Genomic DNA, 115,343 nt, shown 5'->3' on the forward strand with positions numbered 1-115,343 from the left:
CCGTCGTGCCTGGGTACGCAGCATCTCCATCCAATAAATCGGCTTCTGCCCGGAGGAAAACATCATGCCATGCATGACACAACCGTACCGTTACCTTGCGCTCGCCCTGCTCTGCACGGTTGCCAGCCTGTCGCAGCCCACATGGGCGGCAGACTGCAACAGCGTTGACTTCGACTGGAGCACCACCACGCCCCCGGTCAATATCCAGCATGTATTCTGCGGCGAGATCAAGGGCAGCAAGAAGGTCGTGGGCTTCCATTCCGTCCAGATGAAGGACAGCGCCCCCATCAGCAGCATCAGCGGCATCACCAATCTGCGCAAGGGCATCTACGATGCTACGGTCACCTTCGACAACGGCAAGAAAAAGATGTCGACGTTCTTTCCCGACAGCTGCAGCTACGACCAGATACTGGCCTCTATCGTCTATGCCGCCAACAACCAGCAGGGTGCCGCTCAGCCATGGGGGGTGTGGGGCTGGTCCGGCACGGATGGCGACAGCGGCAAGTGCATGGATAGCGATGGCAAGCGCTTCAAGATACGGATGGGTCTGTTGTATAGCGCGGTGAATACCGCCTTCCCCTACTAAGAGCCGCTAACAAAACCCATCTGGCGTTGTTGTGCGAGCTTGCCGTACCCAAGTACTGTCATCGCTCGCACGCCTAGCCAGAACCGCTACGCTGGGTTTTGTTCGCCGCTCCAAGCCCACCACCGACTCCCTGGCGCCACCACCATGTGGGAGCGCTTTGCCCATGCGCCGCAAGGTGCATGGGTTTTTCTCCTGGCGCGCTGGGGCATACACCGTTGTGTAGACTAGGCCCATCGGTGTCGGCAGAGCTGCAATACCGCGAGCGCTGGCCTTGCCGGCGGGGTGCCACCCGCGCCTGCAATCTCGACAAGGAGCAACAAGATGACACGACCAAGCTACCAATTCGAACTGGACGAAACAGGCCAACCGCACGCCAGTCTCGCAGGCGAGATCGACCAAGTGGCGGACTTCCTGAACACCGATGTCCGCCGCAGCAGCGAGCGATGCGAGGAGATATTGTCCGCCATTGCCGATATACAGCAGGGCACCACGCCGGCTTGGTCCTGCACCGGCAATCTCTATGAACTCTGCCTGTCTACACAGGGCGCCGCTATCGCCAATGTGTACGACGAAACCTTAGCGCCCGCCGAACTGACACTGGCAGAGCTTGCAACACTCGTGCGAGACTGGCACAGCCTGCTTGCGAGCTAACCCCCCCTCTATCGGAGCATCATGAAGCTGCAGACCCTTGCCCTAGCGGGCGCCTTGTTACTGGCCTATCCAGTACACGCCCAGGTTCCCGTCACGGCGGCAACCGATCATGACAGCCTGCTTACCAGTGCCGACCCCAAGCTGGCTAGCAACAAGCGGCTGGTATACGACTTCTGGCGCGAGGTGCTGGAAGCCGGCAGGCTGGATCAAGCCGACAAATACCTGGCCGAAGGCTATATCCAGCACAACCCCAACGTACCGACCGGCCGTGCCGCCTTTGTCGAGTTCTTCAGCAAATTCAGCAAGACCAAGCCGGTAGACGCCAAGATCAAAGCTCCGCTGGTGGCAATCAGCGCCGAGGGGGACAAGGTGATATTGAGCTTTGTCCGTACCGTGGCCGACCCCAAGGAAGCTGGCAAACGGTACACCACCACCTGGTTCGACATGTTCCGCATAGAACAGGGCAAGATCGCAGAGCACTGGGACTCCGCCGTCAAGGAATAACCTGCATCTCATCGCGTAGCACCAAAGACAAAGGCCCCATCAGGGGCCTTTGTTTACGTATGAGCAAGCAGTCTGTCTGGATCAGAAGGAACGGGTATTGGTGCCCGATGCCCCCACGGCCAGATAGCTGCCATCGCCAGCGATCACATCGTTGAGTTTGCTGATCGCGCCAGCACTGCCAACCGACCACGCATAGCTCCAGACCGTCTTACCATCTGTGCCCTTGCTGGAAGTGTAGGCACCCAACACGGTAGTGCCATTGGCGCCCACGGCCAGGATGCGGCTACCAATGGCGATCGCATGCAGGTTCTGCGTGGTCGGCAGGGCTACCTTGGTCCAGGTTTCAGTATCGGTACTCATCAACAAGGTACCGCCGCTACCTACCACGAAATAGCTGCCGAGCACACTGTTGTAGGTAACGCCGTACAGATTGGCATCGGTGCCCGAGGTTTTCTGCGTCCAGACCGTGGAGTAGCTCACTGTGCTGCCTGTAGTGGTCGTCGTTACCTCGCCCACCAAGATAGTGCCGCTGTCGCCGACCACCACATAGCGCGGTATGGACACCGAGTTTTCCAGCTTCCATTGCGCGTTATATATCAAGGCATTGAGGTTGGCTGTGGTATTCGAAACCTGTTTGACCCAAGGCTTAGGCGCAGTCAAGGCATCTGCAGCACCGGTATAGATCGCCCCCCCTTGGCCAACCGCCAGGTAAATGTTGCCGCCCGTAGCCAATGCATTGAAGCGCTCAGCCTTTGCAGCGGCGCCTGTATCAACCACAGTCCAAGTGCTGGCATCGGTGCTGTATATCAGCGTGCCAGCACTACCCATGACCATGTGGTTGGTGCCATTGAAGAGGTAGGCGTACAGATCTGCCGTGGTCTTGGCATTCTGCTTTACCCACAGCCCCACGCTACCAGTGCCGACGGTATAGATACTACCCGCATTGCCAACGGCAACATACTGGCTGGAGCCCGCACCTATCTTGTTCAGGTCTGCCGAACCCAGCGGTGCGCCTGGCGTCCAGGTCGTGCCGGCAGGCCTTGGCACTATCGCCTGCGAGGGAGCAGCCGGGCCGGCTGGGCTACCGTTCCGAGTAGCATTGATGGTAAACGAGTAGGTCTTGCCGTTAGTCAGGCCGGTCAGGGTAAACGGCGATGAAACGCCTCGCTGAAGTACGGATTCAGGAAATTTGTTGTAATTGTCGGGCGTCACGCTATCTGCCTGCGCGGCAAACACCCAGTAGGTCATATTGGGATCCTGGTTCCAGGTAAGCGTAACCCGCCCATCACCTGCAACCGCCGTAAACGCTTGCGGCGCATCGGCAGGGGCCGATTCACCGCCGCAGGCCGCCAGGGCCAGCAAGGGCAGGATTAGCGCAAGGCGCGCAAGGGTCTTATAGAAGGGTTGAAGCACTGAAGAATCCTTTCCTGACAAACTACCGGGACACCTTGGCAGCCCGCTAGGGTTGCCAGAAAACATCCAACTCGATACTGCCGTACACCTGGTACACCCAGGCTCGGCGCAAGTGGCAGCCCTCATCCGAGGGGAGCGGCAATTTTACTATCAGCCAGGTAGCGAAATACGACTCCGCAAACCCCAGCCTGCCTAAATGGGGCTGTAGTCTGGCTGCGCGGCACGGTACGCGCAAGTGGTTTAGGTGTGGCGAATCAGATAAGTTGCACAAAACAGCGCCATCCACCGCCCTGCCACAAGTGCAACACTGCTCTCCCCGGCCAGGGCCAGACCAGGCCGCCGCCTGTTTCCAACGAGGAATCAAGGGCTTGAATTTCAACCCCAGCGGCGCCGCATTGCGTGCATGCGCCCAATCGGGATTTCCCCCTCGGCCTCTCGGCCCGGCAGGCCTATAATCGTGAGCTACCCGCATAACAAAACGACGATGTTGGAGCCCCACGATGGATGAAGAACTGCGCAAGAGCGCACTCGAATACCACCAGTTCCCCAAACCCGGCAAGATTCAGGTCGCCCCGACCAAACCGCTGTCCAGCCAGCGTGATCTGGCCCTGGCCTATTCTCCGGGTGTCGCCGCCGCCTGCGACGCCATCGTCGAAGACCCGCTGAACGCCTACAAATATACTGCCCGCGGCAACCTGGTCGCCGTGATCTCCAATGGCACCGCCGTGCTGGGCCTGGGCAATATCGGCCCGCTGGCCGGCAAGCCAGTGATGGAGGGCAAGGGTGTCCTGTTCAAGAAGTTCGCCGGTATCGACGTGTTCGATATCGAAGTCGACCAGAACGACCCCGACAAGCTGGTTGATATCATCTGTGCGCTGGAACCCACCTTCGGCGGCATCAACCTGGAAGACATCAAGGCACCAGAATGCTTCTACGTGGAGCAAAAGTGCCGCGAGCGCATGAAGATTCCGGTGTTCCATGACGACCAGCACGGCACCGCCATCATTACCGCCTCTGCCGTACTGAATGGCCTGCGCATCGTCGACAAGGACATCGGCCGGGTGCGCCTGGTGGTATCCGGCGCCGGTGCTGCCGCCATTGCCTGCCTCAACCTGCTGGTGCAGCTGGGCCTCAATCCAGCCAACATCATTGCCTGCGACTCCAAGGGCGTGGTGCACAAGGCGCGTGAAGACTGGGACAAGCTGGACGAATCGAAAAAGCGTTACGCCCAGGACACCCCCCATCGCACCCTCAAGGATGCCATGGTAGGTGCGGACATCTTCCTGGGCTTGTCCGGCCCCAAACTGGTAAGCCAGGACATGGTCCGCAGCATGGCGGCCCACCCGCTCATCCTGGCCCTGGCCAACCCCGAGCCGGAAATCCTGCCGCCGCTGGCCAAGGAAGCCCGCCCCGATGCCATCATCTGCACCGGCCGGTCGGATTACCCCAACCAGGTCAACAACGTACTCTGCTTCCCCTTCATCTTCCGCGGTGCGCTCGACGTCGGCGCCACCACCATCAACGACGAGATGAAGCTGGCCTGCGTACGCGCCATTGCCGACCTCGCCATGGCCGAGCAAAACGATGTAGTGGCCGACGCCTATAGCGGCCAGTCGCTGACCTTCGGCCCGGACTACATCATCCCCAAGCCGTTCGACCCGCGCCTGATCGTCAAGATTGCGCCGGCCGTGGCTCGCGCCGCCATGGAATCCGGCGTGGCAACCCGCCCGATTGCTGACATCGCCGCCTACCACGAATCGCTGATGCAGTTCGTGTACAAGTCCAACCTGTTCATGAAACCCGTCTTCACGGCTGCCAAAAAGGCCGCCAAGCGGGTGGTCTACGCCGAAGGCGAGGACGAACGGGTACTGCATGCCGTACAGGAGATCGTCGATCAAGGCCTGGCCCGCCCCATCCTGATCGGCCGCCCCAACGTCATCGATATGCGCATCGAGAAGCTGGGCCTGCGCATTCGCCCCGGTGTGGATTTCGAGCTGGTCAACAACGAGAACGACCCACGCTACCGCGAGTACTGGAACGAGTACTACCAGTTGCGCAAGCGCAATGGCGTCAGCCAGGAGTTCGCCAAGCGCGAAGTCCGCCGCAAGACCACCCTCATCGGTGCGCTGATGATGCGCCGCGGCGAAGCCGATGCCATGATCTGCGGCACCTACGGCCATTATCAGGATCACCTGGACTTCGTCTGCCAAGTCATCGGCCGCAAGGCCGACAGCCACACCTATGGCGCCATGAATGCACTGATGCTGCCCAAGGGCAACGTCTTCATCACCGACACCTATGTGAATCAGGACCCGACCGCCGAGCAATTGGCCGAGATCACCCTGATGGCTGCCCAGACCGTACGCAACTTCGGCATCGCCCCCAAGGTTGCGCTGCTGTCGCACTCCAGCTTCGGCTCGGTAGAATCACCGACCTCGCTGAAGATGCGTAAGGTGCTGGAGCTGCTGCGCCAGCGCGCCCCCGAGCTGGAAGTGGACGGCGAGATGCACGGTGATGCCGCGCTATCGGGCCAGATACGCGATATGGTGATGCCGGACTCCACCCTCAAGGGCGATGCCAACCTGCTGGTCATGCCTACCCTGGATGCCGCCAACATCGCCTTCAACCTGCTCAAGGCCAGTGCAGCCGACGGCGTCACCATCGGCCCCATGCTGCTGGGCGTGAATCAGCCAGTGCATATCCTCACCCCCACCGCCTCGGTACGCCGCATCGTCAACATGACGGCCCTGGCCGTGGTTGAGGCTGGCCAGCAAGCCTGACCTGTCGTTCCGTAGCAAGCAGACGGCGCCTCCGCAACGGGGCGCCGTTTTTGTATCGCCTTACAAAAGCAGAACGGCACCCTATATAGGGGTGCCGGTCTGCAATACACACAGGTCAATAGGCTTACCGCTCGCGCAAGCTCTCCTGCACATGCTCGCTCAGCGGACTCAGGAAGTACTCGATCACCCGCCGCTTGCCTATCTTGATCTCGGCCGTCACCGCCATGCCGGGGCTCAGATTGACCCGCTTGTTCTCCACCTGCACCGACGAGCGCATCAGCTCCACCCGGGCCGGATAGATCAGGCCACGCTTCTCGTCCTGCACTGCGTCGTTCGACACGGTCAGCACCTTGCCCGGCAGGGTGCCGTACTTAGTAAAGCTGAAAGTCTCCACCTTGACCTCGGCCTGCTGGCCTGCCACCACGAAACCGATATCCTTGTTCTCGATCTGCGCCTCCACCACCAGCCTGTCGTTCTGCGGCACAACCTGCAGCAGCGGATCAGCCTCCTTCACCACACCGCCCACGGTATGCACCGACAATTGCTGTACCACCCCGTCCACCGGCGCCACCAGGGTCAACAGCCGGTTACGTTGCTCTGCCTTGACAAGTTCCTGGCGCAGCGAGTTGGCCCTGTCCTGTGCCTGGTTCAATTGGTCCAGCGCTGCCCGGCGGGTCTGAGCCAGCAAGCTGGCACGTTCACGCTGGTTCTGCGCGATGGCATGCTCCAGCTGCCTGGTACGGCTCTGCTCTGCCGCAAGGTCGCGTTGCGTCTCGACCAGTGCCTGCTCCTTCTCCAGCAGGGCGTGCTTGGCGATAAAGTTCTTCTCGGCCAGGCCACGATAATCCTCGGTACGCTGCCGCACAATGGGCAGGGTCTCGGACAACTTGGCAGCAATCTGCCGACTGGTCTCCAGCTCCGCCCGACGGCGTTCAGTCTCTTCATCGAGCGCAGCCAGGCGCGCCTGTATTTCGGCATACTCGCCTATCAGTAGCCGCTTCTCGCTGGCCAGCGCACCGGCCGCCACATTGCCTGGCGAAGTCAGCTGCGGCAGATGACCACGCTCCAGTGCATCGGCCAGGGCCTTGCTGCGCGCTGCCTCCAGCTCTGCCGCGCCCAGCTCGCTGCCGGCGCGTGATTTATCGGCACCAGCGCTGGTGGCATCCAGTTCTATCAGCACCTGCCCGGCTTTCACATGCTGGCCATCACGCACCAAGATGCGCCGCACCACGGCCAGCTCAGGCGTCTGTATGACCTTGGTACGGTCATCGGGAATAATCTTGCCCTGGGCCACCGCCACCACATCGATCTTGCCGAAGATGCTCCAGGCCAGCGCAATCAGGAACAAGGCCATCAGTATCTTCATGGTCAAGCGTGGAACAGGCGAAGGCGGCGTCTCCTGCAGTTCCAGCGCAGCCGGCAGAAACTGCGCCTCGTAACTCAACTTGGTCTTGGGCGCCAGTTGATCGCGGACTTCCCAAGCGGCTTTCCACACCGTTGCATAGCGCTGGAACAGGGCTTTTGTGGCTTCGAATATCATCTGGCTTACCCCTGCTGCAGACTATAGAGATGGGCGTAGTACCCACCTGGGCGGTTGACCAGCTCATCATGCTGGCCCTCCTCGACAATCTGCCCCTTGTCCACGGCGATAATCCGATCCGACATGCGTACAGTAGAAAGACGGTGGGCAATCACGATCACCGTCCGCCCCTGGCAGATGGCGCGCATATTGTCCCGTATCACCCGCTCCGACTCGTAATCCAGCGCACTGGTCGCCTCGTCCAGGATCAGGATACGGGGATTGGTGGCCAGGGCGCGGGCGATAGCCACGCGCTGGCGCTGGCCGCCGGACAAACCGGTGCCGTGTTCACCCACCACCGTGTCGTAGCCCTCCGGCAGCTCCACGATAAACTCATGCGCACCGGCCAGCTTGGCGGCGTGTATCACCGCTTCCATCGGCATACCGGGGTCGGCCAAGGCAATATTGTCGCGGATGGAGCGGTTGAACAGCAGGTTCTCCTGCAAGACCACACCCACCTGGCGCCGCAGCCACACCGGGTCGGCCAGCGCCAGGTCCACACCATCCACCAGCACGCGGCCACGCTCAGGTACAAACAACCGCTGCACCAGCTTGGTCAAGGTACTCTTGCCCGAGCCGGATCGACCGACTATACCGATCACCTCCCCGGGTTTGATCTGGAGCGAGATGCCACGCAGTATCTCCGGCCCATCAGGACGGTAGCGAAAGCCCACCTGATCGAACTCGATAGCCCCCACAATCGCCGGCAAGGCAGCACGGCTGGCCTGGGCCACTTCGGTACGGGTATTGAGAATATCGCCCAGGCGCTGCATGGAAATACCGGTCTGCTGGAAATCCTGCCACAGCTGCGCCAAGCGCATGATAGGCCCAGCCACTCGGCCGGCCAGCATATTGAAGGCAATCAACTGGCCCACTGTCAGCTCGCCCTCGATCACCAGTTTGGCGCCCAGCCACAGGGTGGCCACCGTCACCAGCTTGCCGATCAGCGAAACCACCTGGCTGGCGATATTGCCCAGCTGGCCTACCTTGAAGCTGGCCGCCACATAGGCTGCCAACTGGTTGTCCCACCGCTCAATCACACGCGGCTCCACCGCCATGGACTTGATGGTCTCCACGCCGTTGACCGCCTCCACCAGAAAAGCCTGGTTCTCGGCGCCACGGGCGAACTTCTGGTCCAGCCTTGCGCGCAACACCGGGGTAATCAGGAACGACAGCAAGGCATAGCACGGCAGGCTCAGCAGCACGATCAACGTCAGCCAGCCGCTGTAGTAGAACATCACGGCGATAAACACCACCGAGAACAACAGGTCCATCACCAGGGTAATGGCATTGCCAGTAAGGAACTGGCGGATGTTCTCCAGCTCCCGCACACGGGCCACCGAATCCCCCACCCGGCGCGCCTGGAAATACGCCAGCGGCAGGTTCAGCAAATGGCGGAACAGCCTTGCCCCCAGCTCCACATCGATACGGTTGGTCGTGTGCGAGAACAGCCAGGTACGCAAACCTGTCAGCACGACCTCGAAGATGGACACCACCAGGAGGCCGACTGCAATCACGTCCAGCGTCGAGAACCCACGATGTACCAGCACCTTGTCCATGACCACCTGGAAGAACAATGGGGTCAGCAAGGCGATCAATTGCAGGATAAAGGAGACGAACAGCACCTCGCCCAGCAGCTTGCGGTACTTGACCACCGCCGGAATAAACCAGGTGAAATCAAACTTGGACAGCTCGCCTGCCAAGGAGGCACGCGAAGCAAACAGCAGCAGCCTGCCGCTCCAGCGGCTGACCAGTTGGTCGCGGCTCAGCGTCTCGGGGCGGCCCACACGTGGGTCCTGTATCAGTACCTGATCGTCCGAGACACGGGCAATGATGAAATAGCCCCCGCCCACATCCTCGGCCAAGGCCGGGAGCGGCAAGGTGTCTAATCTATCTACCCTGGCATTGACCGCACGGGCCTTCAGGCCCAGTTGCTTGGCTGCCAGCAAAATACGGGTTTCATCGAAAGCCACGCCACCGCCAAACTGGTGGGCAAGTTGCGCGGGCTCGGCTGCCACGGCATGAAACCTGGCCAGCATGACCAGGCCGACCAGACCGCTATCCACAACGCTGGTCTGCTCGGTGTCGGGTTGTATCAATTCCGCTTCTGGAGCGGTGGGCAATTTATCTGTCATTCCTGTCGCACAGTTATTTTCTGACTCGTTCAATATCGAAATATCTGCAACACAAGCCGAGCCATCACGGCAACGCTTTCTATTGCATACAAACACTTAGGCAAAACCCGTGCTCATGCCCGGATGTAAGAGCCTGTTTACGATATTTTCGCCCCGGCGTTCCGGGCAGTGCCAGATGGCGGACAAGGCACAAGCCGCGCCGCGGGTACCGCAAGCGGCTTGTCACGCCGGCCACTACCGCGGCGGTCGCTACCGGCAATGCCCGGAACCCGAAGGGCCGGTACGGCGCCGGGGTGAAAAAATCGTGGGCAGGCTCTAAGCCATCCATACAAGCACTATAGCCATTGCCCCATGTCATGGCCGGCAGTGAGCCGACGCCAAGGCAGGCAATATCTACCCTGACTGGGCAGGGGCGCGGAATATACCCGTTCCCCAGCCTTATGACAAGACAATAAGCTATTGATTCTAAATAAAAACAGAGAAAACCAGACCGCGCTTGCGGCCTGGTCTCGACACGCCAACCAAGGCTGCGCGGCCTAGTGGTGGGATGGCGCCAGCACTGGCCTGTACATATCGGCCTCCTGCACCGCCGCGCCCAGGTTGCCCATGGCACTCGGTGCGAAGCTCGCCATGGCATCGACCAGCAGGTTCAGCTGCTGATCGGCCGTGTGGCCAGTGCGGTTATTCAGGCTGGCACTAGGCGGCGGTACACCGTCCAGATCCAGACCTGCACGCACCACTTGCTCGTGCGGACGCAGCGTCATATCCACCGACAACCCCACCACTGGACGATTCGGGTAAGGTGACGGCGTGTACCCTACCCGCTTGTTCAGGTTGGTACTGGGCGGCGGCACGCCGTCCAGATCCAGACCATTGCGCCTGACCTGTTCCTCCGGGTTACGCTCCGTCGCCAGCGACAGACCTGCCGCCAATGGGCCCAATTCCTGGTTGGCCCGTTGGCCCAAGCGCTGGTTCAGGTTGGCACTCGGTGGTGGAACACCATCCAGATCCAAGCCGCTGTGCACCACCTGCTCCTGTGGACGCAGCAAGGCATTCACCGACAAACCGGCCACTGGCGCCAGCTTGGCCTGCACCTGGGCATCGGTCCAGGTCACGTTATCGCTGAAGCTGAACAGCTCAACCCGGAAACGGGTTGGATCAACCGAGTAATACTGCCCCTCGATGGTGACCTGATCGCCATTGCCGTACTGGAACACCAGGTTCTGGCCTACCTTTTGCACCGATGTGATAGCGGTAGACGCCACATCAAGGAACTGCAGCGTATCGCTGTTACCCGCAACCGCATCATTCTCGCGTATCGCGTCCTTGCCGCCACCCAACGCAACCTGATAGACATCGCTGCCACCGGCACCGACCAGGATATCGTCGCCCACACCACCCGCCAGCACATCGGCACCTGCACCGCCGCTGAGGCTGTCATTGCCCGCGCCACCCATCAGGATATCGGCACCCAGGCCGCCGGTAAGCGTATCGGCCCCTTCCAGTCCGTTCAACCGCAGGCCATCCTGCGTGCCGGTTCCCGCCACACTCATGGTGTCATTGCCAGCCGAACCCATCAGGCCCTGCTGGCTCATCAGGGCTTGCAGGGTAATGCTGCTGCCATCGGCAAACTTCAGGGTTTGCTGCTTCAGGCCGTCATACCACGGTGCATTGGTCAGCATGCTGAGCAGGGTCACGCTCTCATTGGCACCGTACTGTATGACCAGGTCGTTATTGGGGCTACCGCCCGACACACCCTGGCGCAGGCTAAGGCCAGACAGCGTAATACCCTGACCAAACTGCAAGGTATCCGCCGCGCTGGCGTAATGCTCGTTCACCACATCATGGCCATCGCCCAGGTTGAAGACATAGGCATTGCCGCCCTGCCCGCCCACCAGGTTGTCGTTGCCCGCGCCGCCTACCAGCGTGTCTGCACCCAGGCTGCCGGTCAGGGTATCGTTGCCGGCCAGGCCATTCAGGGTCATACCGTCGCTTGTCGCAGCACTCACGATGCTGATGCTGTCGGCCCCTGCCGAACCAGCCAGGCCAGCCAGCGCCAGGGCCTGTTTCAGGGTCAGGCTGGTGCCATCGGCAAAGCGGAAGACCTGCCCCTTCAGGCCGTCAAACCAGGTCACATTGCTGAACACCCCCGGCAAGGTCACGGCGTCCGTAGCGCTGTACTTGATGACCAGATCGTTCTCGTTAGCCCCGGTACCGCGCTGCAGCACAACATCAGTCGGCACAATACCGCTGCCGAATATCACCGTATCGGCAGCACTGTTGTACTGCTCGCTGATGACATCGGCGCCATCCCCCAGATTGAACACATAGCTGTTGCTGCCCGCGCCGCCCTTGAGCATATCGCTGCCCGTACCGCCCACCAGGGTATCGGCACCCAGGCTGCCGGTCAGGGTATCGTTGCCACCCAGGCCGTGCAGGGTCATGCCATCGTTGGTGGCCGCACTCAATATGCTCAGGTCGTTGGCATCGGCTGTACCCAGCAGGCCCGCCTGCGCCAGCATCTGCTTCAGGCTGGTGCTGCTGCCATCGGCAAACTGCAGGGTCTCGCCCTTCAGGCCATCAAACCAGGCAGTATTGGTAAAGAAGCTGGGCAGGGTGAAGGCATCAGCCGCACTGTAGTGGACGACCAGGTCATTCGCCGCCGCACCGCTGCCGCGCTGCAGCACGATATCGGCCTGCGCAATGCCATTGCCGAAAATCAGGCTGTCGGCAGCGCTGTTGTACTGCTCCGCCACCACGTCCAGGCCATCGCCCAGCATGAACAGATAGCTGTTGCTGCCGGCATCGCCCTTCAGCATGTCATTGCCTGCACCACCGCTGAGGGTATCGTTGCCCAGGCCGCCTACCAGGCTATCGTTACCCAGGCCGCCCTCCAGGCTATCTGTGCCCTGGCTGCCGGTCAGGGTATCGTTACCTGCCAGGCCATTCAGTACAAAGCCTTCCGTGGTCACCACCGATGCCACCGACAGGTCGTCAGCAACGGCACTGCCCATCAGGCCATGTTTTTGCAGCAGGTCTTGCAGGGTAATGCTGCTGCCATCGGCAAAGCGCAGCGTCTCCAGTTTCAAGGGGTCGTACCAGGTGGCATTGGTAAAGAAGCTCTGCAGGGTAATGGCATCCTGGGCACTGTACTTGATGACCAGATCGTTAACCGCCGCACCGCTGCCACGCTGCAGCACGATATCGGCCTGGGCGATGCCACTGCCAAATACAAAGCTGTCGCCACTGGCGTTGTAATGCTCGTTCACCACGTCCAGCCCATCACCCAGGCCGAACAGATAGGTATCCTTGCCAGCACCGCCCAACAGGCTGTCATTGCCAACGCCACCCACCAGCGCATCTGCACCAGCAGCGCCATTGAGCGTGTCATTGCCCGCCATGCCAAACAGGCTGTCGTCCTGAGCCGAGCCAGCCAGGTTGTCGGCAGCGACAGCACCCAATTGCATATGGGGATTGGCCGCTATCGTCATCTCCAGCGGAATCTGCGCCTTGGCGCCATGGCTATCGCTGGCCACCACCAGCAGCTGCAAGCTACCGGGCTGGCCCATGGGCGTACCGGCCAGCGTGCGGCTGGCAGCATCGTAGACCAGCCAGGCTGGCAGGTCGCCACCATCGGCCAGCTTGAAGGTCACGTTCAGGCTGTCCTGCGCATCGGCATCGGTAAACAGGTCTTGCGGCAGTTGCAGGCTATAGGGCTTGCCCACCATCAGCACTTGCGCATCCACCTTGCCCGCCACCACCGGCGCATGGTTGACCGCCAGCACCTGCAGCTTGAACGGCACCGTGGCGCGCAGGCCAGCGGTATCGGTGGCCACCACCAGCAAGTCCAACCCACCCGCCTGAGCATTGCCAGGCGTGCCGCTCAACACCCCGGTCACCGCATCAAAGCTCAGCCAGGCCGGCAAGGGGCTGCCGTCGGCCAGCGTCACCGTATGGCTCAGCACATCGCCATCCGGGTCGCTGAACAAGCCAGCCAGCAAGGGCAAGGTAAACGGCGTATCAGCCGTGGCCGTCTGCTCGTTCACGGCACCCGCCACCGTGGGTGCGCGGTTGATAGGCATCACATTCAAGGCAAACTCGGCCTTGGCCTCCAGCCCGCCGGCATCCGTCGCCGTCAGCCGCAAGGCCAGGCTGCCCTGATGGGCTGCCGCAGGCGTGCCCGACAAGGTACCCGTCTCCGAATCAAAGCTCAGCCAGGCCGGCAAGGGGCTGCCATCGGCCAGCGATACCGCAATCTTCAGCTTGTCCCCATCCGGGTCGCTGAACAGGCCGGCAGGCAAGGTCCAGCTGAACAGGCTGTCTACCGAAGCCGTGGGGGCATTGATCTCGCCAACGGGTACCGGAGCCTTATTTTCCTGATTATCATCCAGAAGATTATGCAACTGCATCAGTTGCCCTATGGTTGCACGGGAACCATCGCTAAACTGCAGCAGCTCAATACCAAAGCCGGCGGGCGTATCCGGATTAGGCAATACCACCTCGGTGATCTTGCCGTCGGCCTGCTGGATACGCAGAGTCTTATAGGATTTGTCATGCAGCATGATGCTACCCATGCTGGCGGTCAGGTCGCTCAGGCGGACGTTGCCTTCAAAGCGCAGAATATCCTTAGCATACTCACCGTCCTGACCTAATACTTGCCGTGAGAGCTGATTGAATATTTCAGCCCCCGCCATTGCTTGTTGTAACTTACCAATGCTCGCAAGTTGACTAATGGGTGCAAAGGTTGCAGAACCAAATGATTGGCCGAACTCTGTATCACTCGAATTCAATACCCCTCTCTTGGGATAATCCACTTCAATCTTAACGTCAATACCGCTTGGCGTAACCAAAGCAGTAGTATATGAATCAGTAAAAATTTGTTTATCCAACAACGGGTAATGTCCAGGGTAGTTGGTATCGCCGGTTTGGTGTGCCATCAGTCTTAGTGTAGCGCCCAGATATACATCAACATACTGCTGTGCCGACATAGAAGCACTAACATACAAATTGCTGTATTCTCCATCCATCCCCTCAGCCGACGCCTTACCAAATGCAGACCCACCCTGCAAGATGAAATCCGCATAGTAATCTACGGTATTAGAAACACCCGCATCCAGCACCAAACTATAATTGCTGCCCGCCTGAATAGAATAGGTATCCCCGCCACCGCCGCCCGCCAGAGTATCGTTGCCGTTGCTGGCTACCAGCATGTCTTCCCTCTCAGCCCCGACCAGGACATCATTACCAGCCTCACCATCCAGGAATAAGCCCATTTCCTCGGCGTGATGCTCAGAAAAATCGTTCCAAACCGAGCCACTACCCAAGGTGTCATTCCCGGCACCGCCACTAATCGCGCCCAGTGAGCCGAAAATAGACTGGTCACCCACTGAGCCGTAGACATCCATAATGCCGACCTTGGTTTCAGTAGAAACAACGCGGGTTTTCTCCTCTGTCACAGTCTCAACCGTGGTGGATATGACGGCTGGTACGCTTATACGCACTATCTGCTCATACCCCACCACCGTCTCTTGAATATAGACAGGTTGCATACCTTCAAAACCATCCCCATCCTGGCCTTGACCTGGCCCGCCAAGACTACTGTGACGATAACCTGGATGCACCAATATCTGCTCGGTACGCGTCGCGGGGCGATATCGATTGGGATCGACCGGTCCTGGCATATCCGATTTCTTTATAAAGCCCAGCACCTTGATTTCTTCACGACCCTGCTCAAGGATATGGTCCGTACGCTTAGGAATCTCTACCTTTGTGGTTTCTGTCTGTTCGGTACGTTCGTGGGTAGAAGACACCTCTGCAGTATCATTGGTCACGTCAACGCGCTGGATACGTACATCCACGTCGTGTTGCACACCCAATTCACCCTCGGTCGCCAGTTCTTCTTGCTCACCCAGCAGGCGTGCAAGAAAGTCTTGCCGCAGCCGTTGGCTGTTGCCTGAAATCTTGTCATCCTTATCTTGCTGCGCCAGCGCTGCCAGCACCCAGGCCTTCATTTCCACCGGGTCCTGCTCGCCAAACTGTATCTGCCAGCCCGCCCCCTTCTGCTTGACAAAGTCGCGCAGCACCACCGAGTCAGTGCTCTGCCGCAATTGCACCACCAGATCATCACCACGTAGGGCGACCTGCACATCGGTGCCGGTGAGGCTGGCATCCAGCTTGAGGATATTGGCACCACTGTCGATCACCTGGTCCCGGCCCATGCCGCTGTAGACCAGATAGGTGTCGTTACCTTGCTCGCCGGCCAGCAGATCGTTGCCCGATCCACCATCCAGCGTATCGTTGCCGCCACGGCCATACAGCTCATCACGGCCTGCATCTGCCGCCATCACCTCGCCAGCCGCCGTACCCGTCCAGTAATCCACACCATTGCCAAACGGGTTGACCTGATGGTTGACCTGGGTACCCAGGGCGGCCTCGATATCAGCCATGCTCCAGGCACTGCCATCGGCAAAGCGGACTGTCAGTTGGCTTGCCAACAGGCCATTGCGAACCACCACCACATCGTCAATGCCATATTTGAGCAGCAGATCGAAACTGCCCTTGTTGCTTACCCGCTCCAGGCGCACCGTCGCCTTGTCCACGGATGCGTCCAGCTCAATCAGCAAATTGCCATCAGCATCGGCCACGGTGTCAAAACCATCGCCCACGCCAAAGCGGTAGGTATCCAGCCCCTCGCCACCATCCATGGTATCCCGGCCCTGCCCACCTGCCAGGGTATCGTCACCCTCCAGGCTGAACAGGCCGTCATCGCCCGCCAACCCCTCAATCAGGTTCTTGTCTGCCGTGCCCACCAACCAATCGGCCTGCTCCGTACCGCGGCGGGTGCGTAGCTGCGTCAGGAAGCTGCCAGCCAGTTCGTCGAAGGTCTTGAGCGTGCCATCGGCAAAGGCGAACTCCAGCATGCCTTTGACCTCGGCGCCCAGCGCCAGGCTGCCACCGGTGTAATCCATCACAATGCTGTAACGGCGCTCATCAAAACGGAAGCTGACCGAATCGGCATTGATGCCTTCGCCGAATATCACCCGGTTGCGGCCATCCACGTCGATAAGCTGATCATTCCCCTCTCCCTGCCCGATGCGGTAGATGTCGTTGCCATCGCCACCCGACAAGATGTCATTGCCTAGTCCACCAATGAGTTGGTCGTCGCCATCCCCGCCATTGAGCACATCGTCGCCACCGTACCCATGCAAAGTGTCGTTACCGGCCAGTGCTTCAAGAAGATTGTTCCCACTGGTGCCAAACAATGTATTGGCACTCGCATCGCCCACCGGCATCACGATCTTGCCGATTTCGGTAAACAACAGGTCGCGCAGGGCCTCACCCTGCAGGATGACGCGATCACCCAGCATGATGCCGGCCAGCAGGGGAGCATCCGACTCCAGGTAGATACGGGTACCGGCCACTTCCAGGTAGATATCGGGCTCACCCTCTACCATTTCCTCCGCACGCTTGACCAGCACGGGCACAGTCTGGCCGTCTACCAACGGGGCTGCCCCAGTGATCACCACCACGCTGCCGCCATCGCCATCCAGCAGCTTTACCGTACTGCCTTGCTCGATCTCATAGGTGTCCACGCCTTGGCCGCCGGCCAGCCGGTCACCATCGCCGCCTTGCAACAGGTCGTCGCCCGTGCCGCCCAGCAGGGTGTCGGCACCCGCGTCACCGCGCAGGGTATCGGCACCATGGCCGCCCATCAGTTCGTCGTTGCCATCGCCACCCAATAGCGAGTCAGCGCCGTTGCCGGCCTCCAGCATGTCGTTGCCGGCATCGCCGCGCAGCAGGTCATAGCCTTCCTCGCCCTGCAGCAGGTCATCGCCACTGCCGCCAATAAGCACATCATCGCCGCCACCTGCCTGCAAGGTGTCGTTGCCGCCCAGGCCCAGCAAGCGGTTATAACGATGGTCGCCTACCAGCACGTTGTCGCCTTCGTCGCCGCGCAGCAGCAATACGTCGTCTATCTCGCGCTTGTAGAAGGCCGCCAGTTCCTCGCCCGAAATCAGCACCTTGTCGTCCAGCATGATGCTGCTGAAGCGAGTGCCGTTGGAATGGAAGTAAACCTGGGTATCACCCACCTGCAGGTAGACATCCGGCTCGCCCGGCTGGGGTAGGTCTACCCAACCCACACCGATGGCCGCACCTGCATCGGCGTTCCTTGCCTGGCGCACGGCACGGGCCGTACTGGCTGCGGGCAGGCTGGCGCTTTGTATTATCAGTATGCTGTCGCTGTCCGCGTCGGACACGCCGGTCGATTGGCCCTTGGTCACGTAATAGATATCAGTACCGGTGCCACCATAAAGCTGATCACCCTCGCCACCATACAGCTCATCGTTCCCGCCATCGCCGTAGAGCTTGTCGGCGCCAGCACCGCCTTGCAGTTTGTCGTCGCCCTCACCGCCACGCAGGATATCGGCACCGTCGTCGCCCATCAGCACATCGTTGTGGTTGCCACCAGCCAGGCTGTCTATGCCATCGCCACCAACCAGTATGTCCGCGCCGTCGCCGCCCAGCAGGGTGTCGTTCTCATCGCCGCCGCGCAGGGTATCGTCGTCGGCTTCACCATCCATCGCGTCCTGCCCCTCCCCGCCATCCATCGAGTCGTTGCCGACACCGCCATAAAGGGTGTCGTTGTCCTCGCCACCCAGCAGGGTATCGTTGCCGCCTGCGCCTTGCAGGGTGTCCCTACCCTTGCCACCCACCAGCGAGTCATTGCCCTCGAATTCGCTGGGTGCCATGGTGCCAAAGTCGCCAAACAGCAGATCGGCATCGTCGCCCCCGTTCAGGGTGTCATCGCCGCCGCCACCCACCAGGGTATCGTCGCCTTCGTCGCCATCCAGCACGTCATTGCCATAGAAGCGGGCTTCCTGGGTCTGGTATTCGCCATCGCCATAGAGCCGGTCATTGTCTTTGCCGCCGCGCAGGCTATCTTCGCCCCATTCGCCCCACAGGCTATCGCTACCCACGCCACCCAGCAGCACATCGCGGCCATTGCCGCCGATCAGGCTGTCTTCCCCCTTGCCACCAGACAGGAAGTCATTGCCGTTACTACCACCAGCAATCAGGTCATTGCCGTCGTCACCAAACAGGGCATCATTCCCAAACTGGCCCTGCACTATGTCGTCCCCGCCACCACCGTGCAGTATCTGCGAGTCCATGGCTTCCGACATCTGCTTGTGCGCTTCGTCGAGACGCTTGTTCCAAAGTTCAGAGAACGCCGATGTGTGGTAGGCAAGCTCTATCAACCCATCCTCGATCGGGCTGATTCGGGCAAAGTAGGTCATGTAGCCATTGGGGTGGGCAAATACGCCATCCTTGTGCAGCTCCCACTTCCAGCCTACCGATTTGCCCTTCTCCTTGTCATACCCATCGCTGTACTGGACTGTGTCGTGCTTACCGCTGTTGTCGTGATCAACATACAGGTTGAAAACATCATTGCCTTCCCCGGCATTGACCAGATCCAGCCCCAGGCCCAACGTAAAGTGATCGGCATCCTCACCCGTCACAATCTCATCGTCACCAAACGGCGAGAGAATCACATTGGACTTGTTGCCAAACTCCGCCTGTACACCCATGGAGTTGACCAGCGGCCACTCGTTGACGACGGCACCGCCATCCAGCTTATTGAGGTAAAGCGAGGTGGAGCCTTGTAGCTTGATACCGAACTTGCCGTTCTGGAAGTTGGGTATCACCACATGGTTGCCCTTGCGGAAGATCATCAGGGCGCCAACGCCCTTATTGTCCGGCTCCCACACATAGCGGGTTTCACGGTCGGCACTCAACCAGACATTCGGCATTTCCTCTATCTGCGCACCGCCATCCAAGGCCTTGTTGTCGACCAGCAGTACACCATCGCCGTCTTCATCCAGCACGATATCGGCGCCATCGCCCTTGACCAGCAGATAGGTGTCGCGGTCCTTGCCCCCAATGAGCAAATCGTTGCCCTTGCCGCCGGTCAGCATATCCTCGCCGTCGCCGCCTTCCAGCGCATCGACACCGTCGCCACCATTCAATATGTCGCCGTCGCCATCGCCCCGCAGATGGTCATTGCCATCACCGCCATCTAGCGCGTCATTCCCCTCGCCGCCCTCCAGCCAGTCGTTCTGCTCACCGCCCTGGATATCATCGTTGCCTGCGTCGCCGTAGAGTGCGTCGTTTTGGCCACCGCCCAGCAATCGGTCTTCACCCGCACCGCCACGCAAAGTGTCGGCACCAGAGTCGCCCATCATGAAATCAGCGCCCACGCCGCCGAGCATCGAGTCGTTGTCGGCACCACCGTCTAGCGTGTCATTGCCACTCCCACCCTCAATATGATCAGCGCCTCCTTCTCCATTCAAAACATCATTCCCGCCCATTCCGTAGAGATGGTCACCATTATTACTCGCCAAGCGAACGTCCGCCTTCTCGCTGCCGAAGTAATACTGTTTCGTATCCGCAGGCGTATCCAAATCTTGCGATATCAAGTAGCCTGATTGCTGATCGAAATACTGCACCGAGTCAGTTATATACCGATGAGACTGATCAGGCCGATACTGAGCATCGGCAACATACTCGATATTCTTTTGATCAGGTAAATAGTTTTTTTCATTAAACCAATTCTTTCTCGTCAAAAATTCCGCACGATCCCTGACAAATTCGCCAGAGAAATTCAACGACGACGCCAGGCCAGTACGAATGGTGGCTTGATCAGCCTGCCAAAGCGAATAAATATTATCCCACACACCACTAACAGGGTTTTCCTGACCAAACATCAATGCAATTGGACTAAGCGTCAATAGGGCTATAAAAGCACCGAAATCCGTTCGCGCATTTTCTGCCGTCACAAGGCCTAACTTAACCTTACCCTTCATGGCCACGTATTGATCAGAATCAACAATGTCCTTCAGCAGTCGATGTAAATCCTCACGATCCGTATACTCCCCCTTGGCCGTTCCTTGAGGTCTAATATCAGCCCACGTATTGCCATTAGGATTGCCTTTGAGCAAGTCTTCTGGCAAAGAAAGGCCAAAACAATACTGCGCCAGTCCATTCACCAAATTTTCCAGCACATCACCCTCAGCAAGTCCTTGGCCGTCGCCATTATTAATTGCCGTATCGGACTTCATATACGACGCATACAACATTGCTTTATCCAAAGCCGATCGAACACCGTCTTTTTCACCATCAGCCAAAAGACTAAGTATTGTCGTTTGAACTTTAAGAGAATCAATTATCAAAACCAGGCTATGATTATCACCAAAGTCATTCAGATTATAATTATTAACAAGCAGCTTCACCTCCCCATGCTTCCAAGAAGCTTGCAAAGATTCCCACGGAGCATCGCCACGAACCAGTGGCTGATCCTCAATAAACACGCCTACTGCCGAACCATAGCGGTACTGCGAGTTCGACACCATAAATTCAGCAGGACCAGAAGTTTCAACGCCTTGTACATCAAATTGATTATTCAATGGTTGATCAGCGCCATAGACTCGCTCACCCAGCATTGCATTAATGCCATGAGGGATGCTCGCCGACTCAATTTTATATTTTTCTGCCACCGTCAAATAAGCAAGCTGATAACTAAGACTAACAGCCTCTATATTACGCAGTGGTATATCAGCGGGCGTACTTGGCGCACCCCCGCTAGCCGATCCCGCCGATAAATTACGCACCCTGATTGCCTCTTCAGCGATACTCTTCACTCTAGCATATGCCTCCTTAAGCATAAGAAAATCCGAATCCGGGTCAGGTATTAAATTAATTGCCTTAAGCCAAATATCGGCAACAGAAAAATCTGCCGAATCCGACTGCACTATTTTTTTAATCTCAGCATCCAGTGTTGCAAAGCTCTCCGCCGCAAGCGCGGAATTCCAAGCCGAGGCACTAAAAAAATGCTGCTGTTGCTTTCTCAACGAATTGAATTCATCCACCATTTCTCTTAAGTGAGCACCACTCACCGCAGTTTCACCATACATAGTCCCGACGCCGGCGCCATTGAAAGTGACGACTTTCTCTATTACGGCATATCCATTATTCTTATCATTCTTGTGCATCAAGTTGAATGCCGTAGCAAGATGGCCACCCAGGCTATAACCGGTTACCGTAAGTGGCTTATCAATATTTTTCTTTATCGACTGATACCAATCCTCCATATCCGCAATCTGGCCCAGCGCCCAACCATATTCTTTGATTTCCAATGTATTGCTTGCCAAATTATCACGCGCGGCATCGTCCATGAACTCCGTACTACGGAAGCTCATAACCATTTCGCCATCTTTATTCTTAAATAGGGTTCCTGAAAAACCAGAAGCGGTATTTGCCTTGTGCTCTACCACAGTCCATTCTTTACTGAATTCCTCAGCCTGCGTCGCTGTAAATCGGCTAGCATGTCGATTGCCGGCCTTTAAATAATCGACGCTTAGGTCACCAGAATACACAGCACCCGGCACTACATTGGCGTTCTTATTGGCATCAGAGTTAAAAACAGCCTCTGCAGCCATCTGCAGGTTGGCATACTTAAAAATGTCAAATGCGGACAGAACAATCTTATCGGTCATGCTTGCTTATTCCTGTTGGATTTAAATTCAATGTTCGGTTATTCGTTCAGCCATTCCAGCATCGGTCGCCCAAGTCTAAAACCAGGGTTGGTTGACTTACTTGGTGCCTAGCATGCTGTGGTTAGCCAATAAGTAGTGGTCGCGTTACCCGTCAGGCGATAGATACTTCGCCCATCTGTGTCATGCCAGCAACCCCAACCAAGCCGCATTCCCCGCCCCTATCCCATAACCCGCCACCACCTCGGCACGGGCTTGCTTGCGCAGGGCCGTTTGGGCCTGGGGGTCGTCCAATACGGTCTGCAGCTGGGCCACCAGCGCATCGCGGTCGAAGAAGTCCACCAGCCAGCCGTTCTCGCCATGCCGCAGCACTTCGGCTACCGGTGCGGTTTGGGAACCCACCACGCAGCAGCCCACGGCCATGGCTTCCAGCAGGGACCAGCTCAGTACAAACGGGTAGGTGAGGTAGACATGGGCGCTGCTGATCTGCAGCACCTTGAGATAGTCCTGGTACGGCAGCTTGCCCAGATGGTGGGTGCGGCTGGGGTCGAGTGCTACTTCGGCGGTCAGCTTGGCGCGCCAGTTGGCGGCGTCCTTGGGTTTGCTGCCGTAGCTGACGTCGTCGCCGCCGACGATCAGTGCATGCACATCGCTGCGCTGCCGCTGCAATTGGGCCAGGGCGTGGATGAACTGGGGGTAGCCTCGATAGGGTTCGAGGTTGCGGGCAACGTAGGTAACGATCTTGTCGTGCCGGCTGAGTACCCGGCCATCGGGCAGGGTGAAGCGGGCAACGGGGTCGGGTTTGGCGACATCGGTATCCACGCCTTCGTGGATAACCTGGATCTTGTCGTGGTAGGCCTGCGGATGCAGTGATTTCTGCCAGGCGGTGGGGGCGACGGCGAGGTCGCATTGCTCGAGATTGAGCAGGTGCAAAGCATTGCGGCTGCGTATGCGGGCGCGGTCGTCCAGGCTGAGGGGGAAAGCCGGGTCAAAGCCGGCATCGGCGCCCTCGGCGTGGTAGTAGTACTCGCAGAAGTGAATGACGCGGGCCTGGGGATAGATGTCCTTGACGTAGAGCGCTTCGCCCCAGCCTGGGTGGGCGATGATGACATCGGGGCTGAAGCCCTGCTGCTTGAGCCGGGCCAGCACTTCGGCAACGGCCTGGCCAGCCAGGACGGCGTTTTCCATACCGTGCAGATAGCGATGGGTGCTGGGGTGGGCTTGCCGCTTGGGCTGGTAGCGCAGCATGCGCACGCCGGGCATGCCGGGGGCTTTCTGCTGGCCCAGGGCGATGACCTGGTTGGCTGGGTCGGCGGCCACGGCGCGCGCCAGATGCCGGAACTGTCCTGGGAAGTTCTGGTGCAGGAAAAGTACCCGCATCCCCTTTGCCGGGTGCTTCATACCGTGCGCTTTAATACCAGAATCAAACAAATCACTGCTTGTCAATGAATCACCTTCCAACAATCACTACCCGAACAGGGTTCATTCGGGCGAAAGGCGCGGAATATACAAAAATCTCCCCTTAATGGCAATCTGTAAATCACTGATTTTTCTTTAATTACTGCCAAACCCGCGCCAGCCATGGCAAAAAGAAACGGGCCGCTTCCGCGGCCCGCTCTTGTCGTATCAATACAACTTACTGCTGGGGCTTGGTCAGGAGTGGGGTATAGATATCCTGGGTCGACATACCCGCTGCCAGATTACCCATGCTGCTCGGCGCAAAGCTCGCCATGGCATCGACCAGCGAGCTGACTTGCTGGGCAATACCTGCATCGCTACGGCCAACTAACTCCATATCGTGCAGTGGCGCCGGGCGCTGGAACTCGCGTCCATCCACGCCAGCTGCTGGCAGTGCGATAGGCCCGAACGATTCGACCGGCTGCGCCTGTGTCCTCGCCGATTGCTTGGTGGCAGGCAGCAAGGCTTCCAGCTGGCTGGCTGTCAGCACTTGGCCGTCGTCGAACAGGAACTGCTCCACGCGGTTGCCCTCGGCAGCAAACCAGCCGCGCACTGTTATGCCATCGCCAGACCCAGCCAGGCGGACTTCCAGATCATTACCAGAACGGCCCACCTTCAGCTGGTTGACGGCAATGCCTTCACCAAAGTGGATCGTATCGCTGCCTTCGCCTGCCAGCTCGGTGATGACATCGAAGCCATCTCCGCGCAGGAAGCGATAGGTATCGTCGCCCTGCCCACCTTCCAGCCAATCTGCCCCTGCACCGCTGGCCAGGGTGTCATTGCCAACACCACCGAACAGCTCGTCACGGCCTGCGCCGCCTTGCAGCAGATCGTGGCCTTCGTCGCCAGTCAGCGTGTCATTACCCAGGCCACCATCGAGCTTGTCGTTGCCAGACCAACCATACAGCTGGTCGTTACCAGCCCCGCCCAACAGGGTTTCATGACCACTGCCGCCGTAGAGCTTGTCATTGCCATCGCCGCCATCCAGCAGGTTGTCACCTTCGCCGCCATCCAGCAGGTCGTTACCGGCATCACCACGCAAGGTATCGTTGCCATCGTTGCCGTACAGCTTGTCGTTACCCGCCATGCCGCTCAGGCTGTCTGCCCCGGCAGTGCCCTGCAGATTATCGGCGCCCGTACCACCAGTCAGCACCGCACCCGCGGGCGCAGCAACAGTCAGGCCCAAGCCCAGCTTTGCGGTGGCGCCCGCTGTATCTTGCGCCACGACCACAAGCTGCAGATCGCCCACACTGGCCGCACCAGGGGTGCCAGACAACTTGCGGGTAGCCGCATCAAAGCTTAGCCAGGCCGGCAAGGGGCTGCCGTCTGCCAGGGTAAAGCTTAGCGTCAGGCTATCACCGGCCTCGCTATCCACATCGCGGAAGATACCCTCTGGCAAGTAGAACTCAAACGGCTGGCCGACACGCATGGTTTGCTTTTCCAGCGTCCCGACCGCCTCAGGTGCGTGATTGATGGCCTGCACTTGCAAAGCAAAATCAAGATGCGTACTCAAGCTGCCAGGGTCCGTCGCCGTCACACGCAGTGCCAGCACGCCAGCCTGGCTATTGACGGGTGTGCCGCTCAGCAAACCCGTAGTGGCATCAAATTTCAGCCACACCGGTAGCGCGCTGCCATCGGCTTGCGAGACGGTGTACGCCAGCTTGTCGCCATCCGCATCCGCAAACAGCCCAGCGGGAAGCTGCCAGCTAAAGGGGCTCTCGGCTGTCGCCAACTGATCAACAACTTCCCCCGCCACCACAGGCGCTTGGTTGAGCTGGCTGAGGAAATGGCTGAAGGCAATCGTTTCACCTGTGCCATCAAACTGCACGGCACCAATCAGGCCCTTGCCAATTTTGTCTTCCACGCCATGGTAGTAATCCTGCAGCGTCACCGAATTGGCCACCTTGGACTGATCGTAGTGAACCACCAGACTGTTGCCGACTCTCTCCAACCGCAGGTGGGCGGGATGAGTGCCAGGGCCGAACTTGAGGATATTCTGCTCACCCGCCACGCCGGATTCAATCACCGTATCGTGGCCAGAACCGGAATACAGCTCATAGGTGTCATCACCCAGACCACCGATCAAGATGTCGTTACCAGCCTTACCTACCAGCGTATCGTTGCCGGCATGGCCCTCCAGCGTGTCGTTCGAATTAAAACCCGACAACATATCATTGCCATCAGTGCCGGCAATTGCCGTGCTAAGGGCTTCCAGACCGAAATGGCTAAGGGTATAGCGCCCGGTATCAAACACCAGCTCACTGATATAGCCCTTGCCCACGCTATCTTGCGCGCTGGTGTAGTAGTCCTGCAGCATCACCGAGTTGGCAGCCTTGGACTGATCGTAATGGACAACCAGATGGTTGCCCACGCGCTCAAGCCGGATTTGATCAGGATTAACGCCCTGAGCAAACTGGAGAATATTCTGTTCGCCTTCGGCGCCAGATTCGATCACCGTATCATGGCCAGACCATCCAGCCAGCTCATACGTGTCATTGCCCAAGCCACCCATCAAGGTGTCGCGATCGGCACCGCCATTGAGCATGTCATTACCAAGATCACCAATCAGAATATCGTTGCCATAATTGCCATATAGTGAGTCATTACCAGCATAACCCTCTATCTTGTCAGCAATATTCTCACCCGACAGTTGATCATCACCGGCCGTGCCCTTGATTACCGGGTCTAATGCGTTCAGTCCAAAGTCAGCCAGTGTGTAGCGCTCACCATTCTCAAACACCAATTGGCTGATGGCGCCATTACCGACCAAGTCATGCATATCCGCATAAAAGCCTTGTACAGTGATTGCGTCGGCAGATTTGGACTGCTCAAAATGAACAATCAGATCCAGGCCCTTGCGCTCAAGCCTGATATGCGCCGGGCTGATGCCTTCACCAAACTGCAGCACATTCTGCTGCCCCGCTGCGCCGGAATCGATCAAGGTATCGCGGGAGAAGCCCTTGTTGAACAAATAGGTATCGTTACCCTCACCACCGTCAAGGTGATCGTCAGAATCACCACCAATCAGGGTATCGTCACCCGCCCCCCCTATCAGGGTATCGCGCTCCGACAAGCCAGACAGCTTGTCGTTACCCGCATGACCCTGCAAGGTATCGCCGTGACGCGTTCCCGATAGATCGTCGTTACCATCAGTCCCGACAATCGGCGTGCGCACTCCTGTCACTTCCACTTGCATAAGCTGCTGCACACTGGCGCCCTGCTTATCCGTTGCAGTCACCAGGATATCCAGCATGCCGACAAAATCCCCTGTAGGCACACCCGAGAGTTGGAATCCCGTCGTGCCTTTTGGATCAGATTGACCAAAATTGAGCCAGGAAGGCAGCGGGCTGCCATCCGCCAGGGTGGCTGTGTAGGTGATCATATCGCCTATATCGATATCGAATGCGCAACCTGGCCCATAGCTAGAAAATTCACCGGCAAAGAAAGCCGGGACTGAGGGAAGTATAAATAGAGTTGGGGTATCGTTGATCTCACGACCCTGCAATTGAAAGCTGGTTTGGGTGCTCAATCCGCTGCTATCTGTCGCAGTGAGCACTATTGTTAAGTCACCCACCTGGGCTTGGTAAGGATTGCCTCGCAAATACTGCTGACCTGGATCGTAAGTCAGCCAAGACGGCAGGGGGCTACCATCAGCCAGCGCAAAGCTATAGTTAAGATAGCTACCGGGCTTGGTGCTGAACAAGCCTTGTGGAACAGCCCAGATAAAGCTGTCACCTTGGTCAATATTGTTGGTATCTACCACCACATCGGCAATGGTGCCGGTCAGCACGGGTGCCTGGGGCAGGAAATCAGCCAGCGTATAGCGCTCACCCGATGCAAACACCAGTTGGCTAATATAACCCGTTCCTACGCTATCTTGGGCATTGGTGTAATAGTCCTGCAGCGTCACCGAGTTGGCAGCCTTGGACTGATCGTAATGGACAACCAGGTGGTTACCTACGCGCTCAAGCCTGATTTGATCGGGAGTGATGCCCTGAGCAAACTGGAGAATATTCTGTTCGCCCCCAGTGCCTGACTCAACAACCGTATCGTGAAAAGAATATCGGTGGATTACATATGTGTCATCACCTAGGCCACCAATCAAAGTATTACTGTTGTCAAACCCCATAAGCGTGTCATTGCCGGCATAGCCCTCCAACACATAGCCACTACCACGCCCAACCATCCAATCATCACCTGCCGTTCCCTTAAGCACTTGATCCAGTGCCTCCAAACCAAAGTCTGTTAAGGTATAACGCTCGCCATTGTCAAACACCAAGGCGCTGATCGTGCCATTGCCTACCCGGTCATGAATGTCCGCATAAAAGCCCCGCACCGTTACAGCATTGGCCGATTTAGACTGTTCGTAATGCACAATCAAATCTAGGCCCTTGCGCTCAAGGCGGATATTTTCCGGGGTGATGCCCTGTCCAAACTTCAAAACATTCTGATCACCTGCTATACCGGAGTCATGAATATCATCGTGGGATGAGCCCCAATTGAGCACGTAGGTATCGCTACCCTCACCACCATACAGAAAGTCGTAGCCCTCGCCACCCACCAGGGTGTCGTTGCCCGCGTTCCCCTGCAAAGTATCGCCATGGCGAGTACCCACCAATTCGTCGTTACCCTCCGTCCCTGAAATTGGCGTGCGAACACCCACCACTTCTAGCTGCACAAGCTTCTGTAGGCTAGCTCCGTGCTGGTCGGTCGCAGTCAGCAGAATATCCAGCATGCCCACAGATTCCACCGCAGGCGTACCACTAAAATAGAATGATGATGCATCAGTTTGAGTAAAGCTAAGCCAAACCGGTAGCGGGCTACCATCGGCAAGGGTAGCGGAATAGGTCAATACATCACCTTCATCGCGATCTTGGAAATAGCCGCCATAACCCATGCCGAGCGGTTCATTGGCAAAACCTGTCAAAGTGATCGGGTTATTGCTCGCTGTAGGCGCATCGTTGATGTCACGCCCCTGCAATTGAAAGCTGGTCTGTGTGCTTAGCCCAAGGCTATTTGTCGCGGTAACCACTATCGCCAGATCGCCCACCTGTGCATCGTAGGGATTTCCCAGCAAATGGCCCTGGTGTGGGTCGTAAGTCAACCAAGCAGGCAGGGGGCTGCCATCAGCCAGCGCAAAGCTATAGCTGAGTGTGCTACCGAAAGTCGTGGTAAACAGGCCCACTGGCACCACCCAGCTAAAGCTTTGACCCTCGTTCACATTATTGGTGTCCACCACCACATCAGCGATGGTGCCGGTCAGCACGGGTGCCTGGGGCAGGAAATCAGCCAGCGTATAGCGCTCGCCAGATGCAAACACCAATGCGCTGATATAAGCCTTGCCTGTACTGTCATCAGCGCCGGTATAGTAATCCTGCAGCGTTACCGAGTTGGCCACCTTGGACTGATCGTAGTGAACCACCAAGCTGTTGCCGACACGTTCCAACCGCAGGTGGGCGGGATGAGTGCCAGGGCCGAACTTGAGGATATTCTGCTCACCCGCCACGCCGGATTCAATCACCGTATCGTGGCCAGAACCGGAATACAGCTCATAGGTGTCATCACCCAGACCACCGATCAAGATGTCGTTACCAGCCTTACCTACCAGCGTATCGTTGCCGGCATGGCCCTCCAGCGTGTCGTTCGAATTAAAACCCGACAACATATCATTGCCATCAGTGCCGGCAATTGCCGTGCTAAGGGCTTCCAGACCGAAATGGCCAAGGGTATAGCGCCCGGTATCGAACACCAGCTCGCTGATGTAACCCTTGCCCACGCTATCTTGCGCGCTGGTGTAATAGTCCTGCAACGTCACCGAGTTGGCAGCCTTGGACTGATCGTAATGGACAACCAAATGGTTGCCCACGCGCTCAAGCCGGATTTGATCGGGATTAACACCTTGAGCAAACTGGAGAATATTCTGCTCACCTTCGGCGCCAGATTCGATCAAAGTATCTTGGCCAGCTCCCAATAGCTCATACGTGTCGTTACCCAAGCCACCTAGCATCGTATCGTTACCCAAAAAACCCCGGAGCGTGTCATTACCAAGGTCACCGATCAGAATATCGTTGCCGGGATTGCCACTAAGCGAATCATTGCCTGCGTAACCCTCAATGGTATCGTCACCACCGCCACCAGTCAGATAGTCCTCTCCGCTCGTTCCCCTGATCACCGGATCCAACGTATCTAAACCAAAGTCCGCCAAAGTGTGACGTTCACCGGTCTCGAACACCAGTGCACTGATGGCGCCATTCCCAACCCGATCCTTCATATCCAGATAAAAGTTATGTACGGAGATGGCATTCGCCGATTGGGGCCTTGCGTAATGCACGATCAGATCCAGGCCATTGCGCTCCAGACGGATATGCGACGGGCTGATACCTTCACCAAACTGCAGCACATTCAGTTGCCCCCCAGCGCCGGAGTCCACCAGGGCATCGTAGGATGACCCCCAGTTAAACACATAGGTGTCGTCACCCTCGCCACCCGCCAGATAATCGTGGCCTTCACCAGATATCAAGGTGTCGCTGCCCTCACTCCTTGCATGCACATCACCGCCCGCCACCCCCAACAGGGGGTCACCCTGGTTGGTCGCCATTGCAACAACGGGTTCATCTTGCACACCCAAGGTGCGCTTCGCAGGGGAGGAATGGTCTACTTGTTGCTGTGTCATGGTCTTGATCGATATGAAATTGGTTGTTTGAAGCCATTACCCGGCCCTGCGGCAGCGGGGCTCGCGCAATGGCTCAGGAACAATGCAGTACAAAGCCGACAGCCTTGCCGGCTACCAGCGTGATGGAGATAGAGGCAGTAACTTACTGGACAGGTGCGGCAGGGCCATATTGCCCATGCCTGCCGCAATCCTGTGGAGAGTGGCTCAGAGCCACGATGACGTTCGGCGTGGACGCCGAAGAACAAACTTATTCTCCCTACACCCTTACCTGTCCGCCCTGCCTTATCGTTGCTGCAGGGTCTCTCGAACAGGGCCGTGAATATACAAAGTATCCGGGGCGCAGGCAACATACAAACCACTGATTTTGCATAGCGCTTACCCCTTGGCGGGCTGGGAATGGCTCTGAACTTCAGCCTGCCGTGTTGTATGCTTCTGGGCACATCAAGGTGTCTGTAGCCATTGTCACAGGCTTGGGCAATAACAGGCCAATACACCACTATGCCAAACCAACCGGAGCCCCCATGAGCGAAGCCCATACCCCACCCGACCCGTTTGCCATGTTTAAGCAGTTCTTCAAGCCCATGGAAGGCATGCAGGCCTTCATGCCACCCATGACAGAGGAAGAATGCGCGCGCAAGATAGCCGAGCTACGCACGGTAGAGCAGTGGCTGGCCATGCAGGTGGGCATGCTGCAGATGAGCATCAAGGCACTGGAGTTGCAGCAAGCCAGTCTGGCAGCGCTCAAGCCGCGCGACAAGCCCAAGGCGGGCGACGAACCGTCAGCCTAGGGCATGCTGCGCATCAACCCGCCATCATCTCGGGCGAGGACTTGACCCCCGCCCTTTGCGCCAGCCTCCAGGCCACCAGGCCCAGCAACGAGGCTGCCACGGCGCCCATGGCCAGGCCAGAAGGCCGCAGCGACAGCCAGGGCGAGATCGCACCGGCCACAATGGCGCTGAATGTCAGCTGGATAAAGGCCTGCAGCGATGAAGCCGTACCTCTTTCCTGCGGGTAGATATCCAGCACCAGAAGCGTCAGTGTAGGAAAAGCCAACGAGATGCCAGCACCGTTGATCATGATGGGTATCACCGCCCAGGGCCAGGCAACGGCTGGCGCCAGCAGGCAATAGGCCACATTCCCCACTCCGGCCAGCAACATCACCGCATACGCCAGCTTGACGTTCGATTCCGGGGTGTGACGGCCAGCACGGCGGCCTGACAGGTAGGCACCAGTCATCATGCCCATGATGGCTGGCACAAAGAAGTAACCGAAATCGGTGGCCCCCAGCTTGAGATGGGTGAGCACAAATGCGGGCGCCGAGGCGATATAGATGAACAGCGCCGAAAAATTGAATGAGCCGGACAGGCACAGCCACACAAAGCGCGGATTACGCAGCATGTCGAGATAGCGGCTGAACAGGGGAATGGGCTCCAGCGGCAGGCGCGCTTCCTTCGGATGGGTCTCTGGCAGCCAGCGCCAGCAGGTGGCCAGCAACACCAGGGCAAACACAGCCAGAAACCAGAAGATAGCCTCCCAGCCGAAACGGGTGCCGATGATGCCGCCGATGATGGGGGCAATGGCTGGCGCCACGCCAAACACCATGGTGATGCGCGACATGACGCGCTGCGCTTCCGGCCCGTGAAAACGATCTCGTATGATGGCCCGGCCAACAATCAGACCTGAGCCCGCTGATACCCCCTGCAAGGCACGGAAAAACAGCAGTTGCCAGATCGAGGTGGACAAGGCGCAGCCTATGGAGGCCAGTACGAACACGGCCACCCCAGCCATGACCACCGAGCGCCGCCCCAGCGCATCGGACAGCGGGCCATGCAGCAAGGACATCAGGGCATAGGCCAGCAGGTAGACGCTGATGGTCTGCTGCATCTGCACCGGGCCGATATGCAGCGCGCTTTGCATCTGCGGGAACATGGGGAACACGGTGTCGATGCTGAAGGGGCCGAACATGGCCAGCCCAGCCAATAGCAGCACAAAGCCCGCACGCGACGGTTCGGTATGGGTGGACGACATGGTGAGACAGCCTGGTTGGCAAAGTCAGACAGTGTACCGGCACCCCGGCACAACAGCCCGGCACAGTTGGTGATATGCAGGGGAACAGTCACCTTAGCGAGTCAGTAAGCATCTCAGGCAACCTAGCGCAATCTCAGATGCCTGCTCACGCCAATACTCGGTGCGACACGGATTGCCCTGCACACCAGCTGCAGCAAGCTCAGGGCAACAATATGGTCGAGCCAACCGTCTTGCGTGCCTCCAGGTCCCGGTGGGCTTGTGCGGCATCTGCCAAGGCATAGCGCTGTGCAATCTGGATGCGAACCTGTCCACCTGCCACCACCGCAAACAAGGCCTCGGCGGCCGCCACCAGCTCAGCACGGGTTGCCGTGTAGTGGCCCAGGGTAGGTCGTGTCAGGAACAACGAACCTTTTTGCGACAGCAACAAGGGCGCGATGTCGGGCACCGGGCCAGAGGCATTGCCGTAGGTCACCATCATGCCGCGTGGCGCCAGACAATCGAGCGAGCCCATAAAGGTATCCTTACCCACACCGTCATACACCACCCGCACGCCCATGCCCTGGGTGGCGGCGCGTGTCGCGGCAACGAAATCCTCGCTGCGATAGTCTATCGCCACATCGCAACCCAGGCTGCCAGCCAAGGCTACCTTGTCCGGCCCACCTGCCGTGCCGATGACAAAAGCCCCCAGCGCCTTGGCCCACTGGACAGCAATCTGCCCCACGCCACCGGCAGCTGCATGGATCAGCACGGCGTCACCCGGCTGCACCGCATAGGTGCGGCGCAACAGATACTCGGCTGTCAGCCCCTGCAACATCATGGCAGCTGCCGTCTCAAAGCTGATGCTGTCCGGCAGGCGAACCAGCTTGTCGGCCGGCATGATGCGTACACTGGCATAGGCACCCAAGGGGCCGCCCGCATAGGCAACCCGGTCGCCCACACTCAGGTAGTCCACGCCTGCGCCCAGCGCTTCCACCACACCCGCCGCCTCCATGCCCAATCCCGATGGCAGGCTCAGTGGATAGAGACCCGAGCGATGATAGGTATCGATGAAATTAAGGCCGATGGCATGGTGCCTGACCCTGGCCTGACCTGGGCCAGGTTCGCCTATGGCCACCTCGGCCAGGCTCAGTACCTCGGGATCGCCTACTTGCTTGAACTGTATTGCCAACGCCATCTTCCACCTCAAAAGCAAAAGGCCCGTGCCAGGGCACGGGCCTGATTGGATAAGCACATCAAGTCTTGAAGTAAGCCACCATCTCACGCAACTCCGCTGCCTGGTCTGTCATGGCCGTGGCCGTGGCAGACAATTCCTCGGCCGCTGCCGCATTGGATTGCATGGAGAGACTAATCTGCGAAATGCCCGAATGTATCTGTTCGATACCATTGGTCTGATCGCTGGAGGCTGCCGATATTTCCTGCACCAGCGCAGCCGTGCGCCGTATGCTGGGCACCATCACCACAAACAGCTCACCTGCCTGGTTGGCCAATCCCACGCTTTCATTGGCCAGCTCACCAATTTCGCGCGCAGCATTCTGGCTACGCTCGGCCAGCTTGCGCACCTCCTGCGCCACCACGGCAAAGCCCTTGCCATGCTGGCCTGCCCGGGCCGCCTCGATGGCGGCATTCAGCGCCAGCATATTGGTCTGATAGGCAATTTCGTCTATCACCCCTATCTTCTGGGCAATCTGGTTCATGGCCGTCACCGTGCGCCGCACCGCGTCACCCCCCGATTCGGCCTGCTCCACGTTCTGCATAGCAATGCCATCCGTGGCCCGGGCATTGTCGGTATTCTGCGCAACCGAGGCGGTTACCTGCTCCATGGAGGCACTGGTTTCCTCAACGCTGGCAGCCTGGCTGCTGCTCGACGCCGATAACGACATGGCTGCGCCGCTGATCTGCGCCGCAGCATCGCTGACCAGCTCAGTCGAATTGCGTACCTTGCCTATCACGGTCGCCAGGGTATCGCTCATATGGCTTACCGCAGCGGCCAACTGGCCGATCTCATCACGGCTGTTTACCCCCGGATTGGTCTTGAGCTGTCCCTGCGCAATTGCAGACAAGGCGGTATTGACCCTCTGCAAGGGGTGTATGACGTAACGGCGCAAGGTAAACAGCAAGGCCATCACCATGAGGAAATCCAGCACCACGATCTGGCCGATGATGAACAACAAGCGGGAATTCAATTGCTCGACGATATCGGCATTCGAGATCACCAGCTCCACCTTGCCCACGGTACGGGTGGCCCCGTTGGCGGTATAACGCAAGTCACCCACGCGCCGCACATCGTCATCCGCGTGCTTGATGGCCCCCTGCTCTATCTTGCCGCCCATATCGTGCCGCAGGCTCAGGAACACCTTGTCTTCGGCACTGACGGCAATGCCACGCACAAAGCTCCGATTGATTTCCGAGCGCACGATGCTTTCCGCCTGGGTCGCATCGAAGTTCCACACCGCTACCGGCAGGGATAGCGACAGTCTATCTAGAATGCTGGTGATAGCCACCTGCCGCTGTCCCAGCAATTCCTTACGGGTTTGCTGGTAGTTGTAGGCACCCGATGCCGCCAGCACCAGAGTGACGATGGCGACAAAGATCAGGTTCAGCTTGAGACTGATGCTTTTGAAATCGAACACGAAGCGGCCCTGAGTAGCGACGAATAATGCTTCATCCTAGCCTACGCACGTTGGCTGCCAAATATAAATGCACGTTGCCCACAAGCTATGCTGCCTAAAACTACGACGCACTCCAGGTTGGCCAGCGGCGACAGCAAAGAAATAAGGCGCGGGCACGCCCTGGTCCATCAACCAGGACGCGCACCACGCCTATTTCCTTATTCGCCTCTAGGGGCTTTTCTAACGCTTGGGTACTACGGGTTCGGACTATCGCTTAAGGTCAGGCGTGCTCACCCTCGCCACCGGCCATCAGCTTCACATTACCACCCACAGCTGCCGTATTGATGGTGAGGGTGCGTTCACAGGCAAAGCGCAGCAGGTAATGCGGGCCACCCGCCTTGAAACCGGTGCCGGAGAGGCCTTCGCCACCGAAAGGCTGCGAGCCGACCACAGCGCCGATCTGGTTGCGGTTGATATAGAGGTTGCCCACCTTGGCCAGCTTGCGTACCACGTCCACCGTGCTGTCCAGCCGTGTGTGCACACCCATGGTCAGGCCAAAGCCCAGCTTGTTGACGCGGTGTACCGCATCGGCCAGGGCATCGCCCTTGAAGCGTGCCACATGCAGTACCGGGCCAAAGGTTTCCACCGTAGGCAGCTGATCCAGCGACACCTCAAAGGCATGCGGGGCGAAGTAGCAACCACCGGCCAGCTCGGCCGGCAAGGGCGTGGTGGCAATCAATTTGGCAGTACCGGCCAGTTTGTCGCAATAGGCCTTCAGGTCACGCTGCGACAGGGTATCGATGGTGGGGCCGACATCGGTCGACAGCTGCAGCGGGTCGCCCATGCGCAATTCCTGCATGGCCAGACCCAGGCGGCTGATCACCTGATCGGCGATATCGTCCTGCACCAGCAGGATACGCAGTGCCGAGCAACGCTGGCCGGCCGAATTGAAGGCACTCATCAGCACATCGATGATCAGCTGTTCCACATGGGCAGAGCTGTCGGCGATCATGGCATTGAGGCCACCGGTCTCGGCGATCAGGCTGGCGATGGAGGAATCCCGGCTGGCCAGGGTGCGGTTGATCTTCCAGGCAGCGCCGGTCGAACCGGTAAAGGCTACGCCAGCGACACGATGATCGCCCAGCAGCTTGTCGGACAAGCCACCCGACTCACCCGGCAGGTAATGCAGCACATTGGCCGGCACGCCGGCATCCAGCAAGGCCTCGATGGCACGCATGCCAATCAGCGGCGTACGGCGCGAGGGCTTGGCAATGACGGTGTTGCCTGCAGCCAGCGCGGCAGTCACCTGGCCCAGGAAGATGGCCAGCGGGAAGTTCCAGGGGGCAATGGCAATGAAGGGGCCGCGGCCGGTCAGGCGCAGCTCGTTCGACTCACCCGTCACGCCTGGCAGTGCAATCGCCGAACCCATCAGGCGGCGCGCCTCGTGGGCGTAGAAGCGGCAGTAGTCCACCGCCTCGCGCAACTCGCCCAAGGCGTCGGGCAGGGTCTTGCCTGCTTCACGGCTCAGCAGCCAGAGGAACTCATCCTGACGTGCCTCCAACAGGTCGGCAGCCTTATCCAGCAAGGTTGCACGGCTGGCAGCAGTGGTGGCGGCCCAATCGTCCTGGGCCGCATCGGCCAGGTTCAAGGCCTGCTCGACCGCAGCAGCGTCTGTCGCCACCAGGGTGCCTATCTGGCGCTTCAGGTCTATCGGGCTGAACCGGGCCTGGGCAGCACCCTGGCGGCGTTCGCCACCGACAATGGCAGCAGCGGTGAACGACTGGGTTTCCAATGCGGCCAGGCGTTGGCGCAGCGGTTCGAGGGCGACGATATCGGTCATGGCAAATCCTTGGCTGTTGCGGCGGGGGGCAAAGACTTCGCTGGGTGCCTTTACACCAGGCGTTACGGGCTGGCGGGCAACGGTCTGAGCCGGGTTGTCGGCTATGCTTTCCAGCGGCACGCGGGTATCGGCCAGCTGGTGTACAAAAGAGGAATTGGCGCCGTTTTCCAACAGTCGGCGCACCAGATAAGGCAGTAGCGCATGGAAGCGGCCTACCGGCGCGTACACCCGGCTCGCCACCCCTTCGCGCTCGTGCAACTGGGTGTGCAGGGCCTCACCCATGCCATGCAAACGCTGTATCTCAAACTGCCGCGTGGTATTGCGAGTGGCCTCCATGATCCAAGACAGTGTCTGGGCATTGTGGCTGGCAAACTGCGGGTAGAAGCGCTCCGGGCCGTACTTGAGCAGCTTGCGGGCACAGGCCAGGTAAGCCACATCGGTATGGTGCTTGCGGGTATAGACCGGGTAGCCAGGCAAGCCATTCTGCTGGGCACGCTTGATCTCGCTATCCCAATAAGCGCCCTTCACCAAGCGTATGGGCAACACCCTTCCGGTATCAGCGGCCAGCTCGGCCAGCCAGTCTATGACATAAGGCGCGCGCTTCTGGTAAGCCTGCACCACCAGACCCAGACCACGCCAATCCTTCAGGCTGGGTTCACGCAGCAGGCGCTCATACAGCCACAGCGATATCTCCAGCCGCTCGCTTTCCTCCGCATCGATACTGAATACCAGATCGGCCTTGGCGGCCGCCTGGGCTAGGTCCAGCAGCCGGCCATACAGTTCGTTCTGCACCCGATCGAGCTGGGCAAATTCATATCGGGGATGAATGGCAGACAGCTTGACCGAGATTGATTGCCGGGCAAAACCCGTCTCGGGATCGTTGCGACGCCCCAGAGCGGCAATGGCCTCGTGGTAAGCCTTGAAATAGGCCTCGGCATCGGCATTGGTCAGCGCTGCTTCGCCCAGCATGTCGTAGGAATAGCGCCAGCGCTTGTCCGCGTTATCCAGCGCCTCCTCTATGGTCTCGCCTACCACAAAGTGGTTGGCCATGACCTTCATGCCTGCCTTCATGGCGCTGCGCAACACAGGCTCGCCCATCTTGCGCAACAGCCGGTCAAACCAATGGCGGCCCTCGCTGGCCTCGATCCAGCTGTCGGTAAACAGCAGCGCACGGCTGGCGGCACTCACCAGCCAGGTCGCTGTTTGCGAGCGACGCCAGTCGCGGCTTTCCAGCAGGTCGCGTATCAACACGTCCTGGGTATTGGTGTCCGGTATGCGCAGCAGGGCTTCTGCCAGCGCCATCAGCGCCACGCCCTCTTCACTGCCCAGGCCATAGCTCTGCAAGAAAGCCTCAAAGTGATTCTTGCTCACCGCCTGGCGTACACCCTGAGCCAGCGACAGGGTGCGCACATGCACCGCCTTTTCGCCCTGCTCATCCAGCCGCGCCAAGGGCAGCAGGCTGTTGATGGCCTCGGCCTCGTCGCGGAACAGATTGTCGCGTATGCCAGCGAAGCTGGGCAGGCTCTGGGGAAGATCGGAATAAAGTGGAGTCATGGAAACGAAACCTGTCTGCCTTTGAAAAGACCCGCGCACCGTGGTCTCGGTACGCGGGTCGGCTTGGGCACGGGCGGAGACCGGTGGGTCTCGCGTTCTTTTGGATACGCTGCCTGTCCCTGCTACCCCTCGCTGGCTAGCAAGGGGCAAGAAGAACGAAGCGCATCGTACTGAGCTACCGACCAAATGTGCCGCTATTTTTAATACATAAATCCGCATAAAATCCGGCCATATGACTTTTCACCGGATAATCCACCATTGAACCTAGATATCGACCGGATTGATCGCAAAATACTGCGCGAGCTGCAGGATGACGGCCGCATTGCCAATGTAGACCTTGCCAAGAGAATTGGCCTGTCGCCCACGGCCTGCCTGGAGCGGGTGAAGCGACTGACACGCGATGGCTACATCCTGGGCTACGGTGCCCGCCTTAATCCGGAAAAACTCAGCGCCGGGCTGCTGGTCTTTGTAGAAGTACTGCTGGACCGCACCACGCCCGAGGTGTTCGAACGCTTCAAGCTGGCAGTGACAGACCGGCCAGAGGTACAGGAATGCCACCTGGTGGCAGGTGGATTCGATTACCTGGTCAAGGCACGGGTGCGCGACATGAGGGCTTACCGGGATTTCCTGGCCGGCACCTTGCTCAGCCTGCCCGGTGTACGCGAGACGCATACCTATGCTGTGATGGAAGAGGTCAAGGAATCGGGCACCATCCATATCCCTCCATGAAAACCCCGAGGCCCTGCTGCCCGGCAAAGCAGCGGCAGGCAACCTGCCAAAAAAATGCCCGCTGTTCACACAGCGGGCATTTCTAGACTACGCCTCAAATCAGTTTAACTGCAGGAAGGTGGCCGTCACAGCGCCCCAGCTACCCGAAGCATCACGCGAGCGCACATACACCAGATGCTTGCCCAGGCTCAGGCTGCTGGTGCTGATGGTGGCGCGTATGCCCTCGGTCTTTGCATCGAAGCTGCCATCCGTTGCCGTCATTGCCCATGGCACCGCCCCTGGTGCCCAGGGCGGGGTGTCGATGTAATACTCAGCCGCCGCGATATTCTGAGTGGCCTCGGTACCATTGCTGTTACGGAAGCGGATATCGGTGGCCGAACCGGTCAAGGTCACCTGAGTCCCCCTAGGCACCCCTGTCGTCGCCGCCGTCCCACTCAGTGCCACCGTGGTCACATCCGGCCCTGCCGGGGTGATGTAAGGCGTACGCACTACCTTGGCGGCATAGATCAAAGCCTGCAGGTTCTGCGGTTTGATGGTGCTGTTGAAGGTCGTGCAGCTTTGGAAGAACGATGTACCCAGCTCAAATGTAAACGCCGCCACCCCCAGTTCGCCGTAGCTAATGGCATCGCTGGTGCCGTCCGTGGGATAGAGGCCCACCGACTGTTGCGGCGTGTAGTTATTGAAGTAGGCAAACTTGCGCCCCAACGTCTGCAGGGCCGTTCCGTTAGGCGCCGCGCTGGAGCGATCACCCCAGGGCCATAACACCAGTTGGCTGTAGCTATGGATATCAAGGTGGATGCCGCTGGTGGTGGCAGGTGCGGCATCACCGACATTGGGGCCACGCGAATCCGGCCAAAGGGTACGCACATAGGCCTCAATCGCCTGGGTCTCAGGCTCGGACGCCGGTGCGGGCCCACGATAAGTGTCATTGCACTGGCTGCCACTGGAGCCGGTGCCGCCAGTGGAGTTCCAACTGTGGGTGAAGTTGCGGTTCAGGTCGGCCCCACGGCTGTTGCTGGTCGCCCCGCAATAGGCCTGGTTGGTGTTCTTGCGCCAGGACAACCCGGTCTCTGCCCGCTTGCGGCCATCGGGGTTGGTATGCAGCAGCATGTGTATCTCGTGGTGGTCCAGTAGCCAGGTGGCATCCGCATTGGTGCCATAGCCGTTTACCAGCCAGCGGGCGAACTCCAGCACCAGCGGTGCGGTGGTGTATTCGCGGGCATGGATGGCCGAATTGATGAACAGCTTGGGCTTGCTGCCCGTCACGGCACTATTGGTCAGCTTCAGCACGCGCATATCGTAGCCGCCCAGCCCATTCTTCTTCTGCCAGGAGTCACCGATATCGCTCCAGCTGGCCAGCGTGGGCTTGCTCGCCACAAAACCCTGTGCTGCGGTAAAGGTTTCCTCAACCGTCTCATAGCAGCTGTAGCCGGGTATCGAATACAGGTTCACATCATCGGCCGGCTGCCCCTTGGCCATGCGCTGGCGCATGAGCTTCTGCACCTGCCCCAGCACCTGCTTGCGCTGCGACATGAAACGCTCGGCCGGCTTGATACGGAAACCAAACTGCCGCAGCTTGCCGATGTCCTCGCGGTTGAGCTCCATCACCAGGAAGCCACTCTCGTAGTTGGCCTCCAGTACTGCATGGTGGAAGGTAATGGCCGCCTTGCGGGCCAGTTCCAGCGAGGGAAAGTGGGCCTCATAGACATTACCGGCAGATTTATCCTCCTCCAGCATGTCCAGCACGCGCAAGCCCTGCCCCATTGCAGCCGAGTCATGCGCCGAAGCCAGGGGCGCAGCACAGGCCAGGACAGCAGCGACACATGCAATATTCTTGTACGACATTGCGTTTCTCCTTTGTTGTTAGCACTGCGTAAGTAGCACCAGAGAAGGTCCTTCCTGGCACCCTGCTTGCCGCCACGCCATCCCGGATCAGGTTGCCTGGCACAAGTACGGTAAGCCGCTACCTGCACGGCTGATTTGGTTATCAAATCAGCATGCGCGAGGATTATTTTTTTGCTGACTTTTCAGTGCCTTCCGACATAAAGTCCCATGGCAATGTCACAAGTTGTTGCATGCACGCAAAGAACAGGAAAGCCTTGCCTTCGCGCCAGCCTTTGCCAGACTGATTAAATAATCCCGTCAGGTCGTCATCATGCAGCCTCCCTCCTTACGCCGGCGCTTCTGGCTGGTTGGCATCTGCGTCAGCCTACTGGCCTGCGGTCTGTTGGGCCTGGCCCTATGGCATATGCGCAGCCTGTCCGCCACCATCGATGCCACCCTGGCACGAAACCTGGCCGCCAATGAAAGCTTGCTGCTGCTGGAGAACGCCCATGTGCATTTCAAGATTCAGGTGCAGGAATGGAAGAACATCCTGCTCAGGGGTAGCGACCCGCAGATGCTGGAACGTTACCGCCGCCAACTGATGCAGGAAGGCGAGCAGACCCGCAAGCTGCTGGCTCTCCTGGAGGAGCGTTGGCGCAATCAGGGACGCGAGGCCGCCACCATCCAGCAGTTGATCAACAGCCAGCGCAGCGTAGAGGCACGCTACCTGCAGGCCTTGCAAGCACAGGATCCCGCCCTGCCCTTCAATGGGCAGTTGCTGGATCAACAACTGGTCGGTGTTGACCGTGCCCTGACCCAACGATTGTTTGAGCTGGTCAGCAGGGAGGAAGCCCGCTTCAACCAGCAGCTTGAGCAGGGGCGGCGGGATATCGCCGGCAACGCGGCGGCAGCCAGGATGCAATACTTCTGGTGGGCACTGCTGGGTGCAACAGGCATCAGCCTGCTGCTGGTCTGGATAGGTCGCTGGCTGTTTCAGCTACTGGGTGGCGAGCCAGCCTATGCTGCACGCGTGGCGCATGCCATCGCCGCAGGCGACCTGAGCCAGCAGATCGGCTCGCCCGGGCAGCGACTGGGTTCCAGCCTGCTGGCGGCCATGCAGGACATGCAGACAACGCTCAACTGCCTACTACTGGAGGTCAGGGAGTCGGCCGAACAACTGGCTGATGCTGCCAGCCAGGTGGGCACAACTGCCACCATGGTGGGCAGTGCCACCAGCGAGCAGGCTGCCAGCCTGGAGCAGACCAGCGCAGCCATCGCCGAGATCGGCAGCACCTCACAGCATAGCGATGACCAGGCCCAGATGGCCGCACGTATCGGCCTGCGCACAGCAGAGGTAGCACAGAGCGGTGGGGATGCTGTGCGACAAAGCCTGGCGACCATCCGCGCCATTGCCGACAGGATCAAGGTGATCGACGAGATTGCCTACCAGACCAATATGTTGGCCCTGAATGCCGCCATAGAGGCCGCCCGCGCCGGGGCCGCGGGTAAGGGTTTCGCTGTGGTCGCGGGTGAGGTACGCCGGCTGGCCGAGCACAGCCAGAAGGCTGCCCGCGAAATTGGAGAACTGGCTGAACATAGCGTGGAGCAGGCAGCATCCGCTGGCAAGGTGCTGAACGAACTGGTGCCGGAAAGCCAGGAGACCGCCAAGCTGGTTTCCGCCATTGCGAAAGATACCAGTGAACAACGTGGCAGCCTGCAACAGACACAAACAGCCCTGGGCCAATTGTCACAAGGCGCGCAGCAAAATGCCTCGGCCTCGGAGGAACTCTCTGCCATTGCCCATCAATTGCATGCGCGTGCAGACGACCTGCATGCCTTGCTGCTGCGCTTCAAGCTGACGAACAAACCAACCTGAGCATCATCAAACCCGCCTGGCGCCGCGCAGTACCAGATAAGCCGCATAGAAGAAGAACACGGCGAACAGGCCATCACCCGCACCATAGACGGCATAGAACATCCCAGTCAGCGGCGCCTGGGCAAACAGTACCGGCAAATCTGCCCCATTGTTGGACAGCCACAGCAACCAGTTGCCCAGGTAAAGCAGCTTCTCGACGCCAAACACCAGTAGCAGCCATGGCACCTGATCATACTGGCGCCAGATGGAGGCATAGGCCGCCCCCCACAGCATGATGGCAAAGAGCCCCAGAGTGGAGAACACCTCGGGGTCCGGCTCGCTCAAGCCGGCATTGCTAAACCCAGCAGAGAAAACCAGAACGCCCAGTATGTTATACGCGCCCGCCAAAAGCAGGCCGCGGCTGATCAGCGGGTGGGGGTGATTCATGAGAGGCTCCATCCATCACAAGACCCTAGCGTAGCACCTGCCAGTCCAGCCCGGCAGCGATCATTCAAACAAGAAAGCCCCCACAATGCCGACAAGGAAGCCAAGCAACACGCCCCAGCTTGCCAAGCGGCCAAGCACCTGCCAGCGGCGGGGAATGAGAAAGCACAAACCAACACAGAAGAACCCCACACCCAGACTCAAGACCTGCCAATGGTAAGGGTCACAGAAAATCGCGGTGCAGTACCGGGATGGCCGCCATGGCACAACGCCCCAGTACAGCAGCATGATGAACATACCCAAACCACCCACCAGCAAACCAAGCAGGACGCGCCCCCCCGTCGGCATGGGTTTTGGCAGGGTGGACAGTCTTTCCTCCGGTTCCAGCTTGCGCATATGGCGCCACTCCACGCTTGGTATCGACTCGGCATAGCCCAAGACAACTTGCTTTGTGCCGATACCCCAGCCTAGCCGTTCTGCCCAGCTGTACCAACGACACCCAAACAACCATGTCAGTGGCGATTGACCACCAGAGGGTGGTAGGAAAGTACCATGTGCTCAGCCAAGGCTTCCATCAGCACCGATACCGAGCGCAACGCCCGGCAATCGGGCCGTGTCAGCAGCCAAAGCTGCGTCGTGCAGCCGGGCAATGGCGGCGTCAATGCTTGCAGGTCCTGCGCGATCAGAAAACCCGGCAGCACGGTCAGGCCCAGGCCCGCGCGCGCCAGACTGGCGGCCGACAACAGGCTGTTGCAGTGAAACCGCGGCTGCACGCCTGGGTAGTGCTGGCGCCGCCATTGGACGGACGCATGATCAGGCAAGAAGTCATCCGGTGCTATCCAGTCCATCTCCGGCCAAGGCCTGTCGCCCTGGGCACGCAGATAATCGGCATGGCCGCATAGCTGATAGGGCACCTCGCCCAGGCAGCGGCCCACCAGATGCTCGGGAGGTGTACGGGTCAGGCGTAGCGCCACATCAGCCTCGTGCCGGCTCAGATTGGCAAAATCGTTGGAGGCAATCAACTCCAGCCTCAGCGCCGGATACTTCGGCATAAAGCGCGCCAGCGCTGCTTGTAGTAATCCATGCAAGACGGTATCGGTACAGGTCAGCCGCACCGTACCACTGACGATGTCCCTCTCCTGCAGCACTGCCAGCTGGGCCGCCGCCAACGCCTGCTCGGCCCGCTCTGCCTGCTCGGCCAAGCGCAGGGCCACCTGCCCCGGCAAGTAGCCCGATCGGCCTTTCTCGAACAGGCTGCTACCCAGGCCTTGCTCCAGCCGGCGTATGCCCCTGAACACTGTGGTCACATCCACCTGCAGCAATGCTGCCGCCCTGGCCAAGGTGCCGCCACGCACCAGCGCCAACACCAACATCAAGTCGTCATGACTCAGTTGCATTGCACGGTCGCAATCACTTTTTGCAAATACGCCAATATTCATTGCACCCACGCAAATATAGAGTGGTTCGCATCACGCCAGCAAGCGGCGTTTTCTCAAGGACAAGCCATGTTGCATACCCCGCCTCTCCGCATTGCCCTGGTAGGCGACTATCAAGGTCAGGTTATTGCCCACCAGGCCATTCCCCGAGCACTCGAACTGGCTGCATTGGCACTGGACTGTGATCTGGCCCCCGTCTGGTTGCCCACCGACACACTGCGCCAGGCCAGCGATCTGGACGGCTATGCCGGCATTTGGTGCGTACCCGCCAGCCCCTACCGCAGCACTGCAGGTGCACTAACCGCAATACGCCACGCCCGCGAAACCGGCACACCGTTTCTCGGTACCTGTGGCGGCTTTCAACACGCCGTGCTGGAGTACGCCCGGCATGTTCTGGGCTGGCATGCGGCAGACCATGCCGAGACGGCACCCATGGCTGAGCTGGCGGTTATCAGCCCCTTGAGCTGCGCCTTGATCGAAGAAACCGGCCTGGTACAACTGCGAGCGGGTAGCCGGCTGGCTGCTGCCTACGGCACCCCCCATGCACTGGAAAGCTACCACTGCCGCTATGGCATCAACCCAGCCCTGCAAGCCAGCCTGCTAGCGGGGCCGCTGGTCGCGGTGGCGCATGATGCTGCGGGCGAGGTACGGGCCGTCGAATTGACCAATCACCCCTTCTTTATTGCCACCCTGTTCCAGGCCGAGCGTGGCGCACTGCAAGGGCGCCTGCCGGCGCTGGTCGCCGCATTTGTGCGTGCCTGCCAGCTCAAGCAGACACAGTACGCGGTGCAGCCCGCATGATCGCCACTACCCCACCCTACTATGCCGTGATCTTCAGCAGTCGGCGTAACGATGCCGACCAAGACTACGCCGCCACAGCTGAGGCCATGGTCAGACTCGCCACCCTGCAAGCGGGCTTTCTGGGGCTGGAATCGGTACGCGATGCCGATGGCAGCGGCATTACCGTGTCGTACTGGGAGAGCGAGGCCGCCATCGCCAACTGGCGCCGAAACGCGGAGCACACCCAGGCACGGCAACTTGGCCGGGCGCAGTGGTATGCCGCGCTCAGCGTGCGGGTTGCCAGAGTGGACCGGGCCTATGGAACAGATTTGGACCCACCGGCATAGTGTGCCCATAGGCAAACAGCCAGGGTGTAGCCCTGGCTGTTTGCCTACTCATGCCACTAGACCTTCAGGGCTTGGGATGGCGCAGGGCCTGTGCTTCCAGCACATGCTCCCACTTCTGCTCGCCCAGGTCGTTGATCACCTTCAGCACCAGGCGGCGCTCCTTCTTGCTGCCCTCAAAGCGCAGCTGGCAGAAGTTACGTTCTCCCATGACCACGGTACCCGGCACCACGCCAGGCCGGTTACGCAGCTTCTCGTCGGCATACACGCCCGAGGTCAATGCCGAGCAAGTCAGATCATGCAGCGGATAGCTGCCCGGCCGCTCCAGCTTGCCCAGCTCGCTACGATGGACATCGCCTGACAAAAAGATCACGCCGTCTATCTTTGCCTCGGCCAGAAACTTCAGGAAGTCCTCCCGCTCGGCCGGGTAGTCCACCCAGCTATCCCCACGCGGGCTCCTGCCCAGCATCTGGCTACCGCCTGCAATCACCTTGAATGGCGCAGTGGAGGCCAGCAGGGCATTCTTCAGCCAGTTCATCTGGGCTGGGCCGAACATGGCGCGGTTGCTGTCGGTCAGGCGATAGTCATCGCGATACCAACGGTTATCCAGCAAAAAGAAATCGGCATCGTTGTAGCTGAAGGTACTGAAAGCCCCCGGCACGTCCGGCAGGCCGTAGCTGGGGTTGGCCCAGTAGCGCTGCTGCAGCTTGAGCGCCTCGCCCTTGAAGACAAAGCTCTTGTTGCTGTCATTGGGGCCGTAGTCATGGTCATCCCAGATGGCTGCATGGCCGCCCACCTGCAGGATTTCCTGCAGATAACCCTGGCTGCGGTCACGCTGCCAGCGATAGGCCATACCCGCCGGGCTATCGTAATCAACCTCACGGTAATACAGATTGTCGCCCAACCACACAGTCAGATCCGGCTTTTGCGCCGCCATGGTCTTGAAAATGCTCAGGTGGCGATCACCATAGGGCTTACCCGGCCGGTCATAGCCTGGCTCGTTGCCATAGTTGCAGGAGCCCGCCAGCACGGTGAAGTCCGGCGCGTCGGTACGCCACTGCCACAGCGCCTGGGTAGCAAAGCCATAGACCTTACCCCCCGCCGCCGGCTTGTCGTTCAGCACCACCCGGTAGCTGTAACGGCGGCCTGGTTCCAGCCCAAACACGGTGATATGGCCGGCATATTGCGCCTCGGCCGTCAGGGCCAAAGGCGCAGTACGGCGCTTGGCGCCCTGGGTGCCCTCGGGCCAGTACTCTACGGTGGCGCGGCTGGCACCATCGGCTTGTAGCCAGAGCGTCACTCCACGCAGCGTGGGTGGCCCAGCCATGGGTCCGGCGGTCAGCTCGGCTGCGTAGACCGGTGCTGCCAGCAGGCTGGCCAAAGCCAGGGAAAACAGGGATTTCAGCATGCGTTTCAACCTCATACCAAGGGCAGCGCAGCGCGCTGCGGGTGCCTAAGGGGACATACGGCAGGTTTGCCTTGCTCACGGCCTTACAGGCCCGAAGCGTGAAACAAAACCAGGCCGGACGGAAGCCCCCATAAATGGAACAAGCGCCACAGACCTTACGGTCTGCGGCGCCAGCTTGGACTTTGCTGCGACGATTAGAACTCGTAGCGCAGCGTGCCCTGTACCGCCCACTGCGACTCACCCTTGGATTGGCGAGTTACCAGGTTCTCCACATCGTCCATGGCGTACACGTAGCGACCTTGTGCGTCCATACCGACATAGTTGACGAAGCTGCGCGCCTGTCCGCCATTGGTCTGGAAACCCACTTCATCAATACGACCCCAACGCTTGTTCAGCATATTGGCGACGTTGAGGAAGTCCAGCGTCAACGAAGCCTTGTGGTGCTTGCTGAAGGCAAACAGCTCCTGCTTGATGCGCAGGTCAAAGCTGTTGACGAAGGGCGAGAAGCTGCCATTGCGACGGGTGGCCTTGCCGGCCGAATTACGCAGCTCCTGGTGTTGGTTCACCACATTCCAGAAGCGCTCTTCATTGGTGTGGCTGGTGGCCGTATCACCAAGGAATACCACCTCACCCGAGCCAGGGCGCGACGGGATATACATCAAGTCATTACCGGCCAGGCCATCACCGTTCAAGTCGTTCTTGAAGGTCCAGCTGTAGGGCTTGCCCTTGCGGCCTTCGTAGAACAGGCCAACGCTGGTCTTGAGGCCGCCAAACAGGCTGCGCTCCCAGCTCAGCGTGGCATTGACACGGTCACGGGTCAGGTAGGCCGAATTGGCGGCCACTTCTTCATTAGGATTGAAGATGGAGCGGCCGGCAAAGTTCGAGCCCGAGGTGGACGAATTCAGCGGGCTCACTTCCGTGGCCGAAGTACGGGTGAAGGCCAGCGACCAACCCAGGCCACCGCGTGCCGGCTGGCTCAGCGACAGCGTGGTCGCGTTGCCGCTACCCTTGCTGGTGCTGCTGGCCATCAACACATTGTTGAACTTCTCATTGCTCAGCGCCTTGGCACGCAGGCCATTGCAGCCCGTCGCCGAGGTGTTGCTGCTACCGTCATCACGCCAGCAGTTGGGGTTGTAGCCCTGGGCGTTGTAGTACAACTCACGGCCATCCTTACCGGTGGCGGTAGGCGCACCCAGGTTCAGGTTGCGGTAGTAGATGCCAGTACGGGTGTTGGTATAGACCCACTCAGCCCCCAGTACCAGACCACCCCATGGCAATTCATGGTCGAATGCCAAGTTGGCTTTCCACACCGAAGGCTGGGTCAGGCCGTCTTCGATCAGATCCACATTGACTGCCGGCACCGCGCCGGTAAAGTTGGTGCGCTGATTGTTGGGGTCAGCGCTGAACACGCCGCCCGAGGTTGGGCAGGCAGCAAAGCCGGAGATACCGCAACCGACAATCTGGGTTGCCATACCGCTATTGGCATAGGGGTTGCCCATCCATACATTGGCAGCAGCGCCTTGGAACAGGCCAAAACCGCCACGCAACTGAGTAGGGCGGGCGTTGTCGAGCTTCAGGTTGAAGCCGACGCGCGGCTGCACCAGTACTTCACCGTCCATGGTGTAGGTGTTGTCCACACCGAAACCGCCGGTTTGGCGCACATTGCCAGCCACATTGCCTGCCACCATGGGCTTGGCCACATTGGGGTTAGCCAGCGGTGTATCCGGCAAACCCTGCCGGTCAAGACGCAGGCCGTAGACCAAGCTCAGGTTGCGGTCTATCTTCCAGGTATCCTGGGCAAATAGGCCGGTGTTCTGCACGGTGAACTTGGCCGCGCCATCAGCACGGGTACGGCCAGCCAACGGGGCCTGCACCTGATAAGAGCTTGGGCGGCCAATGCGGTAGTTCTCCAGCACAGCGGCAGCAACTCGCTCAGCCGAATCGCGCGAGCAATTGACTGCGCCCAAGCTATAGGTATAGGTGGCGCTGCTGTTCACACAGGAGAAAGTGTAATCACCATTCACGTTCTGCAGGAAGGCATTGAAGATGTCGTTATCGGTGTAGTCCATACCGAACTTGACTTCATGCTCACCCAACTGCCAGTTGGCACCGACATAGGTATCCAGGGTCTTGGTACGCAGTTCGTTGAACTGGCGGCTGCGCTCAGTACCAAAGTTGAGCGAGCGGGTACCACCCGCTACGCCATCAGGCGAACCGGCAGGTAAGGCACCAGCGTAATCAAGCTTGATAGCGGGCAGTTCGCTGTTCTTGATGGGCACGCTGTCATAGTCGCGCTGCGACAGCTTGAATTCGGTAGAGAAATCCGGCGTCCACTTGGCGAACCATTGGCCCACCGTGGTCTCAATAACCTTCTCCTGGGTATACCAGTGCGAGGACAGCGAAAGCGAGCGGGTGCCGAAGTTGTTGTAGAACGGTTCGCTCTGCTCGGTCTTGGTGTAACGGAAGCTGGCACGATGGTCGTCGTTGATATTCCAGTCCAGCTTCAGCAGGCTGTCCTTGACCTTCAGCTTGGTATCGGTGGGGGCTTCCCAGCCGCCGATCTCCATACCGTACTGGCTGCGGCTCAGTTCCTGCACTGCATTGATGGTGGCGGGGGAGATGCCGACGTTGGTCAGGCTGCTACCCAGCGGGCCGAAGTCGGGCGAGGAACGGCTGCTTTCCATCTCTTCGTAGTTGGCGAAGAAGAACAGCTTGTCCTTGATGATGGGGCCACCCAAGGTAAAGCCGGTCGTGGTTTCATCAAAGCCAGGCGCCTTGGTATAGGTGTCATTGCTGCGGTTGTAACGATCGCCCGCGCCATTCTCATCGCGGTACACATAATAGGCACTGCCGTGGAACTCGTTGGTGCCCGACTTGGTCACTGCATTGATGTTGGCGCCGGTGTAGCCGGTCTGCGACACATCGTAGTTGGAGATATTGACCTGCACCGACTGGATGGCATCGATCGAGATCGGCTGCTTGGCCGTCGGCATATTGTTGGCTTCAAGGCCAAAGGTGTCGTTGATGGTCACGCCATCAATGGTCACCGAGTTGTAGCGGCTGTTCTGGCCACCGGCCGAGATCTCACCGCGCTCCTTGTCGGACTGCGACAGGCGTGGGTCGGCCCGGGCATAGTCTTGCAGGTTACGCTGGATGGAGGCTTGTGCTTCCAGATCGCGGCGGCTGATATTGGTGGTCGCGCCCATGGAGGACGAGCTGAACTTGCTGGAGCGGCTACGACCGGTCACCTTGATTTCTTCGGCGCCCGATTTGCCCAGGGTAACGCTGTGGTTGAAGGTTTCAGCCAGGGGCAGCACGATATCGTCCGCCTTCTCGCTGGCGCCGTCCTTGCTGATGACGATGGTGTAGGGGCCGCCCACACGCAAACCACGCGCCACATAGCGGCCATCAGCGCCGGAGGTGGCCGTCGCAGTGGAGCCGGACTCCATGTGCTTAATTACCACCTGTGCGCCGGCAACCGGCTTGCCATCGGCACCGGTCACCAGGCCGGTCACCGAGGAAGAGGTATTCTGCGCCAATGCCGGCGCTACCAACGCGGCAACTGCCAGACTGACGGCGGTACGCGAGAAATTGTTGAAAGGAAACATGTTCTAGCCCTGGTTTAAAAAATAGCAGCCGCACTCACACGAAAGTTTCGTGTAAGCTGATTGCGGCGAGACCCCGGCATTCTCGTTACCATTTGTTACAAAATCACTTCATTTCCGCATAAGCTTATCGCCCGAAGCGAAGCGCACTTACCCGCGTCGCATGAAAACACGCCGCTATTTTTTGAAAACCTATTTTGTTTCAACCATTTGAATTAAAGCGTTCACTCTAAAACAGCCAATTCGTTGCAAAAATGCGCCACTCGTAGAATGTTGCAAAAAACACGCAGATTACAAACCAGAATTTTGTTTTGAATACAGAGGCTTGGAGTCAAGCCCTTCTGTCAACACCCGCCTAGTCAAGCCGTAGCGCAACAAAAAAGGGCAGCCCAAGGCCGCCCTCTTGTCACTTCGTCCGCTCCAATCTTTAGAAGCGCCCCTTGAGCTTCTGATTGCGCAGCACGCAAAGCAGATCAGCTGCAATATGGGCTGCCGCCAATGCTGTGATTTCGCTCTGGTCAAACGGCGGCGAGACCTCCACCACATCCATGCCTATCAGCTTCACCGGCTCCATGCCACGGATGATGTGCAAAGCCTGGGCACTGCTGAGGCCTGCCGGCACTGGGGTGCCGGTGCCTGGTGCAAAGGCGGGGTCCAGGCAGTCGATATCAAAGGTCAGATAGGTCGGATTGTCGCCCACGATCTCAATGATACGGTCCAGAGTAGCCTGCGCACCGTTGGCATGCACCCAGGGCGCATCCAGCACGTTCATGCCCATGAAGTCATCGTTCCAGGTCCGTATACCCACCTGCACCGAACGCTTGGGGTCAATCAGGCCGTCCTTGATTGCCTTGTAGAACATGGTGCCGTGGTTCAAGCTGTCCGGGCTGTCGTCCGCCCAGGTATCGCAATGGGCATCGAAGTGGATCAGGCTCAAGGGTTTGCCAAACTTCTCGGCATGGGCCTTCAGCAAGGGGTAGGTTATGTAGTGATCGCCCCCAAAGGTCAGCATCTTGGCGCCGCTGGCCAAGATGGTACGGGCATGCTCGACAATGCTGGGCGTGATGGTGAGCGGGTTATGGGCATCAAACCAGCAATCGCCGTAGTCAATCACGGCCAAGTCGTCGAACGGGTCAAAACCCCATGGGAAAGGCTTGAGCTCAGCCAGTTGCACGCTGGCGGCACGCACAGCCGCCGGTCCAAGCCTGGCGCCGGGGCGGAAGGTCACCGCCAGATCCAGCGGCACACCGCTGATCACCACATCCGCACCGGTCAGATCGCGGGTGTATTTGCGGCGCATGAAGCTGAGTACGCCAGCATAGGTATTCTCGATACTGGAACCATAAAGGCCATCGCGACGGATAGCCCCATCGCCGTAGATCGGTTGGGTCATGCTACATCTCTCCGATAAGGGTATTGCCGGTCCTGTGCATAGGGAAGCGGACACTGGCAGCACCCATGCGCCGGGCGAGTGCTTGGCACTTTGCCGACGACTCCCATCCATCTTTCAACAGCCGACGCGTGAAGGCTGCGCAGGCCGGCCAGGCCCGCAGGCGAAGCTTAAAGGCTATGCCCCGAAAGCTCAATTTCCCTGATTGTCATCGGCACGCATACCGCGCTGGCAAGGCAAGCCGATTCGCACCAGCAAGCCGGCAACGAGTGTCATATGGTTAGTGTGTGCCCCTTCACCCTGCAACCATGCCCTATCGACGCAGCCTACACTGCCTGGACTACATCCTTGCCGGCCTGCTTGCCCTTGCCAGCCTTGGGGTGCAAGGCGGTGTGGATTGGGCCGCCATGGAACAACGGGCGGCCGACGATCCCATCAAGGTACGCGAGGAAACGCTTAAGCTGAGCCGCGAATTGCAGGCCAATGGCGACAAGCAAGAGGAACTGGCAGCGCTGCGCCTGCTGGCCATCACCTCGGCCCAAATGGAGCACTATAAGGATCTGGATGTCGTCCTGGCACGTGGCCTGATGCTCGCACGTGAGCTGAACCAAGCCGGCAGTGAGTCCACCCTGTTGTCGCTACGTGGGCGCTTACTGGCACAAAGCGGCAAACAAGCTGAGGCCATGAGGGATCTCGACGCTGCCATCAGCTTGGCCGAACGCAACAAGCTGCAACGCGAACTGGCTTCTGCCCTGCAGGAAAAGGCCCGGTTGCTGCAAGGTGAAAGTCGGTTCAACGAGGTATTGCCGCTGCTATTTCGGGCCCACACCCTGTTCGATAGCCTCAAGCTGACAGCAGACGTCAGCGGCGTACTCAACGACATTGGCAATGCCTACAGCACGCTGGGGGATGAGGGACAGGCGGTGGACTATTACCGCCGTAGCTTGGTAGGCCTGAACCCGGCGCAGGATCGCCACGCCTTGTCGGTACGGCAATACAACATCGGCGTCAGCCTGTTGCGCCTGGAGCGGTGGCAGGAAGCTGGCGATACCTTGCGCGAAGCGCTGGCTCACTCCGAAGCGCTGAACGATGCGACCGGCGTAGCCTATGCCCGCTTCAGGTTGGGTGCCATCGACTTGAAGCAAGGGCGAACTGAAGCCGCGTTGCAGCAGCTTGACCTCGCCTTGCAGGAATTCCGCCGCACCCACCTTCAAGACATGCTGTTTGGTACGCAGTTGGCGCGAGCAGAAGCACTGAGCGGGCGTGATGTCCGTGCCGCCATGGCGGCGATGGCCGAGGCCGAGTCTATCTTCAAGCAGAACCCCACCGCCCCCCGCAAGTTGATGCTGCACAAAACCAGCAGCCTGGTCTATAAGCAGCAAAGCCGCTACCGGGAGGCACTGGCCGAGCTGGAAGCCTGGATACAGGCGAACAAGGCCAATGACGAACAGTTCAACCGCAAGCTGACCACCGAGATGCAGGCGCGGTTTGACAGCGAGCGCAAGGAAGCCGACAACGCTCTGCTGAAATCCGAACGCCGCCGCCAGGCCGCCGAACTGGAAGCCGGCAAAAGCCGCCGCCTGCTACTGCTGCTGGGATTACTGTGCAGCGTCATCGCCATCGCCGCGCTAGCCTTTGTACTGCTGCGGCAGGTCAGGCAGAAGCAGCGCTATGCGGCCCTCGCCATGCATGATGAGCTGACAGGCGCCCCTAATCGCCGGCACATCCTGGCGTATGGCCAGCGACAATTGCAGGCTTGCCGCGAAGAAGGCCTGCGATTCTCACTGGCAGTGATTGATCTGGACCATTTCAAATCCATCAATGACCGCTACGGCCACGAAGTCGGTGACACCGTACTGCGGCGCTTCGCCCGGGTCTGCCAGCCCACGCTACGGCGAGGCGACAGGCTGGGCCGGGTTGGCGGCGAAGAATGGCTGCTGATCATGCCCGCCACCCATAGCAGCGAAGTCCCCCTGGTGTTCGAGCGCATGCGACAACACCTTCAAGCGCAACATGAAGACCTGCCTGCCGAGCTGATCATAGCCTTCAGCATGGGCGCAGCCGAGGCCCAGCCTGGCGAAAGTTTCGAGCGCCTGATGCGGCGCGCAGATGCCGCCATGTATCGGGCCAAGCAGCAGGGGCGCGACCAACTGGTTATCGCCCGGCCCGGCGAGACAAGCTAGAAACGATAGAGCGGCAGCACGCCGCCCGGCAGTAGAGGCAGATGGGTGAAAGCCAGGCGGCTCAAGACGCTGATGGCGCCTCACAGTTCGTACGGGTCATGGGAAAATCCCGCGACTTTTCCTGCCCCTTGATCTGGCCCTCTATCCTGGCCAGCAAACTGCCATCGGGCTGCAGGCGGTACAGGATGCGCTGCGGAAAATCATGCGCCTGATTCTCGAACACCAGCGACCGCCCCTCCGCCCTCAGCAACTTGAACGTAGTCTCCGCCTGGCTGGAGGGCTTGGCGGTATAAGCCAACTGCCCATCCACCACATGGATGCGCAGGTACTCAAACTCCCGCGTCTGGCCCTGGACCACAATGCGAGATACACCCAGCAGCATGCCGCCAGCGGGTTGTGACCAGATTTCGACCGAACCCGGCTCGCGCTGGCTATGCTGCCAACACCCACTGAGCCAAGCCAGACCGTCCACGGCGCTGGCCGCAGCGACAGGCACCTGTTTGGCATCCGCCGCCCAGTTCAGCAATGGCAGCACCAGCAGGCAGCCACCCAGCAATGACAACGGTCTCATGGTGATTACCTTAATCTCAAGGTTTCGCACAATCGCATGCTGGGTTGCCCTTATCGAACACCACCTTCCAGACCCCTGGCGCCTCTTGCCGCCAGACTGAATTGAAGGTCGCCACGATCTTGCCAGCAGGGTCGCGCACCGGCCCACTGCTATGTGCCAGTGTGCCTGAGGCCAGCACCTCTACCGATTGGGGTTCCCAGGAAAACGGCGCGGCCGCGCCCTCAAAGAAACCCTTCCAGCCCGCAGCCACCTGTGCCTTGCCGTGCAGCACCTTGCCGCCCCCGAAAAAAACGGCTTCGTCCGACAGGAAACCGGTGAAAGCCGCGTGATCGCGATCTGCCATGGATTTGGCAAAAGCCCGTTCGGCATCAGCCACCTGCGCTTGCAGGGCTTTGGGGTCCAATTCAGCGGCAGTAGCGGTCATACTCAAGGTCAGGCTCATGGCGGCAATCAACAAGGACGGTAATCGTTTGGGCAAGATAGGGCGCTCCGGACATCGTGATGCTGGTGGCTCAAGGGTTCTCGGTCGACCAGGTTTTCATGCGTTCCTGCAGCTCGGCCTCGGTCAGGTCTTCCAGATGGGTGGCGATATGCCAGCTATGCCCAAATGGATCGGACACACTACCCACCCTGTCGCCATAGAACTGGTCGGCCACCGGCCTGTCCAGCCTACCGCCGGCAGCCACTGCCTGCGCCACCACGGCATCCACATCCTCCACATAGAACATCAATGTACTGGTGCGGCCCTTGAGGGTATGCGGGCTGATGGCGCCCCAGGCAGGGAATTCATCCGACAGCATCACCCTGGAATTGCCCAACTGTATCTCGGCATGCGCAATCTTGCCGGCCTCGTCCGGCATGGTCAGGACCACTGTTGCACCAAAGGCACGCTGGTAGAAATCCAACGCTGCATGGCCATCATGGACGGTGATGTAGGGCGTGATGCTGTAATAGCCATCAGGGATGGCGCTTGTGGCCTTGCTCATGGAGACCTCCGGGTTTGTGCTTGTGCAAACAGTGTAGATAAGCGCAATCCGTTTTGCCGACCGTGCAATATCCGCATCGGCTTGTAAAGCATATTCAACAGTGCTAGCTTGCTGCCAGTACGCCGACCACGCCCGGAAACCCGCCATGCTGAAGTACGATCGCCAGCCTCATATCGACTCCTACTACGTCGCCAGCACGCCCGACATCCCCAGCTACCCCGCCCTGGACGGCAGCACGCAGTGCGATATCTGCGTGGTTGGCGGTGGCCTGGCAGGGCTGTCCAGCGCCTTGAACCTGGCCGAACGTGGCTATAGCGTGGTACTGCTGGAGGGCTCCCGCCTCAGCCATGGCGCATCGGGCCGCAATGGCGGCCAGGTCATCAACGGCTATGCCTGCGATATGGATACCCTCAGCCGTGCCGCCGGCGAGACTGCAGCCAAGGCCATGTGGGACATGTCGCTGGAAGCCATAGACATCATTGAGGAGCGCATACAGCGCCATCAGATCGATTGCGACTGGGAGCGCGGCCACACCCTGGCCGCCGTCAAACCCGCCAAGTTCGACGAACTGGTGCAATGGCAGGCCGAGGCCGAACGTCGCTTCGGCTACCGCCACTACACGCTGTGGGACAAAGCCGAGCTGCGCCAGCATCTGGATAGCCCACGCTATTGCGGTGGACTGTACGACGCCCTGGGGGGCCATATCCATCCGCTCAAATACGCGCTGGGGCTAGCCCGTGCAGCGCACACCGCCGGTGCCCGCCTGTACGAGAACACACCGGTTACCCGTATCGAGCAAGGCGCCCAAACCAAGGTCCACACCGCCAGCGGCGTGGTGAGCTGCAAGCAGCTGATTCTGGCGGCCAATGTCTCCGTGGGCGATCTGGTGCCCCCCTTGGGCAACAAGATCATGCCAGTGGGCACCTATGTCATCACCACCGAGCCACTGGGGGAAGCCCGTGCGCAATCCTTGATCAACCCGAACTTTGCCGTGGCCGACACTCAGTTTGTACTGGATTACTACCGCCTCACCCGCGACCATAGACTGCTGTTTGGCGGCAAGGTCAGCTACTCCGGCCTGCCCCCACCCAATTTGGCCAGCGCCATGCGCAGCGACATGCTGCGGGTATTCCCCCAGCTTGCCGATGTCCGGATAGACCATGCCTGGGGTGGCTTTGTTGATATCACCATGAGTCGCGCGCCGCACTGGGGCAGGCTGTCTCCCAATGTCTATTTCTGCCAGGGTTTCTCCGGCCACGGCGTTGCCGTGACCGGCCTAGCCGGCCGGCTGATCGCCGAGGCCATTGCCGGCCAGAATGAGCGACTGGACCTGTTCAGCCAGATCAACCACCACCCCTTCCCAGGCGGCAAACTGTTGCGCATGCCCAGCCTGGTGCTGGGCATGGCCTGGTACAGACTGCGAGATTACTTCTAACCCCAAGTAGACCGACGCGGCTGTTTTTGCAACGTCGGCGATGGACTACTAACCACAGCTTTGCATCGAGCAAGAACGCAGCTGATAATCTCGCGCAGCCAACCTACCCCAGAGTCCTACTCGCCCTTACCAGACAGGAAGCCAGTGAAACGTTCCACCCTCCTTCCCCTGATTGCCTGGATACTGCTAGGTAACATTGTGTTGGCGAACGTGCCGCCGACTGCGACACCGACCCATACCGACCCACAAACAATTGTGAGCCAGACCAAGGCCTACGCCGAATTGTCGGTGGCGGAAAAAAAGGCGCTGCACGCCAATTATGAATCCATCAAACCTGGTGACGAGCCCCCATACCCACTCTATGGCATGAAAGACATCAATGCTCGGGTACAGTTGCTCTCTATCCAGGAGGACGAACTGGGCCAGAGTAAGGATGGTCAGATAATCGCCACGGTGCAGGTCGACAGCAAAGGTATGCCTCTCGCCGTCAGCATCTATAAAGCCCCCGACATACCTGTCAGCAACTTTGTGGTAGGTCTGTTGATGAAAACCCGCTTCAAGCCGGCCAAATGTTCAGGCAAGCCCTGCCAGATGGATTTCTACTATGAAACTCAGTTGCCCAAGACAAGCAAGTAAGCGTTTCAGCTAGACCGCCTCATCTGCAGGCAAGCTCCAAGATGTGGCGGACATGGCACAGCCTAAACCATTTCCGACCCAGGCAGCAGACTGCTGCGCATGACCTGGTACAGGCTGTGTGACTATTTCTAGCCGTGACGCGTGCCGCTCGTGCAAGCCACGGCATGAACCATCCCTGGCTGTTGGCCTGCTTGCACCGTGTGAATCGCCGGAGCAATAGACTTGCGTAGGACCAGGCTCTGATAGCTGCGTCCGGTAAAGCGCAGTGACTCGGCCAGGATGTAGCCTTTGCGCAGGTAATAGGTCAACAGGTGGCGCGCCTGCTGCGGCGTATCCAGTGCTAGGGCATGGCAGCCCTGGCACTGTGCCCATCGCTCTGCCATGCGCAGCAAGGCATCCCCCACGCCGCGGCGTTGCCAGTCTGGCTCCACCGCAAACTGGTGTACGCTGGCCACACCGGGCTCCCGGTAGGCATCGGCATCACTGCGAGGTAAAGTCCCATAGACCGTCAGTGTGCCAACCAGTTGGCCATTCACTTCCGCCACAAAGCCTTGCCCACTCGCCAGGCGTGCTTCGGTAGCGGCTGGCTGTTGCCGGGCGCTGGCACAATCCAGGCCCATACGCGCCATCGGTGCAAAAGCACGGTGCAAGAGCGCCGTCAGCGCCTCGGCAGAGTCCTTGCCCTGCCAAGGCCGCAGCAAGACCGGGTGCATCCAGGGTCTGTCCATGCCCTGCACCTCAGAAACGCACAACACGCTTGCGCTCAACCTGGAAATCCGGCCGTAGCAAGCTGTCGCAATCGTGAAAGTACCGCGAGCTGTCCGCCAACAGGCTGGCGCCGCTGCGGTGGCATAGGGCCATACCACAGCCCTCCTCCGTCAACAGCTGGCCAAGCAGGGTATGCGGTACACCCGCCTCCACCAGATGTACGGTACTCACACCATGGCTCAGCGCATCCAGGGCAGCACGCACCGTAGTCGCACCAAGTGCCTCTGAGTGCTCGCCCAACCAGACCTCCAATTGGGCACGGCTGTTCAAGCCATCATGGCTATCCACCGCATGCAGCACGTCGCCGTTCACCATCAGTACCAGTGTGTTGGCCTTCAAGCGCTGGGCCAGCAGGCTGCCGATTTGTTCCGGCACCAATAACTGATCGTTGCCATCCGCGTCGGGCGCCATCGGCATGATCACAGGCAGCAAGCCATTGGCCTGCATGATCTGCAGCAGGCTGGCATCCAGCGTGGCAACTTCTGCGGCCCGGCCAGCCGCTGCGGGCGGGGCGGCGCGCAGCAACTGACCATCCTGCCCGGCAAGGCCAATTGCTCTCGGACCGTGCTGATTGATCAGCCGCACCAGTTCCAGATTGATTTCAGCCAAGGCCGTCCTCGTCACCTGGGTCGCCACCCGCTCGACCAGGCTGGCGCCCCCTGCCGCATGGAAGGAAGGGGCGCCACCATGTATCAGTACGGCCTGCGCCCCCATCATGGCAAGCAGGCTGATGTCCTGGGCAAAGGTCTGCCGTATGGCGGGGTCGTAGCTGGCCGTACCAGCAAAGACCACTACCACCGTCTGCTGTTGCAAGGCCTGGACAAAGGGCAGCGATCCCGCCAGCAGATCAGCATTGAGGCCTTGCAGATAGGTCTGGGCGTTTGCCTTGGCGGGTGTCGCCATACCGGTGAAATGACGGACATTGGGAGTCATGATGCTTGGCTTTCGAGCAGAATACGACGCACATCGAAGGGAGTGGCAGCAGCGCGCAGCAAGGCGCGGAATGATCGCTCGCAGAATAGCCGGGCCGCATCGGCGAGAATTTGCAGGTGATCCTGGCTGGCATGCTGGGGAACCAGCAAGAGGATGAGCTCGCCGACCGGCTTGCCGTCTGGCGCATCAAAGGCTATGGGCAGTTCGGGGCGGATGAACACCGCCAGCGGGGCGGAAAGATCGGACAAGCGGGCGTGGGGTATGGCCACCCCCTGCCCCAATGCGGTCGAACCCATGCGCTCCCGCGCTTCCAGGCTACCGATGATGGGCTTGGCTGCCAGGCCATAACGCCGCTGCAGGTGCCGCGCCACATACTCAAACAACTGGTGCCTGTTCTGCACCTTTGCATCAAGCAGGATGTCCTCTACAGGACACATTCGGGCCAAGGTATTCATGGTTATTCCCTACGTCCGGCCGGGGCTTGCAAACCCGCGCCCTGAGGCCACAGCGGGGCGATACCGGATGAGAGAAGTGCGTGGATTGCGCTTGTGCTTGCGAGCGTTGCCACATCCTGTATCGCCAGGAAAGTTTATGTGGCCGGACGTAAAGAAGGCATATAGAGCGGTGCCACGCAGCTAAAGATTGCATAAAGTGGGTTTGATCCGACTGCCCGATGGCGCACCCACGGCGAGCGCGCCACAGTGCGCCAAACACGCTAGGGAGCAGCTGCGGCTAAGCTGCTTGAGAGCGTGAGGTATCGTGGGCACCCGTGCCTTCATGCCCCACTCCCACCAGCCTGTACCCCACCCCCAGCTCAGTCACAAAATGCCTGGGCTGGCTGGGGTCCGCTTCCAGTTTCTGCCTTAGATTGCCCATATAGACGCGCAGATAATGATCGCGCCCACTGGCATTCGGCCCCCAAACCGCCATCAGGAGCTGGTGATGGGTCATGACCCGGCCATGGCTTTTGATCAGGGCCGATAGCAAACGGTATTCGATAGGTGTCAGGTGGACTGCCGTGCCACCACGGCTGACTTCGCGGCCTGCCAAGTCCACGCTGATCTCGCCAAAGCACACCACGGCGCTACTGGGCTGGATACTGGCGCTGTTACGGCGCAGTTGCGCCCGTACGCGGGCCAGCAGTTCCGGCACGCCAAAAGGTTTTACCAGGTAGTCGTCGGCACCGGCGTCCAGCGCCGCCACTTTTTCTTCTTCGCGGTCGCGTGCCGACAACACGATGACCGGCGCTTGCGTCCAGTTGCGCAGCTCGCGTATCAGTTCGCGGCCGTCACGGTCCGGCAGGCCAAGATCCACGATAAACAACTCGGGTTGGCGGCTGGCCGCCTCGATCAGCGCCCTGGCCACGGTCTCTGCCTCAAACACCGTAAAACCTTCGGTTTCCAGCGCGGTACGGACAAAGCGCCGGATATGGGGATCATCTTCGACAATCAGCAAGCGTTGCGCACTCATGGGCAGCTCAATGTGAGGCCAGCTCGGCCTCCGCCATCGACGGCGGCGTGCCCAGCGGCAAGGTGAAAACAAAACGGGCACCGCCTTCCGAGCGGTTCTCAGCATGGATGCGGCCGCCATGTGCCTCGATGATGGCGCGGCAAATGGCCAGGCCCAGCCCCACACCAGGCAGTGCTGATTCATTGTCGCCACGCTCGAACTTGCCGAACAAGCGCTCCTCGCGCCCATCTGGCAGGCCTGGGCCATTGTCTTCCACCACCACCCGCAACAGATCGCCACGGTGCTGCGCCCGTATGCAGATTTCACTGCCGGCAGGGGTGTACTTGGCGGCATTATCCAGCAAGTTCACCAGCACCCGCTCCAGCAATACCGGGTCGAACTCGCACAGCGGCAAATCAGGCGCCAACTGGCTCACTACCCTGTGTCCTGCCAGCACCGCGTCCAACTGGCGCCGTGCCGAACCCAGCACTTCTTCCAGCGAGTGCCAATCCCGCCGCAGCTCTACCGCTCCCGATTGCAAACGCGCCATGTCCAGCAGCTTGCCTACCAGTTCGGCCATGCCCCTGGCCTTGTCGCCCACCGCCAGCGTCAGCTCCTGTCGGCTGGCCTCGCTCAATCCCTCGCGCCCCAGGGTATCGGCCAGCCCCACCAATGCCGTCAGGGGGGTGCGTAAATCATGCGAGACGGCGGTCAGTAGCCCATTGCGCAGGCGCTCACCTTCCATGCTGACCAGCGCATCCTGCGCCACTTCCACGAAATGTACCCGCTCCAGTGCCAATGCCACCTGGGCGGCACAGGCTTCCAACAGGCGCCTGTCCTCGGGTTCGTCCAGCAGCGTGGGGTCGGTCGCCTGCAGCGCCAGCACGCCGCGCGTGCGCATGGGTGCCTTGAGCGGCAGGTAGTGCGTCGGGCTGGCTGGCAGGGTTTGGGTACCCTGCCCCGCAGCCTGCTGATGGTCATACACCCATTGGGCAATCTCGCTATCGGCCTGCAAGCCCTCTCGCTCGCCAAGCGTATGCGCCCCTACCGTCGTGGAGCGCACCCGCTCGTGTGAATCCGGCAGCAGCACTGCACAGCGGGCATGGAAAACCCCTTGCAACCGTTCCAGTGCCGTGCCCACGATCTGCTCTGTCGTCAACGCACCCGATAGCTCACGCGCCAGCCCGGCCAGTTCGTCCGCCCTTCGCTCGCGCTGACGTGCCACATCGGCCTCGAAGCGCAGCTTGGCAGCCAGTTGGCCGATGACCAGGGCCACCCCCAGCATCAAGGCAAAGGTCAGTACATACTGAGTATCACTCACCGCAAAGGTAAAACGCGGCGGCACGAAGAAAAAATCAAAGCTCAGCACTGCCGCCAGCGCCGCCCAGGCACCCGGCCCACGCCCATACCGCAGCGCGGCGCCCACCACAGCCAGCAGGAACACCATCACCACATTGGCCAGGTCAAAAACCGACAGCAGCGGCGTGGCCAGCAGCGTGGTCACCGCCACATAGGCAGTTGCCCAGGCATAGCCGCGCCAGTCTGGTCGCGCAGGCCTGCCGCGCGCGTCCCGCTCGCCCAGCGCGCTGGTGTCATCCACCCCCACCAGGTAAAGATCCAGCTCCACCGCCTGTTCGGCCAACTGGTCGGCCAGACCGGGCAGTAGCTTGCGGCGCCAGCCGGCCTTCAGCCTATGGCCTATCACCAGCTTGCTGGCATTACGGCTGCGGGCATAGGCGGCCAGGGTTCTGGCTGCATCGGAACCCGCCAATGTCGCCGTCTCGGCCCCCAGCTCTTCGGCCAATTTCAATGTTTCCAATACCCGCGCCCGTCGCTCTGCCGGTAGCCGTTGCAGGGATGGTGTCTCCACATACACCGCAATCCAGTCGGCCTGCAGCTTGGCTGCCAGCCGGGCCGCCGCCCGTACCAGCTTCTCGCCGCTGCTACCCATGCCCACGCACACCACCAGGCGCTCCTTGGCCTGCCAGACATTGGCAATGGCCCTATCGGCGCGATAGGCCCGCATCTGCGCATCCACCCGGTCGGCAGTGCGGCGCAAGGCCAGCTCGCGCAGGGCAATCAGATTGCCCTTGCGAAAGAAGTTGCGCGCTGCGCGTTCGGCTGCATCCGCCAGGTACACCTTGCCGGCCGCCAGCCTCGCCAGCAGCTCATCTGGCGGCAGGTCTACCAAGGTCACTTCGTCCGCCACATCAAAAACCTGGTCGGGCACCGTCTCGCGTACCCGCACCCCGGTAATCGATCCCACCACGTCGTTCAGGCTGTCCAGATGCTGCACATTGAGTGCGGTGTAGACATCAATCCCGGCAGCCAGCAACTCCTCCACATCCTGCCAGCGCTTGGCATGGCGGCTACCTTCCACATTGCTGTGGGCTAACTCGTCCACCACGATCAAGCGAGGCTTGCTGGCCAGTGCCGCATCAAGGTCAAATTCGGCCAGCAATTTGTCGCGGTATTGCATCTTGCGCGAGGGCAGCATGGGCAAGCCCTCCAGCAGCGCCCCTGTCTCAGCCCTGCCGTGGGTTTCGACTATGCCTATCAATACATCCACGCCCTCGTTCAGCTTTTGCCGGGCCGCCTGCAACATGGCGTAGGTCTTGCCTACGCCAGCACAGGCGCCAAAGAATATCTTCAGCTTGCCCCGCGCAGCGGCCATCGCCTCTGCCTGCAAGGCTTCCAGCAAACGGTCTGGATCAGGTCTTTGTTCGGTCATGGTTCGATGCCTGTCATCAGGCCATTATGCGGTGGCGCCAGTCAGGCTGGCGAGAATGCAGGCGAGGTGCACAGCGCCAAGCGCCTGTTCAGGCTCTTATCGCCGTACACCTCGTATGCACAACAAGCATGGCACAGGCAGCTGCCACCGGTCTTTCGAAAGGAGATCGGGCAATGAGCCCGCGTTGGCAACAGCCTGCCAGGCTTGCCTTCAGCCGTGTTTCAAGCTGCGAAACACGGCTGCACAAGCCTTGGGCTCAAACCCTGCCCTGCGCGTTCAACGCCATGTTCAGTTTCAGCACATTCACCGTGCGATCGCCAAAAATACGCCAGCTGGGGTACTCGGTATGGGCATCCACCAGCCGCTGTACGTCCTCCGGCTTCAAGCCACGTGCCTTCGCTACCCTGCCTATCTGGTAGTACGCTGCGGCAGGCGAGATATGCGGATCCAGCCCCGACGCCGAACTGGTGACCAGATCGGCAGGTACCGGGCCGGCCTGATCAGGATGGGCGACACGCATCGCCTCTATCCGCGCCTTCACCGCTTCGGCCAAGGCCGGATGCTGCGGGCCATAGTTGGAACCGCTGGAGGCAGCGGCATTGTTCGGTACTGGCCCCGTGGCCGATGGCCGCCCCCAGAAATAGCCTGGGCCGCTAAAGCTTTGGCCTATGAGGCTGCTGCCCACTACCTGGCCCTGCCGCTGTATCAAGCTGCCATTGGCCTCATCCGGAAACACCACCTGCGCCACACCGGTAATCGCGGCCGGGTAAAGCACACCGGTAATGACACTCAGCACCACAAACAGCGTCAAGGCTGGACGTATCAGGTTCTTCATCATGTTTACTCCTTGCGGGCCGGTGCCATGGGCGATGCCCTGCACCGGCCTGTTGTCTTAAGACTGTTCACGATCTCTTCGCCGGGGTGAAAAGTCGTGATCAGGCGCTTAAGCCAGGCCCAAACCGCCCAGCACCATATCGATCAGCTTGATGCCCACAAACGGCACCAGCAGGCCACCCAGGCCATACACCAGCAGGTTGCGGCGCAGCAGCGCACCGGCAGCCATCGCGCGGTAGGCCACACCCTTCAGTGCCAGCGGTATGAGGAAGACAATGATCAAGGCGTTGAAAATTACCGCCGAGAGTATGGCCGAGGCAGGGCTGTTCAGACCCATCACGTTCAGTGCTGCCAGTTGCGGATAGGTCACCGCGAACGCTGCGGGGATGATGGCGAAATACTTGGCCACATCATTGGCCACCGAGAAGGTGGTCAAGGCACCGCGCGTCATCAGCATCTGCTTGCCGGTCTCGACTATCTCGATCAGCTTGGTCGGATTGCTGTCCAGGTCGACCATATTGCCGGCCTCCTTGGCAGCCTGGGTGCCGCTGTTCATGGCGACCGCCACATCGGCCTGGGCCAGCGCCGGGGCGTCGTTGGTACCGTCGCCCGTCATGGCAACCAGCCGGCCTTCAGCCTGGTAGTCGCGTATCAGCTTAAGCTTGTCCTCTGGTCTTGCCTCTGCCAGAAAATCATCCACACCGGCCTCGGCCGCGATGGCAGCTGCGGTCAGGCGGTTGTCGCCAGTGATCATCACCGTCTTGATGCCCATCTGGCGCAGCTCAGCAAAGCGCTCCTTGATACCGCCCTTGACGATATCCTTGAGCTCCACCACCCCCATCACCAGATTGCCGTCGGCAACCACCAGCGGCGTACCACCACGGCGTGCCACCTGCTCAACCAGTTCGACCACCGCCTGAGGCCACTGACCGCCCTGGGCCAATACATGCACCCTGACTGCCTCGGCCGCACCTTTACGTACCTGGCGGGCACCGATATCCACCCCGCTCATGCGGGTCTGCGCCGTAAAGTGGACAAACTGGGCGTCGTGCAACTCGCGGCCACGCAGTGCAAAGCGGGTCTTGGCCAGCACCACGATGGAGCGTCCCTCGGGCGTCTCATCGGCCAGCGAAGCCAGTTGGGCCACGTCCGCCAATTCACCATCGCTCACGCCCGGCGCTGGTAGAAAGGCACTGGCTTGGCGATTGCCGAGCGTAATGGTGCCGGTCTTGTCCAGCAGCAGCACATCCACGTCACCAGCGGCTTCTACGGCACGGCCTGATGTGGCTATCACGTTGGCCTGCATCATCCGGCTCATGCCCGCCACACCAATCGCGCTCAGCAAGCCGCCTATGGTGGTCGGGATCAGGCAGACCAGCAGCGCCACCAGCACCGTCACGCTCACCGGGCTGCCGGCACCTGCCGCATTAACGCTATACATCGAGAACGGCAACAGGGTTGCCGTCGCCAGCAGGAACACCAGGGTCAGGGCCACCAGCAGTATGGTCAGGGCAATCTCGTTAGGTGTCTTCTTGCGCTTGGCGCCTTCCACCATGGCAATCATGCGGTCCAGGAAGGCCTCGCCCGGATTGGCCGTCACACGGGCGATCAGCCAGTCGCTCAGGACCCGCGTACCGCCGGTGATGGCCGAAAAATCGCCCCCCGACTCACGAATCACCGGGGCAGATTCGCCCGTGATGGCCGACTCATCCACCGACGCCACGCCTTCCAGCACCTCGGCATCGGCCGGTACGGTATCACCGGCTTCCACCAGCACGATGTCGCCCCGACGTAGGCTGGCCGAATCCAGCACCGTTACCTTGCCATCACGGCTGGCCTCCGACAGCTTCTTGGCGACGACATTCCGGCGGCTACCCCGCAGGGCCGCAGCCTGGGCCTTGCCACGGCCTTCTGCCAATGCCTCGGCAAAGTTGGCAAACAGCACGGTAAACCACAGCCAGGCAGCAATCCCCAGGATAAACCCTGCGCCCGCCTCACCCTCGCCCCCCAGGGCGTGGATACCCAGCACCGTAGTCAGCACGCTGCCTACCCACACCACAAACATCACGGGGTTGCGAAACTGCGCCTGTGGCGACAGCTTTCTGAACGACTCCACCACGGCTGGCTTGAGCAGCACAGGGTCCAGCAAACGCCAGGATTGATCCATCGGCTTGTTTTCCTGCAAGTCCACACCCTTGGCTGGCGTGGCTGTCTTTAGTCTGTCATTCATCTCAGCCTCCTTGGCCAGCAAACAGTTGCAGATGGTCGACCACCGGCCCCAGGGCCAGGGCGGGGATATAGGTCAGGGCGCCGACAATCAGCACCGTGCCCACCAACAGCACGACGAACAACGGCCCGTGGGTAGGCATGGTGCCAACCGACACAGCCAGCTTGGGCTTGCGCGCCAGCGAACCGGCAATGGCCAGCACGGGGATCAGCACTCCAAAGCGGCCAAACCACATGGCCAGACCCAGCGCCAGGTTGTAGTAGGGGGTGTTGGCCGAGAGGCCGGCAAACGCCGAGCCATTGTTGTTGGCAGCAGAGCTGAAGGCATACAGGGCCTCGCTGAAACCATGGGCACCAGGGTTCCACAGGCTAGTCAACGCCTGGGGCAGCAGCACCGCCACAGCCGTACCGCCCAGCACCAGCAAGGGGGTAATCAGGATGGCGATGGAGACCATCTTCATCTCGAACGACTCAATCTTCTTGCCCAAGTACTCCGGCGTGCGGCCTATCATCAGCCCAGCCAGAAAGACAGCCAGCATGGCGAACAGCAGCATGCCGTACAGGCCCGAACCCACACCGCCAAACACCACCTCGCCCAGTTGCATCAGCCAGGTAGTCACGCCGCCAGCCAGTGGCATCAGGCTATCGTGCATGGTATTGACAGCACCGCAGCTGGCTGCCGTGGTAATCACGGCAAACAGGCTGGAAGCCACGATGCCAAAGCGTGTTTCCTTGCCTTCCATATTGCCCAGGCCGGCATCCATACCCAGTTGCACCAGCAGCGGGTTGGCATGCGATTCCGCCCAGACCACTACCGCCACCATGGCGCCAAAGATCAGGGTCATTGATGCCAATACCACCACGCCCTGCCGCACATCGCCCACCATATGACCGAACATGAAGCACAGCGCGGCCGGTATCAGCAGGATGCTAAGCATCTGCAGGAAGTTGCTGGCGCCCGTGGGGTTCTCATAAGGATGGGCGGAGTTGGCATTGAAGAAACCGCCACCATTGGTACCCAGCAGCTTGATGGCCTCTTGCGATGCCACCGGCCCCATCGCCAGCGTCTGGGTGCGCACCGTCACCGTTTCCATCACGGCGGCGCCTTGTGCATCCACCAGCGGCTTGCCTGCCTCATCTGTCTTGGCCACTTGGTAGCTCACCGGCTCCACCAGTTGTGCCTCAACATAGGGAGAGAAGTTCTGTATCACGCCCTGGCCCACCAGGAATACGGCAAACAGCGATGCCAAGGGCAGCAGCAGCCAAACCGTGGCACGGCTCAGATCCAGCCAGGCATTGCCCAGACCTTGGGCATGCTTGCGGGCAAAGCCACGTACCAGGGCAACCACCACCGCAATACCGGTAGCCGCCGACAGGAAGTTCTGCACCGTCAATGCCAGCATCTGGGTCAGGTAGCTCATGGTGGCTTCGCCCACATAGCCCTGCCAGTTGGTGTTGGTAACAAACGAGACGGCTGTATTGAAGGCCGAGGCCGCCTCCACATTGGGCATGCCCGCCGGGTTGAAAGGCAGACTCAGCTGCAGGCGTTGCAGCAGATACACCGCCAGCAGGCCTGCTAGGTTGAACAGCACGATGGCCGTTGCATAGCGCCACCAGGGCATGTCCTCTTCGCCATTCGCGCCGATCAGCTTCATCAGGCCACGATCGACCTTGCCCATCCAGCCCAGCCGCTGGGCCAGCCCCCCTGACATCAAGGCAGCCAGATAGCGCCCCAAGGGCCAGGCCAGGGTTAGCAATACCAACAGGTACAAGCCTGTTTGCAAAACTGCGGACTGGTTCATGCCACCTCCTCAGCATTGAACAATGCATAAAGCAGGTAGGCGAACAGGCCGATGGACACACCACCGGCCAGCCAGTAAATCCATACCAATCCAGGGTTCATTTTGCTTGCCCCTCCAGTTTGCGGCAGGCAGCAATCAGGCCCAGAATGGCCCCGCCAAACACCGCGATCAACGACAACACCAGCATTTCCACAGCCGACTCCATGAATGGGAAAAGACAGTGCCCATGCTAGGGAGATCGCCGTAAAGACAGTGTCGAGATAGGCGGAACGAGTATAAAGATTGTGTAAAGATGGGGCGCCAGGGGGCTGGCTTGCGCCGGGAAAACAACTGACATGGAGTAGCAGAAAGCCTGCTCCGGCAGACAGGGGCGACCGACAAGGTACAATGGCGGCTTACGTGTCTCACACCGAAAGCAGGACCATGAAAAACTGGCTCAATCGCCATTCCAATAGCCGCATACGCCGTCTCAACCAGCGTCAGCGCAAGAAGTACCATCTGGCCGAATTCGTGGAACTGGGCTTTCACCTGACGCTGCGCTTCAAGCAGCTGCTGTCTGAATCCGAACTTGAATCCTGGATCAATGCCATCTGCGATGAGGCCGAGCGCACCAACCTGATTGTGGGTGGTTTCAGCAGCGGCATGACAGCCCTGGAAACCGACGGTTTTGTGGTGGCAGAGCACGGCTCGGTGAGTGACACCCAACGCGATGCTTTTACCGCCTTCCTCCGCCAACACCCCCTGGTCGCCGAGGTGGATGCTGGTGAGCTGGTCGACAGCTGGTACGGCCAACTGTAATCACACACGCGGGGTTGCGTGCGCATCGCGCCCGCAACCCACCTCCCGCCCTACCCGTTCCAACGCGCCATGGAATACCCATGAACATCAGCGAAACCCTCATCAGCCCCACTGAGCTCAAACCTGTACGCGAATGGGTGGCACGCATGGCCAGTCCGCTGGGCATCCCCTTGGCCGGACGTAGCACGGCTGAGCTGGTTGGTGCAGTCGAGCAGGCTGTCAGTCAGTGGCAGCAAGGTCGCCCGCCCAAGGCCGCCGAGGTCAAGCCCGAAGACCTGCATATCGTGCTGGGCACCATCTGGGGAGAGCAGTTGATCGCCCAGTTCGACTGGCTCTGGGTCAACCTCACGTTTCACGACTTCAACGACTGGAGTTCGCTAGCCGTGGTCTCGCCCGACCGCGCGTTGATGATCCTGCCCTACGCCTATGTCTGCCTGTGCCGCGATGACCAGGCCGTGGCCGTGAACATGCTTGCTGCCTTCAATGTCATCGGCCGCCAGACGCTCCCTGCCGCAGCGCCGGGCAGCTACAGCAATGTCATGGATACGCTAGCAAACTAGCCCTTGCCCCAGGCACTGCGTGCCTGGCTGGCGCGCTCGAATTTTGCCGTCATGCCGTCCGCATCGGCTTGTTGCAACTGTGCAATCAGGCTATCGAGTTCCGCCCGGTAGGCACGCAGGTCCTCAAGCAAGCCATCGCGGTTGGCCAGTGCAATATCGCGCCACATCTCCGGGTGGCTACCCGCAATACGGCTGAAATCGCGGAAGCCGCTGGCTGCCAAGGCTAGGCAGGTATCGGCATCGGGCCGATTCAGCACCGTGTTCATATAGGCAAAAGCCAGCAGGTGCGGCATATGGCTGACTGCCGCAAAGACTGCGTCGTGCTCGGCGGCGTCCAGCACCACCAGATGGGCACTACAGGCCTGCCATAAGGCGCTTATCCTGGCCAAGGTATCGGCACTGGTTTCCGGCAGCGGGCATAGCACCACCTTGCGGCCCTCATACAGGCCATAGCGTGCGGCTGCAGCGCCAGACAGATCCGACCCCGCAATCGGGTGGGCCGGCAGACAGCGATCCAGGCTATCGCCCAGATGCTTGCGGTAGAGCGCGGCGACATCGCGCTTGGTGCTGCCCGCATCGGTCACCAAGGTATGGCGCGGCAAGGCGGGGGCGATACGCGCCAGCACGGCGTCCATCTGGCCTACCGGTGTCGCCAGCAGGACCAGATCGGCGTCGCGGACGGCTGTTGCGGCATCCTGTTCAGCCAGATCAATCACCTTGAGCTGCATGGCCCGTGCCAGATTCTCGGGCGAACGCCCCACACCCACGACCTGGCCCACCAGCCCCGCCCGCTTCAGGTCCAGGGCAAACGATCCGCCTATCAGGCCCACGCCGATTACCACCAGCTTGCTCAACACATCCCACTCCTAGATTTAGCGCCGCCAGCCAGATTTTCACGGCATCGGATGCACCCTGTAAGCCTATCGCCATTCAAGCGACCAAGGATGCCAGAGCGCCACCCACCACCAGCCCGGACCCCATCATGCGACAACTGATACTACTGACCCTGCTGTGCAGCCTGACCACCTTTGCGGCAGAGCCCGCGCCTGGCCTGCAGGATGATGCGGCCGGCCAGGCCCTGCTGAGCGAGCGTATCGCCAGGGCCTATGTCTGGCGGGGGCTGGAGGCAGAGAATGCCGAAGCCCGCCGCCAGCAACAAGCCGCCACCGCACAGTTCGAGCGGAAGCTGGCCAAGCTACGCGCCGGCAGCCAGGAGCATGCCGAACTGGCTGACGACTATGCCCTGCTGGCCCAACTTTGGGCTGACTACCAGACGCTCACCCAAGCCCCGGCGACACGCGAAGGCGCCGCCAGGTTGGCCGAACTGTCGGAGGAGCTGGCCTGGATAGCCCGCAAGGCGAGCGATCGACTGGCACAGCCCACGGGCAACAAACCACAGCCCAACCGGATAGCCGGCGATATTGCCACTTTGTCGCAGCGACTGGCCAAGACTTATCTCTTGCAAGCATATGGCTTGAAGGTTGCCTTCCTGCAGCGCGACCTGATCGAGAGCCGCGCAGCCTTTCTGCAACTGAGCCAGCAGTTGAAGGCCCGCCCCGACAACACACCCGCCCTGAAGGCCAAGCTGGCCTTGATGGATAGCCAGTGGTTCTTCTTCCAGCAGGCCATCGATGAGCTGGCCAAGCGCAACACCGATCCGCAACTGCGCCGCAATGTCATCACCACCAGCGACCGCATCTACGAGGTAGCGCTCGATCTGGCCGCCCACTACCAAAGGCGCGGCCAGGATTGATCACGCCTGCCACATCGCTGGTTGGCGCTTAGAGCGTGTTCACGATCTATTCGCCAGGGCGAAGAAATCGCGAACAGGCTCTTACAGCTCCCGGCCTACCGCCTGGGCAATCAGGCGCAGGGAGGCCACCAGGTCATTGAGCTCCTGTGGCGTCAGGGCCTGGTCGGCATCACACCAGGCATCGCAGGGGTTGGGGTGCATCTCCACCAGCAGGCCATCGGCACCTGCAGCCACAGCGGCGCGAGCCAGCGCCGGCACCATCCAGGCCTTGCCACCGGCGTGGCTAGGGTCCACCAGTACCGGCAGATGGGTTTCCTTCTTCAGCACCGGGATGGCCGTCACATCCAGCACATTGCGGTAAGCCGTCTCGAAGGTACGTATGCCGCGCTCGCACAGGATGATGTTGTTGTTGCCACCCGCCGCAATGTACTCGGCCGCCATAAGCCACTCCGAAATCGTGGCCGACAAGCCGCGCTTGAGGATGACGGGCTTGTTGACCCGGCCGACTTCCTTAAGCAGATCGAAGTTCTGCATATTGCGGGCACCGATCTGTATCACGTCCACATCGTGCTCCAGGAAGGTATCCAGCATGCGCACATCCATCAGCTCTGTCACGATGGGCATGTTGTACTCGCGTGCCGCCGCCTGAAAGAACTCCAGGCCCTGTACTCCCAAACCCTGGAAAGCATAGGGGCTGGTACGCGGCTTGAAGGCGCCACCCCGCATCATCTTGCAGCCAGCCGCATGCACGCCAGCAGCCGCCAGATGCATCTGCTCCTGGGTCTCGACCGAACACGGCCCAGCTATCACCTGCACCTGCTTGCCGCCCAGCTTGATGCCACGGATATCAATCACGCTGCCGGCCGGGTGTCCTTCGCGAGCCACCAGCTTGTATGGCTTGACGATATGGATGGCACGCTCGACGCCCGCCATCTGCTCGAAGCTCTGCTCGTTGAGCGGGCGCTCGTCGCCGATGGCGCCGACGATGGTGCGCTCGCTACCGCGCGAAACATGCTCGGTCAGGCCAGAGGCGCGGATCTTGCTGACTACGGCGTCGAGCTCGGATTGGGTCGATTCAGGGGACATTACGATGATCATGACGGTCTTCCTATGGGGTGGACGGCAGAAAATGGACAAAGAAAAAGGCGGGCCTTTTGGGCCCGCCTTCTTGAATCTTTACTTGCTTCAGGGTGTAACAGGGCAGCCCGCGTCAACTCGTGATCGGAAAATAATAAAACGAGAAGAAAGCGGTGAAACGACGCATGACGGTTACGGCTGCCTGAAGTAGATGTTGGAACCAGCTTAACCCAAAATTTCGCGCAATGCAGCAATTGCTGCCTGTACCGATGCAAAAATCGCCGCCGGGCTGGCTTCGTCGAACATATAGGCCGGGGTTGAAATAAACGCATGGGTACGGTCCAGGCAGGCCTGGTCCACCGCCAACGGCATATGGAACTGCCCCCAGGCCTCGATGGCATCGGACAAGGGGTTACCGCCATAGCCCACGGTAATCTGTGCCTTGCTATAGCCCGCCTCGCGGGCGGCCAGGCCCAGCAGCAGCGGCGCGGCACAGATGGCCACCACCGGCTTTTTGGCCAGCACAAACGGCATGATGGCGGCCTTTACATCGTCATGCATGCCGGCATTGACGCCCTCTTCGGCAAAGGTGCAGAGATTCTTGGCCGCCCCAAACCCACCGGGGAACACGATGGCGTCGTATTCAGCGGGATTGAGCTGATCCAGCGCCCTGACATTGCCACGGGCAATGCGGGCGGCTTCGACCAGAATATTGCGACTCTCCTCTGTTCCCTCGCCGCTGAGATGATCCACCACATGGCGCTGCGGCCTATCGGGTGCATAGCAGTCGTAGTGCATGCCATGCTGGCTCAGCGCCACCAGGGTAGCGACTGCTTCGGTAATTTCACTGCCATCCAGATAACCGCAACCGGACAGTACAACCGCTACTCTGGACATGGTCATCTCCCCGTTCATGGCTTGCGCTCAACAATCATATAGTGCTTCTTCATGGCTTCCAGTACGTGGAACTCGCCCTTGAAACCCGCCGGTATCACCAGCGACTCCCCTGCCCCTACCTCCACAGCCAGGCCAGCCTCGTCGATCAGGCGGCAGCGCCCTTCGGTGACAAAGAAGAACTCATCCTCGGTATCGCCCATGGCAATACGCCAGCGTCCCGGCTCGCACGCCCAGACGCCGGCATACACCTCGCCGCTCTCATTGGTGTAGTGATTCCAGGTGGTGCGCTGCGGATTCCCCTCTACACGACGCTCCTCCCTGGGCTGGTCATACTCGGGTGCAGTGTTCTGCTGACTGAAAGCAATGATGGCGGGCACGGCACTATCCTGTTGCAGTAAGGTTTCAAGCCATTCTAGCTGTATGTCGCCCCGCTTGGGCAAGCATGACGTTTGCAAGTTCTGCCACATCCCTGCGCCAGGGTGCCGCACAAACAGTGCACACAACACAATGCGTATTTACAAATTGATAAAGCACAGTGAATAATATACGCAATGCGTAAACGGATAACACCATGACCCTGCCACAACAGACCCTGCTGCGCGACGCCATGCGTAGCCTCAACCTGACCCGCGATGCGCTCTGCGAGAGGCTTGGCGTGAGCCGCAGAGCATTGGACAGTTGGCTACTACCGGATGACTCCAACGAGCAGCGCAGCATGCCCACCGTGGTTGCCCGCTTCATTGGCGAGATCATGGCAGCACAGCAGCCCACAAAATATACGCATAGCGTATATCAACCAACCAGCAATATCGTCGCAGGCAGCCCACACCTGCTCTCGGTCAGCCAGTTTGATCGGGAATCCGTACAGGCCCTGTTCCGGCTTGCCGACCTGCTGCAGCCGGTAGCCCGGCGGCAAAAAGTCTGCCGGGTGCTGGAAGGCGCCGTACTGGCCAACCTGTTCTTCGAAGCCAGCACCCGCACCCGCATCAGCTTTGGCGCCGCCTTCTGCCGCCTGGGTGGCGCAGTCTGCGACACCACCGGCTTTACCTTCTCGTCCATGGCCAAGGGGGAATCCATCCACGACACCAGCCGCGTCATCAGCGGCTATGTCGACGCCATGGTCGTGCGCCACCCCGAGCAGGGTGCCGTGGCCGAGTTTGCCAGCGCAACCCATATCCCCGTCATCAACGGCGGCGACGGCCCCGGCGAACACCCCACCCAAGCCCTGCTGGACCTCTACACCCTGGAACGGGAATTCTCGCGCCAGGGCAAGCTGATCGACGGCTGCCACATCGCCATCGTAGGCGATCTCAAACACGGCCGTGCGGTGCACTCCCTGGTCAAGCTGCTGTGCCTGTATCAGCGACTCACCATCAGCCTGGTCGCCCCAGCCGGGCTGGAACTCCCCAGCGAACTGATGGACCAGCTCAGCCACAACGGCAATCAGCTGCGTTGCAGCCAACACCTGGCCCAGGGCCTGGCCGGCGCTGACTTGATCTACGCCACCCGCGTGCAGAAGGAGCGCATGGGCGGCGAAGTGCTCGAAGGCTATAGCCCTGACTTCCAGATCAATCTGGCGGCCGTGCAAAACTGGTGCAAGCCCGACACAGTCATCATGCACCCCCTGCCCCGCGACAGCCGCCCCGACGCCCACGACCTGGCCACCGACCTGAACCTCGACCCCCGCCTGGCCATCTTCCGCCAGACCGATAACGGGATTCCGGTACGCATGGCCATCTTCGCCCAGTTGCTGGGGGTAGATCAGCAGGTGCCCCACGCCCTGCGCGACTGCAACTGGCGCCACCCACCGCACCTGGGGCCGGAGGATGCGGCGTTTGATGTGCTGGAGTGAAGGCCTGGTATCCCCTGAGTTGGCTGATGGGACAGATTTAGGCGGTAAGCGCGGCAACGTCCTGCATGCGGCGCGAGATTTCTGAATTGCGCTTGAGCAAAAAGGCATGCAAGAGGTCGGGGTAGTTCAACTGCACTGCATCCCTGACTGACGGACGACGTTGCAGGGCGCTGCGCCACTGACGGACTCGGGGAACATCGGTGAAGACACCGAAGTCGCCAATCGTGTCGAAGATGTCGAAATACCGAAATACGGGACCAAAGGCACCGTCCACAAGACGAAATGTCGCGCCGTCAAAGAAGGGGCCCTGATGGCCCGCCGCTGTCAGTTCAGCCTCCAGCTGGCGGAACTTGCTGTTGATCTCTGCAGCCTTCGTATCGAACGTCTTTGCATCTTGTGCGCCATACAAGCCACCGATGGCGTTCAAGGTGGCAGATGCAAACTCCATCCATGATCGGTGACGCGCACGCTGCAGCGGGTCGGCGGGATGGAGGGCCGGAGTCTGTGTGTCCTCCAGGTATTCGCAGATCACCGCCGACTCAAAAATCGGCTGCCCGTCCACCAGCAACACCGGAGTCTTGCCCAGGGGTGAAATCTTGAGGAACCAGTCAGGCTTGTTGGCAAGGTCAATGTCGATGCGCTCAAACTCGACCTTCTTTTCCTTTAGAGCGATAACTGCGCGCTGAACGTAAGGGCACAAAACGTGGCTGACGAGAGTAAGTTTCTTGATCATGGCAATCACCTCAGAAGCTGGGTGTAAAACGCCGTGACGTACGGGTGGTGTAGGCACCGTCACCCAGTAGCCAGAGTGCGAGAGACGCCACGGTGAGGAAAACGGGGTACTCCCAACCACCGTTTGGGCTGGTATGAACCCAACCGTTGCCGAAGTGCACGGATGCGGCCAAAGCCATCACCGGAACCAGCGCCAGTGAAACCTGACGGGCATAAAAGCCCAGTACCAGGGCGACTCCACCCAGCAACTCAACCGCGAAGACCGGGTAAGCCAAGAGTCCAGGAAAGCCGATGATCTGAAAGAACTGTGCGGTGCCAGGGAGTGTGAAGACAAGCAGCTTGAGCAAGGCGTGGGCGATCCACATGACGCCGAGGCTCACGCGCAGGAGCGTGATTCCCAAGCTAGTTGATCTGATGGCGGGGTTTGAGGTCATTGCAAGACTCCATTGAAGTTGCGATGAATGGAATTTATTATTGCAAATGCGCAATATAAATAGGCGCCGATGCAAGCCATGAATGCAAAAACGCAATACAGAGTTTCCGCTGCTGACCTAGAGGTCGTGTTGGCGCTGAGCCGCACCGGCACCCTCGCGATGGCCGCAGAGCGCTTAGGGCAGGACGCATCGACCGTCTTCAGAAGCCTTCAGCGCATCGAAAAGGGCTTAGGTCAACGCCTCTTCGAGCGATCCCGGCAGGGCTATCAGGTGTCTGAGCTTGCGCAAGATTTGGCGACCGAAGCAGAGCAGATGGAGGTGCACCTGGAGGCTGCCCGGTCGTTAACCCAACTGCGCCCTGAGCATGTCGCTGGATCAGTGCGGATTACGACAACCGACACCATCCTCCACGCTCTGGTTGCTCCGGCGCTTCACACCTTGCACAAGCAACATCCCTTGTTGTCGTACGACCTGCATGCGGGGAACGAGCTAGCAAGCCTTGTCCGAAGAGATGCTGACATTGCGGTGCGAGCCACACGTCGCCCACCGAACCACTTGGTTGGAAAGCATGTGGGTCCAATTCGCGTGGCGGTCTATGCCGCCCGCTCGTCATCTGTCCGCAAATTTGACGAGACCATGGTGAGGGACTATTGCTGGATTGCCCCTGACGATGCGTTGCCCGAGCATCCTTCCGTGGTCTGGCGAAAGAAGCATTTCCCGAAGGTAATGCCCACTTACCGCGTGAACAGCATCCTTACGGTGGCAGATTTGGTTGCGAAGGATTTCGGCATTGGTCTACTCCCACTGTTTCTTGTAGAAGGCAATAGGCAGCTTCGAAGAATCTCTGAAGTGCTGGACGAGTGCCAAACAGAGTTGTGGCTGCTAACCCATACCGAATCCCGACACCTGCGTCGCGTATCCACCGTTTTTAGCCATTTGTCGCAGTGTCTTAGATTGGAATAGGCAGTGGAGTCTTGACCTCCTCCCGGCAACCTGCGGTTGTTTTTACTGTCGCAGTACGTTCTCTCCAAGCGAAATTACCGAGTGAATTGACGAGGATGAAAACGGTCTTGGCCAGTGTGCCCCCTGGAAGACCAATACGTCGCTGGAAACCGCGACGCTGGAGGGGGTGTTCTGGTTCAATCGTCAGCAGCTGCTGGCCCCAATTGGGTATATCCCGCCCGCAGAAGCTGAGGCAAACTACTACAGGCAACTCGCCAGTCAGGCTGCAGTACCAGCCTGACTTAAACCAAACAGCCTCCACGGAAGTCCGGGCGGTTCAACATGCTTGGTTTGGCCTTGGTCAAGCTATTGCGTGACCGGTCGATTGGCGCGCTCGGCAGCCAAGAAGGGGGCGTAGTCGACATAGTCACGGTGGCTAATTACCTTGCCACCTTTGACCTCGATCACGATCACGATGGGGGTGACACTTGAAACATCACGACCGTCCCCCATGTCGACCGTCCAAGCTAAGTCACCTTCATAGAGCGCGAAATGGCCGGAGTGGATGACTCGCCGCTTCGTTAGCGCCATTTGCCGGAGTGGGGCATAGGCTTTACGGAACCTCTGCATCACCGCCAGCTTGCCCTGCGTGCCGACGGCACCGAATACCAATGCTGCTGTGGGATCGTTAAAACTGGCGTCGTCGGCCAAGAGTGGTTCTAGTCGATCCCAATCTAGAGAGACATACGCTGCAAGATAAGCATCAGCGACGGGAGCCGCGGCGGCGGTTTCTGCGGTATAGCGTTTTGCGGTGGCTGCTGTGGCTGGCGCTGCGAAAGTTAGGATTAAAATCAGGATGACTGAGAAAGACTTATTCATGGCTTGGTCTCTTAAATGGCTTGCTTGGTGCTACTAGTCCGCTGAAGGCGTATAAGTACTATGCGAATCGACAGCGGTTTTGGCGCCGATGAATGCCAGGTATTCCTCCTGATCAGAAGTCTGGATAGTCAATGGGGTTGTTCTGTTTATCGAAACGTTGTCGGTATGCTCGCGGAATCGGACAATCCCACTTCGAACAGTGGTAGAAGCGGTAGCTGCCAGTCGTGCTGATCAGGAAACTGATCGACTGAACGTATTTGCGGTGAGCAAACGGTGCTACGTCCTTTGTACCATCGTCTTCCGTTTCGTCGTCACTGTCGTGGACATAAACCACGGCGCCCGAGTGTACGTCCATGTCACGCCCGATAAACTCTGCAATACCGCCAACAAAGCCACCGGCGGCGTACCAATGCTTCCCACGCCGCACGAGCGTGCTGGCAAATTTGCTCCTGCCATCCCACACGACTAGTACGGCGGGCTCAGGGGACGCCTCGGCGAGTCGATGTATGCGGCCCACGGGAAATTCAGGTACGGAATTTTGCGCGTTCACCATCAGAGAAATACCAAGCGCCAGATATATGGCTGATTTCTTCATGCGATATCCTTCCATGATCCAAAATGGCGGTTAACCGGGCCGTTGTTGTCTGCAGAAAGCGAGCACACCACTTCGGTCCCAGCTTGCTTAACGCATTGCTCGATTCCTCGCCGTGTCACAACTTGAACCGGCGAAGCTGTTTCGCTGCTCACACGACGAATGCTGGATCCAATGACTTCAATTTTTCCTACCTTCTGCGGCTCATCAGCCCATACAACTAGCCCCCCCGCTTGCCGATCCCATCCACGCCAAAGCGCGAACGATTCCGCTTGGTTCCATCTCGAGTTAGCTCCCTCATCACATGATCAATTGGCTATCTAGCGCCGTGTAGGCAACCGGCTCCTGTCTCAGCGCCCGAGGGGGGTCTACTCCCAATGGCTCCCTCTTTTCCAATGGAGAAAGGGGTAGCGACCGGTACAACCAATTTAAACTGAACTCGCTGGTCCGACGGCGGCGCTGGGGTGAAACACCGGTGCGATGACGCGGCGGGATCAAAGACCGGTGGAGAGGGCTGAAACTCAGGTGGGGTGTTTTACATTCACCACCACTGATTGCCCATATCAACTGGAGACGCGGTGTGAATCGGCGAGCATTGTGGGTGGGAACTACGGGAGGGGTATTACTCTGCGGGAGGGCGAAAAGCGGAGCGACGCGAGATTGGCGCCGAAGGGAAGGCGAACCCGGCCATTCGCACTTTCAGCTACGAGGTGCCGGTGCTGGCGGCGCGGCTTGTCAGCTCAGCGTGAGTACGGCGCGAACGGCGTCGACGTATCGGCTACTCACCGCAACCTGACTCCCGTTGCGAAGAGTGAGTGCATAGGTTCCATCACCGGTCACGCGCAGCTGCTGCATCTGCTGGCGCCGCACCAAGTAGCTCCGATGCACCCTGATAAATGTCCGAGGGTCCAGCAATGTTGCCATATGACTGAGTGTGGCACGGTGCAGCACGATGCGATGTTCGAGATGCAGGGAAACGTAATTACCGGATGCGCTGAGAAAATGAATGTCGCCCAGATCAACAGACTCAATGGCCCCAACGGAGCGAACCGTTATCCGGTCGAGGTAAGAGGAGGCCGGCGTCTCAATGGCCTCGAGTGAGCGCCGAAGTACTTCGGCGTAACTTCCTTGTCGAAGGGCAAGCATGGAGCTTGCTCGAGCCAACGTCTGCGCTAGGCGCTCGTCATCAAATGGCTTAAGGAGATAATCGAGCGCGTGCGCCTCGAACGCTTCAACGGCATAGCGCTCGTAGGCAGTCACGAAAACGATGACAGGTGGGTGTGCAAGTGCCGATAGCTCCCGTGCGAGTTTCAGGCCGGACTCACCGGGCATCTGGATATCCAGAAACGCGACATCGCACGGTGATACGGCCCACTGGGCCCGAGCCTGCTCAGCGCTGCTGCACTCCGCCAGCAATTGCCACTCAGGGAACCCGGCAAGGGCATAGCGCAAATTGAGCCGACCAGGTGTTTCGTCGTCTACTACCATGGCGCGAATCGGAACCTGTCGCTCAGTCATGGCGGCGCAGCGGTATTTGCACGGTAACGACGAACTGGTCATCGACTGTTTGGGTAGAGAGGTTGGCAGCAGCGCCGAATGCCAAGTGCAATCTTTCACGCGTGTTGTTTAAGCCAAGGCCGGTGCCGGGATTGGTGGGCAGCTGTCCCCGCGTGGGGTTGGACACCGTTAGCTTTAGTATGTCGGCGCAAGCTGCCAAAGCGATAACAATCTCGCTGGATTCGTTATGTCGTTCCAGGTCATGGCGCAGCGCATTCTCAACCAAGGGCTGCAACAACAGCGGGGGGAACTGCATACTCATCAGGCGGTCTTCGATGTTCTCAAAGCGAACCCGCAACCTTTCGCCAAATCGCAGTTTCTGTAGTTCCAGGTAGTCGCGAACAAAGTGAATTTCGTCTGCGAGCGTTACCCATTCCTGAGTGCTGGCCGTGAGCGCATAACGCAGCAACATACTCAGTCGACTGAGTGCGCTGATGGCGAGTTTCTTTTCTTCGGCACGGACCAGCGCGCTAATGGCGTTCAGCGCATTGAACATGAAGTGTGGCTCCAGCTGCGCACGGAGTGCCGCCATACGCTGCCGTTCCAGAGCGAGATGTAGCGCCAGGTTTTCCGCCTCGATCACACGCTGGTGCCGCATCATCTGCAGTTGCTGAGCCACCAGTGCCAGCGCATACACCGCTCCGCTGTACCCAACAAAAAGTAGGTAGTCCCACAAGGCGTACTGGACCGGCAGTCGGTTCAGGGCTGGCAACAAGCCTACCCATGGCTGGTTGCCAATCACGTAGGTAGTCACGAAGTTGGCCAGGATGGTGTAGGGTAAAAAGTAGCACACGCTTCCCCACAGCAAAGGAGTCAGCATTTTTCGGATTCGAGTCAGCCCACCGGGCTGGCGCATGAGACAGAGGTACAGCCACGCGCAATACCCAGCCATGGGGAGGCTATACACACACATTTGAGCCGCAACGGCTGACAGCTTCAGGTCTTTGCCGCTACGAAGCTGATCCCCGACGCCGGCGATGGTTTGCATTAACGCAATGAAGGACCAGATCAGCATGCTGATCAGCAGAACCCGTTGCCAGCGCAGCGGCGGCACTACGGTCTTAGCCTGGTCTGGCGCGGTCAGGTCACTGGTAGGGAGCCGCATGTTCATACTTCAAGGCTACTGATTTCGTCTTGCCGGCGCACGGCCAATTCATACCGGCTGATCGGCTTTTCGTCACAGATCCTGCCTTCGTCTCGCGTGCGGATTGCGCTTCACGTCTTTCTGCGAGTACCCAATCACGGCTTGCTTGTTGCGAGTGTATCGGGCCGCTAAGGAGGCGACCATGCCGAACCGTCTCGATCCTCGGGTGGATGGTTACCAGTGAGCGAAACAGGGGCGTGACATGAATACGGTTCATCAAATCATCATAGATATTATGGCTGGGTTGGCGCTGATTGCAGCATCGGCCGGTGAGACGCTGGATTAAGAAATCGATTCGAAGCAGCTGCCACCCGGCTGCACAGGCTATCAGGCAGTACTTTCCCTGGCGCTAGCTATCAGCGCTGCATGAGCCAGCGTGCTCCCCGCCCGCGCTGATACCACCCAGCAAGATGAAGAACACCAATTCTTCCATCTTTAGAAACAATCAATTCACCGAATCAACCATTCTTCCTCCGATCGGTTTTTGGCAAAGTAGCGTCACTTGCATCGCAACACGGATGCCAACACTACTGAAGACAAGGACCCACCATGAGCCGCATTGCGCTCATCACACCCGAAATTGCCACGCGTGAACAGCACGCTCTGTTGCATAGCGTTGGCGAGCTGCAAGGCTATATCCCGAATCTGCTTCGGATCGTTGCGAACTCGCCCGCCGCGCTACGTGCGTTTCTCGACCTGCACAGCCTTACTCGTGACGGCAGCCTGGACCTCCCCACCCGGGAGCGGATTGCAATTGCGCTCGCCCAGAAGAACGGAAGCACCTACTGCCTTTCGGCCCATGCGCAGCTAGGCAGCCAAGCCGGACTAAATGGTGCCGAGATGGAATCGAACCGGCTGGGCGACAGTCACGATGCCAAGGCGGCTGTGGCTGTCCGCTTTGCCTGCCGGCTGATCGAACAACGCGGTGATCTCGATGACGATCAGCTCAGATCCATGCGCAATGCCGGCTACAGCGACGCAGAAATTGTGGAAGTGATTGCACATACCGGGATGAACTTCCTGAGCAATCTGATGAGCAAAGTAAGCCAGGTCGAAATTGATTTTCCCCTGGTTTCGCTGAACTGAGCGCCCACAACATGATCTCCAAGTTACTACATTTCGTGCGCAATCGTCGCCACGGCCGTCACTTCGTCCCATCAACATCAGCAAGCGGTTTGAGCTGGCTGCTGCTCGCTGGTCATGCGCCACAACGAAGCCCCGTTGCTGAAGGCCGCGATCTACTGGCTCTGGTGGACGGAGTCGATCATCTCGATATGGCCCTGCAGCTTCACTGTACCTACTAACCCCCCGACCCACCCTTACAGGAGTACTCTCATGTCCAAACAACCCGTCAAACTCTATACCTTCCCCCTGTCCGGTCATGCACACCGTGCCCGGCTAGCGCTGTCGTTGCTGAACGTGCCTACCGAGCTGATCGAAGTGGATCTACGCAAGGCGGAGCACAAGCAGCCCGGCTTTCTCAAGATGAATACCTTTGGCCAGGTACCGGTCATTGACGACAACGGCACCGTGATTGCCGATTCCAATGCCATCCTGGTGTACCTGGCTCGCAAGTACGGCAACAGCGACTGGCTGCCGGCCGACGCTGCAGGAGAAGCCGCTGTTCAGCGCTGGCTGTCAGTTGCTGCAGGGCTGGTGGCATTTGGTCCAGCTGCTGCGCGACTGGTGACCGTATTTGGTGCAGGTTTCAACGCTGATGAAGTTATCAACCGCTCGCATAATCTGCTCAAAGTGATGGAGGCTGAACTGGCTGACCGTCCCTTCCTGATCGGCAGCAAGCCCAGCATTGCAGACATCGCCAACTACACTTATATCGCCCATGCACCCGAGGGTAATGTTGCGCTGGGTGCTTACCCCAATGTCAGCGCTTGGCTCCGTCGCATCGAAGCCTTGCCTGGTTTTGTGGGCATGCAGAAAACCGCCGTTGGCCTGGCTGCCTGATCAGCCAGTTGCAAAGGGCAGGCAAATTGCCTGCCCTTGAAAGCATACTTGTCACGAATAAGGCTTCAGCCTTCTGCGGGTCGCCCGGCTGCGCCAGAACAAAGCAGTTCCGTGCACCAGCGTATCGACTAAGGAAAAACCATGAGCTCCCCGAACACCGGCACTACCTCCCCCTGGCATCGCGGTGAACGGGCGATCCATCAGCAAATGGGCACTGCCGCCCAGATGGAGGCTTTTGGCAGGCGGGTCATCCGCGACTACATGCCGGATCAGCACCGCACCTTCTATGAGCAATTGCCCTTTATTGTGGCGGGTGGCGTTGATGAGCAAGGTTACCCTTGGGCCAGCATCCTGGAGGGAAACCCAGGCTTCATGCACTCACCCGAACCGCGTCAGTTGTTGATTCGCGCCAAGCCTGCAACTGGCGATCCATTGCTTGAGTGTCTGCAGGATGGCGCTGCCGTCGGACTACTGGGTATCGAGCTGCATACGCGTCGCCGCAACCGCATGAATGGGCAGATCCACCTGCAGCAGGATGGTGATATCGCGGTTCAAGTTGGCCACTCCTTCGGCAACTGCCCGCAATATATCCAAAACCGTGAGTTCTCCTTTTCTCAGCCACCTGGGCAAGCTTATAGCGGCGCCGTCGAGCAGTTGAGCGGGCTCGATGCAGCGGCGAGGGAAGCCATTGTCGCTGCCGACACTTTCTTTGTTGCCAGTTACTTTCCCGGCGACGCTGACAATCCCGGCCCCCAGGTCGATGTATCGCACCGTGGCGGTAAACCAGGTTTTGTCCTGGTCGATGGTGACACGCTCACGATTCCCGACTTTGCCGGCAATATGCACTTCAATACGTTAGGCAACCTGCTGGTTCACCCCAAGGCGGGGCTGGTATTCATCGACTTCGCCAGCGGCGATATGCTGCAATTGAGCGGTAGTACCGAAATCCAGTTTGCTGGCGAGGACATTGCCGCCTTTCAGGGGGCCGAGCGCCTGTGGCGCTTTCAGGTCGAACGAGTTGTACGACGCCGCGCCGTACTGGCCTTGCGTTGGCAACTCAGGGACTTCTCACCTAACTCTTTGATGACCGGCTCCTGGGAACAGGCTGCTGCCAGGCGAGCTGCGGCGGCACTGCAGAACGCTTGGCGACCGTTCCGCATCGAGCGGATCGTTGAGGAGAGTTCGGCGGTGCGCTCGTTCTATCTAAGCCCGACCGATGGCGTGGGTCTGGCCGCCTTCCGTGCGGGGCAGCATCTGCCGATACGCCTGTCCCTGCCGGGACAGGAAAAACCGGTAATCCGTACATACACCTTGTCACTCGGGCCGTCCGATGGTGTCTACCGTATTAGCGTCAAGCGCGGCAGTACCGTTTCAGCGCATCTACACGACACTCTCCGGGTCGGCGACCTGATCGAGGCCCGCGCCCCGCAAGGTGACTTTGTGGTCGATGCAGCCGAGCGGCGTCCGCTGGTGCTTCTGGCCGGTGGTATCGGCATTACGCCCATGCTGGCGATGCTGCATCATGTCATCTTCGAGGGGCTACGCACCCGCCGGATACGGCCGACTTACCTGTTTTATGCCACCCGCACGGTTAGCGAGCGGGCGTTCGATGCTGAAATCGACGACTTGCTCCGCCGTGCCGGCAATGCCGTGCAGGTCGTGCGTCTGAGCAGTCAACCCGAAGGCGACCGCGTACATGGTCACGATTACGAAGTTGCGGGCCACCTTGATCTGGCCTTGCTCAAATCGGCTCTGCCGCTGGATGACTACGACTTTTACCTTTGTGGCCCTGCACCGTTCATGCAAAGCCTGTATGACGGCCTGCGTGATCTGCGGATTGCAGATGACCGTATTCATGCCGAAGCCTTCGGTCCGGCAGCTTTGGCGCGGCGGCCGGATAACGCGCCTGCGGTGCCAGCACTGGCGCCTGTCGCCGATCACGACGTCAAGGTACTGTTCGCCGAATCAGGCAAGGAGGCGCGCTGGCAGGCCGGCGGCACCAGCCTGCTCGAACTGGCCGAGGAACGCGGCTTGACACCGGAATTCAGCTGCCGCGGGGGTAGTTGCGGTACCTGCAAGGTGTCGCTATTGGAGGGTGCCGTTACCTATCCTCAATGGCCCGCATTTCCATTGGCCGAGGGTGAGGTCTTGCCGTGCTGCGCCGTACCCGCCCGTAGCAGCGAGCAGGCTGCCCGCATTGTCTTAAAGCTCTGAACCCGCCGGCTAAGCATTTACTCACACTCAGTTCAGGTGCTTGTCGGCGCGCAGGCGATCTACCATGAGGTCGATGAAACTGCGCACCTTGGCCGAACCATACTTGCTCTCGCGGTGCACGATGTGTATGGGCAAAGGTGCGTTCTCATATTCGGATAACACGATCTTGAGTTCACCCTTCGCCAGGTGCGGAGCTATCTGATACGACATAAGGCGGGTAATACCTAGCCCACTGCGCGCGGCCTCGATCGCAGCATCATTGCTGGTCACCGTAAGCCGCGGCTTCAGCTTGATATTGGCGGGATCGGATTCCGGTCCGAACTTCCACTCCACCGCTGGCGACACCCCGGTCGCCGCAATGACAGTCCGGTCGCGCAATACCTGCGGAGTTTGCGGAATGCCGTGCCGTTCCAGGTACTCAGGCGAGGCGCACAGCACGCGCCGAACCTGGCCTACCTTGATGGCGCGCATGCTGGAGTCAGGCAAGGGGCCAATGCGTATCGCCACATCCACGCCCTCCTCCAGCATATTCACTACCCGATCCAGAAATAGCGCCGACACATCAGCCTCTGGATAGCGGTTCAGGTAATCGACGATGCCCGGCATGACAAACATCTTGCCGAACAATACCGGTGCCGTCACCGTGAGATGGCCGCGTGGCGCCGCATTGATGCCCGCTGCCGCCTCGTCGGCTTCATCCACCTCACCGAGGATACGGCGGGCATCGTCAAGATAGCGCTGGCCCGCCTCAGTCACACGCACATAGCGAGTCGTGCGTTGCAACAGCTTGACGCCCAAACGGGCTTCCAAGGCCGAGATGGCACGCGTCACAGCCGGTGGCGACATACCCAGTCGCCTTGCACCACCTGCAAAACTCTCTTCCTCGCCCACCGCTACGAACACCGTCATCAGGTGCAGTCTGTCCATATATTCATTCCTATTAATGGAATAATCTATTGCATTCTACACCCATTCTTCTATTCGATGATCTTTGGCAAAGTGTCATCACTCGCAACGCACTGGGCGCTGCGAACCGCAAGCCACCCAACCAAGGAACCAACATGAGCCGTATCAGCATCCCTACCGTCGAACAATCTGTTGAAGCAAGCAAGCCACTTCTGGCCGCCGTGAAGCAACAACTCGGCGTTGTCCCCAACCTGATGAAACTGATCGGCCATAGCCCCGCCGCATTGGAAGGCTATCTGTCGCTCAATGCCGCATTGAACAAGGGCAAGCTGGACGCCGCTTTGCGTGAGCGTATCGCCCTGACAGTAGCCGAGTACAACGGCTGCGACTACTGCCTGTCGGCGCATACCTACCTGGGCCTGAATGTCGCCAAGCTCAGCGAAGCCGAAATCGCCGCCGCCCGTGACCACCACAGCAGCGATGCCAAAACTGCCGTTGCCCTGCGCTTTGCCCATCGGGTTGCTGCTGAACGCGGCCGCGTCAGTGATGCCGATTTGGCGGCACTGCGCCAAGCCGGTTTCGATGAGGCCGAGGTAGTGGAAATCGTTCTGGTCGTTGCCCTGAATGTGCTGACCAATTACGTCAACAACGTCGCCCAGACCGATATCGACTTCCCCAAGGTTTCGGCCAAGTAAGCCTGTTCACTAACCACCAACCCCACTCACTTAGGAAACAACATGAAAATCTCCCGCCCCCAAGTTATTGCCCAACTGGTACTCGCTGCCACCATGTTCATCCCGGCCTTTGCCGCATCGCCCATGACCAAGGACGGTGTCACCACCATCCACCTGACGGAGTACAACGGCTACTTCGCTGCGCAGGAAACCCTGACTGACCTCAAGCCCGGTGAGTACGATTTTGTCGTCACCAACAAGGCGGGCAAGTTTGTCGGTTTCAATGTACAGGATCAAAAGACCCATGAGCTGCTGGGTGGTTTTGGCCTGAACCCCAACGAAACCAAGACGGCCCGTGTCACTGTTACGGCTAATGGTTTCCGCTACCGCTGCCCCATCAATGTCACCCCCTGGTACGACGTGGACATGACCAAGTAATCCTTCCCACCCTGCCTGCAGCTGCATTACCTAAGGCAGGGTCACTGCCGCTACGGCTGGCAAGCCAGCCCTGCGGTAAAACTGACGATGGCGCTGGAATGGCCACATTGACGAGGCGCTTCATGCGCCTCGTACTCTTCTTGCCTGGCTGTTGACACTCTGAGCCAGTTCACACGCTTTTCGCGCCCTGGTGTAAATCGTGAGCCGGCTATCGGTACCGGCCGGCAGGCAACTCAAGCGCACAGCCAAACACTGAACTATCGTGTTGGTGTGAAAACCCCGGTTTTCCTCCATCCACTTTTTATCGGCACCCACCATGTCTAATTCCCCTATTGACCTCCATCAGACGCCACCCAATCAGGGCCTGCTTCGCAGTTTGATGCTGATGGCCTGGATGGTTGAAGCACGCGACCCCTACACAGGTGGCCATCTGTGGCGCGTGGCGCGCATGGCCGAGGAAATGGGACGGTCATTGGGCATGCCGGACAAGGAAGTGAGGCGTATTGCCCTTGCCGGGTTCCTGCACGACATTGGCAAAATTGGTATTCCCGATGCTGTGCTGCGCAAACCAGGTAAGCTGGACGACGATGAATACGCGGTCATCAAGGCCCACCCAGCCATAGGCCAGCGCATTCTGGCCGAGCATCCGCTGGCACATCTGGTCATGGACGTCGTCTTCCACCATCACGAAACACCAGATGGCCGCGGCTACCCAGTGGGTCTGGTTGGCACAGCCATTCCACTGGACGCGCGGCTGGTTGGCATTTGCGACGCCTTCGATGCCATGACCAGCACACGCCCCTATCGCAAAGGCATGCCTGTCGCCAACGCACTGGAGATTATCAGCGGTGCCTTGGGCAGGCAGTTTGACAGCGAACTGGCGAGCCACTTTGTGGCATTGGGTCAGTCTGGCGCCTTTGACCATATCGTCGGCCATACCGACGAGGGAATTCCACTAGGTGTTTGCGTCAGCTGCGGTCCAGTGATCCAACGCTATCGAGCCACTCAGCCTGGAGAACATGCCGATTGCCCGGCCTGCAATGCGCGCTATGAGTGGCAGCAGACAGGCAGTGGGCTGCATGCAGCCCATGTGGGTAAAACCCATGGCAACCTGAGCCTACCTTTACCCGATACCAGTCTGCTACAGACCTTGCTGAGCGAGTGGGCACCTTTGCTGACATAAAGTGCCGGTCACGGCGGCGACCCCTGGCATACGAACAAAGCCCAATTATTCCACTTTTCGCAACAATCACTTCCCCATAGTGAGGATTCTATTCTTCCTGCAAAACGGTCAAAGTGATGCCTGTTCGCTACTCGATCACCCACAACCAAAGGAAGCGCCATGACCGATATCACTATGTTCCACACCTCCACCTGCCCCTATTGCGTACAGGCTGAACGCTTGTTGGGCCGCAAGGGCATCACCGCATTAAACAAGGTCAACATTGAACAGTCGCCCACCTTGCGTGACGAGATGATCGCCCGCAGTGGCCGGCGCACAGTCCCGCAAATCTTCATTGATGGTGAGCACATAGGCGGGTTTGATGACTTGGTTCGACTAGATCAGGGCGGCGCTCTCGATCCTCTGCTGGGTCTATGAACCGGTTCAATGTCTTTCCGCCTCGTCGAAAAGCGTTGAACTGGCTCCGCATGCATAGCAGCCGACCAGTTGCAGCAAACCACCCCTAAATACGGTAAATCATCATGACAGACCAACACAGTACTAGCCGCCCTCCCCTGCCACCTTTCGACCACGACAGCGCACTGGCCAAAGTCAGGGCCGCTGAAGACGGCTGGAACGGGCGTGATCCTGCCAAGGTTGCGCTGGCCTACACAGCAGACAGCCGTTGGCGCAATCGCAACGAATTCCTGAGCGGTAGAGAAGAAATTGAAGCATTCCTGCACCGAAAATGGCAACGCGAACACGACTACCGACTAATCAAGGAGCTATGGGCCTATAGCGGCAACCGAATCGCCGTCCGTTTTGCCTACGAATGGCATGACGACACAGGTCAGTGGTTCCGCTCTTACGGTAACGAGAACTGGGAATTCGATGCACAAGGCCTGATGGCAGTGCGCCACGCCAGCATCAACGACTTAACTATAGGTGAAACCGAGCGGCTGTTTCACTGGCCGATAGGCAAACGGCCGGAAGATCACCCAGGCCTAAGCCAACTGGGTCTGTAATACAAAAAGGACTCCGCTGCAGACGCCCCGTCCTGACTTTGCCGTCACTGCTCACCATGCCCAAGACAGACGGAGCGAGGGCACAGCCAGTGCCGTGCACGGCGCTGCACCGGGCGGGTACACTGGGTGCCATGAACTACCTCGCCCATATCTACCTTGCCCAGCACGACGATGAAGCCATGGTCGGCGCCTTGCTGGGGGATTTTGTCGGCTCGGACAAGCTCGATCATTACAGCCCCACGCTGCAGGCGGAAATCCGCCTGCATCGCAAAATAGACCGCTATACCGACAGCCATCCTGCCGTGCTGGCTGCCAAGCAGTGTTTCCCTGATGGTCGGCGCCGCTACGCCGGCATTTTGCTTGATGTCTATTACGACCATCTGCTGGCTCGCCAGTGGTCGCGCTACAGCGATACACCGCTGGATCAGTTCAACCAGCGCTTCTACGCCGCCCTGCAGTCCAGGCAAGACCAGTGGCCTAAGCGGCTGGGAGAGATCGCCCCGCACATGATGGCGCATGACTGGCTGGGTGCCTATCGCCAGCGCGAAAGCGTAGACCATGCCATACGCCGTATCGCCACGCGGCTTTCCCGCAATGGTGAGCGCCTGGTTGATTGCCTGGGTGACCTGCAATCACATGAAGTGGCGCTGGCGCGGGGTTTCGATGTTTTCTTCCCCGAACTTATCGGCTACGTTCAGGCCGAGCGCCAAGGGCAGTAAGCGGTCGCCGAGGTATCCGCGTCCGGTTTCGCACCGTTAGCCAGCCCTTCCGTCCCTGCCGGCCGGGTTTCATCCCAAGGCCAACACGGCGGCGCCACTTGCCCGCTATGCTGCACACCATTCCTGCCACGTCGGACACGCCATCATGCTCAGCAGCCTGCTCTTCACCTATCGCCTGATCCTCACCTGGGGTGCCTTCTTCTGGGTTGTCATTGTGCTCTGGAGCACCATCGCCCCGCCCGGCTATGGCGACCCACACTGGGTCTGGATGCTGGTCATTGGCCTGGTGATGAACTGCCTGGTGATCAGCGCCGCCTCGCACAAGCGCCGGGTACGGCTGATTGCGGGTAGGCTAGATGGCAGCACGCTGTCCAATCGGCAACGGCGCCAGATCGAGATACCCCTGCCGGCCAGCGAGGCCTTCGAACTAGTCGATGCAGCAATCCGGGAATTGCCGCGGGTCGAGGAAATCGAGAGCACCGCTGACAGCCTGCAGGTACGGGCCAAGGTGCAGCGTATCGACCCCTATGGCAAGGGCCTGCCTGGCCGCATCCTGTTCGGTATGTTCCGCACCGGACGCAACCAGATATTGGCCACTGTGATGCCGGGCGAAGGCACAGGCAGCGTGACGCTGATCTGCGAGCCTGAAGGCAGTGCCTGGGGTGACTGGTTCAAGATGGACGACGCCACCAATCTGGAGAATGCCGAAGCCATCGCCCGCGCTATCCGCCGCCGGGTAACCACGCTCCGCCAGCTTGAGCAGGAGCAGGCACGCCAAAGCGAGGTCGAAAAGGAGCTTACCCTTGCCAGGCTCAGCTTGTTGCAGGCGCAGGTGGAGCCGCATTTTCTCTACAACACCCTGACCAGCGCCCAGTACCTGACCCGCAGCAATCCGGCCTTGGCAGACGAGATGCTGGGCAATCTGATCGTGTATCTGCGCCGCTCCCTGCCCAGCACCGATCACGCCTTTGCCGGCCTGGGCAACGAGCTGGAACGGGCCCGTGCCTACCTCGATATCCTGCGAATACGCATGGGCGACAGGCTGAAGCTGCAGATCGAGGTACCCAACTCCCTGCTAGCGCTCCCCCTGCCTAGCATGATGCTGCAAACCCTGGTGGAGAATGCCATCAAGCATGGTCTGGAACCCAAGCCCGGCGGTGGCACCATCTGGATACTGGCCCGCGCCAGCGGCGGTCAGATCACATTGACGGTGGCAGATGATGGCCAAGGCTTCAATGCAGAGAGCAGCGGCACCGGCATAGGCTTGAAGAACTTGCGCGAGCGCCTGCGCCTGGCCTATGGCAATCTCGCCTCGTTCAGCATCGTTGCCAACTTCCCGCAGGGCGTGGCTGCCACCCTCACGCTGCCTGGCAGCAGCCTACCCACACTGGCCCTGCAGGAGCAGCAGCATGCTTAGATGTGTGATTGCCGAAGACGAGCCCCTGTTGCGCCAGGCACTGCAAGTGCTGCTGAGCGAAACCTGGCCCTCGGCACAAATCGTCGCCCTATGTGAAGAAGGTGGCGAAGCGCTGGAAGCCATCAGCGCCTTGCAGCCCGAAGTGGCCCTGCTGGATATTCGAATGCCTGGCCTGACCGGGCTGGAAGTGGCCGCTGCGGCCGCCGAGGTCAGCCCGGCGACCCAGGTGGTATTCATTACCGCCTACGACCAATACGCCATCGATGCCTTCGAGCGCGGCGCCGTGGACTACCTGCTCAAGCCTGTTAGCCGGGAGCGACTGGCCAGCACCATGCACAGGCTGCAAACCCGCGCAGCCGCCGGCGCCATAGACCACGCCACCTTGGTGCAGTTGTTGGGCCAGCTCAACCAGCGCAAGCCTGCCACGCCGGAGCCAGCCCCGCTGGTGTGGCTGACGGCCAGCGCCGGCAAGGAGACACGGCTGATACTGGTGGAAGACGTGGTCTATTTTCAGTCTGACAATAAATACACGGTGGTCATGACAGCCGAAGGCGAAGCCTTGCTACGCAAGCCGCTAAAGGAGTTGCTGCCCTTGCTGGATACCAATCTGTTCAAGCAGATTCATCGTGCCACCATCGTCAACCTGAAGGCCATTGCCTCCATTAGCCGGGACGACAGCGGCAAGGGTGCTATCAAATTGAAGCAACGTCCCGAACTGCTGAGCATCAGCCAGCCCTTCATGGCCCTGTTCAAAACCATGTAGCAGCCACACCGTGCTTGGCGTGGCTTATCTCGCGGCCAGCGGTAGACGATCGGGCGCGATAAACGCCTGCCGCGATGACTCTTGCGCCAGCAGGCCTTCGCTGTAGTGATGGCTCAAGGCATCACGGCTGCTCAGCATCAGCCTGGCCGCACGCTGTTCAAACCGTCGCCACTGCTGCTGCCAACGCAGGTGCTGCCCGGCGTCGTCGGGCAGATACAGGGCGATCAGCTTCAACAGCGCCTCGGTGATGGTGACGTGGTACTTGTCATCGGCCTTGAGGTGGCCGCAATAACAACGCAAGGCATGGCGAAAACGCGTCGCCCCCTCATCCAGGCCGTATAGACGCATGGCGGCCCAGGCTGCAAATACATGGGCCCTATGGTCGAACGCATGGGGTGCCAGCGTCCCGCGCTCCAGCGCTCCAAGCACATCGGGCAAGCCAGGCAAACGTGCAGCCGCCAGCGTCTCTGGCGAGGTGCTGGCGGTATGGGTGATCGTACCGGGCGTGGGAATAGGGCTATTCACAAAGGTGGAGCAATGGCTGCAGGAAGGCGGTGCCATTGTCGCACCCCTAGGTGAATATTCCCGAATATATCCAGCACCATAACGCTTCCTGCACAACGCTTGCCAGGCAAACAGCACTGCTGCCAAGGCTTTGCGCACACCTTGCCATGGCAACTCCTGACCATACGCAGTACGGTTTACCTGCCGCTTATCGGTTAAACTTAAAATTAGTATTTCGTTATATTGCCATTAACAAATCAATGGCCTAGCCTTGGTTTTGCCGCCACCAAACCGTTAACCCTTCAGGAGTCCACCATGTCCTCCAAGCTGCCACGCCTTGCACTCATCACCCTGTTGATTGCCAGCCAAGCCGGCACGGCGGCGGGCCTGACGGTAGGCATGAGTTGGCACTTGCAGTTACAAGGCACCCTGCAAAAACCGAACCGCCAGTTGTACGACATTGATTTGTTCGATACGCCTGCCACCACCATCGCCGAGCTAAAGAACCAAGGCCGTACCGTAATCTGCTATTTCAGTGCCGGCAGCTACGAAAACTGGCGGCCCGATGCCAACCAGTTCCCCCAGGCTGCCCTGGGCAAACCGCTGGATGGCTGGGAAGGCGAGAACTGGCTGGATATACGCAATGCCACCGTGCGCAGCATCATGGGAAAACGCATGGATCTGGCCAAACAGAAGGGTTGTGACGGAGTAGACCCTGACAATGTGGACGGCTACAGCAACGACACCGGCCTACCGCTGACCGCTGCGCACCAGCTCGACTACAACCGCTTCCTGGCTGATACGGCCCACGCCAAGGGCCTGCTGATCGGGCTAAAGAACACGGTGGAACTGGCGCCCGACCTGGTGGGCAAGTTTGATTTTGCGGTCAACGAAAGCTGCTACAAGTACCGCGAGTGCGGCGTCTACCAGACATTCATTGCCATGGGCAAACCAGTGTTCATTGCCGAATACCGCAGCACACCCAATACCAACTGGTGTGCCGATGCCAAGCGCAATCGATACTCGCTACAGTATTTCAAGCTGGCGCTCAAGGGCGTAGGCACGCTTTGCAGCTGACAGGCCTGGTTGCGACCGGGTGGTAGCAACTAGAAAGGCACCACGCGGCTCACCAGATCCTCACGCTCCACTTCAGCCAGAAAGGCGTCACCCAGGCGCACCGTTTCGGCCCTGACCTGGCGCCAGTATTTTTGCCGCGTACTGTCGTCGAAATCGCGAAAGTCGTTACGGTCAGGAATCTTGCCGTGCGGCAGCCTTGCCACCCAGTCTGGCGAGGGGGCGACCAGCACGACATTATCCAGTCGCTGTGGCAACGGCCGGCGCCAGGGCAGGTTTTTGTCGAACCATCCCGGCACGATGTGCGGGTAAAAGTGCGGGTAGAGCACCAGATCACTGAGCTGGGTATAGGGCAGGTCCAGGTGGTAGTCGATCAAGCCACCATCACGATAGCGGCCTGCGGGTGCGTGGTTGGGGTTGTTCACCCCCGCCACCACCAAGGGGATGGCTGCCGTGGCATGCAGCGCATCCAGCAGATTATCGGCCTTGAGTGGCGCGATATGGGTGGGAAAATCCCCCGCCAATGGGGGTGCCGGATGACGGGGGTCGGCAAACCAGACGCGATCCCAGCCTTTGGCATACAGCTTGCGCGATAGCAGATTGGCGGTCGCCACCGCCAGCACCCCGGCCAACTGGGTAGGCCCATGCTCGGAGGCCAGCAGCCCCCGGGCTTTTACCGTCGTCAGCGTCAGGCTGTAGCTGGGGTGATGCAGCAGGCTGGCCGGATCGCCCTGGAACAAATCCACCAGCATACACCGCAGGGCGGTGCCCACCTGGCTGGCCGTCACCCCCTTGGCATAGGTTTCCTCGGTATAGCGCTCCGCCAGCCTCCCCAGTGCACGAGCTGGGTCATCCTGCATGGCGCAGACAAAACGCCAGGCGCCGATCGAGCTGCCTATCAGCTGACGTTGGCGTGGACTGCGCGCCAGCCAGTCACCGAACAAGGCCTGATCCAACCCGGTCAGCGCCAACGCCTTCGGCCCGCCCGCGGCACCGGGCAACAGGCCGATGTCGGCCGGCGCCAGGCCACGCTGGCGGATATGCTGCAGCGCACGATGCCCCGCCCGCCAAACCAGGGGCGCGGAGTGTTGTATATGGATGGCAGGCGATAATGACATGGCAGTTTTCGCGGCAATGCAACAAAAACACATTCTAGAGCCTGGGGCGAGCTTGCCGCCAGCTGGCTATCAAGCCCCGTTTACCCAGCCCAGCGCCACGTTCACAGCGGGTGCGGCATCACGCGGTTTCTGCAAGTGGCCTCCAGGCCCTAGAATGCTGCCTTCCTCGCCCCGTCAATGCCGCTCCCATGAACTTCAGCGTCCTCCTATTGCTTCTCGTCACCCTGGTCTGGGGTACCACCTTCCCCTTGCTCAAGTCGGCTTCCAGTAGTCTTAGCGGGGTCGAGATATCGGCCATACGCTTTGTCATTGCCGCCGTCTGCATGCTGCCGTTTGTGTTCAAGGCACGCCGCGAAACCTGGCGGGATGGTGCTCTGCTAGGCGCTCTAGCGCTGACCTCCTATGTGGCGCAGGCTTACGGGCTGGAGCACATTTCGTCCAACCGCAGTGCCTTCCTGACCAGCCTGAACGTGCTGATGGTGCCCTTTATCGGCCTGCTGTTCGGTGGCCGGCTCTCCATCCTGATGGTGGGGGCCGCCACGGTGGCCTGCAGCGGCATAGGGCTGATGTCATGGGAAGGCGGCGGCAACCTGCTGGGCGACAGCGCTACCTTGCTGTGCGCCCTGGCCTATGCCCTCTACACCATCATGCTGTCGCAGCGTGCTGGCCGGCATGATGCCCGCCAGTTGGCCGCCACGCAGATCATCCTGATGGCGCTGTTTGCCAGCCTGTGGGTGCTGGGCAGTGGCGCCAGCGGTGGGGGAGCGGTGTTGGCCAGCCTGCCCGATCGACTGATGCCGCATATCGGCACCCTGGTTTATCTGGGGCTGGTCGCCACGGCCGGCATGCTGATGCTGCAGGCCTATGCGCAGCGCAATGTCTCGGCCGACAAGGCCGCCGTCATCTACGCGCTGGAGCCCGTCTTTGCCGCCTTGTTTGGCTGGCTGCTGCTGAGCGAATCGCTGACCGTACAGGCAGGCATCGGTGGCGCCATGGTGGTGGTGGCCGTCATCATCAGCGAGCTCAAGCCGGCCGAGCCCAAGCCCGCGAGCTGATTGATATTACTGGTCTGCCGGGCTATCACTCAGCTATCGCAGCTCCTTACCCTACCCATCATGCCGGTATCCCTCAAGCCTACGCACAGCTACCTGTTGGCCATCACCCTGGCATTGGCTGCCTGCGGTGGGGGCGGTGGGGGTGGTAGCACACCTACCCAACCCACCCAACCGGGCAACCCGGCAGACAGGGGCTTCAGCGACCCGTTGGCTTACTCGAGCAGTGGCAATGCCTCGCTCAGTGTGGCCAATGAGGGTGCCGCCCTGACCCACCATAGCCTCAACCTGGGCGGGCGGGTAATCGACTACACCGCAACGGCCGGCCACCTGATCGCCAGCCATCCACAGACCAGCCAGCCCAAGGCAGCCTTCTTCTATGTGGCCTACACCGCCAAGAACCAGGATGTGCGTACCCGGCCAGTCACCTTTTTCTACAATGGCGGGCCGGGTTCTGCCAGCGTCTGGCTGCACCTGGGCTCCTATGGCCCCAAGCGCCTGCAGGTAGGCTACCCCGCCACCAGCCAGCCACAACCGTTTCCGCTGGTCGATAATCAGGAGAGCCTGCTTGATACCAGCGATCTGGTATTTGTCGATGCCATCGGCGCCGGGCTATCGCAGGCCATCGCGCCCCATACCAACCAGACATTCTGGGGTGTGGATGCCGACGCCGAAGCCTTCCGCGACTTTGTCACCCGCTACCTGGCGGTCAACCAGCGTACGGCATCGCCCAAGTTCATCCTGGGGGAATCCTATGGCGGCGTGCGAAGCAGTGTACTGGCCGATCTGTTGGAAGCGGCCGGCACCCGCATGAACGGCGTGATCCTGCTCTCTCCCATACTCAACTACTACAGCAATTGCGCCGTCTATAGCCCTGGCGAAGCCAACTGCACCGGTTTTTTGCCCACCTATGCCAATACCGGCGCCCATTTCAGGCTGACCAATCCGGCCCAGACCGACTACGCCGCCTATGCCCAGCAGGTGCGCAGCTATGCCGCCAGCACCTATAGCCCCGCTGTCGCCAACTGGCTGGGCAGTCGCCTGCCGCCCAGCAATAACTTGGTCGATCAACTGGTCGGCCTGACCGGCGCGCGTGCCAACCTATGGCAGGCCAACCTCAGCCTCCACCCCAATACTTATCAGTTCCAGCTGATTACCGGCACGGTGCTGGGCCGCTACGATGCCCGTGTCACGGCGCCACAGGGCAGTGCCCTGGCCAGCGAGGGCGACCCTTCGTCCACCTTCATCACCAGTTCGTTTGCCAGCACAATTCGCAGCTACCTGACCAGCCAGCTGAAGTACACCGCCCAGACCAGCTATGCCATCAGCAGCAATGCCATACAGAGCTGGAACTGGCAGCACGATGGCCAGGATCTGCCTGATACCTTGCCCGACCTGGCCGCCGCGCTGCAGCAGAACCCCAATCTCAAGATCATGGTGCTGCATGGGTATAACGACCTCGCCACGCCCTTCCACCAGACCGAGCTGGATCTGGCGCGCCTGGGCAATGTGCCCGGCCTGCGAATTCATAACTACGAAGGGGGTCATATGATGTATCTGGATGACGCCTCACGCGTCAGGACCAAGGCCGACCTGGCCGCCTTCTATGCCAGCTCGCTGAACTGAGGACACTGCCATGCCCCATCGCCACCTCGCCCCCATGCTCGCCGCCCTGCTGGCACTGGCCGTACAGGCGGCGCCCGGCAACGGCGATTCAGGCACACAGCCCGAGGATCGCAGCCACCTGCCCCAACTGGGCGACCCCTATCTGCCACCAGCCGCCCGCAAGCCTGCCCAGCGCCCGCCGCTGGCTGGGGCAGCACTACAGGCACAAGCCCGCGCCAAGCTGCAGCAACGCTTTGCCGCTGCCGATCCGCTCAAGACCGGCAGCATCAGCCTGGCCCAGGCCAAGGCCGCCGGGCTGGGCTATGTGGTGCAGCATTTCGCCGAGATCGATCGCCAGGGCAGCGGCCGCGTCAGCTTCGAGCAGGTAGAACGCCACCAGCAGGGGGCGCGCTAGATCAACCTACTGGAGTCAAGCTCGTCAGGGCACGCCACCCAGCACCACTGCCTCCCTTGGGGCCGTAGATGACGCTGCCCAATGCAGATCATCGTCAGCAAGTCTGGCGATACCTCGCTACTGCGCTACCCAGCCGCCATCCACATTCCACGCGGCCCCACGTATCTGGCTGGCCGCCGGGCTGCAGAGAAACACCACCAACTGGCCCAGCTGCTCGGCGGTGACAAAGTCGTGCGATGGCTGTTTCTCGGACAGCAGTTCACGCTGGGCCTCCTGCACGCTCACCCCCTCCTCCCTGGCGCGTGCCTCGATCTGTTCCATTACCAGCGGGGTGCGCACCCAACCGGGGCAGATGGCATTGCAGGTCACACCGGTTTCGGCCAGTTCCAGCGCCGCCACCTTGGTCAGGCCTATCAACCCATGCTTGGCCGCCACATAAGCGGCTTTCTGCCGCGAAGCCACCAGACCATGCACCGAAGCGACATTGACAATACGCCCCCAGTTGCGCTCGCGCATGGCCGGAATCGCCAAGCGGCTGGTATGGAAAGCCGCCGTCAGGTTGATCGCGATAATGGCGTCCCAGCGCTCCGGCGGAAAGTGCTCCAAGGCGGCCACATGTTGTATGCCCGCGTTGTTGACCAGGATATCCACCGCCCCCAGCTCGGCAGCCGCATAGCGCATCATGGCATCGATCTCGACAGGCTGGCTCATATCGGCACCGTGGTAGCGCACCGCCACGCCGTAAGACGTTATCTGCTTGACCGCCGCATCGGCATCGCCAAAGCCATTCAGTACGATATTGGCGCCCTGGCTGGCCAGTTCGCTGGCGATCGCCAGGCCTATGCCGCTGGTCGACCCGGTGACCAACGCCGTCTTGCCCTTGAGTGTGTGCATCGGATTCAAACCTCCAGAAACTATTATCGGCAAGGGCATGAACCTTGCCGCGTTGTTATAAGAGCCTGCAACAAGCAGGCAGATTTTAGTAGGCTCTTCCCTATCCAGGGAGGGCACGGCACGCGCTTTCAGGTAGATTACTTGTCCGCCGTTGCAGACAGGCTAGACCAGATCAGGTTTGGTTGCCTGCCTCAGTAACCGGAACCCAGGCCAATTGAGGCCTGTCTTACCATTCAGTCATCGCCGATAGTCGCAAATCGTCGCATGCTAGGTGCTTAGGTGTTGCCTGCAGCGTATGCTGCGCGGCTTTGCTATCTTTCTGACTTCCGAATCCCGTTATGAAACTGTTTGCCATGGCCACTGCCACGCTATTGTCCATCGCCTCTCTGGCTGCCGAACCACCCAAAGCGCCCGTGCAACCCAAGAAGCTCAGTATCCACGGCGATACCCGTGTCGATAACTACTTCTGGCTGCGCAACAAGCAGAACCCGGCCACCATTGCTTATCTGCAGGCCGAGAACGCCTATGCAGAAGCCGTGACCGCGCCGATCAAGGCGTTTGAGAACACCCTGTTCGAAGAGATGAAAGCCCGTATCAAGGAAGACGACAGCTCGGTACCCTACCGGCTAGACGGTTTCTACTACTATTCGCGCTTCGAAACCGGCCACCAGTACCCCATACTCTGCCGCAAGCCGATTGCAGCCGACGGCAGTTGGGAGGCCTCGGCCGAACAGATACTGCTGGACGTAAACGAACTGGCTCGCGGCAAGCGCTTTATGGATGTGGGTGAGTTTGAAGTCAGCCCCAACGGCAAGCTACTGGCCTTTACCACCGATGCCACCGGTTTCCGCCAATACAAGCTGCAGATCAAGAATCTCGAAACCGGCAAGCTGCTGCCCTTCAAGCGCGAACGGGTTACCTCCACCGCCTGGGCACTAGATAATGGCACGCTGTTCTACAGCACCGAAGACAAGCAGACCAAGCGCTCCAACCAACTCTGGCGCCATCGCCTGGGCGAGAAGACAGACCAACTGGTGCACGAAGAGAAGGACGAGCGCTTTGGCCTGGATGTCTACCTGACCCGTAGCGAGGGCTACCTGATCGAACAGGTGGGCAGCCATACCAGTACCGAGATACGTTATCTCAAGGCCGATGCCCCAAATGGCCGCTGGAAGGTATTGGCACGTCGCCGCGCCGACGTGCAGTACAACGTGGATCACCACGGCGATGATTTCTATATCCGCATCAACGATACCGGCCGCAACTACCGACTGGTAAAAGCTCCCGTCAGTGATCCCGCCAAGGCCAACTGGACAGAACTGCTGGCAGAGCGCCCTGACGTCATGCTCGAAGGCATAGACCTGTTCAAGCGCTTCATGGTGCGGCACGAGCGGGTCAACGGCCTCAACCAGATGGTGATTACCGACCTGGCCAGCCAGCAAAGCCACAATGTGGCCTTTGACGAGCCCGCCTACAGCATCAGTACCGAGGCCAATGCCGAGTGGGACAGCCAGGTCTATCGCTATGGCTACGAATCAATGACCACGCCGGATACCGTGTTCGACTACGACATGGCTAGCCGCCAACAAGTGCTAAAGAAGCGCCGGCCGGTGCTGGGCAGTTTTGACCCCGCCAACTACGTCACCGAGCGCATCTGGGCCAAGGCCCGTGACGGCGTGCAGGTGCCCATCTCGCTGGTCTACCGCAAAGGTGCCAAGGTGGCCGGCGGTGCCCCCATGTGGCTGGAGGCCTATGGCGCCTATGGCTCGCCCAACGACGTGTACTTCTCGTCCAACCGCCTCTCCATGCTGGATCGCGGCGTGATCTTTGCCGTAGCGCATATACGTGGTGGTGGCGATCTGGGCGAGAAATGGCACGACGCAGGCAAGATGCAGTACAAGATGAACAGCTTCAATGACTTCATCGACAGCGCCGAGCACCTGATCGCCCAGGGCTATACCCGTGCCGACAAACTGGCCATCGAAGGTGGCAGCGCTGGCGGCCTGCTGATGGGCGCAGTGACGAATATGCGCCCAGACCTGTTCAAAGTGGTGCTGTCCGAAGTCCCCTTCGTGGATGTATTGAGCACCATGCTGGACGCCAGCCTGCCGCTGACCGTGGGCGAATACGAGGAATGGGGCAACCCAAACAAGAAGGCCGAATACAACTGGATGCGTGCCTACTCGCCCTATGACAACCTGGAGGCCAAGGCCTACCCCACCATCCTGGTGAAGACCTCGCTCAACGATAGCCAGGTGATGTATTGGGAGCCCGCCAAATATGTGGCCAAGCTGCGCACGCTGAAGACCGACCAGAACCCCCTGCTGCTGGTGACCAATATGGGCGCCGGCCACGGTGGCGCCAGTGGTCGCTTTGACCGCATCAAGGAGGTCGCATTCGATCAGGCCTTCATCATGAACCAGCTGGGCATCAAACCGTGAGTGGCGCGGCCCACCAGATGCTGGATGCGATCAAGCTGCACCGGCTGAGGCGCACCGATGCGCCTGCCGTGCGGCAGCTGATCGAGGCTGCGCTGATGGAACACTGGGGCAAGGTCGAGGCTGCAGCCCATCCCGACCTGGCACAGTTGTTCGATCACTACGCCCAGAGCATCTTCCTGGTGGCCGAGGCCGGTGATCGCATCATAGGCTGCGGCGCCCTGGTGGCCGAAGCCGGCGGCGGTGGCCGTATCGTGCGTATGGTGGTGGCGCCAGAATGGCGCCACCATGGCCTGGGCGGCCGCCTGCTGCAGAGCCTGCTCGATGCAGCCCGTGCATTGGGCTACCAGACCGTACAGCAGGAAACCCCCGCGCACTGGCAAGATGCCGTGCGCTTCTACCAAAGCCACGGCTTTACCCTGGTGAAAGAACAGGCTGGCAGCGCCCACTTCAGCCTGGCGCTGACAGCCTGAGCGCAGCCAGGGCTGCGCGCGCCGTTGGTCTGAAATCAGCCCGTCAGCGCCACCCGCGCAGGCCCGCAGCCGAACCGCCCCCGGCAGGGTGATGTCCAACCCTTGCGGCTATTTGACCGCACACCCCAAGCCGGAGGATAGGATCATGCGCAAACGCCTGTATTTCCTGCATCCTGACCACGATAGCGCCAAGCGCGCCATGGACGAGCTGCTGCTCGCCCGTATCGAGGTCAAGCACATTCATTTCATGGCCCGCGACGGCACCAACCTGACTGGCCTGCACGAGGCCAATCTGCTGCAGAGCTCCGATATCCTGCACGGTGCAGGCGCAGGCTTGCGCTGGGGCGGCATGACCGGCCTGCTGATTGGCCTGGGCATGATCTTCGCCCCCATAGAAGGCATACCCCATGGCGCGGCAGCCCTGGTGACCTTCCTGTTCGGCGCGGTGTTCGGCTGCTGGGTCGCCAGCATGGTGGGCAGCTCACTCCCCAACAGCCATATCAAGCCGTTCGAGGTTGATATCGCCAATGGCAAGATCCTGCTGATGGTGGACGTACCGATAGGCCGTGTCGCCGAAATTGAATCCATGCTGCAGCGCATGCACCCGGAAGCAGAAGACCGCGGCCTGGACCCGGTGATACCCGCCTTCCCCTGATGGCGAGCGCCATGCCATAGCCCCTGGCGCCTCCCCCAACCGGTGGCGCCAGCCTGCCCTTGGGGAACACTTACCCCCTGTGCATACCGGTATCAAATCGTCTTTTCCAGACTGGGCACGCATAACATAGCGGCCTATGGCCGATCTCCCCCTCTACCGTCAACCCGCTTTCCTGCTGCTCTGGCTGGGCAGTGTCGCCTCCAGCTTCGGCCTCGCCATCGCCCTGCTGGCCGAGACCTGGTATGCCGTCAATGTGCTGCAGCTGAAGGCCGAACTGGGCTATGTCATGCTGGCCGGCACCGTGCCCCGCATCGCCCTGATGGCGCTGGGTGGCGTACTGGCTGATCGCCTGCCGCGTAGCCGCATCATGGCGGCCAGCTTCATGGCCCGCAGCCTGCTGTTGCTGGCCATGGGCCTCGCGGCCTACCAGCAGGTGCTGACCCTGCCCTTGCTGATCGCGCTGGCAGCAGGTTTTGGCATGCTCGATGCCCTGTATTGGCCAGCACGCGACGCCATACTGCCCGCCATCATCCCGCCAGCCCAGTTGGGCCAGGCCAACGCCTGGATGCTGGCCACCAACCAGCTGGGCATGGTGGCAGGCCCCGTCATCGGCGGCATCCTGCTGGCTGCCCTGCCCTTTGCCGGCGCCTTTGGCCTGACTGCCGGCCTGATGCTGGCAGGTGCCGTCGCCGCAGCCTGCATTGCCGAGCCCTCGAGATCGGCCCGACAATCGCGTGCCCTCTGGGCAGAGCTGCAGGAAGGCCTGGCCTGCGTACGCGACACGCCGGTGCTGCGGCTACTGCTGATCATCTACGCCATTGCCAATCTGCTGTTCATGGGGCCCATGGGCTTTGCCCCGCCACTGCTGGCAGCCAGCTTACCGGGGGCCAGCGCAGGCCTGCTGGCACAGCTGCAAAGCGCCTTCGCCGCCGGCATGCTGGGCGGTGGTGTGCTGCTGGCACTCTACCCACCGCGTTACAAGCGGCTGCAATTCATCTGCTGGATCATCGCCCTGGAAGGCCTGCTGCTGGCCGCACTGCCGCAGCTGGGCGCCACCGCCGCCACCGCCACCCAGTTCGCCATCGGCTTTTGCATCGCCTGCAACAACGTGCCCATGCTATCGCTGCTGCAGCAGCACACCCCGCCCGAACGCATAGGCCGCGTCATGAGCCTCAACAGCATGGCATCGCTGGGCCTGACCCCACTGGCCTACGGCGTCAGCTCGGTGCTGCTATCAGCCGGCGCATCGCTGGGCCTGCTGGCGGCCAGTTGCGGTATCGCACTGGCCTTGGTCTGCGCAGCCGTGGCGGTGTTGTCGCCTACGGCAAGGGCAACCCGGTAACCGAGTGGAGGAAGGTCATAAGGTCAATACCTCCCCCGCCAGCAGGCGTAAAAAAACCGGGCTGTAAACACAGCCCGGTTTGATGCCTACAACACGCAAGTCGCCTATTACAGCGTATTGACTGCCATCGGCCGGTATTGCTCTTCCAGCTGGGTACTCAGATTCAAGCTACCCATCTCGGTCGGCGCAAAGCTGGCCATGGCATCCACCAAGGCATTGAGCTGGCGGTTGGCCGAAATCGCGGCTTGCTCCATCTGCGGCATACGCACCACCGGGCTGGTCTTGACTAGGCCCTGCAGCAAGAGCACCTCCTGGGTATTCAGCACGGTGCCGTCCGCAAACTTGATCTGCTCAACGCGGTATCCCTCGCTATTGAAGTGCGCCGCCACGGTGATTTCATCCGTCGCGCTGTACTTCACCACCAAGTCCTGACCCACGCGGGTAAAGCGCAAATCTGCAGCCTTGATGCCAGCGCCGAACTGCAGGGTATCCAGGCCCGACTTTGCCGCCGCATTGAAACCATAAGTCTCTGCGACGCGGTCCACGCCATCGCCCAGATTGAACAGGTACACGTCATTGCCCTCACCACCATCCAGCGTATCGCTACCGATACCACCGTTGAGCATATCCGCGCCCAGCCCACCATTCAGGCTGTCATTACCTGCTTCACCGTGCAGCAGATCATTACCTGCGCCACCGGTCAGCGTGTCGTTGCCTGCATCAGCATAAAGCTGATCATCGATCTCAGTGCCCGTCATTGCATCGTTGCCTGCCGACCCACGAATGCCATTGCGCAGCAGCAATGCATCCATCGCCACCATACTGCCATCCGCAAACTGAACCTGCTCGACACGATATCCATCGCTATTGAAGAACGCCACCACGGTAACCTCATCCGTCGCGCTGTACTTCACGATCAGGTCCTGACCCACGCGGCCAAAGCGCAAGTCATCAGCCTTGACGCCTGTGCCAAACTGCAGGGTATCCAGGCCAGATTGGGCGGCCGCATTGAAACCATAAGTCTCTGCGACACGGTCCACGCCGTCGCCCAGATTGAACAGGTACACGTCATTGCCCTCACGGCCATCCAGCGTATCGTTTCCGATACCACCGCTGAGCATATCAGCTCCTAGGCCACCATTAAGGCTGTCATTACCTGCTTCGCCGTGCAGCACATCGTTACCGGCATCACCAGTCAGGGTATCGTTGCCCGCATCGCCGTAGAACAGCTCATCAATCGCGCTACCCGTCAGTACATCGTTACCAGCGGACCCACGAACGCCATTGCGCAGCAGCAATGTATCCATCGCCACTATACTGCCGTCGGCAAACTGCACCTGCTCGACACGATATCCATCGCTATTGAAGAACGCCACTACGGTAACTTCATCTGTCGTGCTGTACTTCACGATCAGGTCCTGACCCACCCGGACAAAGCGCAAGTCCTCTGCCTTCACGCCAACACCAAACTGCATGGTATCGAGACCAGACTGCGCAACCGCACCCCAACCATAGGTCTCAGCGATGCGATCCACGCCATCGCCCAGATTGAACAGGTACACGTCGTTGCCCTCACCACCGTCCAGCGTATCGTTACCGATACCGCCGTTGAGCATATCCGCGCCCAACACCCCATTCAGGCTGTCGTTGCCGGCTTCACCGTGCAGCAAATCGTTACCCGAGTCAGCATTCAATGTGTCGTTGCCTGCATCACCGAATATCAGGTCGGCAGCCTGGCTGCCCACCATGGCATCATTACCCGACGTCCCGCGTATACCATTGCGTAACAGCAAGGCATCGGTTGTCATCGTGCTGCCATCAGCAAACTGGATCTGTTCGACCTTATAAGCAGCATGATTGAAGTGAGCAGCTATCGTGACCGAATCAGTTGCGCTGTACTTGATCATCAGATCCTGGCCCATACGCGCCAGCACTAGGCTATCCGCCGTAATACCTGCGCCAAATACCAGCGTATCGCTGCCTGTTACGTCCACAGCCCCCCAGGTTTCAGCAATACGGTCTTGGCCGTCACCTAGGTTGAATGCATAGGTGTCATCACCCAGATTCCCATCCAGCGTGTCGTTTCCAATACCACCGTTGAGCATATCAGCACCCAGCCCACCACTCAGGCTGTCATGATCAGCTTCGCCGTACATCGAGTCGTTACCGACCTCACCAGTCAACGTATCAGCACCCAAACCACCCTTGAGCAGATCATTGCCTAGACCACCGTTCAGATTGTCATTACCTGCCTCACCGTGCAACAGGTCATTCCCCGCATCGCCAGTGAGCGCATCGTTACCTGCATCGCCGAAAAATTGGTCATCGGACGTGGTGCCCGTCATCGCATCATTACCTGCCGACCCACGCACACCATTTCGCAAGAGCAAAGCATCCATCGCAACGGTACCGCCATCGGCAAACTGAATCTGCTCGACGCGATGCCCAGCGCTATAGAAATACCCCGCTACGGTGATTTCATCCACCTCGCTGTACTTCACGATCAAATCCTGACCCACACGGGTAAAACGCAAGTCGTCTGCCGTGATACCCGCGCCAAACCGCATCGTGTCCAGGCCAGACTGGGCAACCGCACTATTGGATTCGGCAATACGGTCCACCCCGTTACCCAGGTTGAACAGATAGGTATCGTCGCCCTCAAAGCCATCCAGCGTATCGTTACCGATACCACCGTGGAGCAAATCTGCCCCCAGGCCACCATGCAGGCTGTCGCTGCCCGCATCACCATGCAACACATCGTTACCAGCATCGCCGGTCAGGGTGTCGTTACCCGTATCGCCATACAACAGATCGGCTGCCTGGCTACCCACCATGGCATCGTTACCTGCCGTCCCGCGCATACCATTACGGAACAGCAAGGCATCCGTCGTCATCGCGCTGCCATCAGCAAACTGAATATGCTCAATCTTGTAAGCAGCATCGCTAAAGTAGGCAACTATCGTTACGACATCAGTATCACTGTATTTGATTACCAGATCTTGGCCCGCACGAGCTACAACTAGGCTATCAGCCGTAATCCCTGCACCAAACGCCAGTGTATCGATACCCGTTACTTCCACCGCACCCGAAGCCTCGGCAATACGGTCTTGACCGTCGCCCAGATTGAATACATAGGTGTCATTACCCAGGTTCCCATCCAGCCAGTCGTTACCGATACCACCATTCAGCAAATCATTACCCGCACCGCCGTTCAGGCCATCATTGCCTGCCTCGCCAAACAGCAAATCATCACCACCGGCGCCATTGGCACGGTCATCGCCGGCGCCCATCAAGTAGTAGTCCTTACCATCGGTATAGTAGGCATCGAAGCCCTCGCTGCTGGCGGTGCCGTGGATACCATGGCTATCCAGCAGGGTCTCTACCGCAACCACACTGCCATCAACAAACCGGATCTGCTCAATGCCATAGCTGACGGCGCCGAACCAGCCCACTAACGTGACCGCATCGGACTCGCTATAGCGGACAATAAGATCGTAACCGCTACGGCCGAACTTCAGCGTGCTGACATCTATCCCCGCGCCAAACTGCAGCGTATCAAGTCCTTGAACCGCAGGATCATTTGAATTGAAGGTGTTTTCTGTGATGCGGTCTTGGCCATCGCCCAGATTGAAAACATAGACGTCGTCACCCACATGGCCGTCCAGCCAGTCGTTGCCGATACCGCCATTCAGCAAATCATTACCCGCACCGCCGTTAAGGCTATCGTTGCCGGCCTCGCCAAACAGCAAATCATCGCCGCCAGCGCCATTGGCACGGTCACCGTCGGCACCCATCAGGTAGTAATCCTTACCATCGGTATAGTAAGCATCGAAGGTCTCGCTGCCTGCGGTGCCGTGGATACCGAGGCTATCCAGCAAGGTCTCTACCGCAATCACACTGCCATCCGCGAACTGGATCTGTTCAATGCCATAGCTGACGGCGCCGAACCAGCCCGCCACCGTCACTGCATCTGTCTCGCTATAGCGCACGATCAAATCGTAGCCGCTACGGACTAACTTCAGCGTGCTGACATCTATCCCCGCGCCAAACTGCAGCGTATCAAAGCCTTGAACCGTCAGATCCGTGGAGTTAAAGGCGTTTTCTTTGATGCGGTCTTGACCATCACCCAGATTGAAAACATAGACGTCGTCGCCCACATGGCCGTCCATGCTGTCATTACCGCTACCACCAATGAGGGTATCATTGCCCTTACCCGACAACATCGAGTCGTTGCCGGCACCACCTAGCAACACATCAATACCATCTGCGGTAGCCATGGTGTCCCCGCCACCACCACCGATCAGGAGATTATTGCCGCCAAAGCCTTCAATATTATCGCTCGCTTCACCACCGACCAGCAGGTCGCCTTGCTCAAGATTGTTGGTGCCCTTGAGGACTCTGGATTGCGTATCATCCGCATGGCTGAAATCCACGTCAAAGGCGGACAATTGCAGCTTGATATCTGCAAGATTGGCCATGCCTATCTTGTCCACCAGCTCATTCAGCAGAATGCCATAGTTCCAGCCCAATTCCGGGAGCGCAGAAAAACCGCTGCCACTCACAAAGGTGAGTAGATCCACCAACACATCCTTTGCCCCCGATTGTGCGGCGCTTCGAACATGCTGATCCAGGCGGCTGAAATCTATATTTACACCCTGTAAATCGACAGTAAGATCGATAAAGTCATACCACTTCTCCAGACGTGCCTGCATAACCAGTGATTCGTAGACCGAACCCACCAAGGTGTCGTATGCCTTCTCGAACAAAGCCATTTGCGGCTCCGCCAGCACAACCGTATAGCCTATCCAGTATTGAACAGGGGCAGTATTACCCTCTTTGGCTCTGAACGCGCCTTTCGCAACAGCGGACGAATTGCCCGTTCTGCTAGGCATAGTAAAGCCAAATATCCTCAGGAAAGTATTCTCATACGCCGCTTGCCCGGTAAAATATTCCAGCGTGCGAATTTTTCCAGGCAGCGCACCATATCGCGCTCGCATTTCTGGTGAATAAATACCGTATTTTATGCCGGACGTATCGGTCGATTTATCCTTGCACACTTCTTCAAATGCGGTTATCGCCTCACTTTTATCAGTGAATCCGTCATTAGGCGTATCCTTACCAGGATAGTGAACGGCATCTGCCCCGCCCCCAAATGGCGAGGTTTTACCCCAAGCTTCCAGTAGTTCAGCCATCAAGGCCATTTCCTCGGCACGCGAGGTCGCTGTCGCAAACTTCTCCACAATCGCAAGGAGTTCCGGCGATTGGCTCATTGCCTCACGCAGGCTACGCAAGCCACCTGAACCCGACATATTGGGCAACTTGGCTGCAGCATCCGAAACCGGCAAGGTATCGGGGTAAGTAGTAAAGAAATTATTCACACCAAGATTAAGGGCGCTGGCAATGCCTTTACTTCCATCGATCTTGGTATAGTCACTGGAATACAATATTGCATTCCCATTGGGCAACAAATGGTTATAAAAGTCACCCTTGGTATTCACGCTGCTGACGTTGGCTTGCTGCAGTGTAAACAATTCACCGGCCTGCGATACACCGTCCTGGTTCAAATCGCGCCAAACCTTGAGTTGGCCCCAAGCTGCATCCGCCGCATTAAGTTGGCCGTCCGCATTGCTATCCAGATCGCGTATAGCAGCAAAACCATCCTCGGCCTTTTTACCATCGCGCAGCACGGTATCGACGCCAAACAACTCGGCGCCCTTTTCTATCAACCCATTGCCATTGAGGTCACGTACCAACCAGCCGTCATCGCCACTCAGCCAACCCGTACCCGTTTTGGAACCATCGCCGTCGTGGTCGAATAAAACTTTACCATCAGCCGGTGTTGTTTCCACACCATCGCCATCCAAGTCTAGCGCTAGCGGATCGCGCCTAGCTTGCCAATTGGCAGCAGCTGCGGTCTCTTCTCCCACTTCCACGCCAATACCAGGTTGCCGACGCCGAAGTAGGCTATATAACCAACCAATCAAACCAGATTCAAACAATCCGTTAGCTTCGGAATCAAACAATTGATCAGGCGTAAATGTTCTCGGATCACCCTCCCAATCATGACCACCCCAACCGAATTTCGGCGTAACCTGCATACTTGGAAGTTTGGGTAAACGTGGGTCAGTTGGATGATCCACCATGGGACCACCTTTAAAATTAAGTGTTGCAGGCCCCCAATTTACATCAATACCATCACCCGTGTATATATAATTCCCATTTTCATCTTGAGTATACGAGCCGCCGCCGCTGACCTTTATCTTTTTCCCTAAGGTCGTCGATGCTTCCATTGAGCCATCAGGATTGAGCGTCCATCCGCTGTTAATTTTCCCTGCCTCAATCGTGACCGTAACCTTGCCGTCAGCGCCAAGCTTCCCACTAACACCAGCCCCCGCAAAATTTACACCTTTACCCATTTTCAACCTTTCCCTTCTCGACAGAAAAACTTATCCACCCAACTGGGTTGATAATGCTTGATTTAATATTCACAACCTAGATTACTTCATAAAACCTCTGTACTTTAATATCCTGCTTGCACTTAGACTTATGTAAGCTACTGCAGATACAAATCGGCATACTTAACCTTTTCAATAGAATGAGCATCGACTGTCTCACTATAACTTCCAAGGTTTTCGTTGTCGTCGGAATTACCGGATCCGAACCTCAGGCATCATGCTTGCTAATACATTCGGTGGCAGGCCGCAATATCAAATTCAAAGCCCAAGTGCCTGCGTTCCAAACCATGCTAAGCGCCGCCAAAAAAATCCTGCTGGTGATGCAAAGTTCATTTGCCGTACGCCGGGCACTGCCTGCTTCTCGGCTGCACCGCTATGCTGGGTTTTGTTGGCGCCCCTTAGCAACAAATTTATGGTGTTGCAAAAGCCCGTATAAAGCACTCACCCCCCAGCTTCGCCCTCAGATAAACGCCCCACAAGCATGGAATATAATATTCCATTCGGGTAAAAAAGGGGCGCACTATACAGCATAAAACCCTCTCGGTCAATTTTTAAGTTGATGTTTTTTATAGAAAAATCTCAACCACCCGCAACTGACCTACCCAGCACTAGGTAGCAACAAAACCGCCCGCTCACGCGGCCTATTTGCGATCTGCACTACCCAGCTTAGAACCGGGAGCTCCCATCACTCCGCGCTACCGAACCACCGCAGGCCGGTGTGGTGAACTCGCGATTGCCACTAGCCGGAGCCCGGTTGCCGACCACATAGACACGCTGGCCGCTAACGGTGATGGCATTGGCGATGCTGAATGCCACCGGTACGGTTGTGCAACCGCCGCTGAACCTCCCTGGGTTTGATGGGGGCTTATCACGCTCAGCAGCACGCCCCTTAACATCTGCCCGCCGTGAAAACTCCCCTTACTCACACACAGCGGCAACGATATGCTCACGCAATATCCCTAAACACCACTGCGCCCCCCCCTAGCGCTGGCCACGCCATCACCGACAGCACCATGCCTCTCCCCTATCCAGATCCCGCCACCTTCACCAGCCAACCCAGCTTCACCGATAACGCCGATAACCTCGCATCGCTGCTCGATAAACACTTATGCGGCAACCTCGACGATGCCCTATGGCTGCACCAGATCGGTATGGTCTTGCAGCCGCACGATGCCGGTATCGATGCCAAAATTTTTCCCACCCTTTTTATCGATGACGATGGCGATGATGAAGAAGAAACCCAGCCGGCTGCCATCCAGATTGCCATCAAGCTGGAACAGGTATTGGAAGGGGTAGACCTGACCGAGGACATGTCAGAGGCGGGTGAGCCTTTCCGTGATGCCTTGCGCTGGAGCTATATGACGCAGGCGCGCGCACAGGCGCGGGATGACGATGAGTTTGAGGCGTTGGAGCTGGCACAGAAGGCTGTGGAACTCATGCCATCCAGCACGTGCACAGGCAACCACGGCTCTGCCTTTATGTTGATGGCGCAAATGCTGGATGAAGTGAGCGGAAATGCGCAAGCACTGGTTGCGTCCATCCACAGGCTGGTGGACGGCGGTGGGAACACCGCCCATCTGCTGGCACTGCCAGCAGACTTCTCAGCACTGGCCGCCCATATCCTGGCACAACGACAACTGCAGCAGAACGATCAAGATATCGTCCTACCCCGCCGCCAGCTATCCGATAGCTTTTTTCGCTTTCGCTATGCCGAGGCAGAGGAGCGCCAGGCGCTGATCGAACGTGGCCTCGCCATGCCGGATGGTGACAGGCAGTGGACAGAAATGGCGCGCACCTATCTGGCGATGGATTCCGGCTGGCGCATCCACGAAGGCGATCTGTATCTGCCCGATGGCGAGACCATCGTTGACCTCAATCTGATCGTTACCGGGGATTTGATCTGCGACGTGTACAGCGATGAGGGTGAATGCACGGTCCTGGTCTTGGGCGATCTACGCTGCCAGCAGGTCTTTTCGGTCTATGGCCTGTTTGTCTGGGGCGATGCCATCGTTGGCGACACCGTCTACCAGTATTACAACGATTGGGCCTTTGAAGTGGTAGGTACGCTATCGGCCCGTGGCTTCATCATCCAGGACAAGTCGGCTGGCGCCCACAAGACCGTGCTGGACTACCACTACAACAGCTATGGTTTTGACAATCAGCTGTCTGACCATGCAATGTACTGGGCCGGCCTGAACCCGGAAAAACGTGGCGGGGCCAGCATGAATGTGCTGCGGCGCGCCTACGCCAATGGGCGCTCAACCTACCCCGCCCCGCCTGCCCATGAAGCACGTGTGCAGCAGCACGGAGAAGCGCGAGCCTGGCAACGGCGTATCGTGGAAGGCAGTCTGACAGCAGAAGAGACCCAGACCAAACTGGCCGATCCCGATTGGGCCTGGCAGATTGCCAGTCTGTTGCCTGCCCCTTGCTGGACACCTGCCCTGCTTGAACAAGCCGGCCACCACGCCGAGCCACGTATCCGGGCACGGACTGCCGCACGCCTGACCCAGGGGGCCGATATGCTCTTCGCCCGCTTGGCGTCAGACCCGGTGGCCGCCGTGCGCGCCGAAGCGGCCTTCAATGCACACTGCCCGACTGCGCTGTGGCCCGGCTTGGCTGGCGACGAAAACGCCGACGTACGCGCCGCCCTGGCCTATGGCCGCTACGCCTGCAAGACCGCCTTGCCAGAAGCCTTGCAACTGGCCCTGGCCAGCGATCAGGAAAGCCGGGTACGCCGCGCCATGGCAGTACAGACCGATCTGGTGGATACGGCCAGGCAACGCTTGGCCCAAGACCCGGATGAAGTGGTACGGACGCGCTTGAAAGAACCACAGTAGTTTCAGCCATGGGCAGCAACAAAACAGGCCGCTCACGCGGCCTGTTTTGATTTGCACTACCCAGCTTAGAACCGGAAGCTCCCATCGCTCCGCGTTACCGAACCACCGCAGGCAGGTGTGGTGAACTCGCGATTACCGCTGGCCGTGGCCTGGTTGCTCTCCCAGGTGGCACTGCTGCCATTCCACTTCACGTACTTGTACTGCGTGGCCGTTGCTGGCGGCAGGTTGGCGGTGCCGCTCCAGGTCGCGTTGCTACCGCTGCCTTGTGCCGTCAGGGCATAGCCGTTGGCAGGCGTCCAGTTGCCCAAGGGGGTCTGGTTGCCGACCACATAGACACGCTGGCCGCTAACGGTGCTGGCATTGGCGATGCTGAATGCCACCGGCACGGATGTGCAACCGCCACCGCCTGTGCTCTTGCTCCAGACGGCGTACTGGTTGCCTGAGGTACGCAAGGTCCAGCCTGCGCCGGGGTTCCAGTCGGTGGGGCCTATCTTCATCGCCACCTTGCCGTCGACAATAGCCGCATAGAGACCCTGCTCGGCGCGCTGTATGGCCACCGCAGAGGTCGAGCTCAGGCCTTGCTCCTTGCGGACATCGAGTATGGCCTTGATGGCCCCCTTCAATCCCCAGTTATAGGCGTGGGCGTAGTACACGCTGGGGATGCCCGGGTGGGTCAGCACATAGGCGTAACCTTGCATGACCTTGTCGCAAGGTACTGGCCAATGGTTCTGGCCCACGCCGCAGCTCTCGCTGGGGCCGGTGTCGTGGTTGTCGACGAAGGTCACCATCTTCTGCCCCCACCAGCCTATGCCACCAGCGGGCTTGCCACTGCCATCGCGCAGGCGGCCATACTCGTTGTAGCTGAGTGCCTGGTTGAGCAAACCCTTGGTGGTGAAGTCGAACACGCCGCACTTGCCGGCCGTGCCGTCCACATAATTGACCAGCAGTTGGCGATGCCCATCCACGTTGTTGAAATTCAGGTCGGTCCAGACCTCGCCCACGCAAAAGCTGGGGTTCATGGCATCGTGGTAGAGCGCCGCATAGCCCGGCGCATAGCCTTTTGAATAATCGTAACGTATGCCCTTGAAGCCCACGCCCTTGAGGCGTGACGATAGCCAGGTCTTGATGTCGTTCTGCACCACGGTCTGGCTATGGTCCAGATCGCGCGCGGCGGCATAGCCATCGCCCGAATCGGCGTTGCCGCATTTGCCAGCCCACTCGTCGCTATTGACCACGGCATTGCAGCCCCAGGTGGGG

General features: G+C 59.5%; 83 protein-coding genes and 1 pseudogene (2 of these 84 only partly in view). 39 read left to right on the plus strand and 45 right to left on the minus strand.

The features are described 5' to 3' along the window. The 4 genes from QQK16_RS11045 to QQK16_RS11060 form a co-directional block, all read left to right on the plus strand. Positions 1-37 carry the final stretch of a hypothetical protein gene (locus tag QQK16_RS11045; protein WP_284196516.1) on the plus strand. The gene continues 803 nt to the left of window position 1, outside the view, so the window shows 37 of its 840 coding nt (coding positions 804-840); its start codon lies off the left edge, out of view; it ends in the stop codon at positions 35-37. A 36-nt stretch (positions 38-73) separates the two neighbouring features. Beyond that, a complete protein-coding gene (locus QQK16_RS11050; RefSeq protein WP_284196517.1) occupies positions 74-586 on the plus strand; it encodes an EndoU domain-containing protein in 513 nt (170 codons plus the stop codon). Positions 587-907: 321 nt separating this feature from the next. After that, positions 908-1,237 (plus strand): YacL family protein, encoded by a 330-nt coding sequence (locus tag QQK16_RS11055; protein WP_284196518.1) that lies wholly within the window; start codon positions 908-910, stop codon positions 1,235-1,237. 21 nt (positions 1,238-1,258) lie between these two features. After that, positions 1,259-1,741 carry a nuclear transport factor 2 family protein gene (locus tag QQK16_RS11060; protein ID WP_284196519.1) on the plus strand — a complete coding sequence of 161 codons (483 nt, stop codon included), beginning with the start codon at positions 1,259-1,261 and terminating at the stop codon, positions 1,739-1,741. An 81-nt stretch (positions 1,742-1,822) separates the two neighbouring features. On the opposite strand, the gene QQK16_RS11065 is transcribed toward QQK16_RS11060, so the two are convergent. Beyond that, complete coding sequence (locus QQK16_RS11065; RefSeq protein ID WP_284196520.1) at positions 1,823-3,154, minus strand: hypothetical protein; 1,332 nt, start codon at positions 3,152-3,154, stop codon at positions 1,823-1,825. A gap of 500 nt (positions 3,155-3,654) precedes the next feature. On the opposite strand from QQK16_RS11065, the gene QQK16_RS11070 reads away from it, so the two are divergent. Next, positions 3,655-5,934: an NADP-dependent malic enzyme gene (locus QQK16_RS11070; protein WP_284196521.1), complete on the plus strand. Its 2,280-nt coding sequence runs from the start codon at positions 3,655-3,657 to the stop codon at positions 5,932-5,934. Positions 5,935-6,058: 124 nt separating this feature from the next. Here the strand turns inward: QQK16_RS11070 and QQK16_RS11075 are convergent, their stop codons facing one another. The 5 genes from QQK16_RS11075 to QQK16_RS11095 form a co-directional block, all read right to left on the minus strand. Beyond that, positions 6,059-7,474 carry an HlyD family type I secretion periplasmic adaptor subunit gene (locus QQK16_RS11075; protein ID WP_284196522.1) on the minus strand — a complete coding sequence of 472 codons (1,416 nt, stop codon included), beginning with the start codon at positions 7,472-7,474 and terminating at the stop codon, positions 6,059-6,061. A gap of 5 nt (positions 7,475-7,479) precedes the next feature. Beyond that, positions 7,480-9,648 carry a type I secretion system permease/ATPase gene (locus tag QQK16_RS11080; RefSeq protein ID WP_284196523.1) on the minus strand — a complete coding sequence of 723 codons (2,169 nt, stop codon included), beginning with the start codon at positions 9,646-9,648 and terminating at the stop codon, positions 7,480-7,482. Between the two features lie 536 nt (positions 9,649-10,184). Then, positions 10,185-22,199 (minus strand): putative Ig domain-containing protein, encoded by a 12,015-nt coding sequence (locus QQK16_RS11085; protein ID WP_308447012.1) that lies wholly within the window; start codon positions 22,197-22,199, stop codon positions 10,185-10,187. Positions 22,200-22,379: 180 nt separating this feature from the next. Next, positions 22,380-23,576: a glycosyltransferase family 4 protein gene (locus QQK16_RS11090; protein ID WP_284196525.1), complete on the minus strand. Its 1,197-nt coding sequence runs from the start codon at positions 23,574-23,576 to the stop codon at positions 22,380-22,382. A 256-nt stretch (positions 23,577-23,832) separates the two neighbouring features. After that, positions 23,833-30,327: a putative Ig domain-containing protein gene (locus QQK16_RS11095; protein WP_284196526.1), complete on the minus strand. Its 6,495-nt coding sequence runs from the start codon at positions 30,325-30,327 to the stop codon at positions 23,833-23,835. A 521-nt stretch (positions 30,328-30,848) separates the two neighbouring features. Between QQK16_RS11095 and QQK16_RS11100 the strand changes: the two genes are divergently transcribed. Continuing rightward, positions 30,849-31,115, plus strand: coding sequence for a PhaM family polyhydroxyalkanoate granule multifunctional regulatory protein (locus tag QQK16_RS11100; RefSeq protein WP_284196527.1), 267 nt, complete (start codon positions 30,849-30,851; stop codon positions 31,113-31,115). Positions 31,116-31,128: 13 nt separating this feature from the next. On the opposite strand, the gene QQK16_RS11105 is transcribed toward QQK16_RS11100, so the two are convergent. The 4 genes from QQK16_RS11105 to putA form a co-directional block, all read right to left on the minus strand. Further along, a complete protein-coding gene (locus QQK16_RS11105) occupies positions 31,129-32,355 on the minus strand; it encodes a multidrug effflux MFS transporter (RefSeq protein WP_284196528.1) in 1,227 nt (408 codons plus the stop codon). 199 nt (positions 32,356-32,554) lie between these two features. Further along, positions 32,555-33,529: a quinone oxidoreductase family protein gene (locus QQK16_RS11110; protein WP_284196529.1), complete on the minus strand. Its 975-nt coding sequence runs from the start codon at positions 33,527-33,529 to the stop codon at positions 32,555-32,557. Positions 33,530-33,587: 58 nt separating this feature from the next. Continuing rightward, positions 33,588-34,985, minus strand: a complete 1,398-nt coding sequence (locus QQK16_RS11115) for a methyl-accepting chemotaxis protein (protein WP_284196530.1) — start codon at positions 34,983-34,985, stop codon at positions 33,588-33,590. Between the two features lie 259 nt (positions 34,986-35,244). Further along, complete coding sequence (putA, locus tag QQK16_RS11120; RefSeq protein ID WP_284196531.1) at positions 35,245-38,358, minus strand: bifunctional proline dehydrogenase/L-glutamate gamma-semialdehyde dehydrogenase PutA; 3,114 nt, start codon at positions 38,356-38,358, stop codon at positions 35,245-35,247. A gap of 258 nt (positions 38,359-38,616) precedes the next feature. Here putA and QQK16_RS11125 point away from each other — a divergent pair, with 258 nt between their 5' ends. After that, positions 38,617-39,087, plus strand: a complete 471-nt coding sequence (locus tag QQK16_RS11125) for an Lrp/AsnC ligand binding domain-containing protein (RefSeq protein WP_284196532.1) — start codon at positions 38,617-38,619, stop codon at positions 39,085-39,087. 99 nt (positions 39,088-39,186) lie between these two features. On the opposite strand, the gene QQK16_RS11130 is transcribed toward QQK16_RS11125, so the two are convergent. Continuing rightward, the gene (locus QQK16_RS11130; protein WP_284196533.1) at positions 39,187-40,932 is read right to left on the minus strand and encodes a M14 family metallopeptidase; all 1,746 of its coding nucleotides are present in this window, start codon (positions 40,930-40,932) and stop codon (positions 39,187-39,189) included. A gap of 310 nt (positions 40,933-41,242) precedes the next feature. Between QQK16_RS11130 and QQK16_RS11135 the strand changes: the two genes are divergently transcribed. Continuing rightward, a complete protein-coding gene (locus QQK16_RS11135; RefSeq protein ID WP_284196534.1) occupies positions 41,243-42,787 on the plus strand; it encodes a methyl-accepting chemotaxis protein in 1,545 nt (514 codons plus the stop codon). A 6-nt stretch (positions 42,788-42,793) separates the two neighbouring features. Here the strand turns inward: QQK16_RS11135 and QQK16_RS11140 are convergent, their stop codons facing one another. From QQK16_RS11140 to QQK16_RS11150, 3 genes are all read right to left on the minus strand, one after another. Continuing rightward, on the minus strand, positions 42,794-43,213 hold the full coding sequence (locus tag QQK16_RS11140; RefSeq protein WP_284196535.1) for a hypothetical protein: 420 nt from the start codon (positions 43,211-43,213) through the stop codon (positions 42,794-42,796). Between the two features lie 60 nt (positions 43,214-43,273). Then, positions 43,274-43,606 carry a hypothetical protein gene (locus tag QQK16_RS11145; protein ID WP_284196536.1) on the minus strand — a complete coding sequence of 111 codons (333 nt, stop codon included), beginning with the start codon at positions 43,604-43,606 and terminating at the stop codon, positions 43,274-43,276. 116 nt (positions 43,607-43,722) lie between these two features. Then, complete coding sequence (locus QQK16_RS11150; RefSeq protein WP_284196537.1) at positions 43,723-44,607, minus strand: LysR family transcriptional regulator; 885 nt, start codon at positions 44,605-44,607, stop codon at positions 43,723-43,725. Positions 44,608-44,715: 108 nt separating this feature from the next. Here QQK16_RS11150 and QQK16_RS11155 point away from each other — a divergent pair, with 108 nt between their 5' ends. Together QQK16_RS11155 and QQK16_RS11160 are read left to right on the plus strand one after the other, a co-directional pair. After that, positions 44,716-45,447, plus strand: a complete 732-nt coding sequence (locus QQK16_RS11155; protein WP_284196538.1) for a CTP synthase C-terminal region-related (seleno)protein — start codon at positions 44,716-44,718, stop codon at positions 45,445-45,447. Beyond that, positions 45,444-45,773 carry an antibiotic biosynthesis monooxygenase family protein gene (locus QQK16_RS11160; RefSeq protein WP_284196539.1) on the plus strand — a complete coding sequence of 110 codons (330 nt, stop codon included), beginning with the start codon at positions 45,444-45,446 and terminating at the stop codon, positions 45,771-45,773. The genes QQK16_RS11155 and QQK16_RS11160 overlap by 4 nt, the downstream gene beginning before the upstream one ends. Before the next feature lie 64 nt (positions 45,774-45,837). On the opposite strand, the gene QQK16_RS11165 is transcribed toward QQK16_RS11160, so the two are convergent. From QQK16_RS11165 to speB, 3 genes are all read right to left on the minus strand, one after another. Then, positions 45,838-47,178: an alkaline phosphatase D family protein gene (locus QQK16_RS11165; protein ID WP_284196540.1), complete on the minus strand. Its 1,341-nt coding sequence runs from the start codon at positions 47,176-47,178 to the stop codon at positions 45,838-45,840. Positions 47,179-47,372: 194 nt separating this feature from the next. Continuing rightward, positions 47,373-50,786 carry a TonB-dependent receptor gene (locus QQK16_RS11170; protein WP_284196541.1) on the minus strand — a complete coding sequence of 1,138 codons (3,414 nt, stop codon included), beginning with the start codon at positions 50,784-50,786 and terminating at the stop codon, positions 47,373-47,375. Positions 50,787-51,210: 424 nt separating this feature from the next. Beyond that, positions 51,211-52,176: an agmatinase gene (gene speB / locus QQK16_RS11175; RefSeq protein ID WP_284196542.1), complete on the minus strand. Its 966-nt coding sequence runs from the start codon at positions 52,174-52,176 to the stop codon at positions 51,211-51,213. A 305-nt stretch (positions 52,177-52,481) separates the two neighbouring features. Here speB and QQK16_RS11180 point away from each other — a divergent pair, with 305 nt between their 5' ends. Further along, positions 52,482-54,356: a tetratricopeptide repeat-containing diguanylate cyclase gene (locus QQK16_RS11180; RefSeq protein WP_284196543.1), complete on the plus strand. Its 1,875-nt coding sequence runs from the start codon at positions 52,482-52,484 to the stop codon at positions 54,354-54,356. 61 nt (positions 54,357-54,417) lie between these two features. Here QQK16_RS11180 and QQK16_RS11185 read toward each other — a convergent pair whose 3' ends face one another. Genes QQK16_RS11185 through QQK16_RS11195 form a run of 3 tightly spaced genes read right to left on the minus strand, consistent with a single transcriptional unit; the run spans position 54,418 to position 55,913 of the window. Continuing rightward, positions 54,418-54,927, minus strand: coding sequence for a DUF6265 family protein (locus QQK16_RS11185; RefSeq protein WP_284196544.1), 510 nt, complete (start codon positions 54,925-54,927; stop codon positions 54,418-54,420). A 16-nt stretch (positions 54,928-54,943) separates the two neighbouring features. After that, positions 54,944-55,405, minus strand: coding sequence for a YybH family protein (locus QQK16_RS11190; protein ID WP_284196545.1), 462 nt, complete (start codon positions 55,403-55,405; stop codon positions 54,944-54,946). A 34-nt stretch (positions 55,406-55,439) separates the two neighbouring features. Further along, the gene (locus QQK16_RS11195; RefSeq protein ID WP_284196546.1) at positions 55,440-55,913 is read right to left on the minus strand and encodes a VOC family protein; all 474 of its coding nucleotides are present in this window, start codon (positions 55,911-55,913) and stop codon (positions 55,440-55,442) included. A 145-nt stretch (positions 55,914-56,058) separates the two neighbouring features. Between QQK16_RS11195 and QQK16_RS11200 the strand changes: the two genes are divergently transcribed. Then, entirely contained in the window at positions 56,059-57,348 is a 1,290-nt protein-coding gene (locus tag QQK16_RS11200) for an NAD(P)/FAD-dependent oxidoreductase (protein WP_284196547.1), read from the plus strand. Positions 57,349-57,492: 144 nt separating this feature from the next. Then, positions 57,493-57,984 carry a hypothetical protein gene (locus tag QQK16_RS11205; protein ID WP_284196548.1) on the plus strand — a complete coding sequence of 164 codons (492 nt, stop codon included), beginning with the start codon at positions 57,493-57,495 and terminating at the stop codon, positions 57,982-57,984. A gap of 128 nt (positions 57,985-58,112) precedes the next feature. Here QQK16_RS11205 and QQK16_RS11210 read toward each other — a convergent pair whose 3' ends face one another. The 9 genes from QQK16_RS11210 to kdpF all read right to left on the minus strand — a co-directional run bounded on the left by QQK16_RS11210 (position 58,113) and on the right by kdpF (position 68,828). Next, on the minus strand, positions 58,113-58,712 hold the full coding sequence (locus tag QQK16_RS11210) for a GNAT family N-acetyltransferase (RefSeq protein ID WP_284196549.1): 600 nt from the start codon (positions 58,710-58,712) through the stop codon (positions 58,113-58,115). A gap of 10 nt (positions 58,713-58,722) precedes the next feature. Continuing rightward, on the minus strand, positions 58,723-59,685 hold the full coding sequence (locus QQK16_RS11215; protein ID WP_284196550.1) for an amino acid kinase family protein: 963 nt from the start codon (positions 59,683-59,685) through the stop codon (positions 58,723-58,725). Beyond that, the gene (locus tag QQK16_RS11220; RefSeq protein WP_284196551.1) at positions 59,682-60,140 is read right to left on the minus strand and encodes a PTS sugar transporter subunit IIA; all 459 of its coding nucleotides are present in this window, start codon (positions 60,138-60,140) and stop codon (positions 59,682-59,684) included. The genes QQK16_RS11215 and QQK16_RS11220 overlap by 4 nt, the downstream gene beginning before the upstream one ends. A 277-nt stretch (positions 60,141-60,417) precedes the next feature. After that, positions 60,418-61,155 (minus strand): two-component system response regulator KdpE, encoded by a 738-nt coding sequence (gene kdpE / locus QQK16_RS11225; protein ID WP_284196552.1) that lies wholly within the window; start codon positions 61,153-61,155, stop codon positions 60,418-60,420. A 7-nt stretch (positions 61,156-61,162) separates the two neighbouring features. Continuing rightward, complete coding sequence (locus QQK16_RS11230; RefSeq protein ID WP_284196553.1) at positions 61,163-63,865, minus strand: DUF4118 domain-containing protein; 2,703 nt, start codon at positions 63,863-63,865, stop codon at positions 61,163-61,165. 256 nt (positions 63,866-64,121) lie between these two features. Next, positions 64,122-64,703: a potassium-transporting ATPase subunit KdpC gene (gene kdpC, locus QQK16_RS11235; RefSeq protein ID WP_308447013.1), complete on the minus strand. Its 582-nt coding sequence runs from the start codon at positions 64,701-64,703 to the stop codon at positions 64,122-64,124. A gap of 105 nt (positions 64,704-64,808) precedes the next feature. After that, positions 64,809-66,929, minus strand: coding sequence for a potassium-transporting ATPase subunit KdpB (gene kdpB / locus QQK16_RS11240; RefSeq protein ID WP_439954234.1), 2,121 nt, complete (start codon positions 66,927-66,929; stop codon positions 64,809-64,811). A gap of 1 nt (position 66,930) precedes the next feature. Further along, positions 66,931-68,727, minus strand: a complete 1,797-nt coding sequence (gene kdpA / locus QQK16_RS11245; protein ID WP_284196554.1) for a potassium-transporting ATPase subunit KdpA — start codon at positions 68,725-68,727, stop codon at positions 66,931-66,933. Further along, positions 68,724-68,828 (minus strand): K(+)-transporting ATPase subunit F, encoded by a 105-nt coding sequence (gene kdpF / locus QQK16_RS11250; RefSeq protein WP_284196555.1) that lies wholly within the window; start codon positions 68,826-68,828, stop codon positions 68,724-68,726. The genes kdpA and kdpF overlap by 4 nt, the downstream gene beginning before the upstream one ends. Before the next feature lie 322 nt (positions 68,829-69,150). Here kdpF and QQK16_RS11255 point away from each other — a divergent pair, with 322 nt between their 5' ends. Both QQK16_RS11255 and QQK16_RS11260 read left to right on the plus strand, forming a co-directional pair. Continuing rightward, positions 69,151-69,525: a 50S ribosome-binding protein YggL gene (locus QQK16_RS11255; protein WP_284196556.1), complete on the plus strand. Its 375-nt coding sequence runs from the start codon at positions 69,151-69,153 to the stop codon at positions 69,523-69,525. An 80-nt stretch (positions 69,526-69,605) separates the two neighbouring features. Then, positions 69,606-70,085 carry a hypothetical protein gene (locus tag QQK16_RS11260; RefSeq protein ID WP_284196557.1) on the plus strand — a complete coding sequence of 160 codons (480 nt, stop codon included), beginning with the start codon at positions 69,606-69,608 and terminating at the stop codon, positions 70,083-70,085. On the opposite strand, the gene QQK16_RS11265 is transcribed toward QQK16_RS11260, so the two are convergent. Then, on the minus strand, positions 70,082-70,942 hold the full coding sequence (locus QQK16_RS11265; protein ID WP_284196558.1) for a prephenate dehydrogenase: 861 nt from the start codon (positions 70,940-70,942) through the stop codon (positions 70,082-70,084). The two genes, QQK16_RS11260 and QQK16_RS11265, sit on opposite strands and share 4 nt — an antisense overlap. A 125-nt stretch (positions 70,943-71,067) precedes the next feature. Between QQK16_RS11265 and QQK16_RS11270 the strand changes: the two genes are divergently transcribed. Next, entirely contained in the window at positions 71,068-71,838 is a 771-nt protein-coding gene (locus QQK16_RS11270) for a hypothetical protein (protein ID WP_284196559.1), read from the plus strand. A gap of 81 nt (positions 71,839-71,919) precedes the next feature. Here QQK16_RS11270 and aroF read toward each other — a convergent pair whose 3' ends face one another. The 3 genes from aroF to QQK16_RS11285 all read right to left on the minus strand — a co-directional run bounded on the left by aroF (position 71,920) and on the right by QQK16_RS11285 (position 74,189). Further along, a complete protein-coding gene (aroF, locus tag QQK16_RS11275) occupies positions 71,920-72,936 on the minus strand; it encodes a 3-deoxy-7-phosphoheptulonate synthase (RefSeq protein WP_284196560.1) in 1,017 nt (338 codons plus the stop codon). Positions 72,937-73,140: 204 nt separating this feature from the next. Beyond that, positions 73,141-73,812, minus strand: a complete 672-nt coding sequence (elbB, locus tag QQK16_RS11280; protein WP_284196561.1) for an isoprenoid biosynthesis glyoxalase ElbB — start codon at positions 73,810-73,812, stop codon at positions 73,141-73,143. A gap of 14 nt (positions 73,813-73,826) precedes the next feature. Next, the gene (locus tag QQK16_RS11285; RefSeq protein ID WP_284196562.1) at positions 73,827-74,189 is read right to left on the minus strand and encodes a cupin domain-containing protein; all 363 of its coding nucleotides are present in this window, start codon (positions 74,187-74,189) and stop codon (positions 73,827-73,829) included. Positions 74,190-74,383: 194 nt separating this feature from the next. Here QQK16_RS11285 and QQK16_RS11290 point away from each other — a divergent pair, with 194 nt between their 5' ends. Continuing rightward, on the plus strand, positions 74,384-75,664 hold the full coding sequence (locus tag QQK16_RS11290) for an aspartate carbamoyltransferase (protein ID WP_284196563.1): 1,281 nt from the start codon (positions 74,384-74,386) through the stop codon (positions 75,662-75,664). Between the two features lie 37 nt (positions 75,665-75,701). Here QQK16_RS11290 and QQK16_RS11295 read toward each other — a convergent pair whose 3' ends face one another. Together QQK16_RS11295 and QQK16_RS11300 are read right to left on the minus strand one after the other, a co-directional pair. Further along, entirely contained in the window at positions 75,702-76,397 is a 696-nt protein-coding gene (locus QQK16_RS11295) for a glutathione S-transferase family protein (RefSeq protein WP_284196564.1), read from the minus strand. A gap of 10 nt (positions 76,398-76,407) precedes the next feature. Continuing rightward, complete coding sequence (locus tag QQK16_RS11300; RefSeq protein WP_284196565.1) at positions 76,408-76,830, minus strand: DoxX family protein; 423 nt, start codon at positions 76,828-76,830, stop codon at positions 76,408-76,410. Between the two features lie 78 nt (positions 76,831-76,908). On the opposite strand from QQK16_RS11300, the gene QQK16_RS11305 reads away from it, so the two are divergent. Then, on the plus strand, positions 76,909-77,793 hold the full coding sequence (locus tag QQK16_RS11305; protein WP_284196566.1) for a LysR family transcriptional regulator: 885 nt from the start codon (positions 76,909-76,911) through the stop codon (positions 77,791-77,793). A 118-nt stretch (positions 77,794-77,911) separates the two neighbouring features. Beyond that, positions 77,912-78,073 (plus strand): annotated as a pseudogene (locus tag QQK16_RS11310) (IS3 family transposase); the annotation flags it as partial. A 65-nt stretch (positions 78,074-78,138) separates the two neighbouring features. On the opposite strand, the gene QQK16_RS11315 reads toward QQK16_RS11310, so the two are convergent. From QQK16_RS11315 to QQK16_RS11330, 4 genes are all read right to left on the minus strand, one after another. Continuing rightward, positions 78,139-78,651: a nuclear transport factor 2 family protein gene (locus QQK16_RS11315; RefSeq protein ID WP_284196567.1), complete on the minus strand. Its 513-nt coding sequence runs from the start codon at positions 78,649-78,651 to the stop codon at positions 78,139-78,141. A 112-nt stretch (positions 78,652-78,763) separates the two neighbouring features. Further along, positions 78,764-79,246: a hypothetical protein gene (locus QQK16_RS11320; protein ID WP_284196568.1), complete on the minus strand. Its 483-nt coding sequence runs from the start codon at positions 79,244-79,246 to the stop codon at positions 78,764-78,766. A gap of 732 nt (positions 79,247-79,978) precedes the next feature. Further along, positions 79,979-80,761 carry a LytR/AlgR family response regulator transcription factor gene (locus tag QQK16_RS11325; RefSeq protein WP_284196569.1) on the minus strand — a complete coding sequence of 261 codons (783 nt, stop codon included), beginning with the start codon at positions 80,759-80,761 and terminating at the stop codon, positions 79,979-79,981. Continuing rightward, on the minus strand, positions 80,754-81,905 hold the full coding sequence (locus tag QQK16_RS11330; RefSeq protein WP_284196570.1) for a sensor histidine kinase: 1,152 nt from the start codon (positions 81,903-81,905) through the stop codon (positions 80,754-80,756). Before QQK16_RS11330 ends, QQK16_RS11325 begins: the two co-directional genes overlap by 8 nt. A 588-nt stretch (positions 81,906-82,493) precedes the next feature. On the opposite strand from QQK16_RS11330, the gene QQK16_RS11335 reads away from it, so the two are divergent. The 3 genes from QQK16_RS11335 to QQK16_RS11345 all read left to right on the plus strand — a co-directional run bounded on the left by QQK16_RS11335 (position 82,494) and on the right by QQK16_RS11345 (position 86,120). Then, positions 82,494-83,030, plus strand: a complete 537-nt coding sequence (locus QQK16_RS11335) for a carboxymuconolactone decarboxylase family protein (RefSeq protein ID WP_284196571.1) — start codon at positions 82,494-82,496, stop codon at positions 83,028-83,030. A 249-nt stretch (positions 83,031-83,279) separates the two neighbouring features. Next, positions 83,280-83,906, plus strand: coding sequence for a glutathione S-transferase family protein (locus tag QQK16_RS11340; protein ID WP_284196572.1), 627 nt, complete (start codon positions 83,280-83,282; stop codon positions 83,904-83,906). A gap of 141 nt (positions 83,907-84,047) precedes the next feature. Further along, a complete protein-coding gene (locus tag QQK16_RS11345; protein WP_284196573.1) occupies positions 84,048-86,120 on the plus strand; it encodes a 2Fe-2S iron-sulfur cluster-binding protein in 2,073 nt (690 codons plus the stop codon). A gap of 27 nt (positions 86,121-86,147) precedes the next feature. Here QQK16_RS11345 and QQK16_RS11350 read toward each other — a convergent pair whose 3' ends face one another. Further along, positions 86,148-87,047: a LysR family transcriptional regulator gene (locus QQK16_RS11350; RefSeq protein ID WP_284196574.1), complete on the minus strand. Its 900-nt coding sequence runs from the start codon at positions 87,045-87,047 to the stop codon at positions 86,148-86,150. A 134-nt stretch (positions 87,048-87,181) separates the two neighbouring features. On the opposite strand from QQK16_RS11350, the gene QQK16_RS11355 reads away from it, so the two are divergent. From QQK16_RS11355 to QQK16_RS11390, 8 genes are all read left to right on the plus strand, one after another. Further along, the gene (locus QQK16_RS11355) at positions 87,182-87,721 is read left to right on the plus strand and encodes a carboxymuconolactone decarboxylase family protein (RefSeq protein WP_284196575.1); all 540 of its coding nucleotides are present in this window, start codon (positions 87,182-87,184) and stop codon (positions 87,719-87,721) included. A 42-nt stretch (positions 87,722-87,763) separates the two neighbouring features. Further along, on the plus strand, positions 87,764-88,138 hold the full coding sequence (locus QQK16_RS11360; protein ID WP_284196576.1) for a hypothetical protein: 375 nt from the start codon (positions 87,764-87,766) through the stop codon (positions 88,136-88,138). A gap of 316 nt (positions 88,139-88,454) precedes the next feature. Further along, positions 88,455-89,321 carry an HD-GYP domain-containing protein gene (locus tag QQK16_RS11365; RefSeq protein ID WP_284196577.1) on the plus strand — a complete coding sequence of 289 codons (867 nt, stop codon included), beginning with the start codon at positions 88,455-88,457 and terminating at the stop codon, positions 89,319-89,321. Positions 89,322-89,480: 159 nt separating this feature from the next. Continuing rightward, positions 89,481-89,738 carry a glutaredoxin 3 gene (gene grxC / locus QQK16_RS11370; RefSeq protein WP_284196578.1) on the plus strand — a complete coding sequence of 86 codons (258 nt, stop codon included), beginning with the start codon at positions 89,481-89,483 and terminating at the stop codon, positions 89,736-89,738. A gap of 104 nt (positions 89,739-89,842) precedes the next feature. Further along, a complete protein-coding gene (locus tag QQK16_RS11375; protein ID WP_284196579.1) occupies positions 89,843-90,325 on the plus strand; it encodes a nuclear transport factor 2 family protein in 483 nt (160 codons plus the stop codon). Between the two features lie 131 nt (positions 90,326-90,456). Continuing rightward, positions 90,457-91,044, plus strand: coding sequence for an ACP phosphodiesterase (locus QQK16_RS11380; protein WP_284196580.1), 588 nt, complete (start codon positions 90,457-90,459; stop codon positions 91,042-91,044). A gap of 145 nt (positions 91,045-91,189) precedes the next feature. Continuing rightward, a complete protein-coding gene (locus QQK16_RS11385) occupies positions 91,190-92,461 on the plus strand; it encodes a histidine kinase (RefSeq protein WP_284196581.1) in 1,272 nt (423 codons plus the stop codon). Further along, positions 92,454-93,224, plus strand: a complete 771-nt coding sequence (locus QQK16_RS11390; RefSeq protein WP_284196582.1) for a LytR/AlgR family response regulator transcription factor — start codon at positions 92,454-92,456, stop codon at positions 93,222-93,224. Before QQK16_RS11385 ends, QQK16_RS11390 begins: the two co-directional genes overlap by 8 nt. Positions 93,225-93,248: 24 nt before the next feature. Here QQK16_RS11390 and QQK16_RS11395 read toward each other — a convergent pair whose 3' ends face one another. Then, on the minus strand, positions 93,249-93,785 hold the full coding sequence (locus QQK16_RS11395) for a hypothetical protein (protein WP_284196583.1): 537 nt from the start codon (positions 93,783-93,785) through the stop codon (positions 93,249-93,251). A 258-nt stretch (positions 93,786-94,043) separates the two neighbouring features. Here QQK16_RS11395 and QQK16_RS11400 point away from each other — a divergent pair, with 258 nt between their 5' ends. Then, positions 94,044-94,805 (plus strand): endo alpha-1,4 polygalactosaminidase, encoded by a 762-nt coding sequence (locus QQK16_RS11400; protein WP_284196584.1) that lies wholly within the window; start codon positions 94,044-94,046, stop codon positions 94,803-94,805. 29 nt (positions 94,806-94,834) lie between these two features. On the opposite strand, the gene QQK16_RS11405 is transcribed toward QQK16_RS11400, so the two are convergent. Continuing rightward, the gene (locus tag QQK16_RS11405) at positions 94,835-95,920 is read right to left on the minus strand and encodes a patatin-like phospholipase family protein (RefSeq protein ID WP_284196585.1); all 1,086 of its coding nucleotides are present in this window, start codon (positions 95,918-95,920) and stop codon (positions 94,835-94,837) included. A gap of 188 nt (positions 95,921-96,108) precedes the next feature. On the opposite strand from QQK16_RS11405, the gene QQK16_RS11410 reads away from it, so the two are divergent. The 3 genes from QQK16_RS11410 to QQK16_RS11420 are packed head-to-tail and all read left to right on the plus strand — an operon-like array spanning position 96,109 to position 98,992. After that, on the plus strand, positions 96,109-96,975 hold the full coding sequence (locus QQK16_RS11410; RefSeq protein ID WP_284196586.1) for a DMT family transporter: 867 nt from the start codon (positions 96,109-96,111) through the stop codon (positions 96,973-96,975). A gap of 60 nt (positions 96,976-97,035) precedes the next feature. Beyond that, positions 97,036-98,598: a S10 family peptidase gene (locus tag QQK16_RS11415; protein WP_284196587.1), complete on the plus strand. Its 1,563-nt coding sequence runs from the start codon at positions 97,036-97,038 to the stop codon at positions 98,596-98,598. 10 nt (positions 98,599-98,608) lie between these two features. Beyond that, positions 98,609-98,992: an EF-hand domain-containing protein gene (locus QQK16_RS11420; protein WP_284196588.1), complete on the plus strand. Its 384-nt coding sequence runs from the start codon at positions 98,609-98,611 to the stop codon at positions 98,990-98,992. 117 nt (positions 98,993-99,109) lie between these two features. Here QQK16_RS11420 and QQK16_RS11425 read toward each other — a convergent pair whose 3' ends face one another. Next, positions 99,110-99,886: a 3-hydroxybutyrate dehydrogenase gene (locus QQK16_RS11425; RefSeq protein ID WP_284196589.1), complete on the minus strand. Its 777-nt coding sequence runs from the start codon at positions 99,884-99,886 to the stop codon at positions 99,110-99,112. Between the two features lie 338 nt (positions 99,887-100,224). On the opposite strand from QQK16_RS11425, the gene QQK16_RS11430 reads away from it, so the two are divergent. The 4 genes from QQK16_RS11430 to QQK16_RS11445 all read left to right on the plus strand — a co-directional run bounded on the left by QQK16_RS11430 (position 100,225) and on the right by QQK16_RS11445 (position 104,794). Further along, complete coding sequence (locus tag QQK16_RS11430) at positions 100,225-102,327, plus strand: S9 family peptidase (protein WP_284196590.1); 2,103 nt, start codon at positions 100,225-100,227, stop codon at positions 102,325-102,327. Beyond that, complete coding sequence (locus QQK16_RS11435; RefSeq protein ID WP_284196591.1) at positions 102,324-102,797, plus strand: GNAT family N-acetyltransferase; 474 nt, start codon at positions 102,324-102,326, stop codon at positions 102,795-102,797. The genes QQK16_RS11430 and QQK16_RS11435 overlap by 4 nt, the downstream gene beginning before the upstream one ends. Positions 102,798-102,942: 145 nt before the next feature. Beyond that, entirely contained in the window at positions 102,943-103,452 is a 510-nt protein-coding gene (locus QQK16_RS11440) for a DUF1269 domain-containing protein (RefSeq protein ID WP_284196592.1), read from the plus strand. A gap of 136 nt (positions 103,453-103,588) precedes the next feature. After that, complete coding sequence (locus tag QQK16_RS11445) at positions 103,589-104,794, plus strand: MFS transporter (RefSeq protein ID WP_284196593.1); 1,206 nt, start codon at positions 103,589-103,591, stop codon at positions 104,792-104,794. Between the two features lie 107 nt (positions 104,795-104,901). Here QQK16_RS11445 and QQK16_RS11450 read toward each other — a convergent pair whose 3' ends face one another. After that, a complete protein-coding gene (locus QQK16_RS11450) occupies positions 104,902-111,210 on the minus strand; it encodes a calcium-binding protein (RefSeq protein ID WP_284196594.1) in 6,309 nt (2,102 codons plus the stop codon). A 1,052-nt stretch (positions 111,211-112,262) separates the two neighbouring features. Here QQK16_RS11450 and QQK16_RS11455 point away from each other — a divergent pair. Beyond that, a complete protein-coding gene (locus tag QQK16_RS11455) occupies positions 112,263-114,086 on the plus strand; it encodes a hypothetical protein (protein WP_284196595.1) in 1,824 nt (607 codons plus the stop codon). A 65-nt stretch (positions 114,087-114,151) separates the two neighbouring features. Here QQK16_RS11455 and QQK16_RS11460 read toward each other — a convergent pair whose 3' ends face one another. After that, positions 114,152-115,343, minus strand: partial view of a carbohydrate-binding module family 20 domain-containing protein gene (locus tag QQK16_RS11460; protein ID WP_284196596.1) — the 3' portion only. 401 nt of this gene lie beyond the right edge of the window; 1,192 of the gene's 1,593 nt are visible here — the last part of the coding sequence; its start codon lies off the right edge, out of view — the gene reads right to left on this strand; it ends in the stop codon at positions 114,152-114,154.

This window comes from Chitinimonas prasina (assembly GCF_030160395.1).
In the GTDB taxonomy this organism is placed as follows: domain Bacteria; phylum Pseudomonadota; class Gammaproteobacteria; order Burkholderiales; family Chitinimonadaceae; genus Chitinimonas; species Chitinimonas prasina.

Bases quoted from the DNA above. Each gene is read 5' to 3' on its own strand.
- QQK16_RS11050 (WP_284196517.1), top strand. From the start codon at position 74: ATGACACAACCGTACCGTTACCTTGCGCTCGCCCTGCTCTGCACGGTT.
- QQK16_RS11055 (WP_284196518.1), top strand. From the start codon at position 908: ATGACACGACCAAGCTACCAATTCGAACTGGACGAAACAGGCCAACCG.
- QQK16_RS11060 (WP_284196519.1), top strand. From the start codon at position 1,259: ATGAAGCTGCAGACCCTTGCCCTAGCGGGCGCCTTGTTACTGGCCTAT.
- QQK16_RS11070 (WP_284196521.1), top strand. From the start codon at position 3,655: ATGGATGAAGAACTGCGCAAGAGCGCACTCGAATACCACCAGTTCCCC.
- QQK16_RS11075 (WP_284196522.1), bottom strand. From the start codon at position 7,474: ATGATATTCGAAGCCACAAAAGCCCTGTTCCAGCGCTATGCAACGGTG.
- QQK16_RS11080 (WP_284196523.1), bottom strand. From the start codon at position 9,648: ATGACAGATAAATTGCCCACCGCTCCAGAAGCGGAATTGATACAACCC.
- QQK16_RS11085 (WP_308447012.1), bottom strand. From the start codon at position 22,199: ATGACCGATAAGATTGTTCTGTCCGCATTTGACATTTTTAAGTATGCC.
- QQK16_RS11090 (WP_284196525.1), bottom strand. From the start codon at position 23,576: ATGCGGGTACTTTTCCTGCACCAGAACTTCCCAGGACAGTTCCGGCAT.
- QQK16_RS11095 (WP_284196526.1), bottom strand. From the start codon at position 30,327: ATGACACAGCAACAAGTAGACCATTCCTCCCCTGCGAAGCGCACCTTG.
- QQK16_RS11100 (WP_284196527.1), top strand. From the start codon at position 30,849: ATGAGCGAAGCCCATACCCCACCCGACCCGTTTGCCATGTTTAAGCAG.
- QQK16_RS11105 (WP_284196528.1), bottom strand. From the start codon at position 32,355: ATGTCGTCCACCCATACCGAACCGTCGCGTGCGGGCTTTGTGCTGCTA.
- QQK16_RS11110 (WP_284196529.1), bottom strand. From the start codon at position 33,529: ATGGCGTTGGCAATACAGTTCAAGCAAGTAGGCGATCCCGAGGTACTG.
- putA (WP_284196531.1), bottom strand. From the start codon at position 38,358: ATGACTCCACTTTATTCCGATCTTCCCCAGAGCCTGCCCAGCTTCGCT.
- QQK16_RS11130 (WP_284196533.1), bottom strand. From the start codon at position 40,932: ATGTCGTACAAGAATATTGCATGTGTCGCTGCTGTCCTGGCCTGTGCT.
- QQK16_RS11135 (WP_284196534.1), top strand. From the start codon at position 41,243: ATGCAGCCTCCCTCCTTACGCCGGCGCTTCTGGCTGGTTGGCATCTGC.
- QQK16_RS11140 (WP_284196535.1), bottom strand. From the start codon at position 43,213: ATGAATCACCCCCACCCGCTGATCAGCCGCGGCCTGCTTTTGGCGGGC.
- QQK16_RS11145 (WP_284196536.1), bottom strand. From the start codon at position 43,606: ATGCGCAAGCTGGAACCGGAGGAAAGACTGTCCACCCTGCCAAAACCC.
- QQK16_RS11150 (WP_284196537.1), bottom strand. From the start codon at position 44,607: ATGCAACTGAGTCATGACGACTTGATGTTGGTGTTGGCGCTGGTGCGT.
- QQK16_RS11155 (WP_284196538.1), top strand. From the start codon at position 44,716: ATGTTGCATACCCCGCCTCTCCGCATTGCCCTGGTAGGCGACTATCAA.
- QQK16_RS11160 (WP_284196539.1), top strand. From the start codon at position 45,444: ATGATCGCCACTACCCCACCCTACTATGCCGTGATCTTCAGCAGTCGG.
- QQK16_RS11165 (WP_284196540.1), bottom strand. From the start codon at position 47,178: ATGCTGAAATCCCTGTTTTCCCTGGCTTTGGCCAGCCTGCTGGCAGCA.
- QQK16_RS11170 (WP_284196541.1), bottom strand. From the start codon at position 50,786: ATGTTTCCTTTCAACAATTTCTCGCGTACCGCCGTCAGTCTGGCAGTT.
- speB (WP_284196542.1), bottom strand. From the start codon at position 52,176: ATGACCCAACCGATCTACGGCGATGGGGCTATCCGTCGCGATGGCCTT.
- QQK16_RS11180 (WP_284196543.1), top strand. From the start codon at position 52,482: ATGCCCTATCGACGCAGCCTACACTGCCTGGACTACATCCTTGCCGGC.
- QQK16_RS11185 (WP_284196544.1), bottom strand. From the start codon at position 54,927: ATGAGACCGTTGTCATTGCTGGGTGGCTGCCTGCTGGTGCTGCCATTG.
- QQK16_RS11195 (WP_284196546.1), bottom strand. From the start codon at position 55,913: ATGAGCAAGGCCACAAGCGCCATCCCTGATGGCTATTACAGCATCACG.
- QQK16_RS11200 (WP_284196547.1), top strand. From the start codon at position 56,059: ATGCTGAAGTACGATCGCCAGCCTCATATCGACTCCTACTACGTCGCC.
- QQK16_RS11210 (WP_284196549.1), bottom strand. From the start codon at position 58,712: ATGGACAGACCCTGGATGCACCCGGTCTTGCTGCGGCCTTGGCAGGGC.
- QQK16_RS11215 (WP_284196550.1), bottom strand. From the start codon at position 59,685: ATGACTCCCAATGTCCGTCATTTCACCGGTATGGCGACACCCGCCAAG.
- QQK16_RS11220 (WP_284196551.1), bottom strand. From the start codon at position 60,140: ATGAATACCTTGGCCCGAATGTGTCCTGTAGAGGACATCCTGCTTGAT.
- kdpE (WP_284196552.1), bottom strand. From the start codon at position 61,155: ATGAGTGCGCAACGCTTGCTGATTGTCGAAGATGATCCCCATATCCGG.
- QQK16_RS11230 (WP_284196553.1), bottom strand. From the start codon at position 63,865: ATGACCGAACAAAGACCTGATCCAGACCGTTTGCTGGAAGCCTTGCAG.
- kdpC (WP_308447013.1), bottom strand. From the start codon at position 64,703: ATGATGAAGAACCTGATACGTCCAGCCTTGACGCTGTTTGTGGTGCTG.
- kdpB (WP_439954234.1), bottom strand. From the start codon at position 66,929: ATGAATGACAGACTAAAGACAGCCACGCCAGCCAAGGGTGTGGACTTG.
- kdpA (WP_284196554.1), bottom strand. From the start codon at position 68,727: ATGAACCAGTCCGCAGTTTTGCAAACAGGCTTGTACCTGTTGGTATTG.
- kdpF (WP_284196555.1), bottom strand. From the start codon at position 68,828: ATGAACCCTGGATTGGTATGGATTTACTGGCTGGCCGGTGGTGTGTCC.
- QQK16_RS11255 (WP_284196556.1), top strand. From the start codon at position 69,151: ATGAAAAACTGGCTCAATCGCCATTCCAATAGCCGCATACGCCGTCTC.
- QQK16_RS11260 (WP_284196557.1), top strand. From the start codon at position 69,606: ATGAACATCAGCGAAACCCTCATCAGCCCCACTGAGCTCAAACCTGTA.
- QQK16_RS11270 (WP_284196559.1), top strand. From the start codon at position 71,068: ATGCGACAACTGATACTACTGACCCTGCTGTGCAGCCTGACCACCTTT.
- aroF (WP_284196560.1), bottom strand. From the start codon at position 72,936: ATGATCATCGTAATGTCCCCTGAATCGACCCAATCCGAGCTCGACGCC.
- elbB (WP_284196561.1), bottom strand. From the start codon at position 73,812: ATGTCCAGAGTAGCGGTTGTACTGTCCGGTTGCGGTTATCTGGATGGC.
- QQK16_RS11290 (WP_284196563.1), top strand. From the start codon at position 74,384: ATGACCCTGCCACAACAGACCCTGCTGCGCGACGCCATGCGTAGCCTC.
- QQK16_RS11295 (WP_284196564.1), bottom strand. From the start codon at position 76,397: ATGATCAAGAAACTTACTCTCGTCAGCCACGTTTTGTGCCCTTACGTT.
- QQK16_RS11300 (WP_284196565.1), bottom strand. From the start codon at position 76,830: ATGACCTCAAACCCCGCCATCAGATCAACTAGCTTGGGAATCACGCTC.
- QQK16_RS11305 (WP_284196566.1), top strand. From the start codon at position 76,909: ATGAATGCAAAAACGCAATACAGAGTTTCCGCTGCTGACCTAGAGGTC.
- QQK16_RS11315 (WP_284196567.1), bottom strand. From the start codon at position 78,651: ATGAATAAGTCTTTCTCAGTCATCCTGATTTTAATCCTAACTTTCGCA.
- QQK16_RS11320 (WP_284196568.1), bottom strand. From the start codon at position 79,246: ATGAAGAAATCAGCCATATATCTGGCGCTTGGTATTTCTCTGATGGTG.
- QQK16_RS11325 (WP_284196569.1), bottom strand. From the start codon at position 80,761: ATGACTGAGCGACAGGTTCCGATTCGCGCCATGGTAGTAGACGACGAA.
- QQK16_RS11330 (WP_284196570.1), bottom strand. From the start codon at position 81,905: ATGCGGCTCCCTACCAGTGACCTGACCGCGCCAGACCAGGCTAAGACC.
- QQK16_RS11335 (WP_284196571.1), top strand. From the start codon at position 82,494: ATGAGCCGCATTGCGCTCATCACACCCGAAATTGCCACGCGTGAACAG.
- QQK16_RS11340 (WP_284196572.1), top strand. From the start codon at position 83,280: ATGTCCAAACAACCCGTCAAACTCTATACCTTCCCCCTGTCCGGTCAT.
- QQK16_RS11345 (WP_284196573.1), top strand. From the start codon at position 84,048: ATGAGCTCCCCGAACACCGGCACTACCTCCCCCTGGCATCGCGGTGAA.
- QQK16_RS11350 (WP_284196574.1), bottom strand. From the start codon at position 87,047: ATGGACAGACTGCACCTGATGACGGTGTTCGTAGCGGTGGGCGAGGAA.
- QQK16_RS11355 (WP_284196575.1), top strand. From the start codon at position 87,182: ATGAGCCGTATCAGCATCCCTACCGTCGAACAATCTGTTGAAGCAAGC.
- QQK16_RS11360 (WP_284196576.1), top strand. From the start codon at position 87,764: ATGAAAATCTCCCGCCCCCAAGTTATTGCCCAACTGGTACTCGCTGCC.
- QQK16_RS11365 (WP_284196577.1), top strand. From the start codon at position 88,455: ATGTCTAATTCCCCTATTGACCTCCATCAGACGCCACCCAATCAGGGC.
- grxC (WP_284196578.1), top strand. From the start codon at position 89,481: ATGACCGATATCACTATGTTCCACACCTCCACCTGCCCCTATTGCGTA.
- QQK16_RS11375 (WP_284196579.1), top strand. From the start codon at position 89,843: ATGACAGACCAACACAGTACTAGCCGCCCTCCCCTGCCACCTTTCGAC.
- QQK16_RS11380 (WP_284196580.1), top strand. From the start codon at position 90,457: ATGAACTACCTCGCCCATATCTACCTTGCCCAGCACGACGATGAAGCC.
- QQK16_RS11385 (WP_284196581.1), top strand. From the start codon at position 91,190: ATGCTCAGCAGCCTGCTCTTCACCTATCGCCTGATCCTCACCTGGGGT.
- QQK16_RS11390 (WP_284196582.1), top strand. From the start codon at position 92,454: ATGCTTAGATGTGTGATTGCCGAAGACGAGCCCCTGTTGCGCCAGGCA.
- QQK16_RS11395 (WP_284196583.1), bottom strand. From the start codon at position 93,785: ATGGCACCGCCTTCCTGCAGCCATTGCTCCACCTTTGTGAATAGCCCT.
- QQK16_RS11400 (WP_284196584.1), top strand. From the start codon at position 94,044: ATGTCCTCCAAGCTGCCACGCCTTGCACTCATCACCCTGTTGATTGCC.
- QQK16_RS11405 (WP_284196585.1), bottom strand. From the start codon at position 95,920: ATGTCATTATCGCCTGCCATCCATATACAACACTCCGCGCCCCTGGTT.
- QQK16_RS11410 (WP_284196586.1), top strand. From the start codon at position 96,109: ATGAACTTCAGCGTCCTCCTATTGCTTCTCGTCACCCTGGTCTGGGGT.
- QQK16_RS11415 (WP_284196587.1), top strand. From the start codon at position 97,036: ATGCCGGTATCCCTCAAGCCTACGCACAGCTACCTGTTGGCCATCACC.
- QQK16_RS11420 (WP_284196588.1), top strand. From the start codon at position 98,609: ATGCCCCATCGCCACCTCGCCCCCATGCTCGCCGCCCTGCTGGCACTG.
- QQK16_RS11425 (WP_284196589.1), bottom strand. From the start codon at position 99,886: ATGCACACACTCAAGGGCAAGACGGCGTTGGTCACCGGGTCGACCAGC.
- QQK16_RS11430 (WP_284196590.1), top strand. From the start codon at position 100,225: ATGAAACTGTTTGCCATGGCCACTGCCACGCTATTGTCCATCGCCTCT.
- QQK16_RS11440 (WP_284196592.1), top strand. From the start codon at position 102,943: ATGCGCAAACGCCTGTATTTCCTGCATCCTGACCACGATAGCGCCAAG.
- QQK16_RS11445 (WP_284196593.1), top strand. From the start codon at position 103,589: ATGGCCGATCTCCCCCTCTACCGTCAACCCGCTTTCCTGCTGCTCTGG.
- QQK16_RS11450 (WP_284196594.1), bottom strand. From the start codon at position 111,210: ATGGGTAAAGGTGTAAATTTTGCGGGGGCTGGTGTTAGTGGGAAGCTT.
- QQK16_RS11455 (WP_284196595.1), top strand. From the start codon at position 112,263: ATGCCTCTCCCCTATCCAGATCCCGCCACCTTCACCAGCCAACCCAGC.